General features: G+C 71.9%; 111 protein-coding genes, 2 tRNA genes and 1 pseudogene (1 of these 114 cut by a window edge). 61 read left to right on the top strand and 53 right to left on the bottom strand.

Going from position 1 to position 113076, the window contains the following annotated elements; genetic code table 11:
• Positions 1–436, top strand: the 3' portion of a protein-coding gene (locus DEJ18_RS07810) for a hypothetical protein (protein WP_111211492.1). 98 nt of this gene lie to the left of the window's left edge; only the last 436 of its 534 coding nucleotides appear in the window; the start codon falls outside the window, past its left edge; it ends in the stop codon at positions 434–436.
• A gap of 54 nt (positions 437–490) precedes the next feature.
• Here DEJ18_RS07810 and DEJ18_RS07805 read toward each other — a convergent pair whose 3' ends face one another.
• Positions 491–1276, bottom strand: coding sequence for an SGNH/GDSL hydrolase family protein (locus DEJ18_RS07805; RefSeq protein ID WP_111211493.1), 786 nt, complete (start codon positions 1274–1276; stop codon positions 491–493).
• 24 nt (positions 1277–1300) lie between these two features.
• Between DEJ18_RS07805 and DEJ18_RS07800 the strand changes: the two genes are divergently transcribed.
• The 7 genes from DEJ18_RS07800 to DEJ18_RS07770 all read left to right on the top strand — a co-directional run bounded on the left by DEJ18_RS07800 (position 1301) and on the right by DEJ18_RS07770 (position 9326).
• Complete coding sequence (locus DEJ18_RS07800; protein WP_111211494.1) at positions 1301–2467, top strand: acyl-CoA dehydrogenase family protein; 1167 nt, start codon at positions 1301–1303, stop codon at positions 2465–2467.
• A 97-nt stretch (positions 2468–2564) separates the two neighbouring features.
• Positions 2565–3809, top strand: a complete 1245-nt coding sequence (gene dinB / locus DEJ18_RS07795) for a DNA polymerase IV (protein ID WP_111211495.1) — start codon at positions 2565–2567, stop codon at positions 3807–3809.
• Between the two features lie 110 nt (positions 3810–3919).
• Positions 3920–5734: a DEAD/DEAH box helicase gene (locus DEJ18_RS07790; RefSeq protein ID WP_258377017.1), complete on the top strand. Its 1815-nt coding sequence runs from the start codon at positions 3920–3922 to the stop codon at positions 5732–5734.
• A 34-nt stretch (positions 5735–5768) separates the two neighbouring features.
• Positions 5769–5975, top strand: a complete 207-nt coding sequence (locus DEJ18_RS07785) for a hypothetical protein (protein WP_111080796.1) — start codon at positions 5769–5771, stop codon at positions 5973–5975.
• Positions 5976–6076: 101 nt separating this feature from the next.
• Positions 6077–7405, top strand: coding sequence for an NAD(P)/FAD-dependent oxidoreductase (locus tag DEJ18_RS07780; protein ID WP_111211496.1), 1329 nt, complete (start codon positions 6077–6079; stop codon positions 7403–7405).
• A gap of 173 nt (positions 7406–7578) precedes the next feature.
• A complete protein-coding gene (locus DEJ18_RS07775) occupies positions 7579–8718 on the top strand; it encodes a zinc-dependent alcohol dehydrogenase (RefSeq protein WP_111080798.1) in 1140 nt (379 codons plus the stop codon).
• A 20-nt stretch (positions 8719–8738) separates the two neighbouring features.
• Entirely contained in the window at positions 8739–9326 is a 588-nt protein-coding gene (locus tag DEJ18_RS07770; RefSeq protein WP_220034360.1) for a hypothetical protein, read from the top strand.
• A gap of 208 nt (positions 9327–9534) precedes the next feature.
• On the opposite strand, the gene DEJ18_RS07765 is transcribed toward DEJ18_RS07770, so the two are convergent.
• Positions 9535–9620 (bottom strand) — tRNA-Leu (locus DEJ18_RS07765).
• A 154-nt stretch (positions 9621–9774) separates the two neighbouring features.
• Here DEJ18_RS07765 and DEJ18_RS07760 point away from each other — a divergent pair.
• The 3 genes from DEJ18_RS07760 to mshC all read left to right on the top strand — a co-directional run bounded on the left by DEJ18_RS07760 (position 9775) and on the right by mshC (position 13201).
• Complete coding sequence (locus DEJ18_RS07760; protein WP_111211497.1) at positions 9775–11073, top strand: M20/M25/M40 family metallo-hydrolase; 1299 nt, start codon at positions 9775–9777, stop codon at positions 11071–11073.
• Positions 11074–11135: 62 nt separating this feature from the next.
• Entirely contained in the window at positions 11136–11963 is an 828-nt protein-coding gene (locus DEJ18_RS07755; RefSeq protein WP_111080887.1) for an undecaprenyl-diphosphate phosphatase, read from the top strand.
• Positions 11960–13201 (top strand): cysteine--1-D-myo-inosityl 2-amino-2-deoxy-alpha-D-glucopyranoside ligase, encoded by a 1242-nt coding sequence (gene mshC, locus DEJ18_RS07750; RefSeq protein ID WP_111080800.1) that lies wholly within the window; start codon positions 11960–11962, stop codon positions 13199–13201. The genes DEJ18_RS07755 and mshC overlap by 4 nt, the downstream gene beginning before the upstream one ends.
• 87 nt (positions 13202–13288) lie before the next feature.
• On the opposite strand, the gene DEJ18_RS07745 is transcribed toward mshC, so the two are convergent.
• Entirely contained in the window at positions 13289–14221 is a 933-nt protein-coding gene (locus DEJ18_RS07745; RefSeq protein WP_111211498.1) for a proteasome assembly chaperone family protein, read from the bottom strand.
• Between the two features lie 166 nt (positions 14222–14387).
• On the opposite strand from DEJ18_RS07745, the gene DEJ18_RS07740 reads away from it, so the two are divergent.
• The 9 genes from DEJ18_RS07740 (at position 14388) to DEJ18_RS07700 (ending at position 24666) form a co-directional block, all read left to right on the top strand.
• Positions 14388–15161: an HAD family hydrolase gene (locus DEJ18_RS07740; RefSeq protein WP_258377015.1), complete on the top strand. Its 774-nt coding sequence runs from the start codon at positions 14388–14390 to the stop codon at positions 15159–15161.
• Positions 15158–16306, top strand: a complete 1149-nt coding sequence (locus DEJ18_RS07735; RefSeq protein ID WP_111211500.1) for a tRNA (adenine-N1)-methyltransferase — start codon at positions 15158–15160, stop codon at positions 16304–16306. The genes DEJ18_RS07740 and DEJ18_RS07735 overlap by 4 nt, the downstream gene beginning before the upstream one ends.
• A 43-nt stretch (positions 16307–16349) precedes the next feature.
• Positions 16350–17261 carry an FKBP-type peptidyl-prolyl cis-trans isomerase gene (locus DEJ18_RS07730; RefSeq protein ID WP_111080804.1) on the top strand — a complete coding sequence of 304 codons (912 nt, stop codon included), beginning with the start codon at positions 16350–16352 and terminating at the stop codon, positions 17259–17261.
• Between the two features lie 24 nt (positions 17262–17285).
• Positions 17286–18365 (top strand): helix-turn-helix transcriptional regulator, encoded by a 1080-nt coding sequence (locus DEJ18_RS07725; RefSeq protein ID WP_111080805.1) that lies wholly within the window; start codon positions 17286–17288, stop codon positions 18363–18365.
• Positions 18358–19329, top strand: a complete 972-nt coding sequence (locus DEJ18_RS07720) for a helix-turn-helix transcriptional regulator (protein WP_111080806.1) — start codon at positions 18358–18360, stop codon at positions 19327–19329. Before DEJ18_RS07725 ends, DEJ18_RS07720 begins: the two co-directional genes overlap by 8 nt.
• Positions 19330–19423: 94 nt before the next feature.
• The gene (tatC, locus tag DEJ18_RS07715) at positions 19424–20176 is read left to right on the top strand and encodes a twin-arginine translocase subunit TatC (RefSeq protein WP_111080807.1); all 753 of its coding nucleotides are present in this window, start codon (positions 19424–19426) and stop codon (positions 20174–20176) included.
• The gene (locus DEJ18_RS07710; RefSeq protein ID WP_111080808.1) at positions 20173–22611 is read left to right on the top strand and encodes a DEAD/DEAH box helicase; all 2439 of its coding nucleotides are present in this window, start codon (positions 20173–20175) and stop codon (positions 22609–22611) included. Before tatC ends, DEJ18_RS07710 begins: the two co-directional genes overlap by 4 nt.
• Before the next feature lie 11 nt (positions 22612–22622).
• Entirely contained in the window at positions 22623–24203 is a 1581-nt protein-coding gene (lnt, locus tag DEJ18_RS07705; protein ID WP_258377016.1) for an apolipoprotein N-acyltransferase, read from the top strand.
• A 112-nt stretch (positions 24204–24315) separates the two neighbouring features.
• A complete protein-coding gene (locus DEJ18_RS07700; protein ID WP_111080809.1) occupies positions 24316–24666 on the top strand; it encodes an RNA polymerase-binding protein RbpA in 351 nt (116 codons plus the stop codon).
• A 67-nt stretch (positions 24667–24733) separates the two neighbouring features.
• On the opposite strand, the gene DEJ18_RS07695 is transcribed toward DEJ18_RS07700, so the two are convergent.
• Together DEJ18_RS07695 and DEJ18_RS07690 are read right to left on the bottom strand one after the other, a co-directional pair.
• Positions 24734–25897, bottom strand: coding sequence for an SPFH domain-containing protein (locus DEJ18_RS07695; RefSeq protein ID WP_111080810.1), 1164 nt, complete (start codon positions 25895–25897; stop codon positions 24734–24736).
• A complete protein-coding gene (locus DEJ18_RS07690; protein ID WP_258371075.1) occupies positions 25894–26367 on the bottom strand; it encodes an NfeD family protein in 474 nt (157 codons plus the stop codon). The genes DEJ18_RS07695 and DEJ18_RS07690 overlap by 4 nt, the downstream gene beginning before the upstream one ends.
• 189 nt (positions 26368–26556) lie before the next feature.
• On the opposite strand from DEJ18_RS07690, the gene DEJ18_RS07685 reads away from it, so the two are divergent.
• The 4 genes from DEJ18_RS07685 to DEJ18_RS07670 all read left to right on the top strand — a co-directional run bounded on the left by DEJ18_RS07685 (position 26557) and on the right by DEJ18_RS07670 (position 28544).
• A complete protein-coding gene (locus DEJ18_RS07685; RefSeq protein WP_111211501.1) occupies positions 26557–27318 on the top strand; it encodes an SDR family oxidoreductase in 762 nt (253 codons plus the stop codon).
• A 60-nt stretch (positions 27319–27378) separates the two neighbouring features.
• Complete coding sequence (locus DEJ18_RS07680) at positions 27379–27831, top strand: NUDIX hydrolase (protein ID WP_111211502.1); 453 nt, start codon at positions 27379–27381, stop codon at positions 27829–27831.
• Positions 27832–27988: 157 nt separating this feature from the next.
• Positions 27989–28267 (top strand): DUF4190 domain-containing protein, encoded by a 279-nt coding sequence (locus DEJ18_RS07675; protein ID WP_111080814.1) that lies wholly within the window; start codon positions 27989–27991, stop codon positions 28265–28267.
• A 115-nt stretch (positions 28268–28382) separates the two neighbouring features.
• On the top strand, positions 28383–28544 hold the full coding sequence (locus DEJ18_RS07670; protein WP_181431081.1) for a hypothetical protein: 162 nt from the start codon (positions 28383–28385) through the stop codon (positions 28542–28544).
• A gap of 33 nt (positions 28545–28577) precedes the next feature.
• Here the strand turns inward: DEJ18_RS07670 and DEJ18_RS07665 are convergent, their stop codons facing one another.
• The 3 genes from DEJ18_RS07665 to DEJ18_RS07655 form a co-directional block, all read right to left on the bottom strand.
• Positions 28578–28991, bottom strand: coding sequence for an arsenate reductase ArsC (locus tag DEJ18_RS07665; protein ID WP_111211503.1), 414 nt, complete (start codon positions 28989–28991; stop codon positions 28578–28580).
• A 132-nt stretch (positions 28992–29123) separates the two neighbouring features.
• Positions 29124–30047 carry an SDR family oxidoreductase gene (locus tag DEJ18_RS07660; protein WP_111211504.1) on the bottom strand — a complete coding sequence of 308 codons (924 nt, stop codon included), beginning with the start codon at positions 30045–30047 and terminating at the stop codon, positions 29124–29126.
• Between the two features lie 77 nt (positions 30048–30124).
• The gene (locus DEJ18_RS07655; protein WP_220034361.1) at positions 30125–30967 is read right to left on the bottom strand and encodes a helix-turn-helix transcriptional regulator; all 843 of its coding nucleotides are present in this window, start codon (positions 30965–30967) and stop codon (positions 30125–30127) included.
• A gap of 76 nt (positions 30968–31043) precedes the next feature.
• On the opposite strand from DEJ18_RS07655, the pseudogene DEJ18_RS15995 reads away from it, so the two are divergent.
• A pseudogene (locus tag DEJ18_RS15995) lies at positions 31044–31197 on the top strand (DoxX family protein); the annotation flags it as partial.
• 18 nt (positions 31198–31215) lie between these two features.
• Positions 31216–32106, top strand: coding sequence for a pentapeptide repeat-containing protein (locus tag DEJ18_RS07650; RefSeq protein WP_111211547.1), 891 nt, complete (start codon positions 31216–31218; stop codon positions 32104–32106).
• Between the two features lie 102 nt (positions 32107–32208).
• Here DEJ18_RS07650 and DEJ18_RS07645 read toward each other — a convergent pair whose 3' ends face one another.
• Positions 32209–32889 (bottom strand): SDR family NAD(P)-dependent oxidoreductase, encoded by a 681-nt coding sequence (locus tag DEJ18_RS07645; protein WP_111211548.1) that lies wholly within the window; start codon positions 32887–32889, stop codon positions 32209–32211.
• 117 nt (positions 32890–33006) lie between these two features.
• On the opposite strand from DEJ18_RS07645, the gene DEJ18_RS07640 reads away from it, so the two are divergent.
• The gene (locus tag DEJ18_RS07640; RefSeq protein WP_111211505.1) at positions 33007–33843 is read left to right on the top strand and encodes a helix-turn-helix transcriptional regulator; all 837 of its coding nucleotides are present in this window, start codon (positions 33007–33009) and stop codon (positions 33841–33843) included.
• Positions 33844–33879: 36 nt separating this feature from the next.
• Here the strand turns inward: DEJ18_RS07640 and dhaM are convergent, their stop codons facing one another.
• The 3 genes from dhaM to dhaK form a co-directional block, all read right to left on the bottom strand.
• Complete coding sequence (dhaM, locus tag DEJ18_RS07635) at positions 33880–34626, bottom strand: dihydroxyacetone kinase phosphoryl donor subunit DhaM (RefSeq protein ID WP_111211506.1); 747 nt, start codon at positions 34624–34626, stop codon at positions 33880–33882.
• On the bottom strand, positions 34623–35249 hold the full coding sequence (gene dhaL / locus DEJ18_RS07630) for a dihydroxyacetone kinase subunit DhaL (protein WP_111080820.1): 627 nt from the start codon (positions 35247–35249) through the stop codon (positions 34623–34625). Before dhaL ends, dhaM begins: the two co-directional genes overlap by 4 nt.
• Positions 35250–35376: 127 nt before the next feature.
• Positions 35377–36378, bottom strand: a complete 1002-nt coding sequence (dhaK, locus tag DEJ18_RS07625; protein ID WP_111080821.1) for a dihydroxyacetone kinase subunit DhaK — start codon at positions 36376–36378, stop codon at positions 35377–35379.
• Positions 36379–36724: 346 nt separating this feature from the next.
• On the opposite strand from dhaK, the gene DEJ18_RS07620 reads away from it, so the two are divergent.
• Together DEJ18_RS07620 and glpK are read left to right on the top strand one after the other, a co-directional pair.
• On the top strand, positions 36725–37450 hold the full coding sequence (locus DEJ18_RS07620; protein WP_111080822.1) for an MIP/aquaporin family protein: 726 nt from the start codon (positions 36725–36727) through the stop codon (positions 37448–37450).
• 117 nt (positions 37451–37567) lie between these two features.
• Positions 37568–39079, top strand: a complete 1512-nt coding sequence (gene glpK / locus DEJ18_RS07615; RefSeq protein ID WP_111080823.1) for a glycerol kinase GlpK — start codon at positions 37568–37570, stop codon at positions 39077–39079.
• Positions 39080–39264: 185 nt separating this feature from the next.
• Here glpK and trpD read toward each other — a convergent pair whose 3' ends face one another.
• Entirely contained in the window at positions 39265–40329 is a 1065-nt protein-coding gene (gene trpD / locus DEJ18_RS07610; protein WP_111211507.1) for an anthranilate phosphoribosyltransferase, read from the bottom strand.
• Between the two features lie 70 nt (positions 40330–40399).
• Here trpD and ctaE point away from each other — a divergent pair, with 70 nt between their 5' ends.
• From ctaE to DEJ18_RS07585, 5 genes are all read left to right on the top strand, one after another.
• Positions 40400–41038, top strand: coding sequence for an aa3-type cytochrome oxidase subunit III (ctaE, locus tag DEJ18_RS07605; RefSeq protein WP_110824950.1), 639 nt, complete (start codon positions 40400–40402; stop codon positions 41036–41038).
• Positions 41039–41058: 20 nt separating this feature from the next.
• Positions 41059–41874, top strand: coding sequence for a cytochrome bc1 complex diheme cytochrome c subunit (gene qcrC, locus DEJ18_RS07600; RefSeq protein ID WP_111211508.1), 816 nt, complete (start codon positions 41059–41061; stop codon positions 41872–41874).
• Between the two features lie 33 nt (positions 41875–41907).
• Positions 41908–42975, top strand: a complete 1068-nt coding sequence (gene qcrA, locus DEJ18_RS07595) for a cytochrome bc1 complex Rieske iron-sulfur subunit (protein WP_111080826.1) — start codon at positions 41908–41910, stop codon at positions 42973–42975.
• Complete coding sequence (gene qcrB / locus DEJ18_RS07590; protein WP_111080827.1) at positions 42972–44663, top strand: cytochrome bc1 complex cytochrome b subunit; 1692 nt, start codon at positions 42972–42974, stop codon at positions 44661–44663. The genes qcrA and qcrB overlap by 4 nt, the downstream gene beginning before the upstream one ends.
• Before the next feature lie 191 nt (positions 44664–44854).
• Positions 44855–45814: a phosphodiesterase gene (locus DEJ18_RS07585; RefSeq protein WP_111211509.1), complete on the top strand. Its 960-nt coding sequence runs from the start codon at positions 44855–44857 to the stop codon at positions 45812–45814.
• Between the two features lie 76 nt (positions 45815–45890).
• On the opposite strand, the gene DEJ18_RS07580 is transcribed toward DEJ18_RS07585, so the two are convergent.
• The 4 genes from DEJ18_RS07580 to DEJ18_RS07565 all read right to left on the bottom strand — a co-directional run bounded on the left by DEJ18_RS07580 (position 45891) and on the right by DEJ18_RS07565 (position 50155).
• Complete coding sequence (locus DEJ18_RS07580; protein WP_111211549.1) at positions 45891–47441, bottom strand: stealth family protein; 1551 nt, start codon at positions 47439–47441, stop codon at positions 45891–45893.
• Positions 47442–47571: 130 nt separating this feature from the next.
• Positions 47572–48030: a DUF6804 family protein gene (locus DEJ18_RS07575; protein ID WP_181431082.1), complete on the bottom strand. Its 459-nt coding sequence runs from the start codon at positions 48028–48030 to the stop codon at positions 47572–47574.
• Complete coding sequence (locus DEJ18_RS07570; RefSeq protein ID WP_111211510.1) at positions 48027–48626, bottom strand: GDSL-type esterase/lipase family protein; 600 nt, start codon at positions 48624–48626, stop codon at positions 48027–48029. Before DEJ18_RS07570 ends, DEJ18_RS07575 begins: the two co-directional genes overlap by 4 nt.
• Entirely contained in the window at positions 48623–50155 is a 1533-nt protein-coding gene (locus DEJ18_RS07565; protein ID WP_111211511.1) for an SDR family oxidoreductase, read from the bottom strand. Before DEJ18_RS07565 ends, DEJ18_RS07570 begins: the two co-directional genes overlap by 4 nt.
• Positions 50156–50197: 42 nt before the next feature.
• On the opposite strand from DEJ18_RS07565, the gene deoC reads away from it, so the two are divergent.
• From deoC to DEJ18_RS07550, 3 genes are all read left to right on the top strand, one after another.
• Positions 50198–50974, top strand: a complete 777-nt coding sequence (gene deoC / locus DEJ18_RS07560) for a deoxyribose-phosphate aldolase (protein WP_502866263.1) — start codon at positions 50198–50200, stop codon at positions 50972–50974.
• Between the two features lie 154 nt (positions 50975–51128).
• Positions 51129–52076, top strand: coding sequence for an ROK family protein (locus DEJ18_RS07555; RefSeq protein ID WP_111080831.1), 948 nt, complete (start codon positions 51129–51131; stop codon positions 52074–52076).
• Positions 52077–52236: 160 nt separating this feature from the next.
• Positions 52237–52794, top strand: coding sequence for a type IV toxin-antitoxin system AbiEi family antitoxin (locus DEJ18_RS07550; RefSeq protein WP_111211512.1), 558 nt, complete (start codon positions 52237–52239; stop codon positions 52792–52794).
• A 124-nt stretch (positions 52795–52918) separates the two neighbouring features.
• On the opposite strand, the gene DEJ18_RS07545 is transcribed toward DEJ18_RS07550, so the two are convergent.
• The 17 genes from DEJ18_RS07545 to ybaK all read right to left on the bottom strand — a co-directional run bounded on the left by DEJ18_RS07545 (position 52919) and on the right by ybaK (position 71168).
• Entirely contained in the window at positions 52919–55273 is a 2355-nt protein-coding gene (locus tag DEJ18_RS07545) for a RelA/SpoT family protein (RefSeq protein ID WP_258371076.1), read from the bottom strand.
• Between the two features lie 45 nt (positions 55274–55318).
• Positions 55319–55678, bottom strand: coding sequence for a rhodanese-like domain-containing protein (locus DEJ18_RS07540; protein ID WP_111211513.1), 360 nt, complete (start codon positions 55676–55678; stop codon positions 55319–55321).
• Positions 55678–56676, bottom strand: coding sequence for a protein translocase subunit SecF (secF, locus tag DEJ18_RS07535; protein ID WP_111080834.1), 999 nt, complete (start codon positions 56674–56676; stop codon positions 55678–55680). Before secF ends, DEJ18_RS07540 begins: the two co-directional genes overlap by 1 nt.
• Positions 56676–58427, bottom strand: a complete 1752-nt coding sequence (gene secD, locus DEJ18_RS07530; RefSeq protein WP_111211514.1) for a protein translocase subunit SecD — start codon at positions 58425–58427, stop codon at positions 56676–56678. The genes secF and secD overlap by 1 nt, the downstream gene beginning before the upstream one ends.
• 91 nt (positions 58428–58518) lie before the next feature.
• Positions 58519–58905, bottom strand: coding sequence for a preprotein translocase subunit YajC (locus tag DEJ18_RS07525; protein WP_111211515.1), 387 nt, complete (start codon positions 58903–58905; stop codon positions 58519–58521).
• A gap of 67 nt (positions 58906–58972) precedes the next feature.
• The gene (ruvB, locus tag DEJ18_RS07520; RefSeq protein ID WP_111080837.1) at positions 58973–60010 is read right to left on the bottom strand and encodes a Holliday junction branch migration DNA helicase RuvB; all 1038 of its coding nucleotides are present in this window, start codon (positions 60008–60010) and stop codon (positions 58973–58975) included.
• On the bottom strand, positions 60007–60624 hold the full coding sequence (gene ruvA / locus DEJ18_RS07515; RefSeq protein ID WP_111211516.1) for a Holliday junction branch migration protein RuvA: 618 nt from the start codon (positions 60622–60624) through the stop codon (positions 60007–60009). The genes ruvB and ruvA overlap by 4 nt, the downstream gene beginning before the upstream one ends.
• Positions 60621–61253, bottom strand: a complete 633-nt coding sequence (ruvC, locus tag DEJ18_RS07510) for a crossover junction endodeoxyribonuclease RuvC (RefSeq protein WP_111080839.1) — start codon at positions 61251–61253, stop codon at positions 60621–60623. Before ruvC ends, ruvA begins: the two co-directional genes overlap by 4 nt.
• A gap of 4 nt (positions 61254–61257) precedes the next feature.
• Positions 61258–62022, bottom strand: coding sequence for a YebC/PmpR family DNA-binding transcriptional regulator (locus tag DEJ18_RS07505; RefSeq protein WP_111080840.1), 765 nt, complete (start codon positions 62020–62022; stop codon positions 61258–61260).
• Between the two features lie 122 nt (positions 62023–62144).
• A complete protein-coding gene (pdxT, locus tag DEJ18_RS07500) occupies positions 62145–62744 on the bottom strand; it encodes a pyridoxal 5'-phosphate synthase glutaminase subunit PdxT (RefSeq protein ID WP_111211517.1) in 600 nt (199 codons plus the stop codon).
• The gene (pdxS, locus tag DEJ18_RS07495) at positions 62734–63651 is read right to left on the bottom strand and encodes a pyridoxal 5'-phosphate synthase lyase subunit PdxS (protein WP_111211518.1); all 918 of its coding nucleotides are present in this window, start codon (positions 63649–63651) and stop codon (positions 62734–62736) included. The genes pdxT and pdxS overlap by 11 nt, the downstream gene beginning before the upstream one ends.
• 12 nt (positions 63652–63663) lie before the next feature.
• Positions 63664–64242 (bottom strand): HIT family protein, encoded by a 579-nt coding sequence (locus tag DEJ18_RS07490; RefSeq protein ID WP_111080843.1) that lies wholly within the window; start codon positions 64240–64242, stop codon positions 63664–63666.
• Complete coding sequence (gene thrS / locus DEJ18_RS07485; RefSeq protein WP_111080894.1) at positions 64242–66230, bottom strand: threonine--tRNA ligase; 1989 nt, start codon at positions 66228–66230, stop codon at positions 64242–64244. Before thrS ends, DEJ18_RS07490 begins: the two co-directional genes overlap by 1 nt.
• A gap of 118 nt (positions 66231–66348) precedes the next feature.
• Entirely contained in the window at positions 66349–66891 is a 543-nt protein-coding gene (locus DEJ18_RS07480; RefSeq protein WP_111211519.1) for an adenine phosphoribosyltransferase, read from the bottom strand.
• A gap of 162 nt (positions 66892–67053) precedes the next feature.
• Entirely contained in the window at positions 67054–67308 is a 255-nt protein-coding gene (locus tag DEJ18_RS07475) for a hypothetical protein (protein WP_111211520.1), read from the bottom strand.
• 689 nt (positions 67309–67997) lie between these two features.
• Entirely contained in the window at positions 67998–70586 is a 2589-nt protein-coding gene (locus DEJ18_RS07470; protein ID WP_111211521.1) for an ATP-dependent Clp protease ATP-binding subunit, read from the bottom strand.
• A 96-nt stretch (positions 70587–70682) separates the two neighbouring features.
• Complete coding sequence (gene ybaK / locus DEJ18_RS07465) at positions 70683–71168, bottom strand: Cys-tRNA(Pro) deacylase (protein WP_111080847.1); 486 nt, start codon at positions 71166–71168, stop codon at positions 70683–70685.
• Between the two features lie 67 nt (positions 71169–71235).
• Here ybaK and DEJ18_RS07460 point away from each other — a divergent pair, with 67 nt between their 5' ends.
• Positions 71236–71568 (top strand): DUF6412 domain-containing protein, encoded by a 333-nt coding sequence (locus tag DEJ18_RS07460; RefSeq protein WP_258371077.1) that lies wholly within the window; start codon positions 71236–71238, stop codon positions 71566–71568.
• A gap of 53 nt (positions 71569–71621) precedes the next feature.
• Positions 71622–72374 (top strand): YidC/Oxa1 family membrane protein insertase, encoded by a 753-nt coding sequence (locus DEJ18_RS07455; protein WP_111211522.1) that lies wholly within the window; start codon positions 71622–71624, stop codon positions 72372–72374.
• A gap of 62 nt (positions 72375–72436) precedes the next feature.
• Here the strand turns inward: DEJ18_RS07455 and DEJ18_RS07450 are convergent, their stop codons facing one another.
• A complete protein-coding gene (locus tag DEJ18_RS07450; RefSeq protein WP_111211523.1) occupies positions 72437–72697 on the bottom strand; it encodes a hypothetical protein in 261 nt (86 codons plus the stop codon).
• 87 nt (positions 72698–72784) lie between these two features.
• Here DEJ18_RS07450 and DEJ18_RS07445 point away from each other — a divergent pair, with 87 nt between their 5' ends.
• Both DEJ18_RS07445 and DEJ18_RS07440 read left to right on the top strand, forming a co-directional pair.
• The gene (locus DEJ18_RS07445; protein ID WP_111211524.1) at positions 72785–73696 is read left to right on the top strand and encodes a hypothetical protein; all 912 of its coding nucleotides are present in this window, start codon (positions 72785–72787) and stop codon (positions 73694–73696) included.
• Positions 73697–73941: 245 nt separating this feature from the next.
• Entirely contained in the window at positions 73942–75333 is a 1392-nt protein-coding gene (locus tag DEJ18_RS07440; protein ID WP_111211525.1) for an MFS transporter, read from the top strand.
• Between the two features lie 51 nt (positions 75334–75384).
• Here DEJ18_RS07440 and DEJ18_RS07435 read toward each other — a convergent pair whose 3' ends face one another.
• Positions 75385–75843, bottom strand: a complete 459-nt coding sequence (locus DEJ18_RS07435; RefSeq protein WP_111211526.1) for an NUDIX hydrolase — start codon at positions 75841–75843, stop codon at positions 75385–75387.
• Positions 75844–75867: 24 nt separating this feature from the next.
• On the opposite strand from DEJ18_RS07435, the gene DEJ18_RS07430 reads away from it, so the two are divergent.
• Entirely contained in the window at positions 75868–76692 is an 825-nt protein-coding gene (locus DEJ18_RS07430; protein ID WP_111211527.1) for an alpha/beta fold hydrolase, read from the top strand.
• Between the two features lie 41 nt (positions 76693–76733).
• On the opposite strand, the gene DEJ18_RS07425 is transcribed toward DEJ18_RS07430, so the two are convergent.
• The 3 genes from DEJ18_RS07425 to DEJ18_RS07415 form a co-directional block, all read right to left on the bottom strand.
• Positions 76734–77777: an SGNH/GDSL hydrolase family protein gene (locus DEJ18_RS07425; RefSeq protein WP_181434285.1), complete on the bottom strand. Its 1044-nt coding sequence runs from the start codon at positions 77775–77777 to the stop codon at positions 76734–76736.
• A gap of 123 nt (positions 77778–77900) precedes the next feature.
• The gene (locus DEJ18_RS07420) at positions 77901–78254 is read right to left on the bottom strand and encodes a PRC-barrel domain-containing protein (protein ID WP_111080855.1); all 354 of its coding nucleotides are present in this window, start codon (positions 78252–78254) and stop codon (positions 77901–77903) included.
• Between the two features lie 46 nt (positions 78255–78300).
• Positions 78301–79284 carry a glycosyltransferase family 9 protein gene (locus DEJ18_RS07415; protein ID WP_111211529.1) on the bottom strand — a complete coding sequence of 328 codons (984 nt, stop codon included), beginning with the start codon at positions 79282–79284 and terminating at the stop codon, positions 78301–78303.
• A 118-nt stretch (positions 79285–79402) separates the two neighbouring features.
• Between DEJ18_RS07415 and DEJ18_RS07410 the strand changes: the two genes are divergently transcribed.
• The 7 genes from DEJ18_RS07410 to DEJ18_RS07380 all read left to right on the top strand — a co-directional run bounded on the left by DEJ18_RS07410 (position 79403) and on the right by DEJ18_RS07380 (position 86274).
• Positions 79403–79951, top strand: a complete 549-nt coding sequence (locus DEJ18_RS07410; protein WP_111080857.1) for an HAD-IIIA family hydrolase — start codon at positions 79403–79405, stop codon at positions 79949–79951.
• A complete protein-coding gene (locus DEJ18_RS07405) occupies positions 79948–81045 on the top strand; it encodes a glycosyltransferase family 9 protein (RefSeq protein WP_111211530.1) in 1098 nt (365 codons plus the stop codon). The genes DEJ18_RS07410 and DEJ18_RS07405 overlap by 4 nt, the downstream gene beginning before the upstream one ends.
• 61 nt (positions 81046–81106) lie before the next feature.
• Positions 81107–82144, top strand: a complete 1038-nt coding sequence (locus tag DEJ18_RS07400) for a glycosyltransferase (RefSeq protein WP_111080859.1) — start codon at positions 81107–81109, stop codon at positions 82142–82144.
• The gene (locus DEJ18_RS07395) at positions 82144–83502 is read left to right on the top strand and encodes a glycosyltransferase (protein WP_111211531.1); all 1359 of its coding nucleotides are present in this window, start codon (positions 82144–82146) and stop codon (positions 83500–83502) included. Before DEJ18_RS07400 ends, DEJ18_RS07395 begins: the two co-directional genes overlap by 1 nt.
• A complete protein-coding gene (locus DEJ18_RS07390; RefSeq protein ID WP_111211532.1) occupies positions 83499–84131 on the top strand; it encodes a D-sedoheptulose-7-phosphate isomerase in 633 nt (210 codons plus the stop codon). Before DEJ18_RS07395 ends, DEJ18_RS07390 begins: the two co-directional genes overlap by 4 nt.
• Positions 84128–85519 (top strand): PfkB family carbohydrate kinase, encoded by a 1392-nt coding sequence (locus tag DEJ18_RS07385; RefSeq protein ID WP_111211533.1) that lies wholly within the window; start codon positions 84128–84130, stop codon positions 85517–85519. The genes DEJ18_RS07390 and DEJ18_RS07385 overlap by 4 nt, the downstream gene beginning before the upstream one ends.
• A 50-nt stretch (positions 85520–85569) precedes the next feature.
• Entirely contained in the window at positions 85570–86274 is a 705-nt protein-coding gene (locus DEJ18_RS07380) for an SDR family oxidoreductase (protein ID WP_111211534.1), read from the top strand.
• Positions 86275–86395: 121 nt separating this feature from the next.
• On the opposite strand, the gene DEJ18_RS07375 is transcribed toward DEJ18_RS07380, so the two are convergent.
• On the bottom strand, positions 86396–87496 hold the full coding sequence (locus DEJ18_RS07375; protein ID WP_111211535.1) for a glycosyltransferase family 9 protein: 1101 nt from the start codon (positions 87494–87496) through the stop codon (positions 86396–86398).
• A gap of 215 nt (positions 87497–87711) precedes the next feature.
• On the opposite strand from DEJ18_RS07375, the gene DEJ18_RS07370 reads away from it, so the two are divergent.
• The 9 genes from DEJ18_RS07370 (at position 87712) to DEJ18_RS07330 (ending at position 96263) form a co-directional block, all read left to right on the top strand.
• Positions 87712–89205 carry an aldehyde dehydrogenase family protein gene (locus DEJ18_RS07370; protein WP_111211536.1) on the top strand — a complete coding sequence of 498 codons (1494 nt, stop codon included), beginning with the start codon at positions 87712–87714 and terminating at the stop codon, positions 89203–89205.
• Positions 89202–90815 carry a D-glycero-beta-D-manno-heptose 1-phosphate adenylyltransferase gene (rfaE2, locus tag DEJ18_RS07365; protein ID WP_111211537.1) on the top strand — a complete coding sequence of 538 codons (1614 nt, stop codon included), beginning with the start codon at positions 89202–89204 and terminating at the stop codon, positions 90813–90815. The genes DEJ18_RS07370 and rfaE2 overlap by 4 nt, the downstream gene beginning before the upstream one ends.
• Positions 90812–91738, top strand: a complete 927-nt coding sequence (locus tag DEJ18_RS07360; RefSeq protein WP_220034362.1) for a glycosyltransferase — start codon at positions 90812–90814, stop codon at positions 91736–91738. Before rfaE2 ends, DEJ18_RS07360 begins: the two co-directional genes overlap by 4 nt.
• A gap of 122 nt (positions 91739–91860) precedes the next feature.
• Positions 91861–92553: a DedA family protein gene (locus tag DEJ18_RS07355; protein ID WP_111211538.1), complete on the top strand. Its 693-nt coding sequence runs from the start codon at positions 91861–91863 to the stop codon at positions 92551–92553.
• On the top strand, positions 92550–93833 hold the full coding sequence (locus DEJ18_RS07350) for a sensor histidine kinase (protein WP_284178570.1): 1284 nt from the start codon (positions 92550–92552) through the stop codon (positions 93831–93833). Before DEJ18_RS07355 ends, DEJ18_RS07350 begins: the two co-directional genes overlap by 4 nt.
• The gene (locus DEJ18_RS07345) at positions 93830–94492 is read left to right on the top strand and encodes a response regulator (protein ID WP_111210151.1); all 663 of its coding nucleotides are present in this window, start codon (positions 93830–93832) and stop codon (positions 94490–94492) included. The genes DEJ18_RS07350 and DEJ18_RS07345 overlap by 4 nt, the downstream gene beginning before the upstream one ends.
• Positions 94493–94606: 114 nt before the next feature.
• Complete coding sequence (locus DEJ18_RS07340) at positions 94607–95200, top strand: molybdopterin-dependent oxidoreductase (protein WP_111080134.1); 594 nt, start codon at positions 94607–94609, stop codon at positions 95198–95200.
• Positions 95197–96012 carry an FAD-binding oxidoreductase gene (locus DEJ18_RS07335; RefSeq protein ID WP_258376885.1) on the top strand — a complete coding sequence of 272 codons (816 nt, stop codon included), beginning with the start codon at positions 95197–95199 and terminating at the stop codon, positions 96010–96012. Before DEJ18_RS07340 ends, DEJ18_RS07335 begins: the two co-directional genes overlap by 4 nt.
• Complete coding sequence (locus DEJ18_RS07330; RefSeq protein WP_111210152.1) at positions 96012–96263, top strand: DUF6510 family protein; 252 nt, start codon at positions 96012–96014, stop codon at positions 96261–96263. The genes DEJ18_RS07335 and DEJ18_RS07330 overlap by 1 nt, the downstream gene beginning before the upstream one ends.
• 90 nt (positions 96264–96353) lie before the next feature.
• Here DEJ18_RS07330 and DEJ18_RS07325 read toward each other — a convergent pair.
• Positions 96354–96425, bottom strand: a tRNA-Gly gene (locus DEJ18_RS07325).
• Between the two features lie 123 nt (positions 96426–96548).
• Between DEJ18_RS07325 and DEJ18_RS07320 the strand changes: the two genes are divergently transcribed.
• Positions 96549–97943 carry a serine hydrolase domain-containing protein gene (locus DEJ18_RS07320; protein ID WP_258376886.1) on the top strand — a complete coding sequence of 465 codons (1395 nt, stop codon included), beginning with the start codon at positions 96549–96551 and terminating at the stop codon, positions 97941–97943.
• 125 nt (positions 97944–98068) lie between these two features.
• Entirely contained in the window at positions 98069–99541 is a 1473-nt protein-coding gene (locus tag DEJ18_RS07315; protein WP_220034308.1) for a M20/M25/M40 family metallo-hydrolase, read from the top strand.
• 111 nt (positions 99542–99652) lie between these two features.
• Here DEJ18_RS07315 and DEJ18_RS07310 read toward each other — a convergent pair whose 3' ends face one another.
• The 11 genes from DEJ18_RS07310 to DEJ18_RS07260 all read right to left on the bottom strand — a co-directional run bounded on the left by DEJ18_RS07310 (position 99653) and on the right by DEJ18_RS07260 (position 110960).
• Positions 99653–100384: a DUF4396 domain-containing protein gene (locus DEJ18_RS07310; RefSeq protein ID WP_220034309.1), complete on the bottom strand. Its 732-nt coding sequence runs from the start codon at positions 100382–100384 to the stop codon at positions 99653–99655.
• Positions 100385–100419: 35 nt separating this feature from the next.
• On the bottom strand, positions 100420–101613 hold the full coding sequence (locus DEJ18_RS07305; protein ID WP_111210154.1) for a cation:proton antiporter: 1194 nt from the start codon (positions 101611–101613) through the stop codon (positions 100420–100422).
• Positions 101614–101616: 3 nt separating this feature from the next.
• Positions 101617–102783: a molybdopterin molybdotransferase MoeA gene (locus DEJ18_RS07300; RefSeq protein ID WP_111210155.1), complete on the bottom strand. Its 1167-nt coding sequence runs from the start codon at positions 102781–102783 to the stop codon at positions 101617–101619.
• Positions 102780–103016, bottom strand: coding sequence for a DUF6457 domain-containing protein (locus DEJ18_RS07295; RefSeq protein WP_111210156.1), 237 nt, complete (start codon positions 103014–103016; stop codon positions 102780–102782). Before DEJ18_RS07295 ends, DEJ18_RS07300 begins: the two co-directional genes overlap by 4 nt.
• Positions 103013–103711, bottom strand: coding sequence for a molybdenum cofactor guanylyltransferase (mobA, locus tag DEJ18_RS07290; protein ID WP_220034310.1), 699 nt, complete (start codon positions 103709–103711; stop codon positions 103013–103015). The genes DEJ18_RS07295 and mobA overlap by 4 nt, the downstream gene beginning before the upstream one ends.
• Positions 103708–104232, bottom strand: a complete 525-nt coding sequence (locus tag DEJ18_RS07285) for an HPP family protein (RefSeq protein WP_220034311.1) — start codon at positions 104230–104232, stop codon at positions 103708–103710. The genes mobA and DEJ18_RS07285 overlap by 4 nt, the downstream gene beginning before the upstream one ends.
• Positions 104229–104693: a hypothetical protein gene (locus DEJ18_RS07280; protein ID WP_258376887.1), complete on the bottom strand. Its 465-nt coding sequence runs from the start codon at positions 104691–104693 to the stop codon at positions 104229–104231. Before DEJ18_RS07280 ends, DEJ18_RS07285 begins: the two co-directional genes overlap by 4 nt.
• Positions 104690–107167, bottom strand: coding sequence for a molybdopterin oxidoreductase family protein (locus tag DEJ18_RS07275; RefSeq protein ID WP_111210158.1), 2478 nt, complete (start codon positions 107165–107167; stop codon positions 104690–104692). The genes DEJ18_RS07280 and DEJ18_RS07275 overlap by 4 nt, the downstream gene beginning before the upstream one ends.
• A 200-nt stretch (positions 107168–107367) precedes the next feature.
• A complete protein-coding gene (locus DEJ18_RS07270; protein ID WP_111210159.1) occupies positions 107368–108846 on the bottom strand; it encodes an aldehyde dehydrogenase family protein in 1479 nt (492 codons plus the stop codon).
• A gap of 45 nt (positions 108847–108891) precedes the next feature.
• Entirely contained in the window at positions 108892–109758 is an 867-nt protein-coding gene (locus DEJ18_RS07265; protein ID WP_284178562.1) for a PfkB family carbohydrate kinase, read from the bottom strand.
• Positions 109759–109817: 59 nt separating this feature from the next.
• Positions 109818–110960, bottom strand: a complete 1143-nt coding sequence (locus DEJ18_RS07260) for a glutathione-independent formaldehyde dehydrogenase (RefSeq protein WP_111210401.1) — start codon at positions 110958–110960, stop codon at positions 109818–109820.
• Between the two features lie 602 nt (positions 110961–111562).
• Between DEJ18_RS07260 and DEJ18_RS07255 the strand changes: the two genes are divergently transcribed.
• Positions 111563–112687 (top strand): tyrosine-type recombinase/integrase, encoded by a 1125-nt coding sequence (locus DEJ18_RS07255; RefSeq protein ID WP_111210161.1) that lies wholly within the window; start codon positions 111563–111565, stop codon positions 112685–112687.
• A 16-nt stretch (positions 112688–112703) separates the two neighbouring features.
• Here DEJ18_RS07255 and DEJ18_RS07250 read toward each other — a convergent pair whose 3' ends face one another.
• Positions 112704–112859 (bottom strand): hypothetical protein, encoded by a 156-nt coding sequence (locus DEJ18_RS07250; protein WP_181434163.1) that lies wholly within the window; start codon positions 112857–112859, stop codon positions 112704–112706.
• Between the last annotated feature and the right edge of the window lie 217 nt (positions 112860–113076).

Genomic DNA, 113076 nt, shown 5'->3' with positions numbered 1-113076 from the left:
CGCGGTCCTCCTGCTCGCGCCCGTCCTCGACGCCGTGCTCCTCGTCGCCACCGCGATCGACCTGCGTGCGGGGGGAGCGGCGACGTGGGAGCACGGGCTCGCCGCGCTCTACATCGGGTTCTCGGTGACGTACGGTCACCGGATGATGCGGTGGGCCGATCGGCACCTGGCGCGGATCCGGACCGGGCAGGCCCTCCCCGCGAAGCCCGTCGGGTGGGCACACACGCGGAAGTGCTGGGGCGACGTCGTCCGCACCACGCTCGCCGCCGTGCTGTCGGCGGCCGTGCTCGGCGGGCTCATCGCCTGGGGCGGTCCGGGCACCGCGGGTGTCGAACCGCTGCTCGGGTGGTTCCCGGTGCTCGGCGTCGTCGTCGCCGTCGAGCTGCTCTGGGCCCTCGGGTACACCGTGTGGCCGAAGCGCGCGACGTCGGCCTGAACGCCGGCCGCCCGACCGCCGGGGCGGGTCGTGCCGCCTCCGTGCGGTTCCGACTCAGTCCCGCCGGACGACCGGCTGCAGGGCGGTCCGCTTCGCCGTCACGCCGTCGCCGGACGACGTCCGCCGCACCCGGCGCACGACCCAGGGGACGAGGTACTCCTTCGCCCAGCCGAGGTCTTCGACGCGCGCCTCACGCCACGGCCGGGCCGCCAGGGGCTCCGGCACCGACGCGTCGAGCGTGTGCCGCACCCCGAGCGCGTCGAGCACCGCCGCGGCGACGGTCGCGTGGCCGAGCGGCGAGTGGTGGAGGCGGTCCGGAGCCCACATCCGCGGGTCCCGGAGGACTCGGAGCGCCCACAGGTTCGCGACGAGGGCGCCGTGCTTCAGCGCGATGGCCTGCAGGTGCTCGTTGTAGATCGCGGTCTTCCCACGGACCATGCCGAGCACCGGGGTCATCCCGACGTCCGGCCCGGTGAACAGCACCACCGTCGCCCCGTCGCGCCGCAGGGTCCCGATCATCCGGTCGTACCGCTCGGCGAGTTCGTCCGGGTCGGAACCGGGACGGATGATGTCGTTGCCGCCCGCCGAGACCGTGACGAGGTCCGGCCCGAGGGCGAGGGCCGCGTCGACCTGCTCGTCGACGATCTGCCCGAGCAGACGCCCGCGCACGGCCAGGTTGGCGTAGGCGAAGTCCTCGTCGGTGCCGTCCGCCAGCGTCTCGGCCACGCGGTCCGCCCAGCCGCGGTGCCCGCCGACGGACGCCGGGTCCGGGTCACCGATCCCCTCGGTGAACGAGTCCCCGATCGCGACGTACCTGGTCCACGGATGACGGTCTGACACGTGACGCGACCGTACTCTCGTCCCATGACCTCGTCCACCCCGCTCGAGCACCGCCCATGGGCCGTCCCGGACGACCTCCTCGGCCGCATCGCCGCCCGCGCTCCCCGGTACGACGCGGACAACGCGTTCTGCGCCGAGGACCTCGCCGAGCTCCGGCAGGCCGGCTACCTCCGGATCGGGGTACCGGTCCGGGACGGAGGCTCGGGGCTCGGGCTCCGTGACACCGCCGCGGTGCAGCGGACCCTCGCCACCGCGGCGCCGGCGACCGCGCTCGGACTCGGCATGCACCAGGTGTGGGTGCAGGCGGCCCGCAGCGTGTCCGCACGAGGCGCGTCGTTCCTCCGGACGGTCACCGACGCCGCGGGTGCGGACCGGCTGCTCGCCTTCGGGGTGAGCGAACCGGGGAACGACGCCGTCCTGTTCGACTCGCTCACCACCGCCGAGCCGGACGGTTCGGGTGGGTACCGGTTCACCGGGACGAAGGTCTCCACCTCGCTCGCTCCGGCCTGGGACGTGCTGAGCGTGTTCGGGAAGGACACCTCCGGGCCGGAACCACGGCTCGTGCACGGTTTCGCGGAGCGTGGCGACGGCGGAGTGCGGCACCTCGACGACTGGGACACGCTCGGCATGCGGGCCACACAGAGTCGGACGACGCTGCTCGAGGGCGTGCACGTGCCGGCGCACCGGATCGTGCGGACCCTGCCGGTGGGCCCCGTCGCCGACCCGTTCGTGTTCGGGATCTTCGCGGCGTTCGAGCTGCTCGTCGCCTCGGTCTACGTCGGGATCGCCTCGCGAGCGGTGACGCTCGCCGTCGACCGGGTCGCCGCGCGCACCGCCGTGGACGGGACGCCCCGCTCTGCCGACCCGGACGTCCGACGTGCCGTCGCCGCGATGCGCGGTGCGACCGACGCCGTGCAGCTGCAGGTGGACGCCCTGGCCCGGGACGTCGACGAGCTCGTCGTGCACGACCGCTGGTTCCCGCTGCTCGTCGGGACGAAGGCGCGGGCGGTGGACACGGCCCAGCACGTCGTCGACGAGGCCATGCGCGTCGTCGGCGGCTCGGCCTTCCGGGCGTCGGACGAGCTCGCGCGTCTCGCCCGTGACGTCCGGGCCGGGCAGTACCACCCGTCGACTCGGGACTCCGCGCTGCGGACGATCGCCGCGGCCGAGCTCGGACCGCTCCCGCGGTGACCGTCCTGCCGCGGCCGTTGCCGCGGTGCGGGGGCGCTGCTCGAGCTGGAGGCCCTGCTGCTCCCACGCTGTCGGCGGTCCGTGCGAGCATGCTCCGGTGAGCAAGCAGGACGGACGCAACCGGGTCGTCTCCGACGCGCCCGTCGACGACCGCACCGCGACGGTCCTGCACGTCGACATGGACGCCTTCTTCGCCTCCGTCGAACTGCTCGACCGCCCCGACCTCGTCGGCCTGCCCGTCATCGTCGGCCACGACTCGGACCGGTCCGTCGTCACGGCCGCCACCTACGAAGCCCGCAGGTACGGCGTCAACTCGGCGATGCCGATGGCCGTCGCGAAACGCCGGTGCCCCACAGCCGTCATCGTCGAACCGCACTTCGAGAAGTACACCGCCCGCTCGGCGCAGGTCATGCGCATCTTCGACCGCTTCACCCCGCGGGTCGAACGGCTCGGCATCGACGAGGCGTTCCTCGACGTCGCCGGCGCCCTCCGCCTGTACGGCACGCCGTGGCAGATCGGCACCGAGATCCGCCGGACCGTGTTCGCGGAGACCGGTCTGCACTGCTCGGTCGGGGCGGCGTCGACCAAGTTCGTGGCGAAGCTCGCGTCGAGCCGCGCCAAGCCAGACGGCCTGCTCGTCGTCCCGCACGCCGACACCGTCGCCTTCCTGCACCCGCAGCCGGTCTCGGCGCTGTGGGGCGTGGGCGGCAAGACGCAGGAGACCCTCGAGCGCCGGGGCATCCACACCGTGCGGGACCTCGCGACCACACCGTTGCCGTCGCTCGTGTCGCTGCTCGGACCGGCGGGTGGCCAGCGCCTGCACGACCTGGCCTGGGGGCGGGACCTTCGGACGGTGGAGGCCGGTGTCGGCGAGAAGTCCATCGGGCACGAGGTCACGTTCGGCCGCGACCTCACGGAACGCGACGACGTCGCACGGGAACTCCTCCGCCTGGCCGAGAAGGTCGCCGTCCGCCTCCGACGCGCGGAGGTCCAGGCCCGAACCGTCGCACTCAAGGTCCGGTACACCGACTTCACGACGCTGACCCGGTCCCGCACGCTCGCCGAACCGAGCGACGTCGCCAAGCGCATCCACCGCGAAGCCGTCGAGCTGTACGACGTGCTGCACCGCCCGGGCAACCGGATCCGGCTCATCGGTGTCCGCGGTGAGAACCTCGTCCCCGCGGCCGCGAGCAACGCGCTGTGGGACGACGACGCGCCGTGGCGGGACACCGAGACGACGGTCGACGCGGTCACCGCACGGTTCGGCGCCGGCGTGCTCCGGCCGGCGTCGCTCGTCCGGGCCACCCCCGAGCAGCGTGCCCCGCACGCCCGGCAGGACTGAGCGTGCCGGTACACTCGGGTGGAGTGAGCGCAGCGGAGAACATCGAGCACCAGGAACCCGCCGAACTCCCGATCGACGGGCTGGCGGACGACCGGCACGACCGCGGCACGGTGCCGACCGAACCGGCGGCCATCGCCGAGGTCGCTGGCAACGCCGCAGCGGAACACCTCTCCCCGGCGTTCCCGGAGCGAGCCGCCTGGGGCACCGCGTCCAAGCTGCGCGCATGGCAGGTCGAAGCGCTGACGAAGTACTTCGAGAAGGAGCCCCGCGACTTCCTCGCGGCGGCCACCCCGGGCGCCGGCAAGACCACCTTCGCGCTCCGCCTGGCGACCGAGCTCCTCGCCCGCGGCACCGTCGACCGCCTCGTCGTCGTCGCCCCGACCGAACACCTCAAACGCCAGTGGGCCGACGCCGCCGACCGCGTCAACATCCGGCTCGACCCGATGTTCAAGAACGGCGACGGCATGTTCGGCCGGCACTACCAGGGCGTCGCCATCACCTACGCCCAGGTCGGCATGAACCCCGAGGTGCACGAGCGGATCACGGCCGGCGGCAAGACGCTGGTCATCCTCGACGAGGTGCACCACGGCGGCGACGCCCTGACCTGGGGCGACGGCATCCGCCAGGCGTTCACGAAGGCCACCCGCCGACTGTCGCTGTCCGGCACGCCGTTCCGGTCGGACACCGCGCCGATCCCGTTCGTCCAGTACGCCCCCGACGAGCAGGGCATCCGCACCTCGATCTCCGACTACAACTACGGCTACGGCCGGGCGCTCAAGGACGGCGTGGTCCGCCCCGTGCTCTTCATGGCCTACGCGGGGCAGATGCGCTGGAAGACCCGGATGGGCGACGAGATGGCCGCCTCCCTCGGAGACGCCGTCACGAAGGACATCACCGCGCAGGCCTGGCGCACCGCGCTCTCGCCCGAGGGCGAGTGGATGCCCGCCGTGCTCTCGGCGGCGGACAAGCGCCTCACCGAGGTGCGCCGCGGCGTGCCGGACGCCGGTGGACTCGTCATCGCCACCGACACCACCACCGCCAGGGCCTACGCACGGATCCTCCAGCGGATCACGGGGGAGCGGCCGACGGTCGTCCTCTCCGACGAGGCCGCCGGGTCGAGCCGGATCCAGTCCTTCGCCGAGGACACCTCGCGGTGGATGGTCGCCGTCCGGATGGTGTCCGAGGGCGTCGACGTGCCGCGGCTCTGCGTCGGCGTGTACGCCACGAGCGCGAGCACACCGCTGTTCTTCGCGCAGGTGATCGGCCGCTTCGTCCGGGCCCGCCGTCGGGGCGAGACCGCGTCGGTGTTCCTGCCGAGCGTCCCCGGACTGATGGCACTGGCCGCCAGCCTCGAGCTGGAGCGCGACCACGCCCTCGACCGTCCGAAGGACGCCGAGGACGGCATGTACAACCCCGAAGACGCGATGGTGGCCGAGGCGAACAAGGAGGACCGGGCCTCCGAGAGCCTGCTCGACGTGCAGCCGTTCGAGGCGCTCGACTCGCAGGCCTCCTTCGACCGGGTCCTCTACGACGGCGGTGAGTTCGGCACCGGTGGCGAGGTCGGCTCCCTCGAGGAACTCGACTTCATCGGCATCCCCGGGCTGCTCGAACCCGACCAGGTGCGCGACCTGCTCCGCGCCCGTCAGGCGACCCAGGCCAAGCGTTCGAAGGGCCGTGTCCCGAAGGACGGCATGCCGAAGGCCCCCGAGCCGGTGGACCGGCCGATGTACATGACGATCAAGGAGCAGCGTTCCGAACTGCAGCGCCTCGTCTCGATCTGGTCGCGGCACGCCAACGAGCCGCACGGGTCGATCCACGCCGAACTCCGCCGGATGAGCGGCGGACCGGCCGTGGCGCAGGCGAGCATCGAGCAGATCCAGAAGCGCATCGACATCCTCCGGTCCCGGATCGGCGGCCGGCGGTGAGGCGCCGGACGAGCCCGCCCGTGGTGCGTCGGCCGTGATCGAGCCCGTCGACGACGACCGGACCTGGTACGTCAAGCGTGATCCGGACTCCTCGCCCGAGGCGATCATCGACCGGTTCGGCGGCGGCTACCGGCTCCGCCGGTTCTCCCTGCACGAGTCCCGTCGCACCCAGTACGGCGTCTACACCGGACGCGAGATCGCCGAGACCGCGTGGTGGCGCCTCCGCGACGGCCGGACGTGACGACGGACGGTGGCCGCCGACGTGACCGGGATCCGGTTCGGATCGCCCGGACAGGTGCGGCGCTGATGACGGGGAGGGGCAGGATCGGGTAGACCGGAGGAATGGCAGACTCCATCCCTCACGTCCTCGTCCTCGGCGGCGGCTCGGCCGGCTACACCGCCGTCAAGCAGCTGCAGAAGCACGCCGCCACGGTGCCGATGCGCATCACCCTCGTGGACCAGAACACGTACTACACGTACCTGCCGTTCCTGCCCGAGGTCGCCGGCGGGCACATCGCCCCCAGGGACGTCACCGTCGAACTCCGACGTGCGCTCCGCAAGACCCGCGTCATCCAGGGCAAGGTCACCGGGATCTCCTCCGCCGACAAGACCGTCTCGGTCGCGACGGCGGGCGGCGACGACCGCTCCTTCGGCTACGACCACCTCGTGGTCGCGCTGGGTTCGGTCACCCGCACCTTCCCGACCCCCGGCCTCGACGAGGTCGGCGTCGGCTTCAAGACCGTGGAGGAGGCCGCGTACGTCCGCGCGAAGCTCCTCGACAACATCGCGAAGGCCGCAGCGACGCGGGACGAGGACGAGCGTCGTCGTCTCCTCACCAGCATCTTCATCGGTGGCGGCTACACCGGCGTCGAGGCGATCGGCGAACTGTTCGACGTCTCGCAGGCCGCCATCGCCACGTACCCCTCGCTCGCCGGCGAGCAGCCCCGTTGGGTGCTCATCGACGCGCTCGACCGCGTCGCCCCCGAGGTCGGCCCCGAGCTGTCGAAGTGGACCCTCGAGTCCCTCCGTGCACGCGGCATCGACGTCCGCCTGAAGACCACCATGCCGAGCTGCGAGGGCGGCATCGTCAAGCTCTCCGACGGCGACGAGTTCGCCACCGGGCTGCTCGTCTGGACGGCCGGCGTGAAGCCGAACCCGCTCCTCGACGCCACCGACCTGCCGCGCGGCCCGAAGGGCCACCTCGCCGCCAACGCGAAGCTCCAGGTCGAGTCCGAGGACACGCACGAGGTCGTCCCGGGCGTCTGGGGCCTCGGTGACGTCGCGCAGGTCCCCGACCTCACCGCCGAGAAGCAGCCGGCGTACTACCCGCCGAACGCCCAGAACGCCGTCCGTCAGGCCGTCGTCGTCGCGGACAACATCGTGGCGTCGATCACCGGCAAGCCGCTCGAGGAGTACCGCCACCCGTCCATCGGCACCGTCGCCTCGTACGGTGTCGCGAAGGGCGCGGCGAACATCAAGGGCATCAAGATGACGAACCTGTTCGCCTGGCTCGCGCACCGCGCGTACCACGTGTACGCGATGCCGACGCTGAACCGCAAGGCGCGCATCGTCATCGGGTGGGTCACCGGCGCGGTGTCCGGCCGCGACGCTACCTCCCTCATCAAGGAGACCGACCCGCGTCGCACCTTCGTCGACGCGGCGAAGAGCTAGGGGACCGCGGCGGAGCGCGTCACGACGCGACTGCCTGTCCGACGGGAGGCCCGGTACCAGCTGGTACCGGGCCTCCCGTCCGTCGTGCGGTCCCGTCTGTGCGCCGAACGCGAGCCTGGGCCGCCTCCCACCCGCCGACCGCCAGCGTGGACGGTACGAGCGAGAGGAGCGCCATGCGCGCCATGACCTACCGCGGCCCCTACCGGGTCCGCGTCGAGGACAAGCCCGACCCCCGGATCGAGCACCCGAACGACGCGGTCATCCGCGTGGAGCGTGCCGCCATCTGCGGGTCGGACCTGCACCTGTACCACGGCATGATGCCGGACACCCGCGTCGGCCACACCTTCGGCCACGAGTTCATCGGCGTCGTCGAGGAGGTCGGCTCGTCGGTCGAGACCCTCAGCGTCGGGGACCGGGTCATGGTGCCGTTCCACATCTCCTGCGGCACCTGCTGGTTCTGCGCCCGCGGCCTGTTCACGAACTGCCACAACGTCAACCCGAACGCCACCGCGGTCGGCGGCATCTTCGGGTACTCGCACACCACCGGCGGCTACGACGGCGGCCAGGCGGAGCGCGTCCGCGTGCCCTTCGCCGACGTCGGCCCCCAGGTGATCCCGGACTGGCTCGATCCCGAGGACGCCCTGATGATGACGGACGCGCTGGGCACCGGGTACTTCGGGGCGCAGCTCGCCTCGATCCGCGAGGGTGACACCGTCGTGGTGCTCGGCGCCGGCCCCGTCGGGTTGTACGCGGCGAAGTCGGCGTGGTTCATGGGTGCCGGACGCGTGATCGTCGTCGACCAGCTCGAGTACCGCCTGGCCAAGGCCCGTGAGTTCGCGCACGCCGAGACGATCAACTTCGCCGAGGTGGACGACATCGTCGTCGAGATGAAGAAGCAGACGGACTTCCTCGGCGCCGACAGCGTGATCGACGCGGTCGGGGCAGAGGCCGACGGCAACTACCTGCAGCACGTGACGAGCTCGAAGCTCAAGCTGCAGGGCGGCTCGCCCATCGCGCTGAACTGGGCCATCGACGGCGTCCGCAAGGGCGGCACGGTGTCGGTGATGGGTGCGTACGGCCCGATCCCGAGCGCCGTGAAGTTCGGCGACGCGCTCAACAAGGGCGTCACCATCCACATGAACCAGGCGCCGGTGAAGCGCCAGTGGCCGCGCCTGCTCGAGCACATCCAGGCGGGCCACCTGAAGCCGAGCGACATCATCACCCACCGCATCCCGCTCGAGCACATCGACGAGGCGTACCACCTGTTCTCGGCGAAGCTCGACGAGTGCATCAAGCCGGTGATCGTGCCGTGAGCGGGAACGGAGACCAGAGCATGAGCAGTGAAGACGACCACATCGCGTACGTGGCGGACAAGCCACGCGACCTGCCGTCGGCCGACGAGTTGCGCGCGCGGATCCCCGGGTGGGGGAGCGACCTCGACCTCGCCGACCGCCCGAGCGTCCCGAAGCTGTCCCGCGAGGCCGGTTCCGCCACCGGCGCGCACTGGGAGCGCCCCGAGCAGCAGCCGGGCGCCGAGGGTCGGGAGCGCTCGATCGAGCACGCGCACGTCACACCGGTGTTCGGCACCGCGCAGCCCCTGTCCGGGGTCGCCGGCGTCGTGAAGCGGTACGCCTACCGCCGCTTCAGCGAGGGACGCCTGGCACACTGGATGCTCCTCGTCGTGGGCGACCGCCTCGACGTGGCCACCCACCGCGTCACCGACGCACTCCGCGGCCGCCCGGACCGGTTGGTCAAGGAGACCGGCATCGCCGCCGAACGTGCGGACGACCCGGTCGGCGCCCGGCTCGGGTCGACGCGACGGGACTGGCGGCACGGCGTGCTCGACCCCGTCGTGGCGACGTGGCCGTACCTGCTCATCGGCGGCGTGGCCGTCTGGGTGGTGCGGCGCGCCCGGCGCTGACGCGCCGCCGCGCTGTACCGCGCCCTGCTGCGTGCGGTGCGCCCCGTTCGGACGGGGCGCGGTGCACGCAGCAGGGCGCGATGCGCATCCGCCGGCGCTGGCGCGGGCGCTGGGCACGCAAAAACGAACGGCCCTCCCGAAGGAGGGCCGTTCGCCGCTTGTCTCAACACAAGTGTCCGAGCACGTGCTCCGGAGAGCAGGTACTGCGTGTCCGAGGGGGGACTTGAACCCCCACGCCCTAATACGGGCACTAGCACCTCAAGCTAGCGCGTCTACCAATTCCGCCACCCGGACAGGGTGTGGTGCTCTCGCACCGGGCGCTCCGACCGGGTTTCCCCGGCGTTCCTGCCGAGAGAAGACACTAGCACGGCTGTGAACGCACATTGAACACGGGCGTGCATCCCGGGCGCGGCGCAGCACGGCCAGGGTCGCCGGTAGCGTTGGCACCATGACGGCCGAGCTGGAACGCACCGCGGCGATCGCGCGGGACCTCATCCGGATCGACACCACGAACTGGGGTGAGGGGAGGTCCCGCGGCGAGACCGAGGCGGCCCACTACGTCGAGGCAGCGCTGCAGGACCTCGGCCTGACGCCGGAGTTGTTCGAGTCCGAACCCGACCGGGTCAGCGTCGTCGCCCGCGTCCCGGGCCGGGACCGCAGCAAGCCCGGGCTGGTCGTGCACGGCCACCTCGACGTCGTGCCGGCGGACCCGGCGAACTGGTCCGTCGACCCGTTCGGTGGCGAGGTCCGCGACGGATCGCTCTGGGGGCGGGGTGCCGTCGACATGAAGAACATGGACGCGATGATGCTGACGGCACTGGCCGACGTCATCGAGCGGCAGGGGGCGCCGGAGCGCGATCTGGTCATCGCCTACTTCGCCGACGAGGAGGCCGGGGGAGTCCTCGGCGCGCACCACGTGGTCGACACCCGCCCCGAGGTCTTCGCGGGGGCGACGGCCGCGATCAGCGAGGTCGGCGGCTACTCGATCACGCTCGGGGACCGGCGGGCCTACCTGCTGCAGACCGGTGAGAAGGCCCTCATGTGGGTCAAGCTCGTGGCCAGGGGCACCGCGGCGCACGGCTCGCACGTGATCCGCGACAACGCCGTGACGAAGCTCGCCGCCGCGGTGGCCCGGATCGGCAGCGAGGAGTGGCCGGTCCGGCTGTCGGACACCACCGACGCGATGGTCGACGAGGTCGCCCGGTTCCTCGGCGTCGACCCCGTCGCGACCGGACCCGACGAGGTCGCCCTCGCCACCGGCTCGGCCGCGCGCTTCATCCACGCGGCCCTGCACACCACCACGAACCCGACGGTGCTCAGCGCCGGGTACAAGCACAACGTCATCCCGGACGAGGCCACGGCACTCGTCGACATCCGGTGCCTGCCCGGTGACGAGGAGTCGGTCCTCGAGCGGGTGCGCGAGCTCGCGGGTGCCGACGTCGAGGTGTCGATGACGCACCGGGACGTCGGTCTCGAGCAGGACTTCGGCGGCCCCCTGGTCGACGCCGTGCGGGACGTCCTCGGGCGGCACGACCCCGGCGCCCCGGTGCTGCCGTACCTGCTCTCCGGCGGCACCGACAACAAGGCGCTGTCGCGGCTCGGCATCGCCGGGTACGGCTTCGTGCCGCTGCAGCTGCCCGCCGGCGTGGACTTCCCCGCGATGTTCCACGGCGTCGACGAGCGGGTCCCGCTCGAGTCGTTGGCGTTCGGCCGCCGCGTCCTCGGAGACCTCTTCGCGACCTACTGATACCGTGCATGGTCGTCGTCGGTGACGGCAACCGAGTCCAGCACCGGCGAAAGGCCGCACACGTGCACATCTTCGAGGCGATCTTCCTCGGCTTCGTCCAGGGTCTGACCGAGTTCCTGCCGGTCTCCTCCAGCGCCCACCTGCGCATCGTCGGGCTGTTCCTGCCGGACGCGAAGGACCCGGGAGCGGCGTTCACCGCGGTGACCCAGCTCGGCACCGAGACGGCCGTGCTCATCTACTTCTGGAAGGACATCACCCGGATCATCGGGCGGTGGTTCGGGGCGCTCGGCGGCAAGGTCCCGCGGAATGACCCGGACGTGCGACTCGGGTGGCTCGTCATCCTCGGCACGATCCCGATCGGCGTCGTCGGACTGCTGCTCCAGGACAGCATCGAGACCACGTTCCGGTCGCTCTGGATCGTGGCGGTCGTGCTCATCGTGTTCGGCGTCGTCCTCGGTGTGCTCGACCGTGTCGGACGGAAGGTCCGGCGGATCGAGCACATGACCTTCAAGGGCGGCATCCTCATCGGTCTCGCGCAGGTGCTCGCGCTCGTGCCGGGCGTCTCGCGCTCCGGGGCGACGGTCTCGATGGGGCTCGCGCTCGGCTACACCCGTCCGGCGGCGGCGCGGTTCGCGTTCCTCCTCGCCATCCCCGCGGTGTTCCTGTCCGGCCTGTACGAGGCCGCGACGAGCCTCGGTGACACCGGAGCGCCGTTCGGCCTCGCGGACACGCTCATCGCGACCGTCGTGGCCTTCGTGGTCGGCTTCGTCGTCATCGCCGCGTTCATGAACTACATCAGCAAGCGGAGCTTCATGCCGTTCGTCGTCTACCGCATCCTCCTCGGCGTCGTCCTCATCGTGCTGCTCTCCCTCGGGGTGATCGAGCCGTGAGGGCCTGGGAAGCCCCGATCGTCCCGGAGGTGGCCGGGTCCGGCCCGCGCCCGGTCGTCCACGACACCGCGACCGGCAAGCCCGTCGACCCGACCCGCGGCACCGACGACGCCGCGCTCTACGTCTGCGGCATCACCCCGTACGACGCCACCCACCTCGGCCACGCGGCGACGTACCTCGCCTTCGACACGCTCGGCCGCGTCTGGCGTGACGCCGGCCTGACCGTGCGGTACGCGCAGAACACGACGGACGTCGACGACCCGCTCCTGGAGCGCGCCGCTCGTGACGGCGTGGACTGGCAGGAACTCGCGGCGTCGCAGATCGACCTCTTCCGCCGCGACATGGAAGCCCTCCGCGTCCTGCCGCCGGACGACTACGTGGCGGTCACGGACGAGGTGGACCGCGTCGCCGAGGCCGTCGCCTTCCTCGAAGAGACCGGGTACGCCTACACCGTGCCGACGCCGGACTCCGACGGCGAGGACCTGTACTTCGACGTCAACCGCCCCACCGAGGCGTGGGCGCTCGGCGACGAGAGCCGCCTCGACCGCGAGACCATGCTCGCCCTCTCGGCCGAACGCGGCGGCGACCCGGACCGACCCGGCAAGCGCGACCCGCTCGACCCGCTCCTCTGGCGCGCCGAACGTGCGGGCGAGCCGAGCTGGGACACCGAGATCGGCCCCGGTCGCCCCGGTTGGCACATCGAGTGCAGCGTCATCGCCGGCGACCGGCTCGGGCTGCCGATCAGCGTGCAGGGTGGCGGCAGCGACCTCGTCTTCCCGCACCACGAGATGAGCGCCGGGCACGCCGCGGCCCTCGCCCACCAGCCGCTCGCGAACGCGTTCGTGCACACCGGGATGGTCGCCTACCAGGGGGCGAAGATCTCCAAGTCGCTCGGCAACCTGGTGACGGTCCGCGGGCTCCTCGACGGTGGTGCCGACCCGCGGGCGATCCGACTCGCGCTGCTGTCCCACCGGTACTCCGACGACTGGGAGTGGTTCGACAGCGAACTCGAGGACGCCGAACGCCGCCTGTCGACCTGGGACGAGTGGGTCCGCTCCGGTGCCGGTCACGAGCCGGACGCCGACGACGTCGCGGCCCGCCTCCGCGCACGGGTGGCGGACGACCTGGACACGCCGGGCGCGGTCGCCGTCGTCGACACCGCGATCGCCGGCGGGACGGCGGCGACGCCGGGCCTCGTCGACCTGGTCGACGCCCTCCTCGGCATCCGCATCGGCTGACGTCCCGGGCAGCGCCCGCTGCCCCACGACGGACGGGAGGCCCGGTACCAGCTGGTACCGGGCCTCCCGTCCGTCGGACGCCTGCCGCTACTGCGGCGGCTGCGGCGGCCGCCACGGGCCCTCGCCGGCGGCGCCACCGCCGTCCTTGCCGTCCTTGTGCTCCCGGCGCCGCAGGTACTGCTCGAACTCCTGCGCGATGGCGTCGCCGGACGCCTCGGGGGAGTCGACGGTGTCGCGGGCCTGTTCGAGCTGCCCGATGTACGAGGCCATGTCGTCGTCATCGGCCGCCAGGGCGTCGATGCCCTCCTCCCACTGCGCTGCGTCGTCGAGGAGCGTGCCGCGCGGCACCGTCACGTCCGTCAGCTCCTCCATCTTGTCGAGGAGCGACAGGGTGGCCTTGGGTGACGGGGCGTTGTGCACGTAGTGCGGCACCGATGCCCACAGGGAGAGCGTCGTGAGTCCGGCCTTGTCCATCGCGTCCGCGAGGACCCCGAGGATCCCGGTCGGGCCCTCGTACGTCGACTTGTCGACGTCGAAGGCCGCCCGGACGCCGGCGTTCTCGCTCGAGACGAAGACCGAGATGGGGCGGGTGTGCGGGACGTCGGCGAGCATCGCGCCGACGAAGACCACCGCGTCGATCGAGTAGACGTCGGCGAGGTCGATGACCTCGGCGCAGAAGCCGCGCCAGGTGCGGGACGGCTCGGGTCCGACGAGGACGAACACGTCGCGCTCGCTCGGCGCCCCGGTCGCCCCGATCACCGGGCGCCCCTGGGCGCTCGGGCCGTGCAGGACGATCCGCGGCCACTGCACGCCGCGTTCGCCCTCGTCGTCGAAGCCGACCTCGGGACGGTTGAACTGGTAGTCGACGTACCGCTCCCCGTCGATCTCGCGGAGTTCGTCGAGCTCGAGCGCGTCGACGATGCGACGAGCGAGTCCGCTCGCGGCCTCACCGGCGTCGTTCCAGCCCTCGAACGCGACGACGAGCAGTCGTCCGTCGTTGAAGGGGGAGTGCTGTGGCACGGCAGGGGCCTCCTGGTTGTGGAGTGGGCCGTCGCACCCGCGCTCGCGCGCGCGTCGGCCGGAGCACGATCAGGCATCCACGATAGTCCCGCCGTCCACCGGCGGGCGTCCCCGGCCGCCCGCTCCGGGCCTGCCGCCTCCGGTGCCGCCGGTAGACTCGTCGCCCGTGACCGCGCAACCCCCCGCCCCCGCTCAGCCCGCGCCCGCGCTGCCCGCAGCCGTGCTCTGGGACATGGACGGCACGATCATCGACACCGAGCCGATCTGGCAGGAGTCGCAGGTCGTGCTCACCTCCCGCTTCGGCGCCGAGTGGACGCACCAGGACGGCCTGTCGCTGGTCGGCAGCGGACTCGAGCGCTCGGGTGAGATCCTCCGCGGCAAGGGCGTCGACATGGAGGTCGAGGAGATCGTCCAGTGGATGACGGACTTCGTCGTGGAGCGACTGCACGGCGACGACCTGCCCTGGCGTCCCGGTGCCCGCGAACTCGTCGAGGAACTGCACGCCCGCGGCGTCCCGACCGCGCTCGTGACGATGTCGCGCCGCACGATGGCGCTCGTCACGGCCGAGGCCTTCGGTACCGGCGGCTTCCAGGTCGTCGTGGCCGGTGACGACGTCGAGCGCCCGAAGCCGCACCCGGACGCCTACCTGTCCGCCGCCGCGCAGCTCGGCGTCGAGCCGACCGCGTGCATCGCGATCGAGGACTCCGCCACCGGCGTCGCTTCCGCGGTGGCCTCCGGGGCCGTCACGGTCGCCGTCGAGCACATCGTCCCGATCGCCGAGGGCGCGGGCGACGTCCACCTCACCACCCTCGCCGGCGTCGACGTCGACCGCCTGCTCGAACTGACCGGTCCGGCCCTCACGGCCCGTGCCGCCGAACGCCAGGGAAGCCCGGCCTCCGTCCCGGCGTCGGCCCCCGTCACCGAAGAGGACGCGCGATGAACGACGACACGACCGCAGCCGACGAGACCGCGGCCGCACACGAGGCGGCCAGCACCGTCGTGCCCGAGCAGGCCGGTGCCGCGGCTCCCGAGCTGCCGCACACGGTCGGCGGCGCACCGCACACCCCGCCGCGCGGTCCGTTCCGCGCCGGCGACCGGGTGCAGCTGACCGGCCCGAAGGGCAAGCTCACGACGCTGTCGCTCGAGCGTGGGGTGGTCTACCACACGCACCGCGGCATGCTCGCGCACGACGACGTCATCGGGCAGCCGGACGGCTCGGTCATCCGGGCCAGCTCGGGCGACGAGTACCTCGCGCTCCGACCGCTGCTGAACGACTACGTGATGTCGATGCCCCGCGGCGCGGCGATCGTCTACCCGAAGGACGCGGCGCAGATCGTCGCCTTCGCGGACGTCTTCCCGGGCGCGCGCGTGGTCGAGGCCGGCGTCGGTTCCGGCGCCCTGTCGCTCTGGCTGCTCCGCGCGATCGGCCCGACCGGCAGCCTGCAGTCGTTCGAGCGCCGAGACGAGTTCGCCGCGATCGCACGGGGCAACGTGGGCACGTTCCTCGGCGCCGTCCCGGACAACTGGTCGGTGACCGTCGGCGACCTGGTGGAGGAACTGCCGCAGGCGGTCGAACCGCAGAGCATCGACCGCGTCGTGCTCGACATGCTCGCCCCGTGGGAGTGCGTGGACGAGGCGGCCGACGCCCTCGTGCCCGGTGGGCTCATCGTCTGTTACGTCGCGACGGTCACCCAGCTGTCACGAACGGCCGAAGCGCTCCGCGACACCGGACGGTTCACCGACCCGCAGTCGAGCGAGACCCTCGTGCGGACCTGGCACGTCGAGGGCCTCGCCGTGCGCCCGGACCACCGGATGGTGGCGCACACGGGCTTCCTCGTCACCGCACGGCGGCTCGCCGACGGGGTCGTCCTGCCGAACCTGAAGCGGCGTGCCGGCAAGGCGGAGTTCTCCGACGAGGACGTCGAGGCCTGGACGCCGGGTGCCGTCGGCGAACGCGGTGCCAGCGACAAGAAGCTCCGCAAGGTGGCCCGGCAGGCAGCAGCCCAGGCGCGCAAGGTCGCGGCGGCGGAAGCCGGTGTGGACGAGGCTCCGGCAGCGTCCGGACCCGCCGACGACGCCCGCTAGGCTGGCCCCCGTGCCCGTCCTGCATCGAACGGAAAGAGGATCCGTGCGCACCATCCCCGCACTCGTGGTCACCATCGGACTCGTCGCCTCGCTGACGGCGTGCGCCGCCCCCGGTGCGGGAACGTCCAGCACGTGCGCACCCTCCGGCCGGGCGTCGGAGGCCGTCTCGGCCTCGGGCGCGTTCGGGTCGGAGCCGAAGGTGACCGTGCCCGCGGGCCTCACCGCCACCGGCACGCAGGTCTCGGTGCTCCGACAGGGCGACGGCCGCACCATCGGTGACGGCACCCCCGTCGTGCTCGAGTACACGCTCGTCGACGGCGCCACCGGCGAGGTCGCGCAGACCAGCGGGTACACCGGTGCCTCGACGCCGATCACGGCCGGCTCGACGAACGCCGGCGCGCTCGGCGAAGCGCTCGAGTGCGCACAGGTCGGCGACCGGCTCGCCGTGGTCCTCCCGAAGACGGCGCTCTCGGGCGGCGCCCCGAGCGGGTCCGGCGCCGAGGACGCCGCCGTCTTCGTCGTCGACGTGCAGCGCGCGTTCGACTCGCGCGCCACGGGGAGCCCCCAGCTCGCCGGCGACCGCATGCCGGCCGTGGTCCTCGCGCCCGACGGCGCGCCCGGCATCACCATCCCGTCGTGGTCGGCCCCGGAGGACGACGAGCAGCACCTGCTCCGCAAGGGCGACGGCGCGACGCTGACGGCCGAGGACACCGCGATCGTCAAGTACACCGCCGTCACGTGGGGGAGCAGCACGACCGACTCCACCGTCGCGGGCTCGAGCTGGACCGACGGCTCCGGCGCGCAGCCGCTGCCGTTGGCCGAGGGTCAGGTCGTGGACGGCATCCGGAACGCGCTGCTCGGGCGGCACGTCGGCGACCAGGTGCTCGCGATCGTCCACCAGCAGGGCGCCGCGTACGCGTACGTCATCGACGTGCTCGGCGCGATGCCGAGCTGACCTCCGGCTGCGTAGGATCGGCACGTGCCCACCACCCGTGCTCCCCGTGTGCCCGCCGAGGAACGGTTGTTCAGCCTCGTGCTCGCACTGCTGTCGACGGAGTCCGGGCTGACGAAGTCCGAGATCCTGGCGAACGTGCAGGGGTACCGGCAGCGGTACGCCCCGGGCGGTGACAACGCGTCGCTCGAGCGGCAGTTCGAGCGTGACAAGGACGACGTCCGCGAGCTCGGGATCCCGCTCGAGACCATCGAGACACCGGGGTCGGCGGGGAACAACCAGACGCTGCGCTACCGGATCCCGAAGGGCGAGTACGACCTGCCGCTCGACGTCCGGTTCACCCCGGACGAGTCCGCGCTGCTCTCGCTCGCCGCGATGGCGTGGCGTGAGGGCGCACTCTCGGCGGACTCCCGCCGCGGCCTGCTCAAGGTCCGGTCCGCCGGGTCGGAGGACGACGGCGCCGAGCACGAGGGCGCCGACGGTGCCTCGCCGATCGGCGCGTACGCACCGCGTCTCCGCACCCGGGACGCCGCCTTCGAGCCCCTGCGGTCCGCGCTCGACCGCGGTGCCGCCGTCCGCTTCGCCTACATCACGCCCGGACACCACGAGGCCCGGGTCCGTGAGCTCGCACCGCTCGCGCTCGTCCAGCACGGCGGCCGGTGGATGCTCGCCGCGCACGAGTTCGCCACGCGGTCGGAGAAGAACTACCTGCTGTCCCGCATCGTCGGACCGGTGACCCCGTTCGAGGTCGGGCAGCATCCCGCACCGGCCGACGCCGGGGAGCGTGCGCTCGCCGGGCTCGACCGGGTGTGGGCCGAGCGTACGGCGACGGTGCACGTCGTCCCGGGGTCGGACGCCGAGCGCCGCCTCACCCGTCGGCGGGACACCACGTCGACGACCGACGGCGAGCTGGTCATCCACCACGTCGACCCGCAGATCCTGGCCGAGGAGCTCGCGGCGTTCGGCCCCGAGGTCCGTGTCGTCGAGCCGGAGGACCTCCGCCAGCGTGTCGTCGAGCGGCTCCGCGTGCTCGTCGCCGACCACACCGGGGCGCCCGACCGTGCCACGGGGCACCGCACGGCACCGGACGGAGCGACACGTGGCTGACGCGCAACCCCTGCAGGCGCAGGACAAACTCGCCTTCCTGCTGGCCCTCGTGCCCTACCTCATCGACCGCGAACGCGTCTCCGTCGCCGAGGCCGCCCGGCACTTCGGCGTCCCCGAGGCCCGCATCCGTCGCGCCGTCGAACTCATCGCCGTGTCCGGGGTGCCCGGCGAGACCATGCAGTACCAGCACGGTGACCTGTTCGACATCGCGTGGGACGACTTCGACCAGAACGACATGATCGTCCTGACGAACCTCGTGGCGATCGACGATGCTCCCCGGTTGTCGGCGCGGGAGGCCTCGGCGCTCATCGCCGGCCTGCAGTACCTCTCCGCCCTGCCGGAGGCCGCGGACAAGGACGCCATCCGCGCGCTGATGGCGAAGCTGTCGCGTGGTGCCGGTGGCGCAGCGACGAACGTCGCCGTCGGCCAGGACCTGCACGACGCGGCCCTCACCGTGATCCGCGAGGCGATGTCCGGTCGACGCGGGCTGGTGTTCGAGTACGCGGGGCCGCGGACGCAGGGCAGCACCCGACGGGTCGACCCGCTGCGGGTCGAGTCGATCGACGCTGACTGGTACCTCCGTGCCTGGGACCTCGACCGGGCGGCGATCCGGACGTTCCGGCTCGACCGGATGTCCGGCGTGCGCGTGGACGACCGGGCCGCTGAACGCACCATCGAGGACGTCGTGCTGCCGGACACGCTCTTCCAGCAGAGCGCCCAGGACGTCATCGTCACGGTCGAGCTCGACGCGTCGTCGCTGCCGCTCGTCGCCGACTTCCTCGCCGACACCGCGGACGCGCCGGACGCCGACGGTCGCGTACGCATCCGGCTGGCAGCGTCGGCCGGCTTCGACGGCGTCGTCCGGCTCGTGGCCGGGTTGCCCGGTCGGGCCGTGGTGATCGACCCACCGGCCGCCCGCCAGGCGGTCCGCGACTTCGCGTCGGCCGCTCTCGACATCCACTGAGAGACCGCTGCCGTAAGATCGGTGCATGGCTTCGACGACCGCGGGCGGGCGAGAGAAGCGGCAAGGGCGCCGACCGAAGGAACCCGAAGGCCGCATGTCCCTCGGTCAGCACCTGATCGAGCTGCGCAACCGCCTCTTCAAGGCCGTCGTCGCGGTCCTGGTGGCGGCGATCGGCGGCTGGTTCCTCACCCCGTTCGTGCTCGACGCGCTCCGCTCCCCGGTCACGCAGCTGGCCGAGGTCGGTGGGCACACCGCAGAGCTCAACTTCCCGATGATCACGGGCGCGTTCGACCTCCGGTTGCAGATCGCGATCACGATCGGCGTCGTCATCGCCAGCCCGGTCTGGTTGTACCAGATCTGGGCCTTCATCGTGCCGGCACTGGTCCGTCGCGAGAAGCAGTACGTCTGGGGCTTCCTCGGCACGGCGATCCCGCTGTTCTTCGCCGGATGCGCCTTCGGGTGGTACGTCCTGCCGCACATCGTCGGCATCCTCGGCAGCTTCGTGTCGGCGCAGGACACCTCGATCGTCGACGCGAAGGCCTACTACGACTTCGTCATCAAGCTCATCGTGGCGGTCGGCATCGCCTTCGTCCTGCCGGTCTTCCTCGTCCTGCTCAACTTCGTCGGGGTCCTGACGGCAGCCGCGATCGTCCGGTCGTGGCGCGTGGCGATCGTCCTGATCCTCGTCTTCACGGCGTTGGTCACACCGTCGGCCGACGTGCTGTCCATGTTCATCCTGGCCATCCCGATGGTCGTGCTCTACTTCGCGGCGTGCCTCGTCACGTGGTTGCACGACCGCCGTCTGGCGAAGCGCCAGGCGAAGCTCGACGAGGAGTACGGCCTGTGACCGAGACCAGCCTGAGTCCCGCCGAGCGGTTCGCCGCCGCGAAGGTCCGCCGTCGGTCGCGGAACCTCGAGCTGTTCCGGACCGACCTGCGGTTCGACCTCGACCCGTTCCAGTTCGCCGCGTGCGACGCCGTCGACCGCGGCAACAGCGTGCTCGTGGCCGCGCCGACCGGCGCCGGCAAGACGATCGTGGCCGAGTTCGCGATCTGGCTGGCCATGCGGCAGCCGACGGCGAAGGTCTTCTACACCACGCCGATGAAGGCGCTGAGCAACCAGAAGTACGCCGAGCTCGTGCAGGCGTACGGGGAGACCGAGGTCGGACTCCTCACCGGCGACACGAACGTCAACCCCCGGGCCCGCGTCGTCGTGATGACGACCGAGGTCCTGCGGAACATGATCTACGCCGACTCGGACCTGCTCGACGACCTGGCGTGGGTCGTGCTCGACGAGGTGCACTACCTCGCCGACCGCTTCCGTGGTGCGGTCTGGGAAGAGGTCATCCTGCACCTGCCGACCGAGGTCCGCCTGGTGTCGCTCTCCGCCACGGTGAGCAACGCCGAGGAGTTCGGCGACTGGCTGCAGACGGTCCGCGGCGACACCGACGTCATCGTGTCCGAGGACCGCCCGGTCCCGCTCGAGCAGCACGTGCTCGTCGGGAACAAGATGGTGGACCTGTTCGACTCGTCCGGTGCCGCGGCGACCAACCGGGTGAACCCGGAACTCCTCCGGCTCGTCGGCGGCGCGAACCGACACGGCACGAACGGCCCACGCGGTCGCCGGGGCCGCCCGGTGTACCCGGACCGACGCGGACCGCGCACGGAGAAGGCGCACCGCGAGCAGATCGCGAAGATGCTCGACGAGCGCATGCTCCTGCCCGCGATCTTCTTCGTGTTCAGCCGGAACGGCTGCGACCAGGGCGTCCGGCACGTCGTGCGCTCCGGTCTGTCGCTGACCACGGCGGACGAGCGTCGCGAGATCCGCGAGACGGCGGAGTACCACTGCCGCACCCTGCTCGACGAGGACCTGGCGGTGCTCGGCTACTGGGAGTGGTTGGAGGGACTCGAGCGCGGGGTCGCCGCCCACCACGCGGGTCTGCTGCCCGCGTTCAAGGAGGTCGTCGAGGACCTCTTCCAGCGCAAGCTCCTCAAGGTCGTCTTCGCCACCGAGACCCTGGCGCTCGGCGTCAACATGCCCGCGCGCACGGTCGTGCTCGAGAAGCTCGAGAAGTTCAACGGCGAGGCCCGGGTCCCGATCACACCGGGGGAGTACACGCAGCTCACCGGTCGTGCCGGGCGCCGCGGCATCGACGTCGAGGGCCACTCGGTCGTGCAGTGGTCGGACGGGTTGGAGCCGCAGGCCGTCGCGTCCCTCGCGAGCCGTCGGACCTACCCGCTCAACTCGTCGTTCAAGCCGACGTACAACATGGCCGTGAACCTCATCGAGCAGTTCGGCCGCGACCGCACGCGTGAGGTCCTCGAGACGTCCTTCGCGCAGTTCCAGGCCGACCGCTCGGTCGTCGACCTGGCCCGCAAGGTCCGGTCGCAGCAGGAGTCCCTCGACGGGTACCAGAACGCCATGCAGTGCCACCTCGGCGACTTCACCGAGTACGCCGCACTCCGCCGTCGGCTGTCCGACCTCGAGCGCTCGAACGTCCCCGGCGGCCGCGAGGCCTCGCACGGGGCGCGTCAGGACCGCCAGGCGGCCATCAGCGAGGTGCGCCGACAGCTCCAGCGGCACCCCTGCCATGCCTGCCCGGACCGCGAGGCCCACGCTCGCTGGGCCGAGCGCTGGTACAAGCTCAAGCGCACCAACGACAAGCTCGTGCAGCAGATCCGTTCCCGGACGGGCGCGGTGGCGACCACGTTCGACCGCGTGACCGAGGTGCTCCTCACACTGGGGTACCTGGTGCAGGACGAGCACGGCGACGTCACGGTCGCGGCCGGCGGTCGTCGCCTGCAGCGCATCTACGGTGACCGCGACCTGTTGGTCGCCGAGTGCCTGGAGGCCGGGGTCTGGAAGGACCTCACGCCGGCCCAGCTCGCCGGCATGGCGGCGACGATCGTCTACCAGCCGCGCCGGGAGGACGCCCCGGGCACCGAGCACGCGGTACCGCGTGGTGCCTTCCGCCCCGCCCTGGACGAGACGCTGACGATCTGGGCGCGCCTGGACGACGTCGAGCGGGACGCCCGGCTCGCCGGCTCCGAGCCGCCGACTCCGGCGATCGCGCTCGGCATGTTCCGCTGGGCCTCCGGCTCGCCGCTCGACGACGTCCTCCGCTCCCTCGACCTGGCCGCCGGCGACTTCGTCCGTTGGTCGAAGCAGGTCATCGACCTCCTCGACCAGATCCGCAACGCGGGCGACCCGGACCTCGCGCAGACCGCCCGTCGTGCCACCGACGCGGTCCGCCGCGGCATCGTCGCCTACGCGACGGTCTGACGGGAGGCCCGGTGACGGTCGTCGAGACAGCCGTGCGTCCGCCGCGTGCGGTGGCCCGGAGGGGTGCTCCCGCGCCCGACGGCGCGGGAGAGTTCGCCGCTCTGCCGCTCGGGCAGGCGTTCGGGCTGTCGGTCGTCGGCGGACTCCTCTTCGCGCTGTCCTTCCCGGCACCGGGCTGGTGGTTCCTCGCCTACCCGGCGGTGGCGTGTCTGCTGCTGGCGGCCGCCGGGCAACGCGCCCGCCGTGCCTCGTGGCTCGGGTTCGTCGCCGGTGTCGCGTTCTGGGTGCCGGCGATCTCGTGGGCGGGCCGGTACCTCGGTCCGGTGCCCTGGTTCGCCCTGGCCCTGCTCCAGGCCGCGCTCTTCGCGCTCGGGACGGTCGCCATCGCGCTCGCGTACCGCTGGGTGGCCCGGGTGGTGACCTCGACCGCCGCACGGGTGTGGGGCCTCCCGGCGGTGGTCGCAGCCCTGTGGACCGGACGCGAGTGGTTCTCGGGCAGCTGGCCCTACGGCGGCTTCTCCTGGGGCCGGGTCGGCCTGTCGCAGTCGCAGGGGCCGTTCACGCACCTCGCGGCGTACGTCGGCGTCCTGGGGCTGAGCTTCGTCGTGGTCTACTGCGTCGCCGTGGTCGTCTCGCTCGGCCTGGTCCGAGGTCTCCGACTGCCGATGCGGGTGGCGACGGCGGGCCTGCTCGTGTCGGCCGTCCTCGCCGTGCCCGCGTGGCCGACCGCGGTCGACGGCACGGTCCGGGTCGAGTCGGTGCAGGGCAACGGTCCGGCCGGCTACTTCGACGGCGCTGCTCCGGGCGACGTCCTGCGGTCGCAGGTCGCAGCGACCGACGTCGCCGCGCGCGGGGTCGACCTCGTGGTGTGGCCGGAGGCCGCCGCCGAGTACGACCCGCGACGCGAACCGGTCATCGCCGCCGCCCTCGACGCGGTGGTGGAGAGCGTCGGTGCCCCGCTCGTCACCGGTGCCGTCACGCAGACCTCGACCGGGGTCCTGCACAACACGTCGTTCGTGTGGGACGCCGACGGCTGGCAGGCCTCGTACGACAAGAAGCGTCCGGTGCCGTTCGGCGAGTACGTCCCGGACCGGTGGTTCTACGCCGAGCTCGCCCCGTCGCTCATCGGTCTGCTGCAGCGTGACTACACGCCCGGCACGAAGCCGAACGTCCTGCCGGTCGCCGGCATCCGTGCCGGTGTGATGATCTGCTTCGACGTGGTCGACGACGGTCTCACGGCCGACCTCGCGCGCGGGGGAGCGCAGGTGATCCTGGCGCAGACGAACAACGCCGACTTCGACGGGACCGACGAGAACCTCCAGCAGCTCGAGATCGCACGGATGCGGGCCGTCGAGACCGGCCGTTCGCTCGTGAACATCTCCACCGTCGGTGCCTCGCAGGTGATCGACCCGAGTGGTCGGACGATCGACCGCGTGCCGGCCTACACCGCGACGTCGATGGTGACCGACGTCCCGCTCGGCACCTCGACCACGCCGGCGACCGTGGCGTCGGGCAGCATCACCCTCGTGCTCTCCCTCGGCGGACTGCTCGTCCTGCTCGCCTGTGCTCCGTGGGGACGGCGCTCGCGCTGACCGCCCGCAGTCGCCGCGCCGCGCACTGGGAACCGACTGTGAATGCCACCCGCCCGGAACGAAAGGCGGGTGGTGTGGGTTGGACCGGAGGAACGAGCGAGAGGAGTCGGACATGGCTGATCGGAGTCTCCGAGGCATGCGGCTCGGGAGCCAGAGCCTCCAGAGTGAGGACGGTGTCGAGCTCTCCGAACGGAAGCGGGCCGTCTACCAAGCGGCGTCGGGTGAGACCTTCGACGTGGTCTTCTCCGCCGAGGCAGAGGTCCCGGCCATCTGGTCGGACCCGCGCACCGGACACGAGGGCCGTCTGCTCGGCGACGACGGTGTCCCCGTCGAGGTCGCCGCAGAGGACGTGAAGGCACCGAGGACCCACTGGGACATGCTGCTCGAGCGGCGGTCCCGCGAAGAACTCGAGGAGTTGCTGCAGGAGCGACTGCAGTTCCTCCGTGCTCGTCGCGGCGCCTAGGCACCGCGCAGCACACACCACGACGGCCCGCTCCCCATCGGGGGAGCGGGCCGTCGTCGTGTGACCATCAGTCCTTCGGGGCGCCGTCGGACCCGAACGCCGCGTCCGCCGCACGGTCGGCTTCCGACAGGCGGGCGTCGACGCTGCGGTCGGACTCGGCCAGGCGGTCGTCGAGCTCGGACGGCGGCACGATGTCGGCCACCGACGCGTCAGCCGCCGGCGCACCGGAACGGGCGGACCCGTCGGCAGCCGCCGTGTTCGCCAGGCTCTCGTTCGCGAGCTTCGAGATGCGCGAGAGGAAGTCGGCTCCGGCAGCACCACCGGTGGCCGGGCCGCTGCCGGAGCGCGGCGCCGTGAAGCCCTTCGCGATGCCGGAGAGCGCCTCGGTGAACTCGCTCGGGATCATCCAGAGCTTGTTCGACGTCCCCTCGGCGATCTTCGGGAGGGTCTGCAGGTACTGGTAGGACAGGAGCTTCTCGTCCGGGTCGCCCGCGTGGATGGCGTCGAAGACCGTGGCGATGGCCTGCGCCTCACCCTCGGCGCGCAGGACCTGCGCCTTCGCGTCACCCTCCGCCGCGAGGATCGCGGCCTGCCGCTGGCCTTCGGCCTCGAGGATGGCGGACTGCTTGGTGCCCTCGGCCTGCAGGATCGCGGCACGTCGGCTGCGCTCCGCACGCAACTGCTGCTCCATGGCGTCCTGGATCGACACGGGCGGCTCGATGGCCTTCAGCTCGACCCGGCCGACGCGGATGCCCCACTTGCCGGTCGCCTCGTCGAGCACGACGCGGAGCTGACCGTTGATGTTGTCCCGGCTGGTCAGGGCCTCTTCCAGGTTGAGCCCACCGACCACGTTGCGGAGTGTGGTCGTCGTCAGCTGCTCGACGGCACCGAGGTAGTTCGCGATCTCGTACGTGGCGGCGCGGGCGTCGGTCACCTGGAAGTAGACGACCGTGTCGATCGACACGACCAGGTTGTCCTCGGTGATCACCGGCTGCGGCGGGAACGAGACGACCTGTTCGCGCATGTCGAGGAGCGGGCGGAGCCGGTCGATGAACGGCACCAAGAGGTTCAACCCGGGGTTGAGGGTCTTGTGGTACTTCCCGAGGCGCTCGACGATGCCCGCCGTGGCCTGGGGGACGATCCGGACCGCCTTGGACAGCACGACGATCACGAAGACGACGAGGACGGCGATCAGGACGAGGAGCACGATCGTCCCGGTGGAGAGGGTCATTGGGCAGCCTTCTGTTCGATGCGGACGACGGCGGTGGAGCCCTCGATGGACTCGACGACCACGCGGGTGCCGAGCGGTGGGGTGCGGTCGACGGCGCCCGGGGCGAAGCGGGCGCTCCAGGTCTCGCCGTTCGCGAGGCGGACCTGACCGGGCGCGGAGGAGGTGAAGGCGAGGGCGACGGTGCCGGCCATCCCGACCAGGCCCTCCACACCGGTGCGGTGCGGGTCGGCACCACGGTTCAGCGCCTGCAGCACGCGAGGGCGGACGACGGCGAGCAGCAGCAGTGCGAGCACGGCGGCGATGATGGCCGAGAGCCACCACGGTGCACCGAGCAGGGCGGCGACCAGACCGCCGGCGGCCCCCGCCGCGAGCATGAGGAAGACGAAGTCGAGGGTGAACACCTCGACCACCCCCAGGACCAGCACCAGTGCGATCCACACGATCACCTGGGTCCATTCCGAGACGGTCACGCGGATCTCCCTCCCTCTGATCGCGCACGGCCTTCGCTGCGTCGCGACGTCCGGTGTTGTCGCGTCCAACGTACCAGCGGGTACCGGCGGGGTCGGGTCCGTCAGGCCCGCGGCCTCACGCACCTTGGTAGGCTCGACGCCGCCCGGGACGACCAGGACCGGCGCCGCCCCACGACAGGAGACACCACTGTGAGCAGCCCCCTCGCCCCCGGATCCCTCGACGGCACGCGCGCCCTCGTCACCGGTTCCTCCCGCGGCATCGGCGCCGACACGGTGGGGTACCTGGCCGAGGCGGGGGCCAAGGTCGTCGTCAACTACCGCAACAAGGCCCGCCGTGCGGAGCAGATCGCCGAGAAGATCGTCGCCGGTGGGGGAGCTGCGCTCGCCCTCGGCGCCGACCTCACCGATCACGAATCGGTCCAGGCGATGGTCGACGCCGTCGTGCAGGAGTGGGGCGGCATCGACCTCCTGGTGCTGAACGCCTCGGGCGGCATGGAGTCCGGCATGGGCGACGACTACGCGCTCCGGCTCAACCGGGACGCGCAGGTCGACATGCTCCAGACCGCCGTCCCGCACATGCCCGCCGGCTCCCGCGTCGTGTTCGTCACGAGCCACCAGGCCCACTTCGTCGAGACCGCCGAGACGCTGCCGGAGTACGTCCCGGTCGCGAAGAGCAAGCGCGCCGGAGAACTGGCCCTCCGCGAACTCCTGCCGCAGCTCGAGGCCGCCGGCATCGAGTTCGTCACGGTCTCCGGCGACATGATCGAGGGCACCATCACGGCGACCCTCCTCAACCGCATCAACCCCGGCGCGATCGAGGGGCGTCGCGAGGCCGTCGGCAAGCTGTACAGCGTGTCCGAGTTCGCGGCCGAGATCGCCCTCGCGGCGGTCGAACCGATCCCGGCGGACCACACGAAGCTCGTCGGGGACGTCAGCTCCTTCACGAACTGACGCTCCGGCCCTGCCGGTCGCACCTCGCGGGCGGCGCACCCGGCCGCTAGCGTCGGTGCCGTGACTGCTGCACACGGCCTGCGCCGGACCTCCCGGATCCTCCTGCTCGACCCCGAGGGGCGCGTGTTCCTGATGGACACGAAGGCACCGTCCTCGGACGGTGCGCACCGCTGGATCACCCCGGGCGGCGGCGTCGACCCGGGGGAGTCCCACCGGGAGGCGGCGGTGCGGGAACTCCGCGAGGAGACAGGCCTCGTCATCACGGACCCGGGTGAGCCGGTGTGGTCCTGGGGCTTCGCGGTCACGTGGGACGAGGCCGACCACGACCGTGGGCACGCCGAGTTCTACGTGGTCCGGACGCCCGGGTTCGAGCTCTCCGACGCCGAGTGGACCGACGACGAGCGGGTCGACATCCTCGCGTCGCGGTGGTGGACGGCGGACGAGCTCGAGGCGACCGACGAGCCGTTCGAGCCGGCGGAGCTCCCGGACCTCGTCCGGCGCCACGGACGCTGACGAAGTCGCACCGACGGCCGGCACGTTGCTGGGACGACCGGTCTGCCCCCAGTTCGTGGGTGCCTCCGCCGCTTTCCGGACACCGGTTCACCGTGTCAGTACGTTCAGAGTCGACCAATCGTCAGCGACCTGACGTCATCCTCGCACCGGAGTCATCATGACCAACACCACCAACCCGTACCAGAGCACGGCCCAGAGCAGCCAGAAGTTCAGCACGCTCGCGATCGTCGGTTTCGTGCTCGCCTTCGTCATCAACATCGCGGGTCTCGTCGTCAGCCTCATCGCCCTGTCGCAGATCAAGCGCACGGGGGAGCGTGGCCGCGGCCTCGCGATCGCCGGTGTGGTCATCTCCGTCCTGTCGCTCGTCATCGGCGTCTTCTCGTCGATCGCGTTCTTCAACGCGGCCGCGAACATGAACACGGCGCTCGGCTTCTGACCTCCTGCGGTCGAACCGACGGGAGGCCCGTGGCGGAACGTCGCCACGGGCCTCCCGTCTGTCCGTCGACACGTCCCTGCGACCGCCGGGGCCTGCGCGGCGTAGCGTCGGCGCCATGACGTACAGCCAGCCGGATCCGGCAGAAGAGACCACGCAGGCCGACGAACCCCAGCAGCCCGACACGGACCAGACCGTGGAGGAGCAGGGCGAGGAGGGCGCAGCCCTCGAGATCGACAGCTCGGACGTGCCGACCTCGTCCGACGACTCGTCGAACTAGGGCAGCACACCCACGGACGCCTGGCAGCGGCGCTCAGACGCGCGTCGTCACCAGGCGTTCGACGCGTCCGCGGATGTCGTCGCGGATCGGACGGACGTCTTCGAGCGGCAGGCCGGCCGGGTCGCTGAGCTCCCAGTCCTCGTAGCGCTTGCCGGGGAACACCGGACAGGCGTCTCCACAGCCCATGGTGACGACCACGTCGGCGTTGCGGACGGCATCGGTCGTCAGGATGGCCGGGGTCTGACCGACGATGTCGACGTCGACCTCGTGCATGGCGGCGACGGCGACCTGGTTCACCTGGTCCGCCGGCTCGGACCCGGCGGAGAAGACGTCGATGCGGTCGCCCGCGATCGCGCGCAGGAACCCCGCGGCCATCTGTGACCGTCCGGCGTTGTGCACGCACACGAACAGGACGGCGGGCTTCTGGTCGGTCGTTCCGGTGCTCATGAGGTGATTGTGCCGCACTCGCGTCACCTCTGGCTGCGCGCCGATAATGCATATTATGTCAACTAGGACCGGCCGAGGCGCGAGGGGTGACGAATTCGTCACTCCCCTCGCGTCCTCGCGACGCCCAGCCGGTCATGCCCGGACACCGGTCAGTTCCGACGAGACGTCCCACAATGCTCTCGCTGTCGCGGTGTCGGTCAGTGGTGCCCACCACGGCTGACGCGCCGCAGCGCCGGCGACGGTCCGCCTCGGTCCGTAGAACTCGTCCCCGTGGGCGTCCGGGCCGGTGGCAGCGAGCAGGGCGGGCAGCGCAGCGCTCTCCACGGTCCCGAGCACGCCGATGCGGGACAGCAGCCCGATGATCCGTCGCTCACCTCCTGCCCGTTCACGTCCCATACCCGGCTGCGCGGCGAGCAGGTTCGTCGGAGAGACACCCGGGTGTGCCAGGTTGCTGCTGATCCCCCACCCGGCGGCGCGGCTCCGGACGTCGAGTTCGCGGGCGAACAGCCCGACCGCGATCTTCGAGGCGGAGTACGCGCGCATCACGTCGTACTGCCGTTGCTGAGCGAAGTCGTCCAGGTCGAGGGAGCCGGTCCGGGCGGCGACGCTCGTCTGGTGGGTCACCCGCGCGCGGCCGGCACGGAGGAGCGGGAGGAGTCCCATGGTGAGGGCGAAGTGTCCGAGGTGGTTCGTGCCGACCTGCAACTCGAACCCCTCCGTGGTCTCCTGGCGGGTCGGAGGGCGCATGACGCCGGCGTTGTTCACGAGCAGGTGGATCGGCCGCCCGTCGTCGTTCATCTCGGCGACGAACGCCGCGACGGAGTCGAGTCGGGACAGGTCGAGCGACGCGGTCCGGACGATCGCCCGGGGCACGGCTGCGCGGATCCGGACTGCCGCGCGCTCCCCCTTCTCGGCCGAACGGACCGGCATGACGACCTCCGCGCCAGCTGCGGCCAAGCGGCGGGCGATGACGGCACCGATGCCGTCGCTGGCTCCGGTGACGACGGCGAGGGTGCCGGTGCGGTCCGGGATGTCGAGGTGCGGCGTGGTCGGCATGGTGTTCCTCCAGGTGAGGGGTCGGTGGTGTGTCCCCATGCTCGGACGCGCTCACCGTCGTATCCAGGACTCGTCGGTCAGCGGCTGCTCAGCTCCTGTGTGCCGATGACGGCGAGCAGCTGCAGACGCTCGTGGCTGACGCTCCCCGGGGTCGCCGTGTAGACGAGCATCCGATGCGACTGCTCCGGGTCCACGAGCGTCTGGCACGCCAGTTCGAGTGCGCCGACGGCGGGGTGCCGGAACCGCTTGCGTTCCGGGAGTCGGACGCCGACCTCGTGTCGCTCCCACACTGCGCGGAACTCGGCGTTGTCCCGGAGGGCGTCCACCATGGCTGCGGCGCGGGAGCCGGGTCCGCGGAGTGCGACGAGCTCTCGCAGCCCACCGGCGTACACCCGCGAGAGGAGCGCCTGCTCGTCCGGCGGGTACGCGTCCCGCACCGCGGGGTCGGTGAACCACCGGTACCCGAGGCTCCTCGCGTTCCCGGTCCGGCCCGCGGCGTCGCCGGTCAACACCCGCGCGAGTGGCGTCTGCCGGAGCGTCTCGCCGAGTTCCGTGACGACCTCTGCCGGAGTGTCCACCAAGCGGTCCAGGATCCGCAGCATGCCGGGACTCACGTGTTCGCTTGCGGTCCCCCGGACCGGCGGCTGGTGTCCAGCGAGGCGGAACAGATGATCACGTTCATCGACCGACAGGTGCAACCCCTGCGCCATGGCCGCGACCATCTGCGCGGACGGGAGCGGGCCCGTGCCCCGCTCGAGCCGGGCGTAGTAGTCCGTCGACATGTTGCTCAGGACGGCGACCTCTTCGCGGCGGAGCCCTTCCGTCCGCCGGCGTGGTCCGCGGGTCAGACCGACGTCCTCCGGCTGGAGGGCGGTCCGTCGTCGGCGGAGGAAACTCGCGAGTGCTGGGCGGTCGATCACGCAGCCGTTCCTACCGGATGAGCTCGACGACATCCACGGCTTGTCGATCCACCCCACGGCGTCGCTCGGTGCGGCCATGACGTGGGCGGGCATCACCCACCTCACCGTCGCTCGCGACGAGTTCCGGGCGCAGGTGCCCCGAGTTCGTGCCGCTCGACCCGGACGTCACCGTCCTGGTGTCCGGCGTCGCGGAGATCTCCCTCGGTGCCGCCCTCGTGCGCTCGCGCCGCTGTGTAGCCTCGTCCCCGATGACGACACGCACCCGGGTCACCCTCGGCCGCCGCGAGGACCTCGGTGCCGACTGCGCGAACTGCTTCGGCCTCTGCTGCGTCGCGCTGGCCTTCACCCGGTCCGTCGACTTCCCCGTCGACAAAGCCGCCGGTGACCCGTGCACGAACCTCGACGGAGCCGACGGCTGCACCATCCACCCGCGGTTGCGGGCCGAGGGATTCCGAGGGTGCACGGTCTTCGACTGCTCCGGCGCCGGGCAGAAGGTCTCGCGCCACACCTTCGCGGGTCGGTCCTGGCGGGACGACGACGCCACTCGTCAGGCGATGTTCGCGACGTTCCCGGTCGTGCGGCGGCTGCACGAACTGCTCCGGTACCTCGACGAGGCGATCACCATCATCCCTGCAGACATGGACGCCGAACCGCTGACACGGAACTTCGAGCGCGTCCGTGCGCTCAGTGACGCCGACCCGGACACGATCCTCGGCATCGACGTCGACGCCGAGTACGACGCCGCACGACCGCTGTTGCTCGAGGCGAGCCGGCGCGCGCGGGCACTCGCCCGTGGCGGGGACGGCCGCGACACCCGAGCCGACGAGCGTCGCGTCGGCCGCTTCCGGGTCGGCCCCGGCGCCGACCTCGTGGGCGCCGACCTCGTGGGCGCCGACCTCCGGCGAGCGGACCTGCGGGGCGCGAGCGTCCGCGGCGCGCTGCTCATCGGGGCCGACCTCACCGGCGCGGACCTTGGCTCGTGCGAGTTCATCGGTGCCGACCTCCGAGACGCCGACCTGTCCGGTGCGGACCTCCGCCGGGCGGTCTTCCTCACCCAGATGCAGGTGGACGCGGCACGAGGTGACGCCGACACCCGGCTCGACGACGGCTTCCAGCGGCCGAACCACTGGGGCGGCTGAGGCCGCCATCCGGTCCGACACGTCCCTGCTGGACCCACAGCGGACGGGAGGCGCGTGGCGAGCCCGCCACGCGCCTCCCGTCCGTCCGGCCCGGCGTCGAGGTCAGTAGTCGATGCGCCCGTGCCGGTTGTGGAACTCCCCCGTCGGCCCGTCCTGCCCGAGCAACGCGAGCATGACCGTGGCGTCCGTCCCCTCGGTGACCGTCTGGTGACCGGAGTGACCGTTGAAGTCGGTCGCCGTGTAGCCCGGGTCGCTGACGTTGACGCGGAAGGTCGGCAGGTTCTTCGCGTACTGCACGGTCAGGGCGATGACGGCCGCCTTCGAGGCCGCGTACGGGATCATCGGCACCGGGAACTCGTCGTGACCGGGCGTGCTGAGGAACCGCGGCCAGCCGACCCCGGAGGCGACGTTGACGATGACCGGGTTGCCCGAGGCACGCAGCAGCGGCAGGGCGGCCTGGGTCACGCGGACGATGCCGGTGACGTTCGCCTCGAGGACGGTCGTCATCGCCTCGGCGGTCAGGTCGTCGACGCCGTACGAGGTGCCGCTGATCCCGGCGTTGTTGACGAGGACGTCGAGGGCGGGGACGGACGCGAACGCGGCGTCGACGCTCGCCTGGTCGGTGACGTCGAGCTGGACGACGGAGGCACCGAGGGAGCGGACGGCGTCGGCGTCGTCGGGGTCGCGGACGCCGGCGATCACGGTGTGGCCGGCCTCGATGAGGCGGCGGGCGGTCTCGAGTCCGAGGCTGCGGTTCGCCCCGGTGATGAGTGTGGTGGTCATGTGCCCATCGTGCTCGCTGCCGATGCGCTCCCCCAGGCACCCCTCGACGTGCTGCCCGGCCGACGGGAGGACTGCGAGTACCACGGTCCGGACCGGGATCCGCGCGAGGATGGGCACATGAGCGAGTTCGCGGACGTCCTGCGGTCCTGGCGGGACCGGGTCACCCCCGCCGAGGTGGGGCTCCCGGCCGGACCAGGGCGCCGCACGGCGGGCCTCCGGCGTGAGGAGTTGGCCGCGCTCGCCGGGGTGAGCGTCGACTACGTCGTCCGGCTCGAGCAGGGGCGGGCGACGAACCCGTCACCGCAGCTGCTCTCGGCACTCGCCACCGCACTGCGACTGACCGAGCAGGAACGCGACCACCTGTTCCGCGTCGCCGGCGCCGCTCCCCCGGCCCGCGGCCTGGTCCCCCGGCACATCACGCCGGGCGTGCAGCGGATCGTCGACCGCCTGTCCGACGTGCCCCTCGCCGTGTTCACCGCCAGTCACGACCTGCTGTACCGGAACGACCTGTGGGCCGCGGCCACCGGGGACGGCGACCGTTGGCAGGGACGGTCGGCGAACCTGGTCTGGCAGTTCTTCACGGACGGGCACGACGGGGTCGACTTCGACGACGAGCACGCCGAGGCGTTCGCGTCGGACCTCGCCGCCGACCTGCGGAGCGCGATCGGTCGGTACCCTGCCGACCGACAGCTCGCCGAACTCGTCCACGACCTCCGGGCGACGAGCCCGGAGTTCGAGCGGCGCTGGGGTGAGGCCCGGATCGCCGAGCACCGGACGAGCCGGAAGACCCTGCAGACGCCGGTCGGCCCGATCGAGGTCGACTGCGACACGCTGTCGGTGCCGGGCAGCGACCTGCGGATCGTCGTCTACACGGTCGTGCCGGGCAGCGACGACGCATCGCGGCTCGACCTGCTGCGGGTCACCGGACTGCAGTCCGTCGCCACGAGCGGCTAGCAGCACCGCCCACCTGCGGGCCCCGTTCGGTCGGGGCTACTCGCCGAAGCCCGAGCGGACGAGTGCGATGAGCTCGTCGACCGCGTCCTGCGCGTCAGCCCCGGACGCCTCCACCGTGACCGACGCGCCCTTCGGGAGCGCGAGCGCCATGATCGCGAGGAGGCTCTTCGCGTCGACGCCGTTCACCCGGACGACCGCTTCGTGCCGCGCGGCCGCCTTGACGAACTCGGCGGCGGGGCGCGCGTGCAGACCGGACTCGTTGACGAGCTCGGCAGTGGCGGAAGCGTCCGCCTCGTCACCGGCACTGCTGTCTGCCACGGGTAGCGGGCCTCCCGGCTCGTCCGGACGGGAGGCTCCCCCGCCGTCCGCCACGTCACTGCGGTCGGCGGGACCGGCCGCCCCGGTGCCGCCCGCGGTCGAGGCCGCCGCGAGCACGGCCGCGACGTCACCTCCGGTCTGCGCTGCGACGGCCGCGGCCACGGTGCCTTCGACCAGCGGCGCGTCGGAGACGTGGACGCGTGCGCGGAGTTCGTCGTCGAGGAAGTCGAGCGCGGTGTCCGTGGTCAGGTAGGCGGAGCCGAGGTCGCAGAGGACCACGACCGCGTCGGCCTGGGCCAACCCCGTGATCGCGTCGGTGATCGCCTCGAACGACGTGCCGATGCCACCGTCGTCCGTCCCGCCGGCCGCCGCGAGTGCGACGTCCGGGGCCATCTGTCGCGCGATCTCGACGGTCCCCTCGGCGACGCGGGCGCTGTGCGAGACGACGAGGACCCCGACGCTCATGCCGCGTCCACCGCGGCGCGCAGGACGTAGGCGCTCGACTGGGCGCCCGGGTCGCGGTGCCCCACCGCCCGCTCCCCGAGGTAGCTCGCGCGGCCTTTCCGGGCGACCAGGGCGTCGGTCGACGCGGCGCCGGTGGCGGCGGCGTCGGCTGCAGCCGCCAGGACCTGCTCGGGCGTCTCCCCCGCCGCTGCCGATGCGGCCGCCGCGTCGACGGCCGGCGTCCAGGCGTCGACCATGGTCTTGTCGCCGACTTCGGCCTTGCCACGCGAGACCACGCCGTCACGGGCCGCGGCGAGCACGGCCACCAGGGTGTCCGCGTCGAGTTCGGCAGCGTCACCGGCGGCCTGCGCGGCCTTGAGGTACGCCGTGCCGAACAGCGGACCCGCAGCACCACCGACCGTCGAGATGAGCTTGGTCGCGACGAGCTTGAACACGGCGCCCGGGGTCTCCGGTGTCGCGTCGCCGAGGGCCTCGACCACCGCACGGAACCCGCGGTCCAGGTTCTCGCCGTGGTCACCGTCGCCGATCTCGCGGTCGAGTGTGATCAACTCCGCCCGGTGTTCGTCGATGGTGGCGGCGGTGCGGCGGACCCAGTCGATGGCCCATGCGGTGTCGAGCGACAAGGTGTGTCCCTTCGTGCGGCCGACGGGGTCGGCGTCGTGAGCGGTGGCGTCGTGCTGGTGGTGCGCGGCGGTGTTGCGTGTCGGACGTTGCGTGCTGCCCGCTGCCGCTGGTCGGTGCTGACGGGTGTCAGCGCCCCCAACGGAGTGCCGGCGTCTCGACCGGCGCGTCCCAGAGGGCGGTGAGGTCCTCGTCGAGCACCGTGACGGTGATCGAGAACCCCTGCATCTCGAGGGACGTGACGTAGTTGCCGACCAGGCTACGCGCGACCTCGTGCCCGCGATCCGACAGGACCTCGACCGCGCGTCGGTACGCGATGTAGAGCTCGGACTGCGGCGTCCCGCCCATGCCGTTCACCAGGACCAGCAGCTGCGACCCGGACGGAGCATCGAGGTCGGTGAGGATCGGCTCGAGCACCCGGTCGACCAGTTCGTCGGCAGGGGCCATCGGGATCCGCTCGCGGCCGGGCTCGCCGTGGATACCGATGCCGAGTTCGACCTCGTCGTCCGCCAGGGTGAACGACGGCTCGCCGGCGTGCGGCACCGTCCCGGACGACAGCGCGAGACCCATCGAGCGCGTCATCTCGTTGACCCGTCGGGCCACGGCAGCGACGGCGTCGAGGTCGTCACCGCGCTCGGCTGCCGCTCCGGCGCACTTCTCCACCACGACGGTGCCGGCGACGCCGCGGCGACCCGCGGTGAACAGCGAGTCCTGGACGGCCACGTCGTCGTCCACGACCACGCTTTCCACCCGCACGTCGTCCATCGCGGCGAGTTCGGCCGCGGTCTCGAAGTTGAGGACGTCCCCGGTGTAGTTCTTCACGATGTGCAGCACGCCCGCTCCCCCGTCGACGGCCTTCGTGGCAGCGACGATCGGATCCGGGGTCGGGCTGGTGAAGACCGGACCCGGGACGGCGGCGTCGAGCATGCCGTACCCCACGAAGCCGCCGTGCAAGGGCTCGTGGCCACTGCCACCACCGCTGACGATGCCCACCTTCCCCTGGACCGGGGCGTCCCGGCGGTGCAGGTGGACCGGGTCCTCGACGAGCACCACGTGCTCGGCGTGGGCGAGGGCGAAACCACGGACGGTCTCGATGACGACGGCCTGCGGGTCGTTGATGAGCTTCTTCATGCTGCGCCTCCACGGGTGTGACACGGGTGAGACACCGGTCCGCAGCCCGCACACCGCCGACGTCGTCCGGAGTCGGCTCACTGTACCGCCGTGGGGTGCGGGCACCAGGGGCAGTTCCGGGTGCCTGTGCCGTCCGACTGCACATCCGTGCACGGGCCGGTCGGCTCGGGCACTCCCGCACCACTGCAGGTATCCACCGCAGGTGCACGTCCGTTCACTTTCACGCTGCTGGCGTCCGTGTCCCCCACATCGGGGAAAAGCCCAGCACTATGCTCGGGCTCAATCACTCGACGGGGAGTGCCGGTGCTCAGGCCGGGCCCCCGAACACAGCAAATCGGAGGTACCGATGGACGGCATCGGCGTCAATTTCATGTCTGAGCTCGTCGGGACGGCGATGCTCATCATCCTGGGTGGCGGTGTGGTCGCCGCGGTCTCGCTCACGAAGTCGAAGGGCTTCGGCGCCGGCTTCCTCATGGTCACGATCGGGTGGGGCTTCGCGGTCTTCGCCGGCGTCACCGTCTCGTACAAGTCCGGCGGCCAGCTCAACCCCGCGGTCAGCCTCGCCCAGGCGATCCTCGGCAACATCAGCGTCGGTGAGATGCTCCTCTACTGGCTCGCCCAGCTCATCGGCGCGATCATCGGTGCGGTCATCGTCTGGCTCGCCTACAAGCAGCACTTCGACGCCGAGCCCGACGCCGCCGCGAAGCTCGGCGTCTTCTCGACCGGCCCGGCCATCCGCAGCTACGGCTGGAACGTCGTCACCGAGATCATCGGCACGTTCGTCCTCGTCTTCGTGGTCATCGCCTTCACGAACGGGCAGACCCCGGCCGAGCTCGGCGCGATCCCCGTCGCCTTCCTCGTGATCGCGATCGGTGTCTCGCTCGGTGGCCCGACCGGCTACGCCATCAACCCGGCCCGTGACCTCGGTCCGCGCATCGCCCACGCCATCCTGCCGATCAAGGGCAAGGGCACGAGCGACTGGTCCTACGCCTGGGTCCCGGTCGTCGGCCCGCTCGTCGGTGGCGCCCTCGCCGCCGTCGTCTCCGGTGCGCTCCTCCCGATGGTGTCCTAGCACCGAGCGAGCCCCGGCACCACCAGCGCGTCAGCCGCGCTCTCCCACCTGCACCACCCACGCGGCCGGGTCGACCCGGCCCGGCCGCAGCACCGAACACCGTCGTAAGGAGCACCAATGGCCGACTACATCGTCGCCATCGACCAGGGAACCACCAGCACGCGAGCGATCGTCTTCGACCACTCCGGTTCGATCGTCTCCGTCGGGCAGAAGGAACACGAGCAGATCTTCCCGCGCGCCGGGTGGGTCGAGCACGACCCGTCCGAGATCTGGGACAACACGCGTGAGGTCATCGGCCAGGCCCTGTCCCGCGCCGACATCACGCGTCACGACGTCGCAGCCGTCGGCATCACGAACCAGCGCGAGACCGCGGTCGTGTGGGACAAGACGACCGGCAAGGCCGTCTACAACGCCATCGTCTGGCAGGACACCCGCACGCAGGCCATCGTCGACAAGCTCGCGGACGGCGACACCGACCGCTACAAGGCGATCGTCGGACTCCCGCTGGCGACGTACTTCTCCGGCACGAAGATCGCGTGGATCCTCGAGAACGTGGAGGGCGCGCGCGAGAAGGCCGAGGCCGGCGACCTGCTCTTCGGCACGACCGACACCTGGGTCCTCTGGAACCTGACCGGCGGCACCGACGGCGGTGTCCACAAGACGGACGTCACGAACGCGTCCCGCACCCTGTTCATGGACCTCGAGACGCTGCAGTGGCGCGACGACATCCTCGCCGACTTCGGTGTGCCGAAGTCGATGCTCCCCGAGATCGTCAGCTCCTCCGAGGTCTACGGCCACGTCGAGTCCTCGAGCCTCCTCCGCGAGGTCCCGATCGCCGGCATCCTCGGCGACCAGCAGGCGGCGACGTTCGGCCAGGCCGCGTTCGACCAGGGCGAGTCGAAGAACACCTACGGCACCGGTAACTTCCTCATCTTCAACACGGGCACGGACATCGTCCGCTCGGAGAACGGGCTGCTCACCACCGTCGGCTACAAGCTCGGCGACCAGGAGACGCACTACGCGCTCGAGGGGTCGATCGCCGTCACCGGCTCGCTCATCCAGTGGCTCCGCGACAACCTCGGCATCATCGGCAGCGCGCCCGAGGTCGAGACGCTCGCCACCACGGTCGAGGACAACGGTGGCGTCTACTTCGTCCCCGCCTTCTCGGGTCTCTTCGCCCCGTACTGGCGTCCGGACGCCCGCGGTGCGCTCGTCGGCCTCACCCGGTTCGTCAACAAGGGCCACATTGCGCGTGCCGCCCTCGAGGCCACGGCGCTGCAGACCCGCGAGGTCCTCGACGCCGTCAACGCCGACTCCGGCGTCGAACTCACCGAGCTCAAGGTCGACGGTGGCATGACCGCCAACGACGCGCTCATGCAGTTCCAGGCCGACATCCTCGACGTCCCCGTGGTCCGCCCGGTCGTCGCCGAGACGACGGCCCTCGGTGCCGCCTACGCCGCCGGTCTGGCCGTCGGCTTCTGGGCCAACCTCGACGAGCTCCGCGCCAACTGGCAGGAGGACAAGCGGTGGGAGCCGCAGCTCGACGCCGCCGAGCGCGAGCGCACGCTGCGCCTGTGGAAGAAGGCCGTCACGAAGACCTTCGACTGGGTCGACGAGGACGTCCGCTGACGCATCACAGCTGACCGACCGACAGACGGGAGGCCCGCACCGGTTCCACGGAACCGGTGCGGGCCTCCCGTCGTTGCGCCGTGCGCGTGCGCCGGGAACGCCGCCGTGTCCACGAGGCGCCGCCGGATCCGGTGACGTCTCGGGGACTCTGCGGCGACTCGGCGTCTCGGCGTCTCGGCGGCGTCTCAAGCCGAGGTGGCGGCCGGCGCCGCGCCGACCCACTCGTCCAGTTTGCGCATGGCGGCACCGGAGTCCACGGATGCCGCCGCGACCACCAGCTGCTCCCGGAACCGCTGCAGGATCGGGCGGTCCGTCTCGGTCGGGTCCTGCGCCAGTCGGAAGGACACCAGACCGGCCGCCGCGTTCAGCAGGACGATGTCGCGGATCGGCCCGGTCTCCCCCGCGAGCACGCGCCGGACGATGGCGGCGTTCTCGACCGGCTCGCCGCCGAGCAGGTCCTCGGTCCGGGCGCGGGCGATGCCGAGGTCCCGCGGGTCGAGGTCGTGCTCCGTGACGCGGCCCCCGGAGACCTGCCAGATGTGGCTGTGTCCGGTCGTGGTGAGTTCGTCGAGCCCGTCGTCACCGCGGAAGACGAGCGCCGTCGCGCCGCGGGTCTGGAACACGCCCGTGATGATCGGCACGAGCTCGAGTTGCGCCACGCCGACCGCGTTCGCCTCGCACCGCGCGGGGTTGACCAGCGGACCGAGGAAGTTGAACACCGTGGGCACGCCGATCTCCCGCCGGACCGGGGCTGCATGGGCGAAACCGGGGTGGAACGCGCTGGCGAAGGCGAAGGTCAGCCCGACACGCCGGAAGGTCTCGGCGACACGCGCGGCGTCCATCGTGAGGTCGAGGCCGAGCGCCGCGAGCACGTCGCTGGAGCCCGACTTCGACGAGCTGGCGCGGTTGCCGTGCTTGACGACCGGCACGCCCGCGGCGGCGATGACGATGGCCGCCATGGTCGACACGTTCACCGTGCCGACGACGTCCCCGCCCGTCCCGACGATGTCGAGCGCCATCGGGTCGACGTCGAGCGGGACCGCGGCGTCGAGGACGGCGTCGCGGAAGCCGACGACCTCGTCGACCGTCTCGCCCTTCGCGCGGAGCGCCACGGCGAAGGCTGCGATCTGGGCGGCCGTGGCCCGGCCCTGCACGATCTGCTCCATGGCCCATGTGGACTGCCTGATCGAGAGGTCCTCGCGCGCCATGAGCGCGCTGATCACCGCAGGCCAGGAGAGAGCGTCAGACATGGCTCGATCGTACTGATTCTGGAGGACCCGCCAGTTGCCTGCGAAAACACTGTCGGGGGTTTCCGCCATAATGGAGGACGTGACAAGCACCCCTCTCTCCAGATCCGTCAGCGGTCCGGTCCTGAACAGGCCGAACCCCGTTGCCGTGGGGACGATCGTGTGGCTGGGCAGCGAGGTCATGTTCTTCGCCGGCCTGTTCGCGATCTACTTCACGCTGCGCAGCACCTCTCCCGAGCTCTGGGCGACAGAGACCGCCAAGCTCGAGGTGCCGTTCGCGTCGGTGAACACCATCATCCTGGTGCTGTCGAGCTTCGCCTGCCAGTTCGCCGTCTTCGCCGCGGAGCGGTTCCAGGTGCACCGCACCAGCTGGAACCCGAAGGACTGGGGCATGACGGAGTGGTTCTTCGTCACCTACTGCATGGGCGCCATCTTCGTCTGTGGGCAGATCTTCGAGTACGCCAACCTCTGGCACGAGGGCATGACGCTCTCCTCGAGCGCCTACGGTTCGGCGTTCTACATGACCACCGGCTTCCACGGCCTGCACGTGACCGGTGGCCTCATCGCCTTCCTCCTCACGCTCGGGCGTGGGTTCGCCGCGAAGAACTTCGGGCACAAGGAAGCCACCACCGCGATCGTCGTGTCCTACTACTGGCACTTCGTCGACGTCGTGTGGATCGGTCTCTTCGCCGTCATCTACCTCCTCAAGTGAGAATCAGGCAGCCCCACAGCATGTTCAACACATCGAAGAAGAACAACAAGGGCCGGCGCTCCCCCATGGCGACCGTGTCCCTGCTCGCCGTCGCCCTCATGACGACGGGTGGCGCGTACGCGCTCTTCAGCACCTCGGCCAACGCCGAGGACAGCACCTCGAGCACGGTGGCCGAGTCGAGCCAGTCGCAGGTGAACGAGGGTCAGAAGCTCTTCGCCTCGAACTGCGCCACCTGCCACGGTCTCTCTGCGCAGGGCACGAGCGAAGGCCCGTCCCTCATCGGCGTCGGCGCCGCGTCGGTCGACTTCCAGGTCGGCACCGGCCGCATGCCGCTCGCTGCACAGGGACCCCAGGGTGAAGAGAAGCCCGAGCAGTTCACCGACCAGCAGGTCGACGCCATGGCGGCGTACGTCGCGTCGCTCGGCCCCGGCCCGTCGGTCCCGGGCGAGGAGCTCACGGACGGCTCCGAAGGTGACGCGGCCGAGGGCGCCGAGCTGTTCCGCATCAACTGCGCCATGTGCCACAACGTCGCCGGCGCCGGTGGCGCCCTGACCGAGGGCAAGTACGCGCCGAACCTGCGCGACGTCTCGGGCAAGCACATCTACGAGGCCATGCTCACCGGCCCGCAGAACATGCCGGTCTTCAACGACCTGAACCTCACGCCGGACCAGAAGGCCGACATCATCACGTACCTCAAGTACGTGCAGGACAACCGGTCGCCCGGTGGCTTCGGCCTGGGTGACATCGGCCCGGTCGCCGAGGGTCTGTTCATCTGGATCTTCGGGCTCGGCGCGGTCGTTGCGATGACCGTCTGGCTGACCGCGAAGCAGAACTGATCGTCCGTGTCGCACGACACTGAAGGGAACACCATGGCAGAGCACGACGACGAGGCACTGAACTCGTCCTCGGCTGTCGAGAAGCACGGCGCGACGCAGCCGGCGGGGACCGCCGTCCTGCCGTCGGAGCGGTTCGAGAACCCGGGTGAGCCGCCGCACCGCGCTCGCCGCACCGACGTCGACCCGAAGAAGCAGCGTCTGGCCGAGCGCCAGGTCGCCACGTTCTTCTACCTGTCGATCATCGGCAGCGTCCTGTCGATCGCCGCGTACATCGCCTTCCCGATCGATTCGAACGACTTCGGGTCGGTCCGCTCCGCGAACCTGTTCCTCGGACTCTCGATCACGCTCGCCCTGCTCGCACTGGGCATCGGGGCCGTCTACTGGTCGAAGACCCTGGTCTCCGACCGGGAACTCACCGAGATGCGTCACACCACGCGGGGCTCGGACGAGACCCGTGCCAAGGCGGTCGAGGCGTTCCAGCTCGCCGACAAGGAGTCCGGCTTCAGCCGTCGCAAGCTGATCCGCAACTCGCTCATCGGCGCGCTGGTGGCCTTCCCGCTCCCCGGCATCGTCCTGGTGCGCGACCTGGCGCCGAAGGAAGACCCGAACGAGCTGCTCCGTCACACCTTCTGGAAGTCGGGCCTGCGCCTGACCAAGGACCCGACGGGTCTGCCGATCAAGGCGTCCGACGTCACCATCGGATCTGTGTTCCACGTCATCCCCGAGGGCATGCTCGACTCCGAGCACATGCTCGAGGAGAAGGCCAAGGCCGCCGTCCTCCTGATGCGTCTGGACCCGAAGGACCTCAACCCCGGCAAGGGCCAGGAGAACTGGGGCTACGACGGCATCGTCGCATACTCCAAGATCTGTACCCACGTCGGATGCCCGGTCGCGCTCTACGAGCAGCAGACGCACCACCTGCTGTGCCCGTGCCACCAGTCCACCTTCGATGTCTCGAACAACTGCGAGGTCATCTTCGGACCGGCGGCCCGCCCCCTCCCCCAACTTCCGATCTCGGTCGATGACGACGGCTACCTGGTCGCACAGAGCGACTTCCACGAGCCGGTCGGCCCGTCCTTCTGGGAGCGTGCCCGCTCATGAGCAGCACAACGACAACCACCCCCAACACCGAGTCGTCGAACAAGCCGGCTCCTGACCGTGGTTCGCGCCTGATCAACTACACCGCGAACTACATCGACGAGCGCACGAGCATCTCCGGCTTGGTGAAGGAGGTCGGGCGCAAGATCTTCCCCGACCACTGGAGCTTCATGCTCGGTGAGGTGGCGCTCTACAGCTTCGTCGTCGTCCTGCTCTCCGGGACCTTCCTGACGTTCTTCTACCAGGCGTCCATGACCGAGGTCGTCTACGACGGCTCGTACGTCCCGATGAAGGGCGTCGAGATGTCGGTCGCCCTGCAGTCCACCCTGGACATCTCGTTCGAGATCCGCGGCGGCCTGTTCGTGCGACAGATCCACCACTGGGCGGCCCTGCTGTTCGTGGCCTCGGTCATGCTGCACATGGCTCGCGTCTTCTTCACCGGCGCGTTCCGCAAGCCGCGCGAGCTCAACTGGGTCTTCGGCTTCGTGCTCTGGATCCTCGCCATGGCCGAGGGCTTCACCGGCTACTCGCTTCCCGACGACCTGCTCTCCGGCAACGGTCTCCGCATCATCGTCGGCATGATCGAGGGCATCCCGGTGATCGGCGTCTGGATCGCCTACCTGCTGTTCGGTGGTGAGTTCCCGGGCACCGACATCGTCGGCCGCCTGTACACGCTCCACATCCTGCTGCTGCCGGCGATCCTGGTCGCGGTGCTCGGCGTGCACCTCGTGCTCGTCGTCGTGAACAAGCACACGCAGTACGCGGGTCCGGGCAAGACCAACGAGAACGTCGTGGGCGTCCCGATCCTCCCGGCGTTCGCCGCGAAGGGTGGCGGGTTCTTCTTCATCGTCGCCGGCATCCTCGCCGCCATCGCGTCGCTGTTCACGATCAACCCGATCTGGAACTACGGCCCGTACGACCCCTCCCCCGTGTCCGCCGGAACCCAGCCTGACTGGTACATCGGCTTCGCGGACGGCGCGCTCCGTCTGGTGCCGCCGCACTGGGAGGTCGTCTGGTTCGGCTACACGGTGTCGTTCAACATCCTCGTCCCGATCGCGGTCCTGGGTGGCCTGATCGTCGCGATCTTCGTCTACCCGTTCATCGAGGCGTGGGTCACCGGGGACAAGCGCGAGCACCACATCGCCGACCGTCCGCGCAACGCCCCGACCCGTACCGCCCTCGGTGTCGCCGGCATCACGCTGTACGGCGCGCTGTTCACGGCTGCCTCCTCCGACCTCATCGCGACGCACTTCATGGTCTCGATCAACCACGTGATCCACGTGCTCCAGGCGGCGACGGTCCTCGGTCCGTTCGTGGCGTTCTGGATCACCAAGCGTGTGTGCCTCGCCCTGCAGAAGAAGGACCGCGAGATCGTCCTGCACGGGTACGAGTCGGGTCGCATCGTGCGCCTGCCGCACGGTGAGTTCATCGAGGTGCACGAGCAGCTCGACGAGTACGAGCGGTGGCGTCTGCTGGAGTTCAACGACTACAAGCCGCTGATGATCCGTCCCGACGCTCGTGGTCGCATCAGCTCGATGCAGAAGGCCCGGGCACGCGTGTCCCGCTTCTTCTTCGAGGACCGGATCGAGCCGGTGTCGAAGGCGGAGCTCGAGGCCGCGCACGCCGCGCACCACGGTCCTGACCTCGAAGGGACCCACCAGGCCCCGCAGGTCGGTGCCGGGACGCACTAGGCTCCTCGGCAAGAACGCCAGCACCCCTCGTCCACTTCGTGGTCGGGGGGTGTTCGCGTTCGCCTCACCCCGCGGACATCGGACATGCCGCCCCAGTTCACGGGGGGTTCACACGGCGGTGTTGGAATCGTCGAGGACGGTGTGGCATCGTGTTGCACCACGCACTCGCTGCCAACGGAAGAAGAGACCCGATGGACGCCCGGACGGCTGAACACCCCAGGCCGAACCACTTCCTGCTCCACCTCAGCGACACCCACCTCCTCGCCGGTGACGGCCCCCTCTACGGGGCGGTCGACTCGGCGGAACGCCTCGGCCAGATCATCGCCGAGATCGAGGCGTCAGGTGCCCGACCGGAAGCGATCGTCGTCACCGGCGACGTGGCCGACAAGGGCGAACCCGGCGCCTACACCCGTGTCCGGGCCATCATCGAGCCCGCCGCCGACCGCATCGGTGCCCAGGTGATCTGGGCGATGGGCAACCACGACGAGCGCGGTGCCTTCCGCCAGGAGCTGTTCGGCCTGCAGCCCACCGATCGGCCCGTGGACTTCGTCTACGACGTGAACGGCCTCCGCGTCATCACGCTCGACACCAGCGTCCCCGGCCACCACCACGGCGAGGTCTCCCCCGAGCAGCTCGACTGGCTCGCCGAGGTCCTGTCCGAGGCGGCGCCGCACGGCACCATCCTGGCGATGCACCACCCGCCCGTGCCGAGCGTGCAGGACCTCACCGTCCTCGTCGAACTGCGCGACCAGGCGGCCCTCGCCGAGGTGGTCGAGGGCAGCGACGTCATGACCATCATCGCCGGGCACCTGCACTACTCGACGAGCGCCGTGTTCGCCGGCATCCCCGTCTCCGTGGCGAGCGCCACGTGCTACACCCAGGACCTCAACGAGTTTCAGCGCGGCACCCGCGGCCGGGACGGCGCACAGTCGTTCAACCTCATGCACGTCTACGGCCACCAGGTCGTGCACTCCGTGGTGCCGATCGGCACGTACGCGACGGTCGGTGAGCCGGTCTCCTCGATCGAGACGGAAGCCAGGCTCGCCGCCGCGGGCGTCGTCATCCCGCCAGCCGTCGAGCCCGCTCCGGTGACGTCCTCGATGCCGGTGTTCACCCTCGACACGATCCCGGTCTCGCCGATCCACCGCTGACCACGTGACGGACGGGAGGCGTGGTGCCAGCTGGCACCGCGCCTCCCGTCCGTCCGTCATGCCGACGACGCCACGGTCAGTCGGTGCGCTCCCACGGCGCGGGGAACGGGAAGTAGCGTTCGAGGAAGTCGGTCACGCGAGTCGTGCGCTCCTCGTCGCTGACCTCGGGGAAGCTCCCGTCGTTCAGGCAGAAGAAGTCGACGTTCCGCTTCTTGAGGAGTTCGTCGAGCGTGCGCAGTCCGGCCTGCATCGTCGTGTCGATGTACTTCACCGACGCGTTCTCCTGGATGATCGCGCGGCCGGTCAGCAGTGCGTAGTAGTGGTACAGCGAGTTCGTCACCGAGATGTTGTCCGCCGCGCGGAACCGGGAACCGGCCGTGCTGCGGAACTCGTCCGCGAACTCGTGCTCCATCTCGGTCATGATGCTCTTCCGCAGCGGGGTCGCCGCGTGCTCGAGGTGGCGGGTCGTGACGGCACCGAAGCGCTGCTGGAGGAGGCGCCGGTTCACCCGGGCCGAGTTCTCGAACCCGCTGCGTGCGGCGTTGTTGACCCCGAGGCCGATCCGGGTGTCGGCGAGGATGAACTTCGTGACAGACCCTGGGCTGAAGAACACCGACGGGTCGATGAGACGACCGAAGAACATGTCGTCGTTCGAGTAGATGAAGTGCTCGCTCAACCCGGGGATGTGGTGCAGCTGCGACTCCACCGCCTGCGAGTTGTGTGTCGGCAGCACGGACGGGTCGGCGAAGAACTCCTCGCTGCGGACGACTCGGACCTTCGGGTGGTCGGCGAGCCACTCCGGTGCCGGAGAGTCCGTGGCGATGTAGATCGTCCGGATCCACGGGGCGAAGATGTGCACCGACCGGAGCGCGTACTTCAGTTCGTTGATCTGCCGGAAGCGGGCCGGCGCGTCGTCGCCCTCCCCGAGCACCGCGTTCGCCTGTGCGGCCTGACGGGCGCGCTGGTACTCGACGGCGTTGCCGTCCACCCACGAGAACACGATGTCGATCGGGAAGCGGATGTCCGAGACGTGGTCGTCGAACATGTGCTCGACGGTGCTCCAGGATCGGCCGTACCGGTCGATGTCGTCGAGGACGAACTCCTCGATCGGCAGGCTGCGACGCATGAGGGCGTTCTCGACCGGTGCGAGGACCTCGGTCTCGGTGACCCGCCAGAACTCGAGCTGCACGCTGGTCTCCGCGCCGTAGCGGAGTCGACCCATCGGTTCGAGGCGCGGTCGGAACAGCCGGAGCACCGGCTCGTCGACCGAGCCGAACCCGTCGTCGAGGACGAGCACGGCCGGCTTGCCGGGGGGTTTGGCGTAGAACGGTTCACCGGCCGCAGCGGCCATCACGACGCTCTCAGCACGCTGGCGGTCCCGTTCGTCGACCGCGATCACCGGGCGCTGGTCGTTGCCGCGGATGAGCAGGTGGTCGACGTCACCGGCGGTGAGCGCGTCGTCGAGGAACAGGAGGTCCTCGATCATGGACTGCTGCGGCGTCAGGTGCCCGTTGATGAGCGTCAGACGGCCTTTGCGCAGGACGACGTCGGGTCGGTCGAGACCGCCGGAGGACGGTCGAGGGGTCAGCAGAGGACTCTCGGTCACCGGCTCGGTCTCGTCGCTCATCCACGCCTTCCAGGTCGCACTGCCGTGCTCCGTGCACAGCACTTGCGATCCTACCGTCCGTGCGGCCGCTCGGACCGCGGGCCCGGTGACGCACCGGTCGCACGAGGTGCCGCGGCTGACCGCGCGACGCTCACTCCGCCGCGCGCGGGACCTTCACGGCGATGCCGACCACGATGAACAGCGCGGCCGCGACGAGCTGGAGGCCCGCCCAGACCTCGCCGGGGAACGGCACGGTGACCACGGGGTTCCAGCAGACGGCGACGGCCGCCGTGAGGACCGCTGCCCACCATGCACGACCCCGGATCGCGAAGACGAGCACGATGAGCGCCAGCACCGTCACGCCCCAGCGGGCGAAGACGAAGGCCGACGCGTCGACGAACGCGACGCAGGCGAGCAGGACGACCGCGGCCAACAACGACGGTGCCAGGGCCGGGCGGGTGAAGTCCGGCAGCGCGCCCGCTCCACGGCGCTCCGGTCCTGACGACCCGCGGCGGGCTCCGGTGTCGGACGCTCCGGCCGTCGGTCGCGACCGAGTCCCCGCCTGCTGTTGCGACGAGCCGATCGCCGGTCGTCCTCTGCGTGCCGTCATCGTCCCCGGGCCTCCCGCAGGTCCGCCAGCGAGATGGGGCGCGACATCGGCGGGAGTTCGCGGACGCGCTCGATCGCCGGGACGAGCTCGGCGACGTAGGCGCGGTAGCCGTCCTCGTTGAGGTGGAGCCCGTCCTCGGTGAACCGTGCGTCGAGGTGGTCCCCGTCGGCCAGCGCGGGCCAGGCGTCGAGGTACTGCGCGTGACAGGTCGCCACGAACTGGCGCAGGTGCCGGTTCGCCTGTTCGGTCTTCGCGGTGTACTCGGCCTGGCGCGGCAGGATCGACACGAGGAGCAGGCGGACGCCCGGCAGCTCGCGGCGGAGCCGGACCAGGACGGTCTCGACGTTCCGGACCACGTGCTCGGCACTCGCCCGGTGGTGACCGAAGTCGTTGGTGCCGATGAGGAGCACGATCACCTCGGGTGCGGCGGCGACGACCTCGTCGAGCCGACCCAGCACCCCGTCGGTCGTGTCCCCGTCGATGCCGAGGTTCAGCGTGCGCTCGTCCGGGAGCCACTGGTCCCATGCGCCGCCCGCGGTGATGCTGTCGCCGAGGAAGAGGACTCCCCCAGCCCTGGTCGTGCCGTCGTCACTCATGCTGTCTCCTCGTGCGCTGGCTGCGCCTGGTCATCCTGGTACGTGGAGTTGCGCTGCGTCGAATCGGTGCGGTGCGCCTCCCGTTCCGCCCGGGCGGTGATCCGCTCGACCATGCCCGGGAAGATGACGCCGTGGAACGGCAGGATGCCGTACCAGTACAGCCGCCCGGCCAGCCCCTGCGGGAAGTAGATCGCGCGCTGGTGGTAGTCGCTGCCGCCGTCGTCCGCCGGCGTGACGGTCATCTCGAGCCACGCACGACCCGGCGACTTGAACTCGGCACGGAGCCGGAGGTAGCGGCCACGGACGAGTCGCTCGACGCGCCACCAGTCGAGTGCGTCGCCCTGCTCCAGGCGCTTCGGGTCACGACGTCCACGGCTCAGGCCGACACCTCCGGCGATCTTGTCGAGCCAGCCGCGCGCGACCCAGGCGAGGGGGAATGAGTACCAGCCGTTCTCACCACCGATCGATTCGACCACGCTCCAGACGGCCTCGGGTGGCGCGGACGAGTGCCGCTTCCGGTCGTCCACGTAGACGGTGTGCCCGGCCCACTCGGGGTCGCTCGGCAGCGGGTCCGCGGAGCCGCTCGACAGCGTCGCGTTGCGCCAGCTCGTCTCGACCTCGCCCGTCCGCATCTTCGCGAGCGCGAGTCGGACCGCTCGGCGGTAGGGCGTGAGGCCGCCCTCCGGCTGGGGGACGACGTCGTCGATGTCGTGTTCGCGCTGGACGCACTCGAACTGGAGGGACTCGATGATCGGTGTCGCGAGCTTGCGCGGGATCGGGGTGACGACGTTGAACCAGTGCGCGGCGAGCCGCGGGGTCAGCACCGGCAGGACGGAGATCGGACGCTGCGGCAGCTTCGCCTCGACCGCGTACCCGTTGAGCATCTGGCCGTACCGGAGCACGTCGGGGCCGCCGATGTCGAACGTCCGGTTCACCTCGGCGGGGATGGTCAGCGCCTGGACCAGGTAGTAAAGGACATCGCGCACGGCGATCGGCTGGATGTGGTTCCGGACCCAGCGCGGCGCCGGCATCCAGGGCAGGACGTCGGTGAGGTGACGGATCATCTCGAACGAGGTGCTGCCCGAACCGATCACGACCCCGGCCTGGAGCGCGACCGTCGGGACGCCGGACCCGAGCAGGATCTCGCCCACCTCCTTGCGGCTACGCAGGTGCTTGCTGAGGTCGCCGTCCGGGTGCAGGCCGCCGAGGTAGACGAACCGCTGGACACCGGCCTCGTGGGCGACCCGCGCCATGGTCTGCGCCGCGTCCCGCTCCGCCTGTTCGAAGTCCCCGTCCGCACCCATGGCGTGTGCGAGGTAGTAGACGGCCTCGATGCCCGCGACTGCCGCACCGACGGCGACGGCGTCCTGCAGGTCGCCCTCGGCCACGTCGACCCGGTCGCTCCAGGGGACGTCCTGCAGCTTCCGGGGGTTGCGGACGAGGACCCGGACGTCGTGTCCGGCGTCGAGGAGTCTGGGGACCAGTCGACCACCGATGTACCCGGTGGCCCCGGTGACGAGGACGCGCATGGCAGGAACGGTACGCCCCACGCCTCCTTGTAGGCTTGCCGGGTGGACAACCAAGCGTTCCCCGCCAACCCCGACGAGACCAGCACCGGCGAGATCAGTGCCGGCGAGATCAGTGCCGACGCCGTGCGCCGGCTCATCGACCACGCGATCCTCAAGCCCGAGCTCAGCCGCTCGGACGTCGACGCCCAGCTCGACGAAGCGGCGGCCCACCGGGTCTTCAGCGTCTGCGTCCGCCCGGGGGACGTCCTCCACGCGGTCGAGCGTCTCCAGGGCACGGGCGTCGGCGTCGGGACGGTCATCGGCTTCCCGCACGGCACCACGTCGACGGCCGCCAAGGTCGCCGAGTCGCTGCAGGCCCTCGCGGACGGCGCCTTCGAGCTCGACATGGTCCAGGACATCGGTGCCGCGAAGTCCGGCGACTGGCAGCGGGTCGAGCGGGACGTCCGCGCCGTCGTCGACGTCGCCGGTGACACCGTGGTGAAGGTCATCCTCGAGACCGCGTACCTGACCGACGACGAGATCGTCGCCGCCAGCCGTGCCGCGGTCGCCGGTGGTGCCGCCTTCGTCAAGACCTCGACCGGGTTCGCCGGCGGCGGCGCGACCGTCGAGCACATCCGCCTCATGCGCGAGACCGTCGGCGCCGACACCGGCGTCAAGGCCTCCGGCGGTGTCCGCGGCCTCGACACGCTGCTCCAGATGGTCGATGCCGGTGCGACCCGCATCGGCACGAGTGCCTCGGCGCGCATCCTCGACGAGGTCGCGCACCGAGCCGCCACCGGCGCTGCCTCCGACCGCGGCGACGACACCTCGTCGTACTGACGCCTCGCGGCCGGTCTCCGCCGGCCGCGCGCACGACCGCGGGCCCCGTCAGCCCGACCGCTCGCCCGTTCCCCTCACCAGGTCGGCCGCGCCGGACGCCACCTCAGCGTCCCGGACCGCTGCCGGGCCTCCAGACCGCCACACCGGAGTGCGCATGTCCAGCACCACGTCCTCGTCCCTCGCCCTCGCCGTCGACCTCGGCGGCACGAAGGTGGAGGCGGCACTCGTCACCGACCAGGGCGTCGTCCTCCCGGCCACCCGGCACCGCAGCCCGACCGGACCCGGCCGGACGTCGGAGGAGCTGCAGGCCGCGGTCGACGAGGTCGTGCTCGCGACCCTGGCCGCCCTGCCTGCCGACGCGACCCTGGTCGGGGTCGGCATCGGCTCGGCCGGGCCGGTCGACGAGGTCGACGGGCTCGTCTCGCCCCTCAACATGCCGGTCTGGCGGGGCTACCCGCTCCGCGACCGCGTCGCAGCCCACGTCCCCGACGGTGTCCCCGTCACGCTCCGCATGGACGGTCTCGCGATCACCCTCGCCGAGCACTGGGTCGGAGCGGCCCAGGGCTCCGAGCACGTCATGGGCATGATCGTGTCGACCGGTGTCGGAGGCGGGCTCATCCTCCACGGCCGGACCGTGAGCGGTCCGACCGGCAACGCGGGACACATCGGGCACGTCGAGTGCGGCGGCTACGACGACCCGTGCGCCTGCGGCGGCACCGGCTGCCTGGAGGCTGTGGCCAGCGGTCCGAAGACCGTCGCGTGGGCCAGACGACAGGGCTTCACCGGCACGACCGGCGAGGAGCTCGCCGCCGCCTACGCCGCGGGCGACGAGATCGCGGTCGCGGCAGTGCGGCGGAGTGGGCGCGCTCTCGGCCAGGCGATCGCCGCGGCCACGAGCCTGGTCGACCTCGAGGTCGTCGCCATCGGCGGTGGGTTCTCGCACGTCTCCCCCGACCTGTTCGAGTACGCCCGCCAGGCCGTCGCCGAGCGGACGGAGTTCCCCTTCGTCACGAAGGTGCGGATCGTCCCGACCGGGTTGTCCCAGGACGGGCCCCTCATCGGTGCCGCTGCGCTCGTGCACCGCGCCGACGTCCTGCGCTGACCCGGCGCCCATGACGTCGGTCGTGAGCGGCGTCCCCTCCCCGGTCCGCTCCTGACCTGGCGGCTTCGGACTGACGGTCGCGGGGTCGCTCCGGTCCGTCCGTCGGCGCTTCTCCACACGGTCGTCGTCCACGGCGGTCCGATGCGGCATCATCGTCCCTGTGCCCACCTCCCGCCTCGTCACGACGGACGACTGGCCGGCGGCGGAGCTGCACGCGGCGGTGCTCGCGGGCGAACTCGTCCCCGTGGGCGCGTGCTGGGCCTCCGTCGCCGAGCCGCAGGACTCCGCGTTGCGCGCCGCGTCCTACGGGTGGAGCGTCGCGGATGCCCGGTTCGTCGCCGCGGGTCTAACTGCCGCCTGGATCTGGGGTGCGTGTTCCCGCCCGCCGCTGCCCCATGCCAGCTGCGTCCCGGCCAGCGAGCGGTTCCGGCGTCGCGGCGCCTGGTCAGCGGTCCGCGAGGTCACCCTCGGGGCGGAGGACGTCGTCGTCCGGGCGGGCTCCCGGGTCCTCAGCCCGGTCGCGACGGCCCTCGACCTCCTCCGCGACCGGCGCGGGTTCGGTGCTGCCGAGGCCGACGCGCTCCGCGGTCTGGTCGTCACGGCGCAGGTGGACCCGTCACACCTCGTGACGCTGCTCGTCCGGTCCGAGCGGTCGCCGATGGGCCGGCAGGCGCAGCGACGGTTCCGGGAGACCGGGTTGGCCGCCGTCGGGCCGTGACTGCTCGCCGTGCCCGCCTCGGTCCGTGGAGCCGCGGACACGTGCGCCCACGCGACCCACGCGACGGTCTGCGCCCGCAGAGCGGACGTGACCGGACTGCTCGGCCGTGGCCGCCGGAGCAGCGTCAGCCGGCGCTGACCCGGTACACGTCGTACACGGCGTCGATGCGTCTGACCGCGTTGAGCACGCGGTCCAGGTGCGTCGTGTCACCCATCTCGAAGACGAAGCGGGACAGCGCCAGTCGGTCGGACGACGTCGACACCGTCGCGGACAGGATGTTGACGTGGTGGTCGGTGAGCACGCGCGTGACGTCGCTCAGCAGGCCGGAGCGGTCGAGCGCCTCGATCTGGATCTGGACGAGGAACACCGACTTCGACGAGGGTGCCCACTCGACCTCGATCATCCGGTCGGGCTCGTTCATCAACGACTTCACGTTCGTGCACGACGCCTGGTGGACCGAGACGCCCTGACCACGCGTGATGAACCCGACGATCTGGTCACCCGGGACCGGGGTGCAGCACTTCGCCAGCTTGACGAGGATGTCGGGCGCGCCGCGGACGAGCACGCCACTGTCGCTGTTGCGCAGCTGTCGGCTCGTGACGTGCCGTGGGAAGGCGAGCTCCGGCTCGTCCGTCTCCGTCTCGGTCTGGATGCTGCCGAGCGCCTTCTCGATGACCGACTGGCTCGAGACGTGCCCCTCGCCCACGGCCGCGTACAGCGCCGAGACGTCGTCGTAGCGCATGGCCGAGGCCACCTCGGAGATGGTGTCCTGGCTCATGATGCGCTGGAGCGGCAGGTTCTGCTTCCGCATCGCACGTGCGATGGCGTCACGGCCCTGCTCGACCGCCTCTTCGCGGCGCTCCTTGGTGAACCACTGCTTGATCTTGTTGCGCGCCCGCGGGCTCCGGACGAAGGTGAGCCAGTCCTGGCTGGGACCCGAATCAGGGTTCTTCGAGGTGAAGATCTCGACGACGTCGCCGCTCGACAGCTGGCTCTCGAGGGGCACGAGACGGCCGTTGACCTTGGCACCCATCGTGCGGTGCCCGATCTCGGTGTGCACGGCGTACGCGAAGTCGACGGGCGTGGCGCCCGCAGGCAACCCGATGACCTTGCCCTGCGGGGTGAAGACGTAGGTCTCCTTCGCCCCGATCTCGTACCGCAGCGAGTCGAGGAACTCGGCCGGGTCGCTCGTCTCCGCCTGCCAGTCGGTGATGTGCGCGAGCCACGCCATGTCCTGGTCGGACTGCGACGAGCTCTCGGCATCGCGCCCGGTGACGCGCTGCTTGTACTTCCAGTGCGCGGCCACACCGAACTCGGCCCGCTGGTGCATCTCGTGGGTGCGGATCTGGATCTCGACCGCGCGACCCTGCGGCCCGAGGACCGTGGTGTGCAGCGACTGGTAGAGGTTGAACTTCGGCGTCGCGATGTAGTCCTTGAAGCGACCGGGCAGCGGTGTCCACCGCGCGTGGACGGCGCCGAGCATGGCGTAGCAGTCGCGCACCGTCGGGACGAGGACCCGGATGCCGACGAGGTCGTAGATCTCGTCGAACTCGCGGCCGCGCACGATCATCTTCTGGTAGATCGAGTAGTACTGCTTCGGCCGGCCCATCACGTCGCCGCGGACCTTCGCGGCCTTGAGGTCCTTCTTCAGCGTCGCCGTGACGTTCTGCACGAACTGCTCGCGCTTCGGCTGCCGTTCCTTGACCAGGCTGTCGATCTCGACGTAGAGCTTCGGGTGCAGGACCGCGAACGACAGGTCCTCGAGCTCGAGCTTGATCATCTGGATGCCGAGGCGGTGCGCGAGCGGCGCGTAGATCTCGAGCGTCTCCTTGGCCTTGCGGGTGGCGGAGGCGGATTCGACGAAGCCCCACGTGCGGGCGTTGTGGAGCCGGTCGGCGAGCTTGATCACCAGGACGCGGATGTCCTTCGACATCGCGATGACCATCTTGCGCACGGTCTCGGCCTGTGCGCTGTCGCCGTACTTGACCTTGTCGAGCTTGGTGACCCCGTCGACGAGCATCGCGATCTCGTCGCCGAAGTCCTCGCGCAGCTGGTCGAGCTGGTAGTCGGTGTCCTCCACCGTGTCGTGGAGCAGCGCGGCGGCGATCGTGATCGTGCCGATGCCCAGGTCGGCCAGGATCTGCGCGACCGCGACCGGGTGCGTGATGTACGGCTCACCGGACTTGCGCTTCTGCCCGTCGTGCGCCCGCTCCGCGACCGAGTACGCCCGCTCGATGAGCGTCGTGTCCGCCTTCGGGTGGTGTGAGCGGACCGTCCGGATCAGGGTGTCGACGGCACCGGCGGGCTGGGCGCGGGAGAACAGCCGCGGCAGCAGCGACCGGAGCGACCCGAGGTTGCCGGTGGTGTTCGCGCCGAGCGGCGGACTCGACGGACGAGGAGCCGATCCGGGCCGCGACCCGGCGTCCGGGCGGGAGGCGGCTCCGGCATCCGGCTGCGAGGACTCACGCGTGTCGGTCATGCTGCGCCTCCCGGGACTCGATCCGACAACACTACGCGCGTCGGGTCAGTGCTCGTGACCACGTTCGCCGTCAGCGGCGGCGGCCCGACCGGGGCGGACGACCGGAGCGCCGGACTGCTCCCAGGCGACCATGCCACCCGCCAGGCTGACGGCCGCGACCCCGGCCCGCTCGAGCGCAGCGGCGACCTGCGCCGAGCGGTACCCGCTGTGGCAGACCACGACCGCCGGGTGGTCGTCGTCCGTCGGCACCTCGCCCCAGCGTGACTGCAGCTCCGACATGGGCAGGAGTGTCGCCTGCGGTGCGTGCACGTCGTCCCACTCCGACTGCTCACGGACGTCGATCAGGGCAGCGCCCTCGTCGAGACGGCGGAGCGCCTCGGCGACGTCGACCTCGTGGACGGCCATCAGGCGTCCGCTCCCGCCTCGACCGGACGCTGCTTCGCGGCGGCCTGCGCCTTCTTGGCGTCACCCGCGACGACCTTCGGCTCGTTCTCGCGGAGGTGCGCGTACATCGGCGCCGCCAGGAAGATCGTCGAGTAGGTGCCGACGATGATGCCGATGAAGAGCGCGAGGGAGATGTCACGCAGGGTGCCGGCGCCGAGGACGTACGACCCGATGAACAGGATCGCCGCGACCGGCAGCAGCGCCACGACCGAGGTGTTGATCGACCGAACGAGCGTCTGGTTGATCGCGAGGTTGACGGACTGCTTGAACGTCCGGTGCGACTCGATCGCGGTGTTCTCGCGGACCTTGTCGAACACCACGACCGTGTCGTAGAGCGAGTAGCCGAGGATCGTCAGGAAGCCGATGACGGCCGCCGGGGTGACCTCGAGACCGACGATGCCGTACACGCCCGCCGTGATGAGCAGGTCGTGGATGAGCGCGGTCATCGCGGCGAGCGACATCTTCCAGGTGCGGAAGTAGAGCGCCATGAAGACGGCGGCCAGGGCGAGGAAGATCACGAGGCCGCGGATGGCCTGCGCCAGGACGTCGGCACCCCACGTGGCACCGATGAAGGTCGCGGCGACCTGGGACTCCGGCACGTCGTACGCCTCGGCGAGGTCCGAGGCGATCTCGTCGGTCTGCGCGTTCGTGAGCTGACCGGTCTGCACGCGGATGCCGTGGGTGCCGAGCTGCGAGACGCGCGGCGCCTCGTCGGACACGACCCGCTCGACCGTCTCGGTGGCGATGTTCTGGTCGGTGGTCTTGACGTCGGAGACCGTGAACTCCGAACCACCGGTGAACTCGATGCCGAGCTGGTAGCCACCGCGGAGCCACGGCACCGCGAGGGAGATCACGATGCAGGCGACCGCGATGAGGTACCAGGTCTTCCGTCGACCGACGAAGTCGTAGGAGCGCTTGCCCGTGTAGAGGTCGCTGCCGAACTGGCTGAAGCTCGCCATCAGCTGTCCTTCCCGTTGCCGGTGCCGTTGTCGTTGCCCGTGCTGCCCGAGGCCTTGCGCTCGGCGATGGTCTGGCGGCGAGCGGCCTCGCGCGCACTGCGCTGGCGCTTGCCGTCCACGATGGGTGCGCGGAACTGCGCGCGTCCGCGGTACACCGCGCCGAGGGCGGCCGGGTCCAGTCCGCTGAACCGGTGTCCCTCGCCGAAGAAGCGGCTGCGGGCGATGAGCTGCATCATCGGGTGCGTGAACAGGGCCACGACCACGACGTCGATGAGGGTCGTCAGGAGGAGCGTGAACGCGAAGCCCTTCACATCGCTCACCGCGAGCACGTACAGCGTGACGGCGGCGAGGAAGTTGACCGAGTCGGACGCCAGGATCGTGCGGAGGGCACGCTTCCAGCCGGACTCGACCGCGCTCTCGAGCGCCCGGCCGTCGCGGAGTTCGTCGCGGATGCGCTCGAAGTACACGATGAACGAGTCCGCCGTGATGCCGATCGCGACGATCAGACCGGCCACGCCGGCGAGCGAGAGCCGGTAGTCGACCCGCCACGACATGATCGCGATGATGAGGTAGGTCAGTGCTGCGGCCACGCCGAGCGACAGGACCGTGACGAAGGCCAGGGCGCGGTACTGGATCACCGAGTAGATGATGACCAGACCGAGACCGATCAGTCCGGCGATCAGACCACCCACGAGCTGGGCGGTGCCGAGCGTCGCGGAGATGACCTCGTTCGACTGCACCTGGAAGTTGATCGGCAGCGCGCCGTACTTCAGCTGGTCGGCGAGGGTCTTCGAGGAGTCGGCGGTGAAGGCACCGGTGATCTGGGCCTTGCCGTTGGTGATCGCGGCGTTGGTCGACGGGGCCGTGATGACCGTGCCGTCGAGGACGATCGCGAACTGGTTCTGCGGCTGCGCGAGCGAGACCAGGCGGTTGGTGACGGACGCGAAGTCCTTCGTGCCGGCACCGTTGAACGTGAGGTTGACCGCCCACTCACCGGTCGTCGTGCCCTGCGAGGTCGAGGCGAGCCCGGAGGTGGCGTTGCTGATGTCCGCACCCGAGACCTCGACCGGGCCGAGGATGTACTTGGCGGTCCCGTCGGCGTCGCAGGTGACGAGCGGCTCGTCGTCCGGGGCGGCGGTGACGTCGTCCGGGGCGGAGCACTTGTAGTTCGTGTACAGGTCCTGCAGCTTCGGCGTCACCCATGCCAGGTCGCTGCCGTTGGTCGGCTCGGCGCTCGGCGTCGCCTGCAGCGACGCGGGCGGCGAGTACGGCGTCGGTGACGCGGACTGCGAGCCGTCGTCACCCACCGCGCTGTCGGACGCGGCCTCGGTGTAGAGCACCGGGCGGAAGGTCAGCTTGGCGGCTGCCTCGATCCGCTGGATGGTCTCCTGGTCGGGCTTGCCGGGGATCGAGACGACGATGTTGTTCGCGCCCTGGGTGTTGATCTCGGACTCCGAGACACCGGTGGCGTCGATGCGCTGGCGGATGATGTTCACCGCCTGCTGCAGCTGCTCCGAGGTGACGGCCGAGCCCTCGGTGCTCTGCGCGGCGAGCGTGATCTGCGTGCCGCCCTGCAGGTCGAGTGCCAGCTCGGGGACCCAACTCGCCCCGTCGTACCACTTGTCGGAGGCGTCCTTCGACGTGCTCGCGAGGATCGACGCGGCGGTGTTCAGCCCCGCGAGGATCGCCATGATGATCACCAACCAGGTGAGCGAGCGAAGCGCCTTCTTGACGGGTGTCGATCGTGCCACCGGTCGTCTCGTCTTTCTGTCGTGAGCCCCGCGCGTCGGAACGCACGGGGCCCATGGTGTCGCACCGTCGGCAGCCCGACGGCGTCGTGGGTCAGTCTTCGGTCTTGCGCTTCGTGGTGTCGACGTCCTCGACCCGCTCGCCGTAGATCGGCTCGCCGTTCAGCTCCGTGACGTCGTCCGTCTCGTGCTCGGTCGTGGCGGTCGTGTCGACGGCCTCCGGGGTCTCCTCCGGCACCACGCGGGAGAGCGTCTGGCGGTGCACGGTGATGACGGTCCCCGGCGCGATCTCGACGTCTGCGGTGACCTTCTCGTCGTCGACGGACACGAGCGTGCCGTAGAGGCCGAAGGAGAGCATGACGCGAGCGCCCGGGACCATCTGGCTGGCGGTCTCCGACTGCTGCTTCTTGCGCTTGCGGCTGCTGTAGAACATGAAGGCCGCGAACGCCACGATGATGATGATGAGGAAGTACTGGTCCATGGGGACCCTCCGGTCGGTCGAGCGGTTTCGGGCGCGAGCAGTCTAGAGCACGCGGATGTACGGTACTTCACGCTCCGTCGGCGTCGAAGAGTCCGGGCTGCGCCGCGGCCTGGCCGGGCGTGAGACCGAAGTGGCGCCAGGCCTGCGGCGTGGCGATGCGCCCGCGGGGCGTCCTGGTGACGAGACCGATCCGCACGAGGAACGGCTCGACGACCGACTCGATGGTCTCGGACTCCTCGCCGACCGACACCGCGAGGGTGTTGAGGCCGACGGGACCGCCGTCGAAGCGGGTGAGCATCGTCTCGAGCACGGCACGGTCGAGTCGGTCGAGGCCGTACTCGTCGACGTCGTACAGCTCGAGTGCACCCTGCACCGCGGCCATGCCGTCCCGGGTGCCGTGCACGAGCGCGAAGTCACGGACCCGCCGGAGCAGGCGGTTCGCGATGCGCGGTGTCCCCCGGGAGCGACCGGCGATCTCCCGCAGGGCGTACCGGTCGAAGTCGAGTTCGAGCAGGTGTGCCGCTCGGATGAGGACCTGCTCGAGCTCGTCACGCTCGTAGAACTCGAGGTGCGCGGTGAAACCGAAGCGGTCGCGCAGGGGGTTCGGCAGCAGTCCCGCCCGGGTCGTCGCCCCCACCAGGGTGAACGGCGCGAGGTCGAGCGGGATGCTCGTGGCACCTGCGCCCTTGCCGACCATCACGTCGATCCGGAAGTCCTCCATGGCGAGGTAGAGCATCTCCTCGGCCGAACGGGCCATCCGGTGGATCTCGTCGATGAAGAGCACCTCGCCGGGCATGAGCGACGACAGCACCGCGGCGAGGTCGCCGGCGTGCTGGATCGCCGGCCCGCTCGACATGCGGAGCGGTCGGTTGGACTCGTGGGCGACGATCATCGCGAGCGTCGTCTTGCCGAGCCCGGGAGGCCCGGCCATCAGGATGTGGTCCGGCGTCCGGTCCTGCATGGCCGCCGCCTTGAGGAGCAGGTCGAGCTGCCCCCGGACCTTCCGTTGGCCGACGAACTCGTCGAGCGACTTCGGTCGCAGTGCGCCCTCGAACGCGAGTTCCTCGGGTGACTGGGCGTCCGCGGCCGTGATCCCGCCGCTCATCGCCCGGCTCCGGCGGGACGGAGGCTGCCGAGCGCGGCACGCAGGAGCGCCTGCGTCCCCATCTGGGCGACGCCGGGTTCGGTCGCGACGGCGTCGTCGACGGCGGAGCGGGCCGCGTCCTCGCGCCAGCCGAGCCCGACCAGCGCGATGACGACGTCCTCCGTCGCCGGGTGGGCGGCGGCCGTCGACGGTCCGGCGGCGGTGGGGGCCTCGAACGCCGCGAGCTTGCCGGCGAGGGCGACGATGATGAGCTTGGCGGTCTTCGGCCCGATGCCCGAGACCTTGCGGAACGCGGCGTCGTCGTCGTTCGCCACGGCGTTCGCCACCTGCGCGGCGGTCATCTGACCGAGGACGCCGAGGGCGGACTTCGGACCGACGCCGGAGACGCTCCGCAGCAGGTCGAACACGCGGAGGGCGTCGGTGGAGTCGAACCCGAACAGCTCGAACGCGTCGTCGCGGACGATCAGGGCGGTGCGGAGGAACACCTCGGCCCCGTGGCGCATCGTCAGGGCGTGGGCGGGGGTCACGGTGACGGCGTACCCGACTCCCCCGACCTCCACCACGGCGGTCGACCCGGCGACGTCGATGCAGGTGCCCCGGAGACTCGCGATCATGCTCCGAGCCTAGGCCGGACCGGGGACGTCCTCGGCCCGCCGCTCCGGACGAGCGGCGACGACGCGCTCCGGCCGGCAGCACCCGCCTGCGCGTCCCGCCACGCGCGCTGCGCCGGGGTGAGGGTCTGTGGTCCGGTGCTCACCGCGTCGGGCGATCCGAGCCTCCAGGCGTGACAGACCGCCAGGGCGAGCGCGTCCGCGGCGTCGGCGGGCTTCGGTGCCTCGGCCAGACCGAGGACGCGCGCGACCATGGCCTGGACCTGCCGCTTGTCGGCGTTGCCGTAGCCCGTGATGGCGGCCTTGACCTCGGACGGCGTGTGCAGTCCGACCGGCAGCCCGCGGGCAGCGGCAGCGTGCAGCGCGAGACCGGACGCCTGGGCGGTGCCCATCACGGTGCGCACGTTCGCCTGGGCGAACACGCGCTCCACGGCGACGGCGTCCGGTCGGTGCTCGTCGATCTGCTCCGCGATGCCCTCGGCGATGTGGAGCAGTCGGAGTTCCAGGGCCATGTCCGCCGGGGTGCGGACGACCGTCACGTGCACGAGGCGGGCGCGCCGGTCCGGCGTGACCTCGACCACGCCGACACCGCACCGGGTGAGCCCGGGGTCGACCCCGAGCACGCGGAGCACCGTCTCAGTCCTCGTCCTCGTCGAGCTCGGCCTGCACGTCCGCCGGCACGTCGAAGTTCGCGAAGACGTTCTGGACGTCGTCGGAGTCCTCGAGCGCGTCGATGAGCTTGAACACCTTGCGGGCGGTCTCGGCGTCCACCTCGACCTTGAGGTTCGGCACGAACTCTGCGTCGGCGGAGTCGTAGTCGATCCCGGCCTCCTGCAGCGCGGTGCGCGCTCCGACGAGGTCGGACGCCTCGGTGATGACCTCGAAGCCGCCGCCCTGGTCGATGACGTCCTCGACACCCGCGTCGAGCACGGCCGTCATGACGTCGTCCTCGGAGAGGCCGTCGGTCTTGGTGACCGAGATGACGCCCTTGCGGTTGAAGTTGTAGGCGACGCTGCCCGGGTCGGCCATGGTGCCGCCGTTGCGCGACATCGCGGTGCGGACCTCGGCAGCGGCGCGGTTCTTGTTGTCGGTGAGGCACTCGATGAGCAGCGCGACGCCGTTCGGGCCGTAGCCCTCGTACATGATCGTCGTGTACTCGATCGACTCACCGGTCAGGCCGGCGCCGCGCTTGATCGCGCGGTCGATGTTGTCGTTCGGCACCGAGGTCTTCTTGGCCTTCTGGACCGCGTCGACGAGCGTCGGGTTGCCCGACAGGTCGGCACCGCCCATCTTCGCGGCGACCTCGATGTTCTTGATGAGCTTGGCGAACGACTTCGCACGGCGCTGGTCGATGACCGCCTTCTTGTGCTTGGTCGTTGCCCACTTGGAATGCCCGGACACGGTTCTCCTTGCGTCTAGCCGAAAATCCGGTCCAGTCTACCGACCCGGGAGGCACGGCCAGGGCCCGCCTCGCTGGCGCGGCCCGAGACGGGGCGCGGCGGCAACCGGAGCCGCGAGCCGGCTCAGGCGGAACGGACCATGTCGAGGAAGCGCCGGTGGAAGCGGTCCTCCCCCGCGACCTCCGGGTGGAAGGCGCTCGCGAGGACGTTGCCCTGCTGGACCGCGACGACCTGACCGTCCGCCAGCGCACCGAGCACCCGCACGTCGGCGCCGTGTTGCTCGACCACGGGCGCACGGATGAAGACCGCGTGGACGGGGTCCTCGCCGAGTTCGGGCATCGGGATGTCGGTCTCGAACGAGTCGTTCTGGTTGCCGAACGCGTTGCGCCGGACCGTGGTGTCGAGGACGCCGAGCGTGTGCTGTCCGGCGATGCCGCCGGTGATCCGGGCGCTCAGCATGATCATGCCCGCGCACGTGCCGTAGGCCGGCAGTCCGCCGCGGATGGCGTCGGCGAGTGGTTCCGCGATGCCGAACGTCCGGGACAGCTTGTCCATGACGCTCGACTCCCCGCCGGGGATCACGACGCCGTCGAGCGCGCCGAGTTCCTCTGCACGGCGGAGCGGCACCACGTCGGCACCGAGCTCCGTCAGCGAGGCGATGTGCTCGCGGAAGTCCCCCTGCAGTGCGAGGACGCCGATCCGGGGCGCGGCCTTACCAGCCACGCTCGGCGAGACGGTGCGGCGCGGGGACGTCGGCGACGTTGATGCCGACCATCGCCTCGCCCAGCCCGCGCGAGACCTCGGCGATGACCTTGGGGTCGTCGTGGAAGGTCACGGCCTTGACGATCGCCGCGGCACGCTTGGCCGGGTCTCCGGACTTGAAGATGCCGGAGCCGACGAACACGCCGTCCGCCCCGAGCTGCATCATCATCGCGGCGTCGGCCGGGGTGGCGACGCCACCGGCGGTGAAGAGCACGACCGGCAGCGTGCCGGTCCGTGCGACCTCCTTCACGACGTCGTACGGTGCCTGCAGTTCCTTGGCGGCGACGTAGAGCTCGTCGTCCTTGAGGTTCCGGAGCGCCGCGATCTCCTTCGAGATCGTGCGGATGTGCTTGGTCGCCTCGGACACGTCGCCCGTGCCGGCCTCGCCCTTGGAGCGGATCATGGCCGCGCCCTCGGTGATGCGACGGAGGGCTTCGCCGAGGTTGGTGGCACCGCAGACGAAGGGCGTCGTGAAGCCCCACTTGTCGATGTGGTTCACGTAGTCGGCGGGCGAGAGGACCTCGGACTCGTCGATGTAGTCGACGCCGAGCTCCTGCAGCACCTGCGCTTCGACGAAGTGGCCGATGCGGGCCTTCGCCATGACGGGGATCGATACGGCGGCGATGATCTCCTCGATCATCGACGGGTCGGACATGCGGGCGACACCGCCCTGCGCGCGGATGTCGGCCGGGACGCGCTCGAGGGCCATGACGGCCGTGGCGCCGGCTTCCTCGGCGATGCGGGCCTGCTCGGCGTCGATCACGTCCATGATGACGCCGCCCTTGAGCATCTCCGCGAGACCGCGCTTGACGCGCGAGGACCCGGTGGTCGAAGTGGCGTTGACGGTGCTGGGGGTGCTGTCGCTCATGATGCCGACAGTCTAGTGCTCCGGCCACCCCTCGGCGACGAGTCGTCGGGTCTCGCCGAGCAGCTGTGAAAGCGACTTCGTACGGGCGATGATCGGGAAGAAGTTCGCGTCCGACTGCCACCGCGGCACGATGTGCTGGTGCAGGTGGGCGGCGACCCCGGCACCGGCGACCTCGCCCTGGTTCATCCCGATGTTGAAGCCGTCGCAGTGGGAGACCTGTCGGAGGACGCGCATCGCCGTCTGGGTCAGCTCGCCGATCTCCTGCAGTTCCTCCGGCGTGGCCTGGTCGTACAGCGGGACGTGCCGGTACGGGCAGACGAGCAGGTGGCCGTTGTTGTACGGGTACAGGTTGAGCAGCACGTACGCGTGCTCGCCCCGCGCGACGATGAGGGCGTCCTCGTCGGACTTGTGCGGCGCCTCGCAGAACGGGCAGTCGTCGCGGTGTCCGCGCCCCTCACCGGCCCGGCCGGCGTCGATGTACGCCATCCGGTGCGGGTTCCACAGCCGCTGGAAGGCGTCCGGGACCGCCGCCTGGGTGGCGGCGTCCCGGATCACCAGCGGGTCGCCCTCGTCGTCGAGCGGGCCGGACATCAGACCTGGACGCGGTCGCGGATGGCGGTCGTGATGCGCTCGACCGCTTCGTCCACGGGCACGCCGTTGTCCTGACGGCCGTCACGGAAGCGGAAGCTCACCGCCCCGGCGTCACGGTCGTCCCCGCCCGCGATGAGCTGGAACGGCACCTTCGCCTTGGTGTGCGTGCGGATCTTCTTCTGCATGCGGTCGTCGGAGTGGTCGACCTCGGCGCGGACGCCCTTCGCGCGGAGCTTCGCGACGACCTCGTCGAGGTAGTCGCCGTACTCCTCGGCGACGGGGATGGCGACGACCTGCACGGGCGACAGCCACGCGGGGAAGGCGCCCGCGTAGTGCTCGGTGAGCACGCCGAAGAAGCGCTCGATCGACCCGAACAGGGCGCGGTGGATCATCACCGGGCGCTGGCGGGTGCCGTCGGCCGCGGCGTACTCGATGCCGAAGCGCTCCGGCAGGTTGAAGTCGAGCTGCACGGTCGACATCTGCCAGGTCCGGCCGATGGCGTCACGGGCCTGCACGGAGATCTTCGGGCCGTAGAAGGCGGCGCCGGCGGGGTCCGGGACGAGCTCGAGGCCGGTCTCCTCGGCGACCTCGCGCAGGGTGTTCGTCGCGACCTCCCACACGTCGTCGTCGCCGACGTACTTCTCCGGGTCCTTCGTGGACAGCTCGAGGTAGAAGTCGTCGAGGCCGTAGTCGCGGAGCAGCGAGAGCACGAACCGGAGCGTCGTGGTGAGCTCCTCCTTCATCTTCTCCTGCGTGGTGAAGATGTGGGCGTCGTCCTGCGTCAGGCCGCGCACGCGGGTGAGCCCGTGGATCACGCCGGACTTCTCGTTGCGGTACACGGTGCCGAACTCGAACATCCGCAGCGGCAGGTCGCGGTAGGACCGGGCCTGCGACCGGTACGCGAGGATGTGCATCGGGCAGTTCATCGGCTTGAGGTAGTAGTCCGCCCCCTGCCGAGTGACGTTGCCGTCCTCGTCGCGTGCCTCGTCCATGTGCATGGGCGGGAACATGCCGTCCTTGTACCAGCCGAGGTGGCCGGACTGCTCGAACAGGTCGCCCTTGGTGATGTGCGGCGTGTAGACGAAGGAGTAGCCCTCCTGCTCGTGCCGACGGCGCGAGTAGTCCTCCATCTCGCGGCGGATGATGCCGCCCTTCGGGTGGAAGATCGCCAGTCCCGAGCCGATCTCGTCGGGGAACGAGAACAGGTCGAGCTCGGCGCCGAGCTTGCGGTGGTCGCGCTTGGCGGCCTCCTCGAGGCGCACGAGGTACGCCTTGAGCTGGTCCTTGTCCGGCCAGGCGGTGCCGTAGACGCGCTGCAGCTGCGGGTTCTTCTCCGAACCGCGCCAGTAGGCGGCGGCGACGCGCATGAGCTTGGCGGCGTTGCCGATCCAGCGGGTGTGCGGGACGTGCGGGCCGCGGCAGAGGTCCTGCCACACGACGTCGCCGGTCTTCGGGTCGACGTTCTCGTACACGGTGAGCTCGCCGGCGCCGACCTCGACGCTCTCGCCCGAGTCACCCTCGGACGCGGCGCCCTTCAGGCCGATGAGCTCCTGCTTGTAGGGCTCCCCCGCCATCAGTTCGCGGGCCTCGTCGTCGGAGACCACCCGGCGCCGGAAGCGCTGGGCCTGCTTGACGATGCGGTCCATGCCCTTCTCGATCGCCTTCAGGTCGTCCGGCGTGAAGGGCTCGGCGACGTCGAAGTCGTAGTAGAAGCCGTCGGTGACGGGCGGCCCGATGCCGAGCTTGGCGTCGGGGTTGATCTGCTGCACGGCCTGCGCGAGCACGTGCGCGGCGCTGTGGCGCAGGATGTCGAGACCGTCCTGCTCGTCGAGGGTGACCGGCTCGGCGGTCTCACCGGTGGCGACCTCGGCCGCGAGGTCCTTGAGGACGCCGTCGACCCGGATGGCGACGACACCGCGGATGCCGTCGAAGAGCTCGGTGCCCGTCGTGGTCGTCGTCGCGGTGCGGGGCTCGGGTGCCTGGGGCACGTCGGCGGGCTCGGCGGACTCGGCAGCGACTGACTCGGTCACGATGGTGGGGCTCCCTCGGTCTGGTGGTGCGTCAATGGTAGTGGCGTCACGGGTCCACCCCGGGACGCCGTCGCGCTCAGGCGGGGACGGCGCCGAGCGTGGTGACGGGCAGGCGCGGCTCGAGGCGCTCACGCCCGGAGAGCCCGTCGAGTTCGAGCAGCGCGGCGAACCCGATCGCCTCGTACCCGGCGCGCTCGAGCAGCGTCACGGTCGCGGCTGCCGTGCCGCCGGTGGCGAGGACGTCGTCGACGACGAGCACCCGGGTGCCCGGCTCGAGCTGCCCGGGGCGGAGTTCGAGTTCGGCCTCGCCGTACTCGAGCGCGTACTGCTCGCTGAGGACCTCGCCGGGGAGCTTGCCGGCCTTGCGGACGGTGAGCACGCCGACCTGGTGCTGCGCGGCGATGCCACCGGCGAGGGCGAACCCGCGTGCCTCGATGCCGGCGACGGCGGCGAAGCCCGCACCGATCGCGAACGGCGCGGCGAGGGCCTCGCAGACCCGACCGAACGCGATCGGGTCGGCGAACACCGGGGTGACGTCGCGGAAGAGCACGCCCGCCTTCGGGAAGTCGGGGACGATCTGGGTGAGGCGCTCGACGAGGGCGGCGGCGGTGTCGGTCATGTCGTCAACCGTACGGGCCGACGGCGCACGGCCGTGACGCCCCGGGCGGGTGGAGCGGGTGCGTGCGGACGGGACGGACGGGAGGCTCGGGACCGGCTGGTGCCGTGCCTCCCGTCCGTGGCCGTGGCCGTGGCCGAGGACGCGCTCGCCGAGCCTGACCGGTCAGCGCCACAGGTGCATGCCGGCGCCGAGGATCAGCCACTCGGCTTCGCGGGCGAGGCGCGCTTCGTGCTCGCGCTGCCGGCGGAGCACCGCGGCCGGGTCGACCTCGTGCGGCTGACGGCGGGTGCGGCGGCTCCACACGATGAGGGCGAGGCCGAGGCGGAGCGCCAGCCGGTCCGGCAGCGACACGGGCCGGGGAGCACGGATCGGCGGCCGGACGGGTCTCGGGGGTGGGAGGACGGTCTTGGAGGACATTGGTTCACCATTTCGGATGCATTTCGGGAAAAAGGGGTCGACGAATCGACCGGGAAGACCGTCGCGTCGCCGAGGCGGCGCGACGAAGACACCTCGTGAATGCCGGGAGAATGCACTCGGCGAGGTCCAGCGAGCATTTCGGGTCGTTGCAGGTCGGCCTTCTCCCGGCCACGGCGGCCCACCGTGTCGATCGCCTCATCGTCGCGGTGACGGACGCTGCGATCGGTCGGGGACCGCGGCGACCCGCGCGTGCGACGGCACGAGCGGAATCCACGGCGTCCGACCAGCGGGGCCGCCCAGCGGCGCTCCCGCTCGGTCAGGCCCGTCGGAACGGCCCGGCAGTGCGGGATCGGTGCCGGGAGCCGGTCGCGAGCTGAGGCTCAGCGCACGGCAGGTGGCAGGGAGGAGGTCCGGTCAGCAGGAACCGACGGTGGGACCGGTGGTTCCACGGACTGCTCGGAACGGCGTCTGCGTGGTGATCATTGTCGGCCCCCTTTCGGCACGGTTCTCTGGTGATGCGGGATGTGATTCCCGACGCATTCGGTCGTCCGTTCGCGTCGAGAGAACACTATCCAGGTCGACTCGGGCTCCGCAACCCCTTTTCTCCATCTCTTGCGGAATTGCATCCGCGAACACGAGAAGCCCCCCGGCACCGGAGTGCCGGGGGGCTTCTGACGTCATCGACAGGACTAGACCGCGACGGGAGCGGCGACCACGGCGACGACCGAGCCGTCGGCGATGTCGATCCGTACCGTGTCACCCTCGTGCGCGGACCCGTCGACCACCAGTTCGGCGATCCGGTCGTCGACCTCGCGCTGGATCAGCCGGCGCAACGGACGGGCGCCGTACTCCGGCTCGTACCCGTGCTCGGCGAGCCAGTCGGTCGCCGCCTCGGACACCGACAGGACCATGCCCTGCGCGGCGAGCCGGAACGCCGTCTCCTGCAGCAGGAGCGACACGATCGACCGCAGCTGCCCGCGCTCGAGCTTGCGGAAGAGCACGATCTCGTCGATGCGGTTGATGAACTCCGGCCGCATCGACTCGCGGAGCTTGCCCATCACCCGGTTGCGCAGGTCGTCTTCCGCGTAGCCGCCGTCGGCGGCCACCGAGAACCCGAGCGCGCCCGAGCGGGAGGCCAGGAACTCCGACCCGATGTTCGAGGTCATGATGACCACCGTGTTCCGGAAGTCGACCGTCCGGCCCTGGCCGTCGGTGAGCCGGCCGTCGTCGAGCACCTGCAGCAGCAGGTTGAAGACGTCGGGGTGCGCCTTCTCGACCTCGTCGAGCAGGATCACCGAGTACGGGTTCCGACGGACGCGCTCGGTGAGCTGGCCGGCCTCGTCGTAGCCGACGTACCCCGGAGGGGCACCGACGAGCCGCGAGACCGTGTGCCGCTCGCCGAACTCGCTCATGTCGAAGCGGAGCATCGCCGACTCGTCACCGAACAGCGACGCGGCCAACGCCTTGGCGAGTTCGGTCTTGCCGACACCGGTCGGACCGAGGAAGAGGAAGCTGCCGACCGGGCGACGCGGGTCGCCCATGCCGGTGCGGCTGCGCCGGACCGCCTTCGCGATCGCCCGCACCGCGTCGTCCTGTCCGACCACCCGGTCGTGCAGTTCCGACTCCAGGGCGGCGAGTCGGGTCTTGTCGGCGGAACCGAGGCGGGTCACCGGGATGCCGGTGGCGCGTGACACCACGGCGGCGATGTCCGCTTCGGTGATGACGTCGTCCGCGGGCGACGGGACGGAGGCGCGCTCGACGTCACCGGTGGCGGCGGCGGTGATCCGCGCCTCCAGTCCGGCGATCTCGTCCCGCAGGTCCGAGGCCTCCTCGTACTGCTCCTCCGCGACCGCGCGGTCCTTCCGGGCCGTCAGGTCGGCGACCTGGGCACGGAGCCCCTCGACGTCGACGTCGCCCGAGCGGGCGAGGCGGCGGCGGGCGCCGGCCTGGTCGATGAGGTCGATCGCCTTGTCCGGCAGGTGCCGGTCGGTGACGTACCGGTGGGAGAGTTCGACGGCGGCGCGGATGGCGTCGTCGGCGTAGGTCACGTCGTGGTGCTCGGCGTACCGGGGGCTGAGACCGGCGAGGATCGCGACGGCGTCCTCGACGCTCGGCTCCCCCACCGTGACGGGCTGGAAGCGGCGCTCGAGGGCGGCGTCCTTCTCGATGCGGCGGTACTCGTTCAGCGTCGTCGCGCCGACCAGGTGCAGGTCGCCCCGGGCCAAGCGCGGCTTGAGGATGTTGCCCGCGTCCATGGCACCGCCCTCGCCGCCGCCGCCGGCGCCGACGACCGTGTGGAGTTCGTCGACGAACACGATGAGCTCGTCGGCGTGTGCGGCGATCTCGTCCATCGCCTTCGTCAGGCGTTCCTCGAAGTCACCACGGTAGCGGGTGCCGGCGAGCATGCCGGGCAGGTCGAGCGCGACGACCCGCTTGCCCTGCAGCAGGGCCGGGACGTCGCCGTCGACGATGCGCTGGGCGAGCCCCTCGACGATGGCGGTCTTGCCGACGCCGGGCTCGCCGATGAGGACCGGGTTGTTCTTGGTGCGACGGAGCAGGATCTCGACGGCCTGCTCGATCTCGTCGGCGCGGCCGATCACCGGGTCGATGCGACCCTCGCGGGCGCGGGCGGTGAGGTCGGTGCCGAACTGGTCCAGCGTCGGCGTCTCCGACTGCTGGTCCTGCTGAGCGGTGGTGCCGGGCATGGGACGCCCCTCTCGTGCGGCCTCGGCCGCTTCCTGCGCGTAGGACTGCATCACCTGCGGGGTGACGCCGGCGCTCGCGAGCAGCTGGCCCGCGACCGTGTCCTGGTCCGTGACGAGCACGAAGAAGACGTGCTCGGGGTCGGTGTACGTGCTGCCGAAGCCGCGCGCGGCCTGGGTGGCCTCGAGCAGGATCCGTTGCGCCGACGGGGTCAGCGCCGGACGGCCCTCCGGTCGGTCGCCGGACGGCATCGGCAGGCGCTGCTCGACCTCGGCGGCGAACCGCTCGGGATCGGCCCCCGCGGACCGCAGCACGGCGGCGAAGGGCTCGGTGCCGACGAGCACGTGCAGGACGTGCAGGGCGTCGATCTCGTGCTGGCCCTGCTCGACCGCGTACGCGGCCGTCTGCTGGAGCAGCTCGTGGGTACGCCGGCTGAGGAGCCGCGTGATGTCGACCGGTCGTCCGAACGGCATGGACCGCTGGGACTGGCCGGGGTTCTGGGAAGCCGCGAGCAGTCGTGCGAGGAACTCGTCGAACGAGTCGTTGCCGCCGGTCGGGCCGAACGTCTGTGGCAAAGGGACCTCCTGAGGAACTTGAGTGCCTTCGGCTCAATGCAACGCAGGAGGACCGTCGCCATTCCCGTCTGGAGGAAAAAGTTGCGGCGGGTCGACTCAGGTCCGGGTGATGGTCGCTGTGCTCGCGTCCGTGACCCGTGCCAGGTCCGCCGGGGCCAGCTCGACGTCGAACCCGCGACGCCCGCCCGACACGAAGATCGTCGGGTGGTCGGCGGCCGAGGCGTCGAGGACGGTGCGCAGACGGGTGCGCTGCCCGACCGGACTGATCCCGCCGACGACGTACCCGGTGCGACGTTCCGCGAGCGTCGGGTCGGCGAGCGAGGCCTTCTTCCCGCCGACGGCGGCTGCGATCGCCTTGAGGTCGAGCCGGTCCGCCACGGGGACGATCGCCACCGCGAGCTCGCCGTCCACCGACACGACGAGGGTCTTGAACACCTGCTCCTCACGCAGCCCGAGCGCCGCCGCGGCCTCTTCGCCGAAGTTCGTCGCGCTCTCGTGGTGCTCGTAGACGTGTGGGGTGTACGGGACGCCGGCCCGCTCCAGCGCGAGAGTCGCCGGGGTGCTCGGGGAAGCTGCGCTCATGCACCGATCCTGCCCCGCACGACCGGCACGCCGACGGAGGCTCGCGGACGCTACGCTGAGCCGCACCATGACCGTCATCGAGGTGCTGCTCCGCGTGGTCGCCGCGCTGCACGCACTCGACCCCGCCGCACTCGCCCAGTTGCCGACACTCGGCGCTCCACCGGCGATCACGGTCGCCGTGCTCGGGGTCACCGCGATGGGTCTCACGGTCGCGGGGATCGCGGCGCTCGCCGCGGCCGCACTCGTGCTGCGTCTCGTCGCCCTCCTCATCGGAGCGGTCGGCGCCGCCCCCCGGGTGCCCTCGAACGCCCCGGATCTCGCCACCCGGATCGCGTGGAGCGACCCCGACGCGGACGGGCACGCCCGACCGCGGGCACCGGGAGCCGTCTCGGCGGTCTGACACCGGTCGGTGTCGGGCCGCAGACGCCCCGACCCATCGATCGAAGGACCCCCGTGGACATCACCACCCTGCCTGGCCTCGACGCCGTGCTGCACACCGGCGCGACCGCCGTCACCGCCCTCACCGAACTGCTCACCCCCGTCGTGGGACCGATGGCGGCGGCACTCGCCGTCGTCGTGCTGACGCTCGCCGTCCGCGTCCTGCTCGTCCCGCTGTCCGTCCTGCAGGTGCGCGCGGAGCGGGACCGCCGGCGCCTCGCACCCCGGATCGCCGAACTCCGGCGGCGAGCCGGCCGTGACACGGTACGGTTCCAGCGCTCGCTGCAGGAGCTGTACACCGCGGAGGGCGTGTCACCGCTCGCCGGGTGCCTGCCCGTCCTCGCGCAGGCGCCGGTCGTCTCGCTGCTGTACACGCTCTGCACCCACGTGAGCATCGACGGGACCGTCAACGCCCTGCTTCGCGCAACCCTCGCCGGCATCCCGCTCGCGCAGTCGGCGGTCGCGGTCGTCACGTCACCGCTGTGGGTGCACGCCTGGGTCGTCCTCGTGCTGCTCGCCGTGCTCGCCGTCACGGTCGAGCTGACCCGCCGGGCGCAGCTCCACTGGAACCCGGTCGTCGCGCCGGGCCCAGCGGCGTCCGACGCCACCGCACCCGGCGCTGCGGTCGCGGCGGGCATCGCACGGTGGGTGCCGTTCGTCTCGGTCGTCTTCGCCGCGGTCGTCCCGCTCGCCGCCGCACTGTACGTCGTGACGAGCGCGGTCTGGACGCTCGGTGAGCGCGCCGCCCTCCGCCGCCTGGTCCGCTAGTCGGGGGACGACCGAGGGCGGGGTGACCAGCAGGGCACGGTCGAGCCGCGCCCCGCTGGGCGTCAGCCGCCCTGGCCCTCCTGCTGCGGCCCCTGGTCGACCGGGTCGTACTCGGTGTCACGACCCTGTTCCTCCTCGGGCAGGGGCACGTGCCGCTCGGTACCGCTCCCGCCCGGGCTCGTCGCGACGTAGTCGGCCTCGCCCGACTGCGTGTCGTTGCTGAGCGGTTCGAGGGTCTCCTCGTCGACGTCCGCCGGCGTGGATCCGGTGGCGTCGGCGGGGACGGCAGGGTCGGGCGACTGGTCGTTCTGCGCGGTGGTCATCCCCCGGGCGTACTCCCCCCGGTCTGGGTGCGCGCCGACACCGTGCCGGTGGCAGGCTGAGCAGAGGCGTGACGACGAGGAGCGCGCATGAGCCGGACCGACGACGACGCGGCAGCACGTGCCCGTCTCGAACGCGTCGCCTGGGGCGCCGCGTCCACACCCGCCGAGGCCGTGCGCGCCCGGATGGCCCTGGCCGATCTCGACCGGGAGGCCCGGGGACGGGCCCGCACCGCTCCCCCGTCCGGCACACGGTCCGCTCCGGACACGCGACGGCGGGCGGACCCGGCGACGGCTCCGGTGCCCACCCGCTCACCGTCCGGCACCCTCCCGGTCGGGTCGTCCGACGGCACCACCCCCGGAGGGCGTGTGGACACCGCGACCGGTGCGGGCAGCGACGGCCCTGCGGTGGACGACGACGAGGCGGACCGCGGCGGGACGGACCGGCGCGGCACGGGCCTCCTGGGCGCTGTCCGGCGTCTGGTCGGGCGCGCGCGGCGGACCGACCGGACCGTGCTGTGGGCGCTCGGCGGCGGGGCCGTCGTCGTCGGTCTCGTCGTGGGCACGGGAGTCGGGCTCTCGGTCGGCACGAGCGCAGCACGACCCGCGACGACGACGGTCACCCCGGCGGCCGGGACGGTGACCGTCGAACAGATGCTCGACCTGCCACAGACGTTCGCCGACCAGCTCCCCGGGTCCGTCGAGGCGCCGGTCTCACTCCGGACGACACGCCTGGTGTTCACGAACCGGTCGCTGTCCGGTGAGGCCTCGGCCACGCCGTGGAACGTCTGGGCCGGCGTCGGGCGGGACGGTTCCACCGTCTGCCTGGTCGCGACGGCCGACCGCATCGAGGGCACGAGCGCCTGCTACCCCCGCGAGGACGCCCTGCACGGCACGGTGTCCCTGTCGGCGACGTCGCTGAGCGGGACACTCTGGGTGCGTCTGGTCGGCGGTGCCGTCCGGGGCACCGTGACGAGCACGGCCACGAGCCGGATGTACTGACGCACGCCGAGCCCCCGTCAGGTGCGCGACCGGGTGCTCGTTGGAGCGCTCCTGAGAGCCTCGCGAGAACCGCCCGGGCGTGCTCGCGGGAACCGCGAGCCTCGTGCAACACTGGATGAGCGCACTCGCCGTGGAGTGGCCAGGACCACATCTCCACACCCCACCCATCCACCCGAGCGCGCCCCACCCCGGTCGACCAGTCGTCCGCGCGCGCTCCTCGCACGTCCTCGAGGAGGTCAGCCGCCGTGTCCACCACCAGCAACCAGACCGTCCACCCGTACACGACGCCGATCACCGTGACGACGTCGTCGGTGGTCGGCATCGCCGTGCTCGGGCTCGCCACGTTCTTCGCCATCACGACCGAGCTCATGCCGGTCGGACTGCTCGGCACCATGAGCCACGACCTGGGTGTCACCGAGTCGACCATGGGCATCGTCATCACCGTGTACGCCGCGGCGGTCGCCCTGCTCGCGCTGCCGTTGACCTCGCTGACCGCCAGGCTGCCACGGAAGACCGTGCTCGTCGCGACCCTGGTCGGGTACACCGTGTCGAACGCGCTCGTCGCCTTCGCACCCTCGTTCGCCGTCGTCTGCGCCGGCCGGGTCGTCGGCGGCATCGCCCACGCGCTGTTCTTCTCCGTCGCCTCGGCGTACGCCACCCGCATCGTCCCGCCGCGCCTGGCCGGACGAGCCATCGCGTTCGTGTACTCCGGCAGCTCACTCGGCTTCGTGATCGGCGTGCCCCTCGCCACCGGCGTGGGCCAGTCCATCGGCTGGCGTCCGGCCGTGGGCGCCGTCGCCGCCTGCGCAGCCGTCCTCGCCGTGGTCGCCGCGGCCTTCCTGCCCTCCGTGCGGGGTGCCGCCTCACCGCACGTCGGCTCTCAGAAGGCGTGGGCCCGCACCGGACTGCTGTCCGTCGTCGTCGCCGACCTGCTGCTCTTCGCCGGGCACTACGTCGTCTACACCTACGTCGGGCCCTACGTCGTCGACGCCGGACTCGACGCGGGCATGGTCTCCGGCGCGCTGCTCGTCCTCGGTGGCACGGGGGTGATCGGGCTCTGGCTCGCCGGGGTCTTCGTCGACCGGGCGCCCCGGCAGACCCTCCTGGTGTCGATCGCCGCGATGGCCGTCGCCTTCGTCGTGATGCCCTTCGCCCACGGGTCCCTGGTCGGCACCATGGTCGTCGCCGGCGTCTGGATGGCGGCGAACGGGACGACCGGCACGCTGTTCATGGCCGCGGCGATCCGCACCGGCGGGGTCAGCCCCGAGATCGCCGGTGCGCTCGTCAACGGCGCCTCGAACATCGGCATCGCGGGCGGTGCCGCACTCGGCGGGCAGGTGCTCGGGCTGTCCGGGCTGCAGACGCTGCCGTTCGCCGGAGCGGTGGTGCTCGTCGTTGGCCTGTCGGTCGTCGTGCTCGCCCGCCGCGGGTTCCCGGTGCACGCCACCGCGCAGCCGCACCTCAGCACGTCCTCCATCGAGGTCCTCACCTCGTCGCTGGCCGTCGTCACGAGTTCGATCCCGACGGTGAGCCGCGCCATCCAGACGATCACCGGCTCGGTCGCGACCGTCCACCGTGCTGCGACGGGGTCGATCCGCACGGCGACGGGCTCCGTCCGGACCGTCGGCGAGCGGTAGCAAGCCCCGGGAGGTCCGTCGCCGGCTCCCCGACCTGGCTTCCGGAGTCGGTCAGGCGCGTGCCACCAGGGCGTCCAGCGCGGCGACCTGCCCGGCGACGACGAGCCCCCGCGCCACGTCGAGCGGTGTCCACCGCGCGTCGTCCACCTCGGGGACGTCGACGAACCGACCGGAGCCGCGGGGCAGTTCGAGGGCGACCGTGTTGCTCCGGACCACGTCCACCGAGAACGCCGGCGCCTGCAGGGCGTACACCGTCACGACCTTGCCGGACCCCTGCCGGAACTCCCCGAGCAGCTCCGGGACACCGTCGGGAGGCGCGGTGCCGATCTCCTCGGCGAACTCGCGGCACGCGGCGGCGAGGGTGTCCTCACCGTCGACCGGTTCGCCCTTCGGGATCGTCCACGCCCGCGGGCGCCGCCGCCAGAACGGACCGCCCATGTGGGCGATGAACACCTCGAGTGCTTCGCCGGTGCCACGGTGCAGCAGGAGACCGGCGGAACGTGGGGGCACGGTCGGCAGACTACCCTCGCGCGCATGCGCAGCATCGAGCTCCGGGACGGCCGCTTCGTCCTGGTCGACGACACCGCACCGGACACCGAGCGGCCGACGGTCGTGTGGCACCACGAGTCGCCGCACACGGGCGTCCTCTTCGAGCCGTTGACGAGCGCAGCGACCGCACGCGGTCTGCGCCTCGTCGCCGTCACCCGCCCGGGCTACGGCGGCGCCGACACCCTGCCCGGGCGACGCGTCGCGGACGGCGCCCAGGACCTCGAGCAGGTCCTCGACGTCCTGGGGGTCGCACGCGTCGCGGTGCTCGGCGGCTCCGGCGGGGGTCCGCACGCGCTCGCCGCCGCAGCGCTCCTCCCCCACCGCGTCGCGGCAGCGGCCGTCCTCGCCTGCCCCGCGCCGTTCGAGGACACGTCGGAGTGGTGGGACGGCATGGCGGCCGACGGAGGCCTCCGGGCAGCGACCGCCGGACGGGAGGCCCGGATCGCCTGGGCGGCGTCGGCCACGTTCGACCCGGCTCAGTTCGTCGACGTCGACTGGGCAGCGCTCGACGGGGACTGGGCGGCACTGGGACGCGATGCGGGCGCGGCCGGTGCGACGGGCCTCCAGGGCGGCGCCGACGACGACGTGGCGTTCGTGACCGACTGGGGGTTCGAACCGTCGGCCGTCACCGTCCCGACGGTCGTCGTGCACGGCGCCCGTGATCGGGTCGTGCCGGTCGCGCACGGGCGGCGACTCGCTGCGGCACTCCCGGCGGTCGAGTACGAGGAACGCGCCACGGACGGACACATCGCGGTCCTGGCGGCGGTGCCGGCGCTCCTCGACCGGCTCGCGGCGGTGCTCCGGAGCTGAGGGGACACGCTGGCCGCCTGCCGTTCCCGGTCGGCACCGCGTCAGCCGAACTCGCGCCGGAGCAGGTCCGCGGTGCTCTCGGTCAGGAACCGGACGCCCGCTCGGTCGGGGTGGAGGGCGCCGGGCTTCAGGTCGATGCGGCGCAGCCCGCCGAGGGAGTCGAGGGAGATGCCCTCGACGTAGGACCCCCTGCGCGCGCAGGCGGAGTGCGCCTGGGTGGCGGCGAAGACGTCGAGGAACGTGACGCCGGCAGCGCGGGCGGCGTCCCGTCCGACCTCGTCGAGCTGCTCCTGCACGCCGTGCAGCCAGCGCACGTCGGTGTCGGTGAACGGGTAGGTGTCCTCGGGGAACCGTCCGGCGAGGGTCCCGAGGTCGACGGCCGGCCGGAAGCAACCCGACGACGGGGTGTGTGCCTCGTCCGGGAAGATCGCCGGGTACCCGAGCAGGACCACCCTGGCGTTCGGGGCCGCGGCACGGACGTCGGCGAGCGTCTCGGCGATCCCGAGCGCCACCCGGCTCTGGATCTTGACGCCGAGGGTGTCCACCCCGTCGGCCACCAGGGTGCTCCGGCACGAGGGCGCGTTCTGGCCGGAGAAGACCGGCCCCGAGGCCGACAGCGCGAGGCAGGACGCGGCCGTGCCGAACAGATCGGCGTCGTTGCCGCCGATGGTCAGCGTCACGAGCCGGGTGGACGCGGACAGGGCCTCGATCTGGGGCGGAGCCCCGCGGAACTGGGTGCCGTCGCGGACGTCCTCGCTCGTCGCCCCGGCGCAGCTGACGTCGGTGAGGTCGAGCCCGAACCGGGCGGCGATGCGGTGCGGGTAGTCCTCACCCGACTGTGCGCAGGCCCGGACCGGCAGGCCCGTCGGGTGCCCGAGACCGTACCCGGCGGAGTACGAGTCGCCGAGGGCGACGTACTCGCTGCCCGGTGGCAGGTCGGGGAGCGTCTCCGGCGGGTCGTCCGTGACCGGGAAGGGCTGCGGGACCGGCCATTGCGGAGCGGCGACCGCCGCCGGCGTCACGGCCGTGTCACCGACGACGACGGCCCCCACGAGCACGGCCGACGTCACGAGTGCGGTGAGCACGCGGCGGACGGTCGAGCGGCGCAGGGTGGGCTCCGGAGCGGGTTCGGGTCGGGTGGCGACCCGCGGGCGGGGTCGAGCGGACCAGGCTAGCCGGTCCGGCTCGACCTCCGCGGACAGGGATGGTCAGCGACGACCGAGACGACGCTCGCCGCCGGCGCCGGGCTGGTACGGCATGCCGTAGTGCGCGAAGAGCTCCGGCTCGAGCGCGGCGTCGAGCTCGCCGTCGGTGGCGATCGACGGTGCTTCCTTGACGGCCTTCTTGTCGAACGTCACGACGAGGTGCTTCGGGGTGACGGTCGCGCCGACGAGCGGGACGAAGACGAGCTTCTTGCCGACGACGCCCGTGGTGATCGACCCGAACGCCGGCTCCGACGTCGCGGTGTCGTAGTAGATGCTCTCGAGGTTGCCGATCTTGTCGTCCTGGTCGTCGACGACCGGCAGACCGATCCAGTCCCGGATGTTGGCTGCTTCGAACACGGCGTCTCCCTCCGACGGCCGGACCCTCCGAGCCGTCGGATCGACGCTACCGATCGGTGCTGGGTGCGGTGACGGCGGGCGTCACACCGAGCCCGTCGACCGCGGTCAGCACGTCCTCGGCGCTGACGGCGAGGATCGCGGGGTCCGGGTCCTCGGCGAACACGTCGCCGCGGCGCACCGAGGCGTCGGTGAGGACCACGTGCGGGCCGGACGCCGGCGGACCCCAGGCCTCGGGCGGGGCCGGACCGAACAACACCACGGACGGGATGCCGTACGCCGAGGCCAGGTGCGCGGCTCCGGTGTCGACCGTGACGAGGAGACTCGCCGCGGCCACGACCGCGGCGAACGGCTGCAGGTCGAGGCGGCCGGCGAGCACAGCGGCGTCGTCGAGACCGGCCGACGCCGCGACGGCCAGCGCCCGCTCGACGTCGTCCGAGCCGCCCGTCAGCACCACGCGGTGACCGCGCGCGACGAGGCCGCGCACCACCTCGGCGAAGCGGTCGACCGGCCAGTGCCGCGCCCCGTGGAAGGCGCCCACGTGCACCACTGCGGCACCCTCGACGACGGCGGGGACGGCCGGGACGGCGATGGACACGTCGTCCGGGTCGGCCGGCATGCCGTGCGCGGTCATCAGGCCGGCCCAGCGCTCGCGCTCGTGCACGTCGTGCTGCCACTCCGGCCCGTCGGGGGCGCCGTGCCCGATCACCCGTCGGGCCTGCAGCGCGTCGATGAGCTGCCCGGACTCCGGGCCGGCGCCGTGCAGGTTCACGGCGACGTCGACGACGCCGGCCGGGACCGCGATCGGGTGGTCGAGGCCGTGCTGGGCGAGGTGCACGTCCACGTCGGTGACGAGTTCGACGACCGGGGCGAGCCAGGCCGTCGTCGCGAGCGTGATCCGGTGGCCGGGGAACGCCCGACGGAGGGCGTGCAGCGCGGGGACGGCGACGAGCAGGTCGCCGAGCTTGATCGCACGGAGCACGACGAGCTCCGGTCGGCCGTCGGACGGGGGCAGGGTGGGTACGGCGGTCACGAGGTCCGACGCTACCGGGCCGCGGGCCTGTCGTCCGCGACACCGAGGAGCTGTCCGCGGCGCGCCACGCGCCGCTGCCGGGTTGGGCGAGCCCGCCGTCCGCCCGGTAGAGAGGAGTGTGGCTCTCTCCGACCGACCGCTGCGCGGTGTGCTCTTCGACCGTGACGACACCCTGGTGATCGACGTCCCGTACAACGCGGACCCGGAACGTGTCGTCCCCGTCCCGGACGCCGCGCGCGCCGTCGCCGCGGCCCGGGCCGCCGGGCTCGCGGTGGGTGTCGTCACGAACCAGTCCGTCATCGCGAAGGGCATGGCCACCCGCGAGCAGGTCGACGCCACGAACGCCCGGGTCGACGAACTCGTCGGACCGTTCGACGTGTGGGAGGTCTGCCCGCACGACCGCGAGGACGACTGCTCGTGCCGCAAGCCCCGGCCGGGCATGGTCCTCGCTGCGGCACAGCGACTCGGGCTCGACGCGGCGGACCTCGTCGTGATCGGCGACATCGGCGCCGACGTCGGCGCCGCGGCCGCCGCGGGGGCGCAGGGCGTCCTCGTCCCGACCGGGCGCACCCTGCCCGCCGAGGTCGCGGCGGCCACGACGGTGGCCGGTTCCCTCGAGGAGGCCGTCGCCCTCGTCGTCGCGCACGCCGCCCCGGTGTCGGCGTGAGCGGCGGGCGCGGGGACGGACACCGGGTGCTGGTCGCCCGGCTCGACTCGTTCGGCGACGTCCTGGTCGCCGGGCCCGCCGTCCGCGCCGTCGCCGCCGGTGCCGACCACGTGACCCTGCTCTGCGGCCCCCAGGGAGCCCCGGCCGGTGCCCTGCTGCCCGGCGTCGACACCCTGCGGGTGTGGGCCGCGCCCTGGGTCACCGAGACGGTCCGCCCGCTCGACGACGCCGTGCTCGCCGAGTTCCGGGCGCTGATCGCCGAGGAGCGGCCGGACGAGGCCGTCGTCCTGACGTCCTTCCACCAGTCCCCGTTGCCGCTCGCGATGCTGCTCCGGCTCGCCGGCGTCCCGCGCGTGTCCGGCGCCTCGGTCGACCACCCGGGCGCGCTGCTCGACGTGCGGCTCCGCCCGGGCGAGGACCTGCCCGAGGACGTCCCCGAGCCCGAGCGCGCGCTCCGGATCGCCGCGGCCGCGGGCTTCCCGCTGCCCGACGGCGACGACGGAGCGCTCCGTATCCGGGACGACGAGGTCGTCAGCATCCCCTCCGAGGTCGCGGCCCTGGACCGCTACGTCGTCGTCCACCCTGGTGCCAGCGTCGAGGCCCGCTCCTGGCCCCCGTCCTCCCACCGTGCCCTGGTGGCCGAGTACGCCCGGCTCGGCGTCCCCGTCGTCGTCACGGGGTCCCCGGGCGAGCGCGACCTCACCGCCGAGGTCGCGGGCAGCACGGCCGTCGACCTCGGCGGTCGGACCAGCCCGGCCGGACTCGCCGCCGTCCTCGCCGGCGCCGAGGTGGTGGTGGTCGGCAACACCGGGCCCGCCCACCTCGCCGCCGCCGTCGGCGCGCGGATCGTCAGCCTGTTCTCGCCGGTCGTCCCGGCGGTGAAGTGGGCGCCGTACGCCGCGCACGTCGAACTGCTCGGCGACCAGGAAGCCCCGTGCCGCCTCAGTCGGGCGCGCGACTGTCCGGTCCTCGGACACCCCTGCCTGGCGGGCGTCGGCGTCGATGACGTGCTCGCCGCCCACGAGCGCCTGGTCGGATGCGCTCTCCGGACGAACGACAGCTCCCTGCGAACAGCACCAGAGACCCGGCGGTAGCGTGCGGCACTGCTTCTCCTTCTCCTCCTCCTCCTGATCGACAGTGACCGAAAGGCAGTGCATGCGGATCCTCGTGTGGCACGTGCACGGCGGCTGGATGGACGCCTTCGTCCGCGGCCCGCACGAGTACCTCATCCCGACCACCCCGGAGCGTGACGGCTGGGGCCTCGGTCGCGGTGGCCGGGACTGGGGCACGAACGCCGTCGAGATCGCACCCGCGGACGTCGCCGACGCGGACGTCGACCTCGTCGTGCTGCAGCGCCCCGAGGAACTCGAGGTCGCGCGGCAGCTGCTCGGCGGTCGGGACGTCCCGACCGTCTTCGTGGAGCACAACACCCCGCGTGTGGACGTGCCGGACAGCCGGCACCCCTTCCGGGACCGCGACGACGTGACGATCGCGCACGTGACGCACTGGAACGCCCTCATGTGGGACTGCGGCTCCACCCGGACCACCGTGGTCGAGCACGGCGTCGTCGACCCCGGCGCGCTGTACACCGGCGAGCTGGAGCGGTTCGGCGCCGTCATCAACGAACCCGTCCGACGGAACCGCGTCGTCGGCACCGACCTGCTCCCCCGTTTCGGCGCGGTCGCCCCGGTCGACGTCTTCGGCATGGGCACCGAGAAGCTGGCCGGACTCGGGCACGGCGACCTGCTCGTCGGTCTCGGCGACGTCAAGCCGGACCCGATGCACGCCGCCCTCGCGCAGCGCCGCGCCTACGTCCACGCGAACCGCTGGACCTCGCTCGGCCTCTCGCTCATCGAGTCGATGCACATGGCGATGCCGGTGCTCGTCCTCGCCACCACGGACGCGTCCCGCACCGTGCCCGCCGAGGCCGGCGCCATCGCGACGGACGTCGACGAGCTGGTGCGGGCCGCCCGGACGCTCCTGGAGGACCCGGAGGAGGCGCGCCGACGCGGCCTCGTCGCCCGGGAGGCCGTGCTCGCGCGACACGCGCTGTCCCGCTTCACCGCGGACTGGGACGCCCTGCTCGACGACGTGCACACTGAGCACCACGCCCGGATGCGCACGGCGCGCCCGGAGCGGTCGACGGAGGCCGTCGGCGCCGGAGCGGTGCCGGACGGTGGGAGGAGCAGCTGATGAAGATCGCCATGGTCTCCGAGCACGCGAGCCCGCTCGCGACCCTCGGCGGCGTCGACGCCGGTGGGCAGAACGTCCACGTCGCCGCGCTCTCCGCGGCCCTGGCCGACCGCGGCCACACGGTCACCGTCTACACGCGTCGGGACGACGCGAGCCTGCCGGTCCGCGTCCCGCTGCGGCCGGGCGTGGACGTCGTGCACGTCGATGCCGGTCCCGCCGAGCGCGTGCCCAAGGACGACCTGCTCCCGTACATGGGGACGTTCGCGCAGGTGCTCGCGTCCGAGTGGCTGACCGACCGCCCCGACGTGGTGCACGGGCACTTCTGGATGTCCGGCCACGCCACCCTCGACGCCGTCACGCAGGTGCAGGTCCGCGCCGGCGGGGCGCGCATCCCCGTCGTCCAGACCTTCCACGCGCTCGGCGTCGTCAAGCGGCGGCACCAGGGGGCGGCGGACACCAGCCCGGTCGAACGCGAGTGGCTCGAACCGGCCGTCGGACGCGGAGCCGACCAGGTCGTCGCCACCTGTTCCGACGAGGCCTTCGAGCTGAAGAGCCTCGGTGTGCCCCTCCGGTCCATCTCCGTCGTCCCGTGCGGTGTCGACGTCGAGCTGTTCCGTCCGGACGGCCCCGTCGAGGAGCGCGGTCGCACGTTCCGGGTGCTGACCGCCTCGCGCCTGGTGCAGCGGAAGGGCGTCGGCACGACGATCGCCGCCGTCGCCCGCCTGGTCGCCGAAGGCCGCGACGTCGAACTCGTCGTCGTCGGCGGGGCCGGCGTCGCCGGGGCCGACCTGCCCGACGACCCCGAGTACCAGCGTCTCGACGCCCTCGCCCGCGACCTCGGCATCCGCGACCACGTCTCGTTCCGCGGGCAGCTCGCGCAGGAGGAGATGGGCGCGGTGTACCGCAGTGCCGACGTCGTCGTCTGCGCACCCTGGTACGAGCCGTTCGGCATCGTCCCGCTCGAGGCCATGGCGTGCGGTGTCGCCGTCGTCGCCTCCCGGGTGGGCGGCCTCATCGACACCGTCGTCGAGGACGCCACCGGGCTGCACGTCGAGCCGCGCGACGAGGACGGCCTCGCGGTCGCCCTCGGCGGTCTCCTCGACGACCCGGAACGCCGGACCGCCTACGGCCAGGCCGGGCGTCGCCGCGCCGAGTCGAAGTACACCTGGCGGAAGGTCGCCGCAGACACCCAGCGGGTCTACGAACGACTCGTCGCGGGCGGCCGCACCCACGCGCCGCGCCCGAGTCCCGGGCGCACCAGCGCGGCACCGACCACCCGCATCCCGGACGCCGTCCGACCCGCCGAGGAGACGCTGGCCGACGCCGCGCTCCCCATCACCGAGAGGAACGCCCGATGACCATCGAGCAGACCGGGATCGGCACGACCGAGTCCACCACCGGCGACGCGACGAGCACGCACGTCGTCCTCGACCACATCGCCGCATCCGTGCCCGTCATCGCGTCGCTCGCCGACCACGGCGGACACATCGCCGCGTGGGCCGACGACATCGCCACCCGCCTGGTCGCGGGGCGGCGGCTCCTCGCCGCGGGCAACGGGGGCTCTGCAGCCGAGGCACAGCACCTGACCTCCGAGCTCACCGGCCGTTTCGACGGTGACCGCCCGGCGTACTCCGCCATCTCGCTGCACGCCGAGACCTCGGCCGTCACCGCCATCGGGAACGACTACGGCTACGAGGAGGTCTTCGCCCGGCAGGTGCGCGCCCACGCCCGCGCCGGGGACGTCGTCGTCCTGCTCAGCACCAGCGGCAAGAGCCCGAACCTGCTCGCCGCCGCCGCCGCCGCGCGCGACGCCGGGGCCCGCTCCATCGCGATGACCGGTTCGTTGCCGAACCCGCTCGCGAGCGCGGTCGACGACGTCATCGCGATCGACGGCCCGTCCGCCAACGTGCAGGAGGCCCAGCTCGTCCTCGTGCACGCACTCTGCCGGGCCATGGAGCCCGTGCTCCGCCGAGGAGGCACCCGATGACCGACCGTCAGCTCCGCATCGTCGTCGTCGGCGACACCCTGCTCGACGTCGACGTCAGCGGCACGAGCGACCGGCTCAGCCCCGACGCCCCGGTCCCCGTCGTCGACGTGCGGTCCGACCAGCGACGTGCCGGCGGGGCGGGCCTCGTCGCCACCATGCTCGCGAAGGACGGCCACGACGTCACGCTCGTCACCGTCCTCGGCGACGACCGGCCGGCGGACCAGCTCCGGACGCTGCTGCCCGGCGTGCGGATCGTCGACGGTCCCTCCGGCGCCCCGACCCCGGTGAAGACCCGGGTCCGCGTCGGCGAGCACGCCCTCGTCCGCATCGACGAGGGCTGCGACACCCCGCCGGTGCCCGCCGTCACGCCCGCGATGCGGGAGGCGCTCGACGGCGCCGACGCGGTCATCGTCGCCGACTACGGTCGTGGCCTGGCCGCCGCCGAGGACATGCGCGTCGCCCTCGCCGCGGCCGTCGCCACCACACCCGTGGTCTGGGACCCGCACCCGAAGGGCGCCGCCCCCGTCCCCGGCACCACCGTCGCGACACCGAACGCGAGCGAGGCGCACCGCTTCACCGGTCTCTCCGGTTCCGGCGTCGCGTTCGCGACCGACGCCGCCGCGGACCTCGTCGCCCGCTGGGACGTGCAGGCCGTCGCCGTCACGATGGGCGACCGCGGCGCACTGGTCGGTCGGTGCACCGAGCGCGGGGCCGACTCGCGCTTCGTCCCGGCCCCGTCCGTCACCGCGGGCGACCCGTGCGGCGCCGGTGACCGTCTCGCCGCCGGTGTGGCCGTCGCCCTCGCCGGCGGCGCGGAGATCGCCGACGCGGTCACCGCCGGGGTCGCCGACGCGTCCGCCTACCTGGCCGCCGGTGGGGTCGCCTCGCTCGTCGACGGTGCCCCGCCCGCACCGATCGCCGTCCCCGGTGCCGACCGCGACGCGCTCCGCGTGGTGCACGAGGTCCGGGCCTCCGGCGGGGTCGTCGTCGCCACCGGCGGGTGCTTCGACCTGTTGCACGCCGGCCACGCGCGCACCCTCTCGGCCGCGCGGGCCCTGGGTGACTGCCTGGTCGTCTGCCTCAACTCCGACGACTCCGTCCGCGGTCTCAAGGGGCCCGACCGTCCGATCATGGGCCAGGACGACCGCGTCGAACTCCTCCTCGCGCTCGACTGCGTCGACGCCGTCGTGGTGTTCGACGAGTCCACCCCCGACGAGGCGCTCCGCCGCTTCCGGCCCGACGTGTGGGCGAAGGGCGGCGACTACACCGCGGACGAGCTCCCCGAGTCCGCCACGCTCGCCGAGTGGGGCGGCCGGGTCGTCACCGTGCCCTTCCACCCGGGCCGCTCCACCACCCGGCTCGCCGCCGCGATCGAACGCGTCGGCTGAGCCCGCCGACCCCACCTCACGACCACAGCACCACAACGCAAAGGACATCCATGCCCGTCCCCACCACCCCCATCGGCCGCGTCCTCGTCACCGGCGGCGCCTCCGGACTCGGCGCTGCCGTCGTGGCCGCCGTCACCGAGGCCGGCGGCACCCCGATCGTGCTCGACCTCCGGATCGACGCCGTCCCCGAGGGCGTCGACGCCGTCGCCGTGGACGTGTCGGACACCGACGCCGTCGAGCGGGCCGTCCGCGAGGCCGTCGAGCGCCACGGCGGCCTGGACGCGGTCGTGACCGCCGCGGGCATCGACACCCCGGCCCCGATCGACGCGATCTCGTCCGGCAACTGGGAGAAGATCGTCGGCGTCAACCTCATCGGCACCGCATCGACCGTCCGCGCCGCGCTCCCCGCGCTCGAGGCCACGCACGGCCGGGTCGTCACGATCTCGTCGTCGCTCGCGCTCCGCGGGGTCGGCCACGGCACCGCCTACTCGGCGTCGAAGTTCGGTGTCCGCGGGTTCTCGCAGGCCCTCGCCGCCGAGACCGCCGGCCGCATCGGCGTCACGAACGTGATCCCGGCGGGCATGCGCACGAACTTCTTCGCCGACCGCACCGAGCAGTACAAGCCGGGTCCGGACGCGCAGCTCATCGAGCCGGAGTACGTCGCGAACTCGATCATCTTCGCGCTGTCGCAGCCGGCCGGCTGCGAGATCCGCGAGCTGTCGATCATGCCGGCGACGGAGCCCAGCTGGCCCTGACCGGCACACGCGCCTGACGGGAGGCCCGGTACCAGCTGGTACCGGGCCTCCCGTCCGTCCGGGGTCGCCCCGCGGCGTGTCGTGCGACCTCGAGGGGGCGTCGGGGCGGACGCCAGAGCGCTCAGGTGGTGGCGAGCAGGTCCTCGACGTCGGCGAGCACCCGGTCCGGCGTGACCTCATCGACGAACGACGGGTCGTGCTCGCAGCGCTCCGCGCTCCACCCGACCTGGGTGACGTCGACGTCGCACACCGGGCAGCGGGTGACGAAGCTCATGAGCACCCGGTGCCGGCCGCGGTCGAGCGGCCCGGCGTTGATCACGTTCCCGAACCAGAACACCCCCACGGTCGGCGTCCCGACGGCGACGGCGAGGTGTCGCGGTCCGGAGTCGTCGCCGACCATGACGTCGGCGGCGGCGAGCACCGCCGGGAGCTCACGCAGCGGCAGCGCCGCGGTGAGGTCGTGCAGGCGCGCGGCGACCTCGGGCCCCACGGCCTCGGACACCGAGGCGCGGATGGTCGTCGCGGCCGGACGGTCCGAGTCGTCCCCGACCAGGACGACGTCGTCGCCCGCCTCGAGCCGCGCGACGGCGACGGCGGCGAAGCGCTCCGGGCTCCAGCGACGGCGCGGGTCGGTCGCGCCCGGGTGCATCGCGACCAGGCGGCCGTGCACCCCGAGTCGTTCCCGCACGGCAGCGCGCTCCTCGTCGGACACCGTGATGCGCGGGTCGAGGGTCACGGGTTCCGCCCCGGCCAGTCCGACGACCTCGAGCGCGCGCAGCACCTCGTGCTGGTAGTAGACGTAGCGGACCCACCGCTCGGTCGGGGTCGCGTCCTCGGTGGCCGTGCCGACCGAGTGCGCCGCGCCGAGACGGAGGACGAACGGGTTCGAGTTCCGCCCGCCGCCGTGCAGCTGGACCGCGAGGTCGAACCGGCCGGTCAACCGGGCGAAGAAGTCCTCGAGGTCGGGCGCGCCGTCGCCGCCGTCCCGGACCCCCGGGGACACCGGGAGCTCTTCGACGGCGTGCACGGCGTCCGTGCGCCCCGGCAGCAGCGCCGCCGCCATCGGGGTCCCGAGCAGGGTCAGGCGGGCCTCCGGGTAGGCGGCCGCGAGGGCCTCGATCGCGGGCATCGCGAACATCAGGTCACCGAGTCCCCCACCGCGGAGCACCGCGATCTCGCGGACCCCCTCGAACCGTTCGCCGCCCCGTCCGATCTGCACCACGCCCGTCGTCCTCCTCGTGTCCGACGCGGCGGGTCGTCCGACCGCATCCCTTCGTTCCTACCCGGCCGCGCTCGGGCCGGTGTGCAGCAGCCGTCCGGGCGCGCTGCTGCTGCGTCCCGTGGACACCCGCACGCATCCCGCGGGCGTGTCCAGCGGAGGAGGAGCAGCGTGGAGGGGCCGGTGCCACGACGCCGGACCACCACGAGAGGACGCACATGACGCTCGATGCCCCCACCACGACCGCTCCGTCGACGGACGACTCGTCCGCGGACACGATCACGGTGCTCGACCCCGTGACCGGCGAGGTGGCCTCGGAGACCCGCCGGAGCACGGCGGTCGAGGTGCGTGACGCGGTCGCGCGTGCGCGGGCAGCGGCGACCGGGTGGGCCCGGACCGCGCCGGGTGAGCGCGGTGCCCTCCTGCGTGCGGCAGCCGAGCGGCTCCGCGAGCACGCCGACGACCTCGCAGCGATGAACACCCGCGAGACCGGCAAGGTCCCGGGTGACGCCCTCGGCGGCGTCGAGGCCGGCATCAACACGCTCATCCAGTACGCCGAACTCGGCCCGCTGCACCGGGGCGAGGCGCTCCGAGGCAACCACGGTGCCGCCGACTTCGCCGTGCCGCACCCGCGCGGTGTCGTGCTCGCCCTGACCCCGTGGAACGACCCGGTGGCGGTGGCCTGCGGGATCCTCGGTGCCGCGATCGCCGCTGGCAACACCGTCGTCCACAAGGGCAGCGAGCGGAGCCCCGGCACCATCGCGCTCCTCAACCGTCTGCTCGCGGCCGAACTGCCCGAGGGCGTGCTCGTCGGCGTCGACGGAGACGCCTCGACGGGCGAACAGCTCCTCGCGGAGGACGGCATCGCGGTCTACGCCCACGTCGGCTCGACGGCGACCGGTGACCGTCTCGCCGAGGCCGCGCTGCGCACCCGAGCGCACGTGATCCGCGAGAACGGTGGCAACGACGCCGCGGTGGTGGACGCCGACGTCGACCCGGTGTGGGCGGCGGAGCAGGTCGCCCTCGGGGCCTTCGCGAACACGGGTCAGATCTGCACGAGCGTCGAGCGCGTCTACGTGCACCGGGACATCGCCGAGGACTTCACGGCGGCCCTCGTCAGTGCCGCGGAGCGCAAGACCGCGTCGGCCGCAGCGGACTTCGGCCCGCTCGTCGACGAGCGCCTCCGCGCGACCGTGCAGCAGCACGTCGACCAGGCGGTGGCAGCAGGAGCCCGTGTCGTCACCGGCGGTGCGGTCCCGGAGGGACCAGGGACGTTCTACCCTGCGACGGTCCTCACCGGCTGCACGGACGACATGCTCGTGCTCACCGAGGAGACGTTCGGCCCGATCGCACCGATCCGGGTCGTCGACGACATGGCCGAGGGGCTGCGCCTCGCCGCGGAGGACCGGTACGGCCTGGCCGCGACCGTCCTGACCGGTGACACCGCGACCGCGCTGCAGGCCGCCGCCGAGCTGCCCGTCGGCACCGTGAAGATCAACGCCGTGTTCGGCGGTGCACCCGGCGGCAGCGCCGAGCCCCGCGGCGCGTCGGGCTCCGGCTTCGGGTACGGCCCGCACCTGCTCGACGAGATGACGACCACCACGGTCGTGCACCTGGAGGCCGCCCCGCGCCGCACGACGACGTCCTCCGTCGACCCGGCGACCGCGGGTAGCCACGACACCGACACCGCGACCGCCGAGGACGTCCGATGACCGCCGACGTCCGGCTGGTCCGCCGCGTCGTCGAGACGATCACCGCCGAACGTCCGACCGTGGTCGTGGTCGGGGACGTGATCCTCGACCGCTGGACGGTCGGCGCCGCTGAGCGGGTGTCGCGTGAAGCACCGGCACCCGTGGTCCGGGTCACCGAGACCATCGCCGTCCCGGGCGGCGCGGCGAACACGGCCGTCAACGCCCGCGCCCTCGGCGCCGACGTCCGCATGGTCGCCCTCATCGGCGACGACGAGACCGGCCGTGTGCTGCGGGACCGCCTGGAGGCCGCCGGCGTCGACACGCGGTGGCTGGTCGCGGTCCCCGGGGCCACGACCACGAGCAAGGACCGGATCGTCGGTGGCGACCGCGTGGTCGTCCGGGTCGACGACCTGGCCGCTCAACCGAGCGCCGCGGACACCGCTCTGCTCGCCGAGGCGACGGCCGCGGCCGTGCAGGGCCGACGCCCCGCGACGGCCGACGACGCGCGCACGACCGACGGTGCCGTCACCGACGGTGCCGACACCGCCCGTGCCGATGCCGTCGTGGTCTGCGACTACGACCTCGGGGTCGACGCGACCGCCGTCGTCCCCGTGCTCGAGCGCGACCGTCCGACGACGGTCGTGGTCGACGCACACGACCTCTCGCGCTGGAGCGCACTGCACCCGGACCTCGTCACACCGAACGCCGGCGAGGCCGCCGCGCTGCTCGGGCGCGACCTCGGTCAGGGCGCCGACCGTGCCACGACCGTGGTCGCCGCACGCGACGACCTGCTCGCCGTCACCGGGGCCCGGAACGCCGTCGTGACGCTCGACCGCAACGGCACGGTGCTGCTCGACGGCCCCGGTGCGGACGCTGCTGCCGACGTGCACCGGACCCGGGCCACGCCGGCGTCCGAACAGCAGGCGTCCGGGGCGGGCGACACCTTCTGCGCCGCCGCGTCGGTCGCCCTCGCCGTCGGCACCCCGGTCCGCGACGCGGTGTCGTTCGCGCAGGCCGCCGCCGACGTCGTCGTGCGCGAGGCCGGCACCTCGGTCTGCTCCGCCGACGCCCTCGTGGCCTCGGTGTCCGCCCCCGCCGAGACCGTCGTCGACCACGACGAACTCGCCGCGGCGGTCGAGGAGGCCCGTCGCGCCGGTCGCCGCATCGTCTTCACCAACGGCTGCTTCGACGTGGTCCACCGCGGCCACACGACGTACCTCCGCCAGGCGAGCGAGCTCGGCGACCTGCTCGTCGTCGCGCTGAACGACGACGACTCGGTCCGCCGGCTGAAGGGCCCGGAGCGGCCGATCAACACCGCCGAGGACCGTGCCGGGGTGCTCGCCGCGCTGGCGTGCGTCGACCTCGTGACGGTGTTCGCCACCGACACCCCGATCCCGCTGATCGAACGCATCCGGCCGGACGTCTACGTCAAGGGCGGGGACTACTCCCCCGAGATGCTCAGTGAGACCGAGGTCGTCCGGGCCCACGGCGGTGAGGTCGTGATGGTCGACTACGTCGCCGAACACTCGACCAGCGCGGTCGTCCGGCGCATCCGCGAGACCGCGGCCGGCACCCGCACGAGCGACGGCGCACCGACGGCCGACCACGCTCCGGTCCCGGGGGACGCGTGACGCGCGGCGCGCGCTGGTCGGGCGACTGGGGCCGTCCGACCGAGGTGACACCGGGCGGGAGCGCCCCCGTCGACGTCGACGTCCTCATCCCGACCGTGGGGCGCACCGCCGAGCTCGCCGCGACGCTCGCCGGCCTGGCCGCGCAGACGGACGTCGCCTTCCGGCTGGTGCTCAGCGACCAGTCCGAGGCCGGTGACGCCGCCGCCCAGCCGGCGGTCGCCGCCATGGTCCGCGTCCTGGAGGCCCAGGGCCGCCCCGTCACGCTCCTCACGCACCCGGAGCGGCGGGGTCTCGCCGAGCACCGGCACTTCCTGCTCGCCCACGCCACGGCCGACGCCGTCCTGTTCCTCGACGACGACGTGTGGCTGGAGCCCGGCTCCGTGCACCGGATGCTCGACGCCCTCCGCTCGCTCGGGACCGGGTTCGTGGGGAGCGCCGTCCAGGGTCTGTCCTACCTGGCGGACCGCCGGCCGCACGAGACGGCACCGTTCGCCCTCTGGGACGGTCCCGTCGTGCCCGAGGTGGTGCGGCGCGGCACGCCCGGCTTCGACCGTTGGTCCCTGCACAACGCGGCGAACCTGGTGCACGTCGCCGCCGACCTCGACGTCGAGCCGGGTGGCTGGTTGCCGTACCGTGTCGCATGGGTCGGCGCGTGTGCGCTCTACGACCGCGCCGCGCTCGAGGCGGTCGGGGGCTTCGGCTTCTGGGAGACCCTGCCGGTCGGGCACGCCGGCGAGGACGTCGTCGTGCAGTGGCGGGTCATGGAGCGCTTCGGCGGGGTCGGGATCGTGCCGTCCGGGGCCGTGCACCTCGAGGCCCCGACCACGGTGACGGACCGCTCGGTCGACGCCCCCGACGTCGTCTTCGCGCACGAGCAGCCGGCGGAGCGCGACCAGCACGCCGACCAGCCCCGGCGCTCCTGACCCGACCGGCGGAGTCATACCGCGGTAGGGGGTCGCCCCGACCACAGCGGGATGGCAGGCGGCCACGGCTTCCGTAGCGTCGGACCCGTCGGCGAGGGACGTCGACGGGAGGAGCGGCACCCGTGCTCGACCAGATCACCCCGTTCATCGTCGACCTGGCGTCCTCGCCGCTCGTCTACGTCGTCCTGTTCGCCCTGTGCCTCGTCGACGGGTTCTTCCCGCCGGTCCCGAGCGAGACGGCCCTCGTCGCGGTGGCCGCGGTCGCCGCGACCTCCGGTCAGCCGGTGCTCGCGGCCGTCCTCGGCGTCGCTGCGGCCGGCGCGATCGCGGGCGACTCGATCGCCTACGCCATCGGTCGTCGCGTCGGGTTGCGTCGCCTGCGGAACGCCAGGCGTCCCAGGATCGCGGCGGCCTTCGCGTTCGCCGAGCGACAGATGCAGCGCCGCTCCGCGAGTCTCATCCTCGTCGGTCGGTACATCCCGGTCGGTCGGGTCGCCGTCAACATGACGGCCGGGGCCACGGGCCTCCGGTACCGCCGGTTCCTCGGCATCAGTGCGGTCGCGGGGACGGCGTGGAGTGCGACGTCGATCGGCATCGCCCTCGCCACGTCGTCCTTCCTGCACGAGCCGCTCGTCGCCGCGGCCGTCTCGATGGTGGTCGCCGGACTGCTCGGGTTCGGGGTCGACCGGGTGCTCGGTAGGCTCCAGCGCAGGCGCGACGCACGAGCCGCCGAAGCCGACGCGTCGGTCCTGACGGTGTCCGTCCGCCCCCGTCCCGTCTGCCCCACCACCACCGGAGAGACCGCCCGCCCGTGAGCCCCAGCGCCACCGCCGACCCCGACCCCGACCCCGACCCCGACACCAGGATCCGGATCCCCGGGACCCGGATCCGGGCCTCCTGGTCGGTGCTCGCCACCCGCGGGACGCTCGTCGTCGCAGCGGTCACCCTGCTCGCGGTCGGCGCCCCGGTGGCCGCGGTCGTGCACGACGTCCCGGTGCCCCTCGCGCTCCTCCTGCCGGCGGTGCTGAGCGCCACCCTGCTCGTCGCGCCGGTCCGACCCCGCACCGCCACCGCCGTGCACCTCGTCACGCTCGTCGGCCTCGGGCTCCTCGCCGCACCGGGCACCGTCGGGCCGTGGCCGCTGTCGGTCACGGCGATCATCGGCGTCGCGGTGCTCCTCGTCGTGCTCGGGCTGCGGACCGACTGGCTGACGACCTCGGTCGTCTGGGGTGCTGCGACCGTCCTCACCCTCGTGCTCGTGGCCGTCGTGCCCGCACGGTGGGACCAGACCGACGTCTGGGTGACGACCCTCGCGGTGTCGGCCGGCAGCTGGCTCGTCGTCGGTGCGGCCGCGGTCCTGCTCGGGCAGCGACGCGCGGTCGGAGTCGAGCTCCGGGCGGCCCGGCGGGACGCCGAGCAGCAGGCCGACGCACGTCGCACGGTCGAGGAGCGGGCGCGGATCGCCCGCGAGCTGCACGACGTCGTCGCGCACAGCATGTCCGTCGTGCACATGCAGGCGGAGTCCGCGCCGTACCGCGTGGCCGACCTGCCGGCGGCCGCGCGGGCGGAGTTCGCCACGATCGCCGCGACCTCGCGCACGGCGCTCCGCGAGATGCGACAGCTGCTCGGCACGCTCCGCGGGGACGACGACGCCGAGCGCGCTCCGCAGCCCGGGCTCGGCGACCTCGACGCCCTCGTCGCCTCGACGCGGGCGGCCGGCCTGTCGGTCGTGCTCGACGTCGACCCCGGCACGGCCTCCGGCGACGGCATCGGTGACCGATCCGTCGACCCCGTCGCGCAGCTGACCGCCTACCGCGTCGTGCAGGAGGCGCTCGGCAACGTCGTCCGCCACGCCCCCGGCGCGGACACCGCCGTCACGGTCACCCGCCAGGGCAGCGTCCTGCGCGTCGCGGTGGTGAACGCGGCAGCGCCCGACGCTCCCCCGCCACCCGCCGACGACGGCGGCTACGGTCTCGCAGGCATGCGGTCCCGCGTCGCCGCCCTGGACGGCTCGCTCGACGCCGGGCCGACACCGGACGGCGGCTTCCGGGTCGTCGCCGCGCTGCCCCGCCGGCTGCACGGAGCCGACCGGTGACGCGGGTGCTCGTCGTCGACGACCAGGCGGTGTTCCGGCTCGGGCTCGTGGCGATCCTCGGGTCGCAGCCCGACCTCGAGGTCGTCGGCGAGGCCGGGGACGGGGCCGAGGCCGTCGCGCTCGGCGTCCGTCTCGAGCCCGACGTCGTGCTCATGGACGTCCGTATGCCGGTCCTCGACGGCATCGAGGCCACGCGGCGCATGACCGCGGCGCCCGGCAGTCGTCCGGTGCGGGTGCTCATGCTCACCACGTTCGACATCGACGACTACGTGTTCGACGCGCTGCGGGCGGGCGCGAGCGGCTTCCTGCTCAAGGACGCCGGAGCCGAGGACCTCATCGCTGCCGTGCGCACGGTCGCCTCGGGGGACGCCCTCCTCGCGCCACGGGTGACCCGGCACCTGGTCGAGGCCTTCGTGGCCGGGCCCCGGCCCACCGGTGCGCCCGCCGAGGTGCTGGCGGCACTCACCGACCGGGAGCGGGACGTCTTCATGCTCATGGCCCGCGGCCGCTCGAACGGCGAGATCGGCCGCGAGCTGTACATCGCCGAGCAGACCGTCAAGACGCACGTCAGCCGGGTGTTGGCGAAGCTGCAGCTCCGCGACCGGGTGCACGCCGTCGTGCTGGCGTACGAGTCGGGGCTCGTCACCCCCACGGGCTGACGACACGGCTGCGGCACGGCGCCGCCGCGCGGCTGCTGACAACCGCGCCGCGGTGCGGCAGGATCGAGCCATCGGCAGGACGGACGCCGGGGACGACCAGGGAACGAGGACGCGATGGCCACCTTCACACGCGGGTTCGGCGGACGCCGCCGTGACGCCGACGACAGCCGGATCCCGCCCGGGCAGACCCTGGTGCAGGACTGGCCGGTCCTCTCGGCGGGCGCGACGCCGGAGATCGAGCCCTCCGAGTGGAGCTTCTCGATCCGCACCGAATCCGGCCTGCACTCGTGGACCTGGGACGAGGTCCGGGCGCTCGGGCTCGAGGACGTCACCGTCGACATCCACTGCGTGACGCACTGGACGAAGCTCGGGATGGGCTGGCGCGGTGTGCCCCTCGACAAGCTCTTCGCCGACGTCGAGACCTCGCTCGACTTCTGCATGGTGCACAGCTTCGGCGGCTACACCACGAACGTCCCCCTCGACGAACTGCTCGAGGGCCAAGCGTGGATCGCGTTCGAGGCGGACGGCGAACCCCTCACCCCGGAGCACGGTGGGCCGGCCCGGCTGCTCGTACCGCACCTGTACTTCTGGAAGAGCGCGAAGTGGGTCCGCGGCATCGTCATGCACGCCGAGGACGAGCCCGGCTTCTGGGAGAACGCCGGCTACAACATGCACGGCGACCCGTGGAAGGAAGAGCGGTACTGGTGACCCTGTCCACCGCCGACGACGCCGCCGTCCCGGGAGCCCGTCCCGCGCCCACTCCGCCGTCCCCGCAGCTCCGCCGCCCGGCCTGGCACCCCGCCACCGTCGCCGCGGTCTCCCCCGAGACCCCGAACGCCCGTCGCCTGGTGCTCCACGTCCCGACGTGGCCCGGCAACGACCCGGGCCAGCACCTCGACCTGCGGCTGACTGCCGAGGACGGCTACCAGGCCACCCGGTCGTACTCGATCGCGTCCTCCGGAGACGGCACGCGGCTCACGCTCGCCGTCGACCGGGTCGAGGACGGCGAGGTCTCGCCGTTCCTCGTCGACGCGGTCGAGGTCGGCGACGCCCTCGAGGTCCACGGCCCGCTCGGCGGCTGGTTCGTCTGGCACCCGGGGACCGACGACTCGCAGCGACCGGTCCAGCTCATCGCCGGCGGGTCCGGCATCGTCCCGCTGCTGCCGATGGTCACCGCCCACGCCGAAGCCGCCGACGCGAGTCCGTTCCGGCTGCTCTACGCCGTCCGCACCCCGGAGGACGTCTTCTTCCGCGCGGAGCTCGACGCCGCCGTGGCCGCGGCCGACCGTGCGCCCTTCACGCTCGACCTGGTCTACAGCCGCCGGGCACCGGAGGACGCGACGACCCCCGCCGGGCGGCTCACCCGCGAGCGACTGGCGGCGGCGGTGTCGCCCCCGGACGCCGGCGCCCTGGTGTACGTCTGCGGATCGACGCCCTTCGTGGAGCAGGTCCTGCGGTGGCTCGGGGAGCTCGGACACGACACCACCGGGGTGCGCGCCGAACGGTTCGGAGGCGCGTGATGACCATCGTCGACGGCAACGCCCTGGCCGGGGACCTCGTCGAGGTCCTCGGCATCGACGCCACGTCGGCGCGCCTGTGCTGTGCCGGCTGTGGGTCCACCGGTCTGCTCGCGCTGACGCGGGTGTACCGGACCGCGATGGGCAGCGTCGCCCGCTGCCGCGGTTGTGACACCGTGCTCGTGACCGTCGTCGACACCGGCGCCGAGCGGTGGGTCGGCCTGCCGGGCGCGCGAGCGGTCGCCGCGGTCTGACGACGGACGCGGACGAAGCGAGACGACAGAACCCCTCGGCCGATGGGCCGAGGGGTTCTGTCGTGCTGGTTCTGTCGTGCTGCTGTTCCGAGCGGATGACGAGATTCGAACTCGCGACCCTCACCTTGGCAAGGTGATGCGCTACCACTGCGCCACATCCGCATGCTGGACACCGGGGTGACCAACGTCGACCACTCTACCCGACCCGAGTGGTGATCCGGGCCTCCCGTCCGCATGTCGGGCGCGCCGGACGTCGCGGCGGACGCCCGGACTACGCTCGGACGGGTGACGACGACGTTCCGACGCAGTTCCCCGTCCGCTCTCGGCATCGACGCTGCGGGCATCGACGCCTTCGTGTCCGCCCTCGGGTCGACCCCGGCGGTGGAGCCGCACAGCCTGATGGTGCTCCGGCACGGCGCGGTCGCCGCCGAGGGGTGGTGGGCGCCGTTCGCCCCGGATCGGGTGCACCTGCTGTACTCGCTCAGCAAGAGCTTCACCGCTGCCGCCGTCGGGATCGCCGTCCGTGCCGGCCTCGTCGACCTCGACGCGACGGTCATCAGCCACTTCCCGGAGCTCGACGCCGAGGTCACCGACGAACGCACCCGTCGGATGCGGGTGCGGCACCTGCTCGCGATGGCGAGCGGGCACCGCGCCGATACCATCGACCGCGCCGAGGCGACCGACCCGACGAACACCGTCCGGGGGTTCCTGCTCCTGCCGCCGGACGAGGAGCCCGGCAGCGTCTTCGCCTACAACCAGCCCTGCACGTACACCCTCGGTGAGATCGTCCGGCGGGTGAGCGGTGAGACGCTCCTCGACTTCCTGCGCCCGCGGCTCTTCGCCCCGCTCGGGATCGACGACTTCGCCTGGCTCCGGGACGACCGCGGTGCCGAGCTCGGGTACAGCGGCGGGTTCGCCAGGACGGAGGCGATCGCCGCGCTCGGGCAGCTGTACCTGCAGCGTGGCGTCCAGGACGGCGAGCGGATCCTCGACGAGGACTGGGTCGACCAGGCGACGAGCGCGCAGGTGCCGAACCCGGACGAGGTGAACCCGGACTGGTCCCGTGGCTACGGCTTCCAGTTCTGGATGGCCCGGCACGGTTTCCGCGGCGACGGCGCCTACGGCCAGTTCTGCGTCGTGTTGCCCGAGCAGGACGTCGTGGTCGCGATGACCGGGCAGAGCACCGACATGCAGGCCGTCCTCGACGCGGTGTGGGCGCACCTGCTGCCGGCCGTCGACCGTCCCGGGTCCGTCGACGCCGACGACCGTCTGCGCGACCGGCTCGCCGCGCTCGCGTTGCCGCCGCTCGGCGGCGGTCCGGGGGACGGTCCGCTCGGCTCCCTCCCCGCAGCGCCGCCGTCGTCGCCGGTCTCGGTGGGCGGTGACTCCGGCCTGGAGGCGGTGCACCTGACCCAGGACGTGTCCGGTCGGTGGGTGCTCACCCTGGTCGACGCCTCGGGCGAGGTGACGGTGCCGGTCGGTGAGGGCGAGTGGCTCGTCGACGGTTCCACGGCCGCCAGTGGTGCCCGCTCCGGGGACCGGGTGGTGGTGGACGTGCGGTTCGTCGAGACCCCGCACCTGCTGCACGTGAGCGTCGACCTGGAGGACGGCACCGTCACGGCGGCGTGGCAGACGCAGCCCTTGCACGACGGGGTCGCGACCCTGCGCCGGCCGGACTGAGGGCCCACGCACCGCGCCGTCCCACTCGACGTGCCGGGGCACCTGGTCCGCTCCCACCGGGCGCACGATCCGGGTCACGCGTATCCCGGGAGGCGCCTGGTCGGTCCTTCCCTAGCGTCGGCCTGGTGGGACACCAGACGGACACCGGGACGGACGCCGACAGTGCGACGGACACCGACGCCGAGGAGCGGACGAGCGCGGCGCCCTGGCCGACAGGGGTGGACGACGTCGCCGCGGGCCTCCGGGCGGCGCAGGACGAGATCGTCGAGCAGCTGTCGGACTGGGTGCGGATCCCGTCCGTGGCGTCGCAGCCGGAACGAACGCTGGACGTGCAACGGTCCGCGCGGTGGCTCGCCGGCGCGATGCGTGCCGTCGGACTGCGCACCGAGGTGCTGGACGCCGGCGGGTCACCAGCCGTGTACGGCGAGTGGCTCGTCGATCCGGCGCTGCCGACGGTCCTCGTCTACAGCCACCACGACGTCCGGCACGCGAAGCCCGAGGAGTGGGTCGAGACCGCGCCGTTCTCCCCCGTCCTGCGCGACGGCCGGTTGTACGGCCGGGGCGCCTCGGACGCCAAGGGCCAGGTGGTCGCGCACCTCTGGGGGTTGCGGGCGCACCTCGGCACGCGCGACGACGGGCGACCGGCCGTGAACCTGAAGTACCTGGTCGAGGGCGAGGAGGAGCTCGGGTCGACGCACCTCGCGGACCTGCTCGACTCGGACCACGAGCGGTTCGCCTGCGACGTCGTGGTCTTCTCCGACACGCTGCAGTGGAAGGCGGGGAACCCAGCCGTGGTCACCTCGATGCGCGGGATGACCGGCGGCACCCTCACCGTCACCGGCCCGGCGCGGGACGTCCACAGCGGGGCGGCATCCGGTCCGGCCCCGAACCCGGTGCACGCCCTGGTCCGGGTGCTCGCGGCGATGCACGACACCGACGGTCGGATCACGATCCCGGGGTTCCTCGACGACGTCGACGAGCTCACGGAGGAGCGGCGACAGGAGCTCCGCGACCTGGACTTCGACCCGGACGTCTGGGTGGAGCGCACCGAGACGACGAGCATCACCGGCGAGGTCGGCCACACGGTCGAGGAACGGCTCTGGGCGCGCCCGTCCATCGAGGTCCTCACCCTGCTCGCCGGCGACCCGACGGGGTTCCCGCGGGCCGTCATCCCGAGCCAGGCGACCGCGGAGCTGAGCATCCGGACCGTCCCGGGCCAGCACGTCTCCGCCGTGGCGGCGCAGCTCCGGGCGTTCGTCGCCGAGCAGATGCCCGACGGCGTCACCCATGAGCTCGAGATCCCGGAGGAGTCCGGTCAGGACCCGTACGTCACACCGTCCGGGCCGGCGCTCGACGCGCTCGTGCGGGCGATCGAACGGGGACACAGGACCGAGACGGCCGGGCGGATGGGCAACGCCGGCGGTGGCCCGGCGGAACTGATGGGCCGCGTGCTGGGAGCACCGGTGCTCTTCATCGGCACCGGGCTGCCCGAGGACCACTGGCACGCGAGCGACGAGAGCGTCTCGGTGCAGATGCTCCTCGACGGTGCCGCTTCGATCGCGTACCTGCTCGAGGAGCTCGGGGACGCGCTGCGCTGAGCGTCCGCGAGCGCCGTGAACGCGCCACGCTGGCGACGACACGCTTGCCTCGGTCGTGCCGGGCCGTGCGACCGAGCAGGATGACCCAACCCGACCGGACGCCCCCCGGTGTCACATGGCTTCCTTGACACCGCGGCGGATGAGCCACCAGTTGACGGGGTAGGAGCAGATGAACCCGGCGGCCATCGCGAGCTGCATGAGGACCCAGAACTCGGGCGTGAGGACCGACGCACGGCCCCCGAGCAGGGCGGGGAGCACCGCGAACTGGCCGATCGCCATCAGCCCGTACATGCCGACCTGCCACGCCGCGATCGACAGCGTGTCCGCCTTGAGCGCCGCCACGAGCCCCTCGCCCGGTGACAAGTCGCGCATCGGCGCGATCGAGAAGTACTGGAAGAGGATCCCGACAGCGAAGGCGATCACGAGATCGATGATCCACGCCGCGAACATCCGCTCCTGGTACAACGTACCGAGGCCGACGACCGCCCCGAGCGCCGGGACCGCGACGAGCGTGAACTCGCCGACGAGGTCACCGACCGCGCAACCAGCGCCGCAGTGGCTCGTCCCCGTGGCGACGCTCGTCCACCGCCCATGGTGCCGGCCGGAGGTGTGCGAACCACGGCGGGGTGCCCGGCCGACACGCAGGTAGAACACCAGCCACACCACACTGCCGAACAGCATCGTCAGCGGCCACACCGCGTTCATGACCGCCATCGACTGCGGCCGCCGAAGCAGGTCCCCGACGACGAACACGGCACACGCGATCGCGACCGCCAGCAGCGCGATGCAGACCGCCGTGAGTGCCGCCGGGAAGTCGCCGGTCGCCAGTTCCTCCGCCTGCATCCGCCCAGACAACCAGCCCGCACCGAACGCCTTCCTCAGCGTCCGGAGGCGCGAGCCCGCTCCGAGTCGCGGGCCGCGCGCCGGGCGAAGGCATCCGCGATGGGGACGTCGGTCGAGGAGTGCGCGATGATCGACAGCACGACGGCGACCACGATCACGTGGAAGAGCCGCTCCGCGTCGGGAACACCGCTGCCGAGCACGAGGAGCCCGTACAGCACGCTCGCGAACCCCTTCGGTCCGAACCACGCCGCCGTCAGCCGCTCCCACCGGTCCAGTCCGCTCCGCGCGAGCGCGATCTCGACGGCGAGCGGCCGAGCCAGCACGAGCAGCAGCACCGCGAACACGTAGCCGAGCACGCCGACGTCCGCGAGCAGGGACGGGCTGATCAGCGTTCCGAACACGAGGATGGCGAGGAGCTTCACGACCTCGCTGACGAGTTCCCCGAACTCCCGGAAAGCGTCGCGGGTCTGCGGCGCGATGCTCGCGATCGTGATCCCGCACGCGAAGGCGGCGAGGTAGAGGTTCGCATCGAGCACCTGCGCGAGCCCGAAGGTCAGCAGACCGACTGCCACCGGCGTCAGGGTGGCGTAGAGCGGGGTCGCCCGGAAGAACGGCAGGGCGAACAGCAGGCGCACCGCGACGGGCACTGCCACACCGAGGACGACACCGAGCAGGAGTTCGACCGCGAGGACCCCCACTTCTGCGTGCTCGCCTGCAGCGACGGCCAGGAACACGAGCACGAGCGGGAGCGCCAGACCGTCGTTGAGCCCGGACTCGACGTTCAACAGACTGCGCGTGCGCTGCGGGATCTCCTCCCGCCCGACGATCGCGCTGGCGAAGACCGGGTCGGTCGGGGCGAGGACGGCCGCGACGAGCAACGCGCTCGCCCAGTCCAGCCCGAGCAACCAGATCCCGAGCACCGCGGTGATGCCGAGCGTGAGCGGCAGCCCCAGCAGGAGCGCACGCCCCGGCAGCCGCCATGCGTGACGCAGCTGCCGGACGCCGATCTGCTGCCCGTCCGTGAACAGCACGGTGAACAGCGCGACCTCGGAGATCGTGTTCACCAGCGCGTCGTCCGGTGTCAGGTGCACGATGTCGGTCATGCCGTCGCCCAGGACGAACCCCGCGACGAGGAACAACACGGTCGTCGACACGATCGTCCGCTTCGCGATCGACGAGATCCCCACGGCGATGACCAGCACCACCGCGAACGCCACCAGGAGGCCCATGCGTCACCGCCGCCACGGGAGGTCGACGACGTCGAGTGGCCCGTCCGCCGCCACGCCGGATGCCGGCACGAAGGCCAGGTGATCGGCATGGACGGCTCCCGAGACGACCGATGGCCCCTGCCGGATCGCTCGCACGCCGTCGTCCTCCTCCGACACCGGGATGACCCGGACACCGCCGACCCCGGGATCCAGCGCTTCGGCGGCGACCCTGCGTCGTCGCCGCGGAGCAGGGGTACCCAGAGCCTCGGCGAGGAGCGGGAGTCCGAGCACGGTCAGCGCCACGATGGCGGCGAACGGATTGCCCGGCAAGCCGAGGACCGGGACGCCGTCCGGCCGCCGGGCGAGCAGCGTGGGGTGTCCCGGACGCATCGCGACGCCGCGGAAGACGACATGGGCTGATGCCGCTTCCAACGCGCCGAGCAGGTGGTCACAGGCTCCGTGTCCCGTGGCGGCGGCGGTGAAGACCACGTCGACGCCACCACGGTCGATCGCCCGCCGGAGCGCGTCCGGGTCGTCGGCGACGTGCTCGACGGTGACCACGACAGCACCACCATTCCGGAGCAGGTCCGGCAGCGCGATCCCCAGAGCGTCGCGGACCTGCCCGGGCGCCGGGACACCTCGGAGGACGAACTCGTCGCCGACGAGCACGACGGCCACTCGTGGTCGGGCGACGACCTCGAACGCATCGGTGCCGGTGGCGGCCGATGCTGCGACCACCGCCGGTGTCACCCGCGCTCCCTTGGATGCGACCACGGCGCCGACCCGCACCGTCTCACCGGCGCGGCGGACGTCGGCTCCCGGGACCAGCACCGTCGCGGGCTCGTCGGTGAGCACGCCGTCACGTGCCCGGCCTCGTTCTGAGCGGAGCACCGCCGTCGTGCCCGTCGGCACGGCACCGCCGGTGGTGACGACACGGGCTTCCCCCGCCGAGAGCTCCCCGGGCGGTTCGCCCATCCGGACGAACCCGTCGATGTGCCACGGGCCGCGCCCGGCCACCGCCCAGCCGTCCATCGCGGACGTGTCGGTGACGGGCAGCCGGGTCCGCGCGACGACGTCGGCAGCGAGGACCCGCCCGTCGGCGTCGCCGAGTTCGACGGTCTCCACCGGCAGTGCCATGGCGGCCCCGGCCGTGCGCACGAGACGCAGAGCCTCGTCGAGGTCCACCGTCACCCCTGGTCCTCGATGCACCGCTGCACGGTGGCGATCGCGTCCGGGAGCGCCGCTCCACGGCCGACGGCGACTCCGACGAGGTAGCTGGTGAGGGGGGCGGCGGCGCGGGTCACACCGTGCGCGGTGTCACGCGCCAGATCGAGCACGGCACCGATGTCCACGGCCGTTCCGGGGAGCTCGAGCGCGTCGGACACGCGCCCCGCCCATCCGTCGAGTGCTGCCGGTTCCGTCATCTGGTGTCCTCCGTTCGTCCAGCCCGCGTGGTCGACCCGACCGAGCGCGGTTCCCCGACGGCAGCAGCGGCGACGCCGAGGACGGCGTCGCGCTGCGTCGGGGTGTCGATGTCCGCCGTCAGCGCGTCCGACAGTGGTACGTCCACGAGCCGCAGCCCCGCCAGCAGTTCCCGCATCGACGCGCCGGCCGGACCGTGCCCGGTGCCGTCCAGCGCGGCGACCGCTGCCGCAAGTGCTGCCGTGCGGTACACCGCGAGCAGCGGCTGTCGGCGGCCGCCCGGGTCGACGGCCACCCATCCGTCAGTGCGCGCCGTGTCGCTCGGACCGCCTCCATCAGGTGCACCGGCGGAACGGGCCGCTTCGCTGACCGCATCGAGGGCGACCCGGACCGCTGGCAGGTCGGTGGCGAGCACGACGACGAGCGGAGCCGGCGTGCCCGACGAGGACAGCACCTCCAGGCCGGCGGCGAGGGCTGCGACCGGTCCGCCGAACGGCGGGTACTCGCGCGCCCACCGGACGTCGTCGGGCAGACCGTCCCGCACCGGTCCGACGACGACGCGGCACCGTGCGTCCGCGACGGCGTCGAGCCCGTGCATGAGCAGGGGCCGCCCGTCGAGCACCAGCATCGCCTTGTCGACTCCGTGCAGGCGTCTCGCTCGCCCTCCGGCGAGGAGCACGGCGTCCACGTCGCTCACGAGCGCCCGGGCACGAGCCGTTGCAGGGCCCACCCGGCTGCGGTCACGAGGAGGACGGCACCGACCATGTCGAGCAGTTGGACCGGCGCGCTCAGGATGCCCAGGCTCACGATCAACGTCGATGCCCCGGCCGGCGGGTGCGGGAGCCGGACGAGTTGCAGCACGAGGGTCGTCACCGCGACGGACACCGCAGCGGCTGCGATGTAGGGGATGGTGAGACCGCCGGTCGGCGCCGGCGCTGCACCGGACAGCCCGAACGCGAGGAGACAGCCGTAGCCGACACCGATGGCCACCAGGTGACCGACGACGGTGTTGAGGGGGCGCGATGACGGCTGCCGTGGTGCGGTGAAGAACAGCATCACGGTCGGGCCGAGGCTCGGGAACAGCCACGGTTGCCGTGTCGCGAGGCCCACGGCTCCCGCCAGGACGAGCACGACCAGGCACAGCAGCCCAGCCCGGATCGCGCCGGGGACCGAGCGACCACGGTCGGGCGCGCCAGGTGCGGGACGGGACGAGGTCACGACGCGACGACGAGCGCCTGCGGGGCCGCCTGCTTCATCCGGGTACGGAGCCAGGACAGCTGCAGCTCCGTCTCCTGCGCGCACCCGGCGACGACGGCGAGGAGCTCCTCGTCACGGAGCCCCTGACCCGCCTGACGGACGAGCACCCAGGTGATGTCCACGAGGGAGGCCAGCACGTACACGTCCTGCAGGTCGCGGAGGAGCCCCACCGGACCGGACCGGGTGGTCGGGAGCGCCTCGGCGTGGAGCCGCTCGGGCTCGTCCTCCGTGTTCTCCTCCCCGTACCGGCCGACCACTGGGTCCAGCCGCTCGGCGTGGTCATCGCACTGCGCTGCGAGCGTGTGGCACAGGTGGAACACGTCCGGCTCTGCGGCGTGTCCCTCGGCGACCTGTCGGAACGACTCGGCGAGCGACTGTTCCGATCGACGCAGGAGTCCCAGGTAGACAGGGAGCAGCATCATCGTCCTCCTTGGTCTTCGGCGCGGGGAGGCGCGGCGGCGCGGACACGTTCCTCGACCTCGGCATCGGGGCCGCCGACGGTCGCGGGGACGCGGTCCGGGCGGGCTGGCCGGGAGGCGGCGGTCGTGGGGGCCGCGGACGGCCCGTCGGCGTCCGCGACCTTCTCGACGTGCACGGCTGCGACCTTGAAGAGGGGTTGCTTCGACACGGGGTCCCACTCCGTCGCGGTCAGCTCGTTCGCCGCGGTCGCGCGGCCGTCCGGTCCGATGTCGCCTCGATCCCAGTAGCCGTAGTGGAACGGGGCGAACACGGTTCCCTCGCGGACGTCCCCGACCCGTGCAGGGACGACGATCTCACCGCGCGGGGAGCGCACGCGGACGACGTCCCCCTCCTCGATGCCGAGTCGGGCGGCATCCGGGACGGACAGCTCGACCCAGGCGCTCGGAGCCGCCCGACGGAGCTGCCTGGCACGTCCCGTGCGGGTGCGGGTGTGGAACTGGTAGACGGTGCGGCCGGTGGTGTACCGGAGGGGGTACTCGTCACTCGGTTCCTCGTGCGGCGGCTGGTACACCGCCGGCTTGAGGATCGCTCTTCCGTCGACGCGCATCGCGGAGTAGGCCGTCGGTCCGACGGTGGCCCCGGTGAGCAGGTCGTGGCCGTACGTCTCGGCGTCCGCCATGCCGGTGCGGAACACGCCATCGGCGTACAGTCGCGAGGTGCCGTCCGGGTGCTCGTCGTTGCACGGCCACGGGATCCCGCTGCCCCCGCGCAGCCGCTCGTAGGTGATCCCGGTGTAGTCGCAGAGTCTCCCACGCGTGCACTCCTGCCACGCGCGGAACCCGTCCTCCGGGCCGTTCCAGTCGAGCAGCGGCGATCCGTCGATCCGACGGAAGCCCATCCGCCGCGAGTAGTCGAGGAAGATGTCGAGGTCGCTGCGCGCCTCCCCCGGCGGGTCGACGGCCTTGTCCGCCAAGTGCACGGTGCGGTTCACGTTGGTGAACGCGCCCTGCTTCTCCCCCCATCCGGCGGCGGGCAGCACCACATCGGCCAGCATCGCGGTCTCGGTCAGGTAGAGGTCCTGCACCACGAGGAACAGGCCCTCCTTCGCGAGGACCTCTCGGATCCTGCCCGACTGCGGCATGGACACCGCCGGGTTCGTCGCCGACACCCAGAGGAACTCGATGCTCCCCTGTTCGACGTACCGGAAGATCTGCATCGCGTGCGTGGGGGGTGACCAGTGCGGGATCCGGTCGACGTCGACGCCCCACAGGTCGGCGAGTTCAGCGACGTGCTCGGGGTTCTCCCAGTTCCGGAACCCCGGCAGGTCCCCGTCCGCGCCGGTCTCGCGGGTGTTCTGTGCCGTCGGCTGTCCGTTCATCTGCAGGATGCCGCAGCCGGGCCGCCCGAGCATGCCCCGCAACAGGTGCAGGTTGTTCACCTGACAGGCCGCTGCCGTCGCCTGCGACGCCTGGTAGAAGCCCTGCAGCACCGTGGACAGCACGCGCTCACTGGTGCCGATGATCTGCGCGGCGCGGCGGACGTCGTCGGCGTCCACCCCGCACGTCTCCGCGACCGCCTCCGGTGTCCACTGCTCGACGGTCTCCCGGAGCTCGTCGACGCCGACCGTGTGGGCACCGAGGTAGTCCTCGTCGACCCAACCGTTGTGGAAGAGCTCACGGACGAGCCCGTTCATCAGCGCCAGGTTCGTGCCGGGACGGACGGGCAGGTGGACGTCGGCGTGCCTCGCGACCTCGGTCTCACGCGGGTCGACGCAGATGACGAGCGGGCGATCGCGGCCGGCGATCCGATCGAGCACCCGCATCCAGAGCACCGTCTGGGTCTCGGCCATGTTGTGCCCGTAGAGCACGATCGCGTCGCAGGAGTCGATGTCCTCGTAGCTGCCGGGCTGCCCGTCCGACCCGAAGCTCTCCTTCATGGCGGCGGCGGCCGTCGCAGTGCACAGACGGGTGTTGCCGTCCATGTGCGGGGTGCCGAGCCCGGCCTTGCCGATGATGCCGAGGGCGTAGTACTCCTCGAGGTACAGCTGCCCGCTCGTGTAGAACCCGTGCGACAGCGGCCCCTTCGCCTCCAGGAGCTCTCGACTCCGCGCGACGATCATGTCCATCGCGCTGCCCCAGTCCGCCTCGACGAGTTCACCGTCGACACGGATCAGGGGACGGGTGAGGCGGTCCTGACCCTGCATGCCCTGCCACGACCCGAACAGCCCCTTCGGCCCGAGCCGACCGTGGTTCACCACGTCCGCGGTCCGGCCGCGCACGCCGACCATCCGGTCTCCCAGCACAGCGATGTCGCACGCGCAGCCGTTGCTGCAGAGGGTGCACGCCGACTGCACCCACCGGTCGACGTCGGCTTCATCGACACCGTCCGCGAGCTTCTGGTCGAGGCGGACGGGCCACAGCTCGTCACGCCCGAACGGGGTCCTGGTCCCCCAGATGTCTGCGATCCTGTCGGGCATACGTGAGCCTCCGTGCCTCGTTACCGCTGGAAGCTACCCAGCCAGCCGTGCACAGGCCTCCAGGAAGCAGGCCGTCGAACCTCGGCCCCGGATGCGCACCAGCCGGGCGCGGACCGTCGAGAGCGGGTCCGGACCCTCTGGTCTGGACCCGCTCTGTCGTCGGACGGGTGCTGCCCTCACGCGTGGGGGTGCGACGGTCGCTAGACGAGCGGGTAGTCCCGCGGCGTCCGCTGGACGGAGACCCAGTGCAGTCGGGTCAGCTCGTCGATGATCCAGTCGCCACGGAACCTGCCGAGGCCCGAGTTCTTCTCGCCCCCGAAGGGCGCGTTCGCCTCGTCCTCGTCGCTCGTGTCGTTGACGTGCGTCATGCCCGCGTCGATGCGCCGCGCGAACTCCGCTCCTCGGTCGAGGTCGGCGGTGAACACCGCGCTGGAGAGTCCGTACTCGGTGTCGTTGGCGATCCGGAGGGCGTCGTCCTCGTCGGCCGCGCGGATGATCGGCACGATCGGGCCGAACGACTCCTCGCGAGCGAGGGACATGTCCTGGGTGACGTCGACGAACACGTGCGGAGGGAGGACCCTTCCCTGCGGCTCCCCACCGAGCACCTGCCGGGCACCCTCGTCGTGCGCGGTGGCGATCTTCTGCCGCAGCGCGTCGAGCTGCGCGTCGTTGATGATCGGACCGATGAACGTCCCCGGGTCGTCGACGTCCCCGACACGCAGCGCGCCGACCCGTCGGACGAACGCCTCGACGAACGCCTCGTACACCGTGGTGTCGACCACGATCCTGTTCGTGCTCATGCACACCTGGCCCTGGTGGAGGAAGCGGCTGAACACGGCAGCCCGCGCGGCCTGCTCGACGTCGGCGTCGTCGAGCACGACGAACGGCGCGTTGCCCCCGAGTTCCAGTGCGACCCGCTTGATGTGGTCGCCACCGGTCGCCAGGGCACCGATGTGCTGGCCCACCGCCGTGGAACCGGTGAAGGACACGAGCTTCGGCACCTCGTGCTCCACCACGTAGTCCCCGATCTCACTGCCGGAACCCACCACGACGTTGAGGAGCCCTGCCGGCAGTCCCGCCTCCTCGAACACCTTCGCGAGCAGCAGTCCGCCGGTGACCGGGGTGTCGCTCGCCGGCTTCAGCACGACCGCGTTGCCGAGGGCGAGCGCTGGCGCCACGGAGCGCTGCGACAGCTGCAGGGGGAAGTTCCAGGGGCTGATCACACACACCACACCGAGCGGTTCACGGTAGGCGCGGTTCTCCTTGCCGGGGATGTCCGACCCGCGGATCTCCCCGTGCGCCCGGTACGGGAACGACGCTGCCTCCTGCGTGACCGCGCGTGCCGTTTCCCACTCGAACTCGGCCTTGAACCGGGTGCTCCCGGCCTCCTGCACGAGCCAGTCGACGATCTCGTCCTTGCGCGCGTCGAACACCTGGACGGCGCGCATCATGACCTGCGCGCGTTCGGCCGTCGTCGTCCGGGCCCACGCCACCTGGGCGCGGCGGGCTGCGTCGTACGCGGCGTCGACGTCGTCCTGGGACGCCAGGGAGATCTCCACGATCGTCTCGCCGGTCCACGGGTCGATGTCCTGCCCAGTGCGGTCGGACGATCCGGGGCGCCACCTCCCGTCGATCGCCAGCTGGTCGAAGCCGCTGTACCGTCCGTCATCGTTGCTCATGTCGTTCCCTTCGTCGGTGGTCGGTGGTCGGTGGTCGGTCGTCGGTCACGTCGCCCGTCCTTCGAGCGCTGGCCGGCCGCCGAGATGCGCAACCGTGCTGGCAGCGGCGCGTGCAGCTGCTCGAGCGGCGTCACCGGGTGCAGCGCCGTGGGCGAGGGCGGCGACGAGCCCCGCCAGGAACGCGTCTCCCCCGCCCGTCGGGTCGACGACGTGGGTGTCCCCGTACGGGAGGAACAGCGTCCCCGTGCCCCAGTCGACGAGGTCGCCCTCGCCCGGCACGGTGACGGCGGCGATGGACGGGCCCCGGCTGAGCAGGTACCGCGTCGTGTCGGCGGCGTCGCCCCGGTCGCGCACGGCGGACCCGGTCCAGGCGGCCGCCTCGACGGCGTCGGCGCGGACGAGGTCGGCCGCGGCCAGCAGGGCGACGCCGTCGGTTCCCGCAGCCCCGTCGAGCACGATCCGGGCCCCGGCGTCGGCAGCGAACCGTGCTGCCACCGACAGGGCGTCCGCAGGCTGTTGCAGCTGCAGGGAGACCGCGGCGGCGCCCGCGAACAGCGGCGCGGCCCGTTCGACGTCCGCGGGGTCGAGGAGCGCGTCCGTGGGCACGTCCTCCAGGAGACGCCGCCCGTCCTCGCCCGTGACGTCCACCAACAGCGCGGTCTTGCCGCGACGCGCGACACCCGACACGTCCAGGCCCTCGGCCGCTGCCTCGCGCAGCACGTCCTGCCCCGCGTGGTCGGTGCCGACCACGCCGACGATCGCCACGGCGAGCCCGAGCTGGTGCAGTCCGAGCGCCTGGTTGGCGCCCTTCCCACCGAGCCGCTCGATGCGCCGCCCGATGCGCGTGCTCCCGCCCGGCTCGGGCACACGCCCGACGTCGAGCACGAGGTCCCGGGCGACCTGGCCGACCACGACGGCTCGGCGAGGTCGGTCCAGGCCACCGCTCCGGGGTGCGGGTGGCACCGTCCGCGTCATGCGCCCTGCGGGTGGAGGAGGACCTTCGTCCAGCCGTCTTCGCGCTTGTCGAAGTGGTCGTACGCGTCCGGCGCCTCGTCGAGGGAGACCTCGTGCGAGACGATGTCGCCCGGGTTCGCGACGCCGCGGATGATGAGGTCGCGCAGGTGCTCGTTGTAGCGCTTGACGGGGCACTGGCCGGTACCGAAGGACAGGCCCTTCGTCCACGCGGTGCCCCAGTCGAACGCGGGTCGGCCCTGCTTCGCGTCCTCGGTCGGGCCCTTCGGGTCCTCGGGCTCGAACACGCCGACGACGCCGATGCGCCCCGTCGCGCGGACGACCTGCACGAGGCCGTCGAGCGTCATCGCGGGGTCCTCCTTGCCGGTGTGGTCGTGGGCCTGGTAGCCGACCGCTTCCACACCGCAGTCGACGCCGAACCCGTCGGTGCCGTCCGTGATCGCCTGCACCGGGTCGGTGGTGCTCGAGTCGATCGCGGTGGCGCCGTAGTGCTCGGCGAGCTTCAGGCGGTCCGGCTGGCTGTCGACGACGAAGACCTGTGAGGCGCCGCGGATCCGGGCGCTCAGCGCTGCCATCAGCCCGACGGGGCCGGCGCCGTAGATCGCGACGGTGTTCCCGGGCTGTACGCCGGCGAGTTCGGTGCCGTGGTACCCGGTGGGGAAGATGTCCGAGAGCATGGTGAAGTCCTTCTCGTGCTCGTCGCCCTCGGGGAGCTTGAGCAGGTTGAAGTCGCCCCACGGGACCCGCAGGTACTCGGCCTGGCCGCCCCAGTACGGCCCCATCATCGGGTAGCCGAACCCGGCTCCGGGGGTGCCCGACGGGTTGGCGCGCAGACACGCGGAGGTGAAGCCCTCGTTGCAGTTCCGGCAGGTGCCGCAGGCCAGGTTGAACGGCACCGAGACCCGGTCGCCGACGCTGATCCGGTTGATGCCGCTGCCGACCTCGACGACGACGCCCATGTTCTCGTGCCCGAGCACCATGCCGGACTCGAAGTCGACGCGGCCCTCGTAGGGGTGCAGGTCGGAGCCGCAGATGTTCGCGGTGGTGATCTTGACGATGACGTCGAGCGGTGACTCGATCTTCGGGTCGTCGACGTTCTCGACCTGGACGTCGAACGGGCCCTTGTAGACGACTGCCTTCATGATGCTCCTGTTGGTGAGGCCGGACGAGGTGATCCCCACGCGGTCCGGCTCGTTCGCGTGTTGCAGTCACCCAACGCCCTGGGCAGATGCGCGAGCTCCCAGACTGGACAGGACCCCGTCAGTGCCGTCCGCTGCGTCGCAGGGCGCATCGCTGGCGACGGGAAAGGCTCACGGTGGCGATCATCGACGGCACCAACAGGATCTCCGCCGTGACGCTCCACGAACCCGAGAGGTCCCCGATCCGGTTGAGCACCCGAGGTGCTCGGCCCTCGACGCTCACGCAGGCCGGAAGTACCTGGAGCTCGACAGACGGCCGGCTCGATGCCTGCCGGATCCGCGAAGTGCCAGACGCGTGCCGAGCACCCAGCAGGCGCCAGCCTCCGGGAACGACGAAAGCCCCCGGTGTCCCGGGGGCTTTCGTGGTGGTGGGCGATACTGGGATCGAACCAGGCTCGCCCGGTACCGCCACTCCCCCGCCATTGAGCTAATCTGCCGCGCCAGCACTGGGATCGGAGCGTATCGCCACCTACCCACTGTTACCCTCTAGAGGACACCGTGGGACAGGAGATATCCCACGCTGTCCCACGAATAGGACGGGGACCATGGCGCGACCGAAGGCACGCAAGACACGGGAGTCGTGGGGGCAACTCGACCGGCTGCCCAGCGGTCGATTCCGAGCGCGGTACGTCGGACCGGACGGCGAGCGGCACGCGGCGCCCACCACGTTCGACAACATGACGGACGCCCGGGGCTGGCTCGCTCAGCAGCGCTCCCGGGTGGTTGCGGGCGATTGGCGCCCACCGCGTGCGGCACTGCAAGCCCACGAGTCGCTGGAGGCGTACGCGCGGGCGTGGATCTCGACCAGGACCGGACGAGATGGTGCGCCGTTGCGCGAGCGTACGAGGGTCGAGTACGAGCGGCTGCTGGCCGGGCCTCTGGAGCCGCTGCTGGCTGCCCCCGTCGCGCAGGTCACCCCGGTCATGGTGCGCACCTGGTACGCGGGGCTCACGGCCTCGGGCAAGTTGACCCAGGCTGCCCGTGCGTATGGACTGCTGCGGGCCATCTTGCAGACGGCGACCAGTGACGGCATCCTGACCGCCAACCCAGCGCAGGTCCGGGGTGCACAGAACGCGACGACGGGGCGCAAGGTCGAGCCGCCCACGTTGGAGGAACTGCGCACGATCGTGAAGCACATGCCCGATCACCTGCGGCTCGCCGTGCTCATCGCCGCTTGGGGCGGTCTGCGCTACGGCGAACTGACCGAACTGCGTCGATCGGACGTCACGCTAACCGACTCGACCGTGCTCGTGAGCGTGTCCCGAGCCGTCGTGCACACGGCCGGCCGTTTCAGGGTGGGCCTGCCCAAGTCAGCGGCGGGTGTCCGCGTCGTCGCGCTGCCGCCCACTGCCCGCTCAGCCGTGATCGGTCACCTCAACGACCGGGTGGGACCTGACGCGGGCGCGCTGCTGTTCCCGTCCCGGAGCGGCACACACCTCGCGCAGTCCACGTTCGCTCGGTCCTGGTACCCGGCACGAGAGGCGGCGGGCCGCTCGGATATGCCCTGGCACGCGCTGCGTCACTTCGCTGGCACTCGCTACGCCCAAACGGGAGCGACGCTGCGCGAGATCCAGGCACGCCTGGGTCACTCCACGGTCGCTGCTGCGATGCGCTACCAAGCCGTGACCGGGCGCGATGCCGAGTTGGCCGCGCGGATGGCTGACGAGTAGAGGTGCGGCGCCGGACTCAGCCGCTCCGTCGTGCCTCGCGGTCCTCGGCCAACGCAGCGCGGATCTCGTCGCCAATGGCCTGACTCATCGCCTTGACCATGGCCTGATCACGCACGCTCAGGCTGGCGTAGTGGTTGAGCGGCTTGCGTTCGTTGCGGTCGCGGAGTCCCATATGCAGGACAGTAGCGGCCCCAACTGTTCTACGTCGATACCAGGGGCGGCTACTCACGGCTGTGCCGGCAGGGTATCGCCCATCAGTGACATTTTCAGCAGGGTTTAGTGGGACTCAACGGGAATGGGTAGAGCCGCACTCAACAATGCGCCGAGAACGTGGAGCACTATCGCCGTCGATGTCCGTCTGTGGTATGTTCATCAGTAGTTGGGAATCG

Origin of the sequence: Curtobacterium sp. MCSS17_015 (assembly GCF_003234265.2) — a bacterium.
GTDB lineage: Bacteria > Actinomycetota > Actinomycetes > Actinomycetales > Microbacteriaceae > Curtobacterium.
Note: the sequence above shows the minus strand (reverse complement) of the source record. Positions and strands in the feature narration are given on the sequence as shown.

Excerpts from the sequence above, each read along its gene's own strand:
- DEJ18_RS07255 (WP_111210161.1), top strand. The coding sequence starts at position 111,563 with ATGGCGCGACCGAAGGCACGCAAGACACGGGAGTCGTGGGGGCAACTC.
- DEJ18_RS07780 (WP_111211496.1), top strand. The coding sequence starts at position 6,077 with ATGGCAGACTCCATCCCTCACGTCCTCGTCCTCGGCGGCGGCTCGGCC.
- DEJ18_RS07280 (WP_258376887.1), bottom strand. The coding sequence starts at position 104,693 with ATGATGCTGCTCCCTGTCTACCTGGGACTCCTGCGTCGATCGGAACAG.
- qcrC (WP_111211508.1), top strand. The coding sequence starts at position 41,059 with ATGTTCAACACATCGAAGAAGAACAACAAGGGCCGGCGCTCCCCCATG.
- DEJ18_RS07480 (WP_111211519.1), bottom strand. The coding sequence starts at position 66,891 with ATGACCGACACCGCCGCCGCCCTCGTCGAGCGCCTCACCCAGATCGTC.
- DEJ18_RS07370 (WP_111211536.1), top strand. The coding sequence starts at position 87,712 with ATGACGCTCGATGCCCCCACCACGACCGCTCCGTCGACGGACGACTCG.
- DEJ18_RS07585 (WP_111211509.1), top strand. The coding sequence starts at position 44,855 with ATGGACGCCCGGACGGCTGAACACCCCAGGCCGAACCACTTCCTGCTC.
- DEJ18_RS07695 (WP_111080810.1), bottom strand. The coding sequence starts at position 25,897 with ATGACCCTCTCCACCGGGACGATCGTGCTCCTCGTCCTGATCGCCGTC.
- DEJ18_RS07260 (WP_111210401.1), bottom strand. The coding sequence starts at position 110,960 with ATGAAGGCAGTCGTCTACAAGGGCCCGTTCGACGTCCAGGTCGAGAAC.
- DEJ18_RS07645 (WP_111211548.1), bottom strand. The coding sequence starts at position 32,889 with ATGACCACCACACTCATCACCGGGGCGAACCGCAGCCTCGGACTCGAG.
- DEJ18_RS07620 (WP_111080822.1), top strand. The coding sequence starts at position 36,725 with ATGGACGGCATCGGCGTCAATTTCATGTCTGAGCTCGTCGGGACGGCG.
- trpD (WP_111211507.1), bottom strand. The coding sequence starts at position 40,329 with ATGTCTGACGCTCTCTCCTGGCCTGCGGTGATCAGCGCGCTCATGGCG.
- DEJ18_RS07395 (WP_111211531.1), top strand. The coding sequence starts at position 82,144 with ATGAAGATCGCCATGGTCTCCGAGCACGCGAGCCCGCTCGCGACCCTC.
- DEJ18_RS07735 (WP_111211500.1), top strand. The coding sequence starts at position 15,158 with ATGAACGACGACACGACCGCAGCCGACGAGACCGCGGCCGCACACGAG.
- dhaM (WP_111211506.1), bottom strand. The coding sequence starts at position 34,626 with ATGAGCGTCGGGGTCCTCGTCGTCTCGCACAGCGCCCGCGTCGCCGAG.
- ruvA (WP_111211516.1), bottom strand. The coding sequence starts at position 60,624 with ATGATCGCGAGTCTCCGGGGCACCTGCATCGACGTCGCCGGGTCGACC.
- DEJ18_RS07665 (WP_111211503.1), bottom strand. The coding sequence starts at position 28,991 with ATGAGCACCGGAACGACCGACCAGAAGCCCGCCGTCCTGTTCGTGTGC.
- DEJ18_RS07545 (WP_258371076.1), bottom strand. The coding sequence starts at position 55,273 with ATGACCGACACGCGTGAGTCCTCGCAGCCGGATGCCGGAGCCGCCTCC.
- ruvB (WP_111080837.1), bottom strand. The coding sequence starts at position 60,010 with ATGAGCGGCGGGATCACGGCCGCGGACGCCCAGTCACCCGAGGAACTC.
- DEJ18_RS07565 (WP_111211511.1), bottom strand. The coding sequence starts at position 50,155 with ATGCGCGTCCTCGTCACCGGGGCCACCGGGTACATCGGTGGTCGACTG.
- DEJ18_RS07275 (WP_111210158.1), bottom strand. The coding sequence starts at position 107,167 with ATGCCCGACAGGATCGCAGACATCTGGGGGACCAGGACCCCGTTCGGG.
- DEJ18_RS07760 (WP_111211497.1), top strand. The coding sequence starts at position 9,775 with ATGACGGCCGAGCTGGAACGCACCGCGGCGATCGCGCGGGACCTCATC.
- DEJ18_RS07675 (WP_111080814.1), top strand. The coding sequence starts at position 27,989 with ATGACCAACACCACCAACCCGTACCAGAGCACGGCCCAGAGCAGCCAG.
- DEJ18_RS07460 (WP_258371077.1), top strand. The coding sequence starts at position 71,236 with ATGACCGTCATCGAGGTGCTGCTCCGCGTGGTCGCCGCGCTGCACGCA.
- DEJ18_RS07270 (WP_111210159.1), bottom strand. The coding sequence starts at position 108,846 with ATGAGCAACGATGACGGACGGTACAGCGGCTTCGACCAGCTGGCGATC.
- DEJ18_RS07650 (WP_111211547.1), top strand. The coding sequence starts at position 31,216 with ATGACGACACGCACCCGGGTCACCCTCGGCCGCCGCGAGGACCTCGGT.
- DEJ18_RS07250 (WP_181434163.1), bottom strand. The coding sequence starts at position 112,859 with ATGGGACTCCGCGACCGCAACGAACGCAAGCCGCTCAACCACTACGCC.
- DEJ18_RS07310 (WP_220034309.1), bottom strand. The coding sequence starts at position 100,384 with ATGCAGGCGGAGGAACTGGCGACCGGCGACTTCCCGGCGGCACTCACG.
- DEJ18_RS07430 (WP_111211527.1), top strand. The coding sequence starts at position 75,868 with ATGCGCAGCATCGAGCTCCGGGACGGCCGCTTCGTCCTGGTCGACGAC.
- DEJ18_RS07475 (WP_111211520.1), bottom strand. The coding sequence starts at position 67,308 with ATGTCCTCCAAGACCGTCCTCCCACCCCCGAGACCCGTCCGGCCGCCG.
- secF (WP_111080834.1), bottom strand. The coding sequence starts at position 56,676 with ATGGCGAGCTTCAGCCAGTTCGGCAGCGACCTCTACACGGGCAAGCGC.
- tatC (WP_111080807.1), top strand. The coding sequence starts at position 19,424 with ATGTCCCTCGGTCAGCACCTGATCGAGCTGCGCAACCGCCTCTTCAAG.
- DEJ18_RS07380 (WP_111211534.1), top strand. The coding sequence starts at position 85,570 with ATGCCCGTCCCCACCACCCCCATCGGCCGCGTCCTCGTCACCGGCGGC.
- pdxS (WP_111211518.1), bottom strand. The coding sequence starts at position 63,651 with ATGAGCGACAGCACCCCCAGCACCGTCAACGCCACTTCGACCACCGGG.
- DEJ18_RS07525 (WP_111211515.1), bottom strand. The coding sequence starts at position 58,905 with ATGGACCAGTACTTCCTCATCATCATCATCGTGGCGTTCGCGGCCTTC.
- DEJ18_RS07555 (WP_111080831.1), top strand. The coding sequence starts at position 51,129 with ATGTCCAGCACCACGTCCTCGTCCCTCGCCCTCGCCGTCGACCTCGGC.
- ctaE (WP_110824950.1), top strand. The coding sequence starts at position 40,400 with ATGGAGGACGTGACAAGCACCCCTCTCTCCAGATCCGTCAGCGGTCCG.
- rfaE2 (WP_111211537.1), top strand. The coding sequence starts at position 89,202 with ATGACCGCCGACGTCCGGCTGGTCCGCCGCGTCGTCGAGACGATCACC.
- DEJ18_RS07385 (WP_111211533.1), top strand. The coding sequence starts at position 84,128 with ATGACCGACCGTCAGCTCCGCATCGTCGTCGTCGGCGACACCCTGCTC.
- DEJ18_RS07640 (WP_111211505.1), top strand. The coding sequence starts at position 33,007 with ATGAGCGAGTTCGCGGACGTCCTGCGGTCCTGGCGGGACCGGGTCACC.
- DEJ18_RS07390 (WP_111211532.1), top strand. The coding sequence starts at position 83,499 with ATGACCATCGAGCAGACCGGGATCGGCACGACCGAGTCCACCACCGGC.
- DEJ18_RS07700 (WP_111080809.1), top strand. The coding sequence starts at position 24,316 with ATGGCTGATCGGAGTCTCCGAGGCATGCGGCTCGGGAGCCAGAGCCTC.
- DEJ18_RS07330 (WP_111210152.1), top strand. The coding sequence starts at position 96,012 with ATGACCATCGTCGACGGCAACGCCCTGGCCGGGGACCTCGTCGAGGTC.
- DEJ18_RS07450 (WP_111211523.1), bottom strand. The coding sequence starts at position 72,697 with ATGACCACCGCGCAGAACGACCAGTCGCCCGACCCTGCCGTCCCCGCC.
- DEJ18_RS07575 (WP_181431082.1), bottom strand. The coding sequence starts at position 48,030 with ATGACGGCACGCAGAGGACGACCGGCGATCGGCTCGTCGCAACAGCAG.
- DEJ18_RS07490 (WP_111080843.1), bottom strand. The coding sequence starts at position 64,242 with ATGTCCGGCCCGCTCGACGACGAGGGCGACCCGCTGGTGATCCGGGAC.
- DEJ18_RS07305 (WP_111210154.1), bottom strand. The coding sequence starts at position 101,613 with ATGGGCCTCCTGGTGGCGTTCGCGGTGGTGCTGGTCATCGCCGTGGGG.
- DEJ18_RS07540 (WP_111211513.1), bottom strand. The coding sequence starts at position 55,678 with ATGGCCGTCCACGAGGTCGACGTCGCCGAGGCGCTCCGCCGTCTCGAC.
- DEJ18_RS07340 (WP_111080134.1), top strand. The coding sequence starts at position 94,607 with ATGGCCACCTTCACACGCGGGTTCGGCGGACGCCGCCGTGACGCCGAC.
- ybaK (WP_111080847.1), bottom strand. The coding sequence starts at position 71,168 with ATGAGCGCAGCTTCCCCGAGCACCCCGGCGACTCTCGCGCTGGAGCGG.
- glpK (WP_111080823.1), top strand. The coding sequence starts at position 37,568 with ATGGCCGACTACATCGTCGCCATCGACCAGGGAACCACCAGCACGCGA.
- DEJ18_RS07800 (WP_111211494.1), top strand. The coding sequence starts at position 1,301 with ATGACCTCGTCCACCCCGCTCGAGCACCGCCCATGGGCCGTCCCGGAC.
- DEJ18_RS07295 (WP_111210156.1), bottom strand. The coding sequence starts at position 103,016 with ATGACGGAACCGGCAGCACTCGACGGATGGGCGGGGCGCGTGTCCGAC.
- DEJ18_RS07580 (WP_111211549.1), bottom strand. The coding sequence starts at position 47,441 with ATGAGCGACGAGACCGAGCCGGTGACCGAGAGTCCTCTGCTGACCCCT.
- dhaK (WP_111080821.1), bottom strand. The coding sequence starts at position 36,378 with ATGAAGAAGCTCATCAACGACCCGCAGGCCGTCGTCATCGAGACCGTC.
- qcrA (WP_111080826.1), top strand. The coding sequence starts at position 41,908 with ATGGCAGAGCACGACGACGAGGCACTGAACTCGTCCTCGGCTGTCGAG.
- DEJ18_RS07660 (WP_111211504.1), bottom strand. The coding sequence starts at position 30,047 with ATGCCGACCACGCCGCACCTCGACATCCCGGACCGCACCGGCACCCTC.
- DEJ18_RS07570 (WP_111211510.1), bottom strand. The coding sequence starts at position 48,626 with ATGAGTGACGACGGCACGACCAGGGCTGGGGGAGTCCTCTTCCTCGGC.
- DEJ18_RS07670 (WP_181431081.1), top strand. The coding sequence starts at position 28,383 with ATGACGTACAGCCAGCCGGATCCGGCAGAAGAGACCACGCAGGCCGAC.
- DEJ18_RS07775 (WP_111080798.1), top strand. The coding sequence starts at position 7,579 with ATGCGCGCCATGACCTACCGCGGCCCCTACCGGGTCCGCGTCGAGGAC.
- DEJ18_RS07770 (WP_220034360.1), top strand. The coding sequence starts at position 8,739 with ATGAGCAGTGAAGACGACCACATCGCGTACGTGGCGGACAAGCCACGC.
- qcrB (WP_111080827.1), top strand. The coding sequence starts at position 42,972 with ATGAGCAGCACAACGACAACCACCCCCAACACCGAGTCGTCGAACAAG.
- DEJ18_RS07400 (WP_111080859.1), top strand. The coding sequence starts at position 81,107 with ATGCGGATCCTCGTGTGGCACGTGCACGGCGGCTGGATGGACGCCTTC.
- DEJ18_RS07445 (WP_111211524.1), top strand. The coding sequence starts at position 72,785 with ATGAGCCGGACCGACGACGACGCGGCAGCACGTGCCCGTCTCGAACGC.